The organism is Comamonas sp. E6, assembly GCF_001010305.1.
Lineage (GTDB): Bacteria > Pseudomonadota > Gammaproteobacteria > Burkholderiales > Burkholderiaceae_C > Comamonas > Comamonas thiooxydans.
This window is the reverse complement of sequence record NZ_BBXH01000009.1, coordinates 1-111023: the sequence shown is the minus strand read 5'-3', so window position 1 is coordinate 111023 and position 111023 is coordinate 1. Positions and strand designations below refer to the sequence as shown.

General features: G+C 60.3%; 113 protein-coding genes, 2 tRNA genes and 1 pseudogene (1 of these 116 running past the window's edge). 51 read left to right on the top strand and 65 right to left on the bottom strand.

Annotation, left to right across the window (positions count from 1 at the left end; translation table 11 throughout):
* Positions 1–191: the beginning of a DsrE family protein gene (locus tag CSE6_RS08760; RefSeq protein ID WP_003062800.1), read on the bottom strand. 223 nt of this gene lie to the left of the window's left edge; the window shows 191 of its 414 coding nt (coding positions 1–191); it begins with the start codon at positions 189–191; its stop codon lies beyond the left edge, outside the window.
* 159 nt (positions 192–350) lie between these two features.
* On the opposite strand from CSE6_RS08760, the gene CSE6_RS08755 reads away from it, so the two are divergent.
* From CSE6_RS08755 to CSE6_RS08705, 11 genes are all read left to right on the top strand, one after another.
* Positions 351–1343, top strand: coding sequence for an MBL fold metallo-hydrolase (locus CSE6_RS08755; protein ID WP_003062802.1), 993 nt, complete (start codon positions 351–353; stop codon positions 1341–1343).
* The gene (locus CSE6_RS08750; RefSeq protein WP_057092572.1) at positions 1343–1834 is read left to right on the top strand and encodes a hypothetical protein; all 492 of its coding nucleotides are present in this window, start codon (positions 1343–1345) and stop codon (positions 1832–1834) included. Before CSE6_RS08755 ends, CSE6_RS08750 begins: the two co-directional genes overlap by 1 nt.
* A 126-nt stretch (positions 1835–1960) precedes the next feature.
* Complete coding sequence (locus tag CSE6_RS08745; RefSeq protein ID WP_003062806.1) at positions 1961–2281, top strand: c-type cytochrome; 321 nt, start codon at positions 1961–1963, stop codon at positions 2279–2281.
* Between the two features lie 55 nt (positions 2282–2336).
* A complete protein-coding gene (soxC, locus tag CSE6_RS08740) occupies positions 2337–3689 on the top strand; it encodes a sulfite dehydrogenase (RefSeq protein ID WP_003062808.1) in 1353 nt (450 codons plus the stop codon).
* Complete coding sequence (locus CSE6_RS08735) at positions 3673–4743, top strand: c-type cytochrome (RefSeq protein WP_003062810.1); 1071 nt, start codon at positions 3673–3675, stop codon at positions 4741–4743. The genes soxC and CSE6_RS08735 overlap by 17 nt, the downstream gene beginning before the upstream one ends.
* A 47-nt stretch (positions 4744–4790) precedes the next feature.
* Positions 4791–5246 (top strand): thiosulfate oxidation carrier protein SoxY, encoded by a 456-nt coding sequence (soxY, locus tag CSE6_RS08730; protein WP_034361536.1) that lies wholly within the window; start codon positions 4791–4793, stop codon positions 5244–5246.
* 32 nt (positions 5247–5278) lie between these two features.
* A complete protein-coding gene (gene soxZ / locus CSE6_RS08725; RefSeq protein ID WP_003053938.1) occupies positions 5279–5590 on the top strand; it encodes a thiosulfate oxidation carrier complex protein SoxZ in 312 nt (103 codons plus the stop codon).
* Between the two features lie 79 nt (positions 5591–5669).
* Positions 5670–6479, top strand: a complete 810-nt coding sequence (gene soxA / locus CSE6_RS08720) for a sulfur oxidation c-type cytochrome SoxA (protein WP_003062814.1) — start codon at positions 5670–5672, stop codon at positions 6477–6479.
* Positions 6480–6488: 9 nt separating this feature from the next.
* Positions 6489–7142: a sulfur oxidation c-type cytochrome SoxX gene (gene soxX, locus CSE6_RS08715; RefSeq protein WP_034358338.1), complete on the top strand. Its 654-nt coding sequence runs from the start codon at positions 6489–6491 to the stop codon at positions 7140–7142.
* Between the two features lie 182 nt (positions 7143–7324).
* The gene (gene soxB / locus CSE6_RS08710; protein ID WP_034358335.1) at positions 7325–9058 is read left to right on the top strand and encodes a thiosulfohydrolase SoxB; all 1734 of its coding nucleotides are present in this window, start codon (positions 7325–7327) and stop codon (positions 9056–9058) included.
* Between the two features lie 96 nt (positions 9059–9154).
* Positions 9155–10264, top strand: a complete 1110-nt coding sequence (locus CSE6_RS08705) for a YeeE/YedE family protein (RefSeq protein ID WP_034358333.1) — start codon at positions 9155–9157, stop codon at positions 10262–10264.
* A 116-nt stretch (positions 10265–10380) separates the two neighbouring features.
* On the opposite strand, the gene CSE6_RS08700 is transcribed toward CSE6_RS08705, so the two are convergent.
* Genes CSE6_RS08700 through lptF form a run of 5 tightly spaced genes read right to left on the bottom strand, consistent with a single transcriptional unit; the run spans position 10381 to position 15229 of the window.
* Positions 10381–11532, bottom strand: coding sequence for a pyridoxal phosphate-dependent aminotransferase (locus tag CSE6_RS08700; protein ID WP_034358331.1), 1152 nt, complete (start codon positions 11530–11532; stop codon positions 10381–10383).
* Positions 11533–11587: 55 nt separating this feature from the next.
* Complete coding sequence (locus tag CSE6_RS08695) at positions 11588–12529, bottom strand: CysB family HTH-type transcriptional regulator (RefSeq protein WP_003062823.1); 942 nt, start codon at positions 12527–12529, stop codon at positions 11588–11590.
* Between the two features lie 58 nt (positions 12530–12587).
* A complete protein-coding gene (locus CSE6_RS08690; protein WP_034358329.1) occupies positions 12588–13016 on the bottom strand; it encodes a sirohydrochlorin chelatase in 429 nt (142 codons plus the stop codon).
* A gap of 3 nt (positions 13017–13019) precedes the next feature.
* Positions 13020–14123, bottom strand: coding sequence for an LPS export ABC transporter permease LptG (gene lptG, locus CSE6_RS08685; RefSeq protein ID WP_034377608.1), 1104 nt, complete (start codon positions 14121–14123; stop codon positions 13020–13022).
* Positions 14120–15229 (bottom strand): LPS export ABC transporter permease LptF, encoded by a 1110-nt coding sequence (gene lptF / locus CSE6_RS08680; RefSeq protein WP_003062830.1) that lies wholly within the window; start codon positions 15227–15229, stop codon positions 14120–14122. The genes lptG and lptF overlap by 4 nt, the downstream gene beginning before the upstream one ends.
* A gap of 23 nt (positions 15230–15252) precedes the next feature.
* Between lptF and CSE6_RS08675 the strand changes: the two genes are divergently transcribed.
* Genes CSE6_RS08675 through CSE6_RS08665 form a run of 3 tightly spaced genes read left to right on the top strand, consistent with a single transcriptional unit; the run spans position 15253 to position 18112 of the window.
* A complete protein-coding gene (locus CSE6_RS08675) occupies positions 15253–16812 on the top strand; it encodes a leucyl aminopeptidase (RefSeq protein WP_034358324.1) in 1560 nt (519 codons plus the stop codon).
* Positions 16813–16864: 52 nt separating this feature from the next.
* Complete coding sequence (locus CSE6_RS08670) at positions 16865–17296, top strand: DNA polymerase III subunit chi (protein ID WP_034358321.1); 432 nt, start codon at positions 16865–16867, stop codon at positions 17294–17296.
* 3 nt (positions 17297–17299) lie between these two features.
* The gene (locus CSE6_RS08665) at positions 17300–18112 is read left to right on the top strand and encodes a hypothetical protein (protein ID WP_034358319.1); all 813 of its coding nucleotides are present in this window, start codon (positions 17300–17302) and stop codon (positions 18110–18112) included.
* 31 nt (positions 18113–18143) lie between these two features.
* On the opposite strand, the gene CSE6_RS08660 is transcribed toward CSE6_RS08665, so the two are convergent.
* A complete protein-coding gene (locus CSE6_RS08660; protein ID WP_034358613.1) occupies positions 18144–19163 on the bottom strand; it encodes a D-2-hydroxyacid dehydrogenase family protein in 1020 nt (339 codons plus the stop codon).
* Positions 19164–20214: 1051 nt separating this feature from the next.
* Between CSE6_RS08660 and CSE6_RS08655 the strand changes: the two genes are divergently transcribed.
* Positions 20215–21381 carry a GGDEF domain-containing protein gene (locus CSE6_RS08655; protein ID WP_034358315.1) on the top strand — a complete coding sequence of 389 codons (1167 nt, stop codon included), beginning with the start codon at positions 20215–20217 and terminating at the stop codon, positions 21379–21381.
* Positions 21382–21395: 14 nt separating this feature from the next.
* On the opposite strand, the gene CSE6_RS08650 is transcribed toward CSE6_RS08655, so the two are convergent.
* Positions 21396–22175 carry a YoaK family protein gene (locus tag CSE6_RS08650; RefSeq protein WP_034358313.1) on the bottom strand — a complete coding sequence of 260 codons (780 nt, stop codon included), beginning with the start codon at positions 22173–22175 and terminating at the stop codon, positions 21396–21398.
* 149 nt (positions 22176–22324) lie between these two features.
* Entirely contained in the window at positions 22325–23542 is a 1218-nt protein-coding gene (locus CSE6_RS08645; protein WP_034358311.1) for a GGDEF domain-containing protein, read from the bottom strand.
* Positions 23543–23862: 320 nt separating this feature from the next.
* Between CSE6_RS08645 and CSE6_RS08640 the strand changes: the two genes are divergently transcribed.
* Entirely contained in the window at positions 23863–24108 is a 246-nt protein-coding gene (locus CSE6_RS08640) for a DUF333 domain-containing protein (RefSeq protein WP_034377602.1), read from the top strand.
* A gap of 176 nt (positions 24109–24284) precedes the next feature.
* On the opposite strand, the gene CSE6_RS08635 is transcribed toward CSE6_RS08640, so the two are convergent.
* The gene (locus tag CSE6_RS08635) at positions 24285–24620 is read right to left on the bottom strand and encodes a hypothetical protein (RefSeq protein WP_131421263.1); all 336 of its coding nucleotides are present in this window, start codon (positions 24618–24620) and stop codon (positions 24285–24287) included.
* A 60-nt stretch (positions 24621–24680) separates the two neighbouring features.
* Here CSE6_RS08635 and CSE6_RS08630 point away from each other — a divergent pair, with 60 nt between their 5' ends.
* Complete coding sequence (locus CSE6_RS08630; protein ID WP_059440393.1) at positions 24681–25061, top strand: cupin domain-containing protein; 381 nt, start codon at positions 24681–24683, stop codon at positions 25059–25061.
* Positions 25062–25394: 333 nt separating this feature from the next.
* Here CSE6_RS08630 and CSE6_RS08625 read toward each other — a convergent pair whose 3' ends face one another.
* The 12 genes from CSE6_RS08625 to CSE6_RS08570 form a co-directional block, all read right to left on the bottom strand.
* Positions 25395–25589, bottom strand: coding sequence for a hypothetical protein (locus tag CSE6_RS08625; protein WP_003053971.1), 195 nt, complete (start codon positions 25587–25589; stop codon positions 25395–25397).
* Positions 25590–25838: 249 nt separating this feature from the next.
* Positions 25839–26087, bottom strand: a complete 249-nt coding sequence (locus CSE6_RS26035) for a hypothetical protein (protein WP_165572358.1) — start codon at positions 26085–26087, stop codon at positions 25839–25841.
* 523 nt (positions 26088–26610) lie between these two features.
* Positions 26611–26958 carry a PRC-barrel domain-containing protein gene (locus tag CSE6_RS08615; RefSeq protein WP_012838823.1) on the bottom strand — a complete coding sequence of 116 codons (348 nt, stop codon included), beginning with the start codon at positions 26956–26958 and terminating at the stop codon, positions 26611–26613.
* 68 nt (positions 26959–27026) lie between these two features.
* Complete coding sequence (locus CSE6_RS08610; RefSeq protein ID WP_083994697.1) at positions 27027–27224, bottom strand: hypothetical protein; 198 nt, start codon at positions 27222–27224, stop codon at positions 27027–27029.
* A gap of 512 nt (positions 27225–27736) precedes the next feature.
* Complete coding sequence (locus tag CSE6_RS08605; RefSeq protein WP_034377599.1) at positions 27737–28597, bottom strand: hypothetical protein; 861 nt, start codon at positions 28595–28597, stop codon at positions 27737–27739.
* Positions 28598–28955: 358 nt separating this feature from the next.
* Positions 28956–29717 carry a YfaZ family outer membrane protein gene (locus CSE6_RS08600; RefSeq protein WP_045839524.1) on the bottom strand — a complete coding sequence of 254 codons (762 nt, stop codon included), beginning with the start codon at positions 29715–29717 and terminating at the stop codon, positions 28956–28958.
* A 9-nt stretch (positions 29718–29726) separates the two neighbouring features.
* On the bottom strand, positions 29727–31205 hold the full coding sequence (locus CSE6_RS08595; protein WP_034409797.1) for an amidohydrolase family protein: 1479 nt from the start codon (positions 31203–31205) through the stop codon (positions 29727–29729).
* Positions 31206–31401: 196 nt separating this feature from the next.
* On the bottom strand, positions 31402–31848 hold the full coding sequence (locus CSE6_RS08590) for a universal stress protein (RefSeq protein ID WP_003062865.1): 447 nt from the start codon (positions 31846–31848) through the stop codon (positions 31402–31404).
* 233 nt (positions 31849–32081) lie between these two features.
* Positions 32082–32414 carry a hypothetical protein gene (locus CSE6_RS08585; RefSeq protein ID WP_034358296.1) on the bottom strand — a complete coding sequence of 111 codons (333 nt, stop codon included), beginning with the start codon at positions 32412–32414 and terminating at the stop codon, positions 32082–32084.
* Positions 32415–32583: 169 nt separating this feature from the next.
* Positions 32584–33225 (bottom strand): FABP family protein, encoded by a 642-nt coding sequence (locus tag CSE6_RS08580; RefSeq protein ID WP_034409793.1) that lies wholly within the window; start codon positions 33223–33225, stop codon positions 32584–32586.
* A gap of 84 nt (positions 33226–33309) precedes the next feature.
* The gene (locus tag CSE6_RS08575; protein WP_003062872.1) at positions 33310–33714 is read right to left on the bottom strand and encodes a hypothetical protein; all 405 of its coding nucleotides are present in this window, start codon (positions 33712–33714) and stop codon (positions 33310–33312) included.
* 98 nt (positions 33715–33812) lie between these two features.
* Positions 33813–34121 carry a hypothetical protein gene (locus CSE6_RS08570; protein WP_003053988.1) on the bottom strand — a complete coding sequence of 103 codons (309 nt, stop codon included), beginning with the start codon at positions 34119–34121 and terminating at the stop codon, positions 33813–33815.
* A gap of 772 nt (positions 34122–34893) precedes the next feature.
* On the opposite strand from CSE6_RS08570, the gene CSE6_RS08565 reads away from it, so the two are divergent.
* The gene (locus tag CSE6_RS08565) at positions 34894–35220 is read left to right on the top strand and encodes a hypothetical protein (protein ID WP_238585665.1); all 327 of its coding nucleotides are present in this window, start codon (positions 34894–34896) and stop codon (positions 35218–35220) included.
* Positions 35221–35524: 304 nt separating this feature from the next.
* Here CSE6_RS08565 and CSE6_RS08560 read toward each other — a convergent pair whose 3' ends face one another.
* From CSE6_RS08560 to lexA, 4 genes are all read right to left on the bottom strand, one after another.
* Positions 35525–35986 carry a universal stress protein gene (locus CSE6_RS08560; RefSeq protein WP_045839521.1) on the bottom strand — a complete coding sequence of 154 codons (462 nt, stop codon included), beginning with the start codon at positions 35984–35986 and terminating at the stop codon, positions 35525–35527.
* A gap of 143 nt (positions 35987–36129) precedes the next feature.
* Positions 36130–36375: a hypothetical protein gene (locus tag CSE6_RS08555; RefSeq protein WP_034358289.1), complete on the bottom strand. Its 246-nt coding sequence runs from the start codon at positions 36373–36375 to the stop codon at positions 36130–36132.
* Between the two features lie 419 nt (positions 36376–36794).
* A complete protein-coding gene (locus CSE6_RS08550; RefSeq protein WP_238585664.1) occupies positions 36795–37154 on the bottom strand; it encodes a hypothetical protein in 360 nt (119 codons plus the stop codon).
* Between the two features lie 228 nt (positions 37155–37382).
* On the bottom strand, positions 37383–38054 hold the full coding sequence (gene lexA, locus CSE6_RS08545; protein ID WP_034358608.1) for a transcriptional repressor LexA: 672 nt from the start codon (positions 38052–38054) through the stop codon (positions 37383–37385).
* Between the two features lie 82 nt (positions 38055–38136).
* Between lexA and CSE6_RS08540 the strand changes: the two genes are divergently transcribed.
* Positions 38137–39120 (top strand): asparaginase, encoded by a 984-nt coding sequence (locus CSE6_RS08540; protein ID WP_059440343.1) that lies wholly within the window; start codon positions 38137–38139, stop codon positions 39118–39120.
* A 275-nt stretch (positions 39121–39395) separates the two neighbouring features.
* Here CSE6_RS08540 and adk read toward each other — a convergent pair whose 3' ends face one another.
* From adk to CSE6_RS08510, 6 genes are all read right to left on the bottom strand, one after another.
* Complete coding sequence (adk, locus tag CSE6_RS08535) at positions 39396–40052, bottom strand: adenylate kinase (protein WP_003062884.1); 657 nt, start codon at positions 40050–40052, stop codon at positions 39396–39398.
* Between the two features lie 389 nt (positions 40053–40441).
* The gene (kdsB, locus tag CSE6_RS08530) at positions 40442–41218 is read right to left on the bottom strand and encodes a 3-deoxy-manno-octulosonate cytidylyltransferase (RefSeq protein WP_034358284.1); all 777 of its coding nucleotides are present in this window, start codon (positions 41216–41218) and stop codon (positions 40442–40444) included.
* A 3-nt stretch (positions 41219–41221) separates the two neighbouring features.
* Positions 41222–41413 (bottom strand): Trm112 family protein, encoded by a 192-nt coding sequence (locus CSE6_RS08525; protein ID WP_003054006.1) that lies wholly within the window; start codon positions 41411–41413, stop codon positions 41222–41224.
* Between the two features lie 96 nt (positions 41414–41509).
* The gene (gene lpxK, locus CSE6_RS08520; protein WP_059440342.1) at positions 41510–42553 is read right to left on the bottom strand and encodes a tetraacyldisaccharide 4'-kinase; all 1044 of its coding nucleotides are present in this window, start codon (positions 42551–42553) and stop codon (positions 41510–41512) included.
* Positions 42554–42648: 95 nt separating this feature from the next.
* Complete coding sequence (locus CSE6_RS08515; RefSeq protein ID WP_034379530.1) at positions 42649–44058, bottom strand: GntP family permease; 1410 nt, start codon at positions 44056–44058, stop codon at positions 42649–42651.
* Between the two features lie 179 nt (positions 44059–44237).
* Complete coding sequence (locus tag CSE6_RS08510; protein ID WP_045839518.1) at positions 44238–45140, bottom strand: LysR family transcriptional regulator; 903 nt, start codon at positions 45138–45140, stop codon at positions 44238–44240.
* A gap of 144 nt (positions 45141–45284) precedes the next feature.
* Here CSE6_RS08510 and CSE6_RS26685 point away from each other — a divergent pair, with 144 nt between their 5' ends.
* Positions 45285–45419 carry a hypothetical protein gene (locus CSE6_RS26685; protein ID WP_274522619.1) on the top strand — a complete coding sequence of 45 codons (135 nt, stop codon included), beginning with the start codon at positions 45285–45287 and terminating at the stop codon, positions 45417–45419.
* Positions 45420–45566: 147 nt separating this feature from the next.
* On the top strand, positions 45567–46373 hold the full coding sequence (gene dkgB / locus CSE6_RS08505; RefSeq protein WP_059440341.1) for a 2,5-didehydrogluconate reductase DkgB: 807 nt from the start codon (positions 45567–45569) through the stop codon (positions 46371–46373).
* A gap of 21 nt (positions 46374–46394) precedes the next feature.
* Here the strand turns inward: dkgB and CSE6_RS08500 are convergent, their stop codons facing one another.
* Positions 46395–47237: a CHAD domain-containing protein gene (locus CSE6_RS08500; RefSeq protein WP_059440340.1), complete on the bottom strand. Its 843-nt coding sequence runs from the start codon at positions 47235–47237 to the stop codon at positions 46395–46397.
* A 206-nt stretch (positions 47238–47443) separates the two neighbouring features.
* The gene (locus CSE6_RS08495; protein WP_059440339.1) at positions 47444–47860 is read right to left on the bottom strand and encodes a hypothetical protein; all 417 of its coding nucleotides are present in this window, start codon (positions 47858–47860) and stop codon (positions 47444–47446) included.
* Between the two features lie 189 nt (positions 47861–48049).
* Between CSE6_RS08495 and CSE6_RS08490 the strand changes: the two genes are divergently transcribed.
* Positions 48050–48499, top strand: a complete 450-nt coding sequence (locus tag CSE6_RS08490; protein WP_059440338.1) for an SRPBCC family protein — start codon at positions 48050–48052, stop codon at positions 48497–48499.
* Positions 48500–48645: 146 nt separating this feature from the next.
* On the opposite strand, the gene CSE6_RS08485 is transcribed toward CSE6_RS08490, so the two are convergent.
* A tRNA-Val gene (locus CSE6_RS08485) sits at positions 48646–48722 on the bottom strand.
* A gap of 176 nt (positions 48723–48898) precedes the next feature.
* Between CSE6_RS08485 and CSE6_RS08480 the strand changes: the two genes are divergently transcribed.
* The gene (locus tag CSE6_RS08480) at positions 48899–49819 is read left to right on the top strand and encodes a Dyp-type peroxidase (RefSeq protein WP_034358269.1); all 921 of its coding nucleotides are present in this window, start codon (positions 48899–48901) and stop codon (positions 49817–49819) included.
* A gap of 75 nt (positions 49820–49894) precedes the next feature.
* On the opposite strand, the gene CSE6_RS08475 is transcribed toward CSE6_RS08480, so the two are convergent.
* Together CSE6_RS08475 and CSE6_RS08470 are read right to left on the bottom strand one after the other, a co-directional pair.
* Complete coding sequence (locus tag CSE6_RS08475) at positions 49895–50326, bottom strand: biopolymer transporter ExbD (RefSeq protein ID WP_003054027.1); 432 nt, start codon at positions 50324–50326, stop codon at positions 49895–49897.
* Between the two features lie 19 nt (positions 50327–50345).
* Positions 50346–50978 (bottom strand): MotA/TolQ/ExbB proton channel family protein, encoded by a 633-nt coding sequence (locus tag CSE6_RS08470; RefSeq protein ID WP_034358265.1) that lies wholly within the window; start codon positions 50976–50978, stop codon positions 50346–50348.
* A 450-nt stretch (positions 50979–51428) separates the two neighbouring features.
* On the opposite strand from CSE6_RS08470, the gene xseA reads away from it, so the two are divergent.
* The 3 genes from xseA to CSE6_RS08455 all read left to right on the top strand — a co-directional run bounded on the left by xseA (position 51429) and on the right by CSE6_RS08455 (position 54717).
* Entirely contained in the window at positions 51429–52766 is a 1338-nt protein-coding gene (gene xseA / locus CSE6_RS08465) for an exodeoxyribonuclease VII large subunit (protein WP_152668549.1), read from the top strand.
* 316 nt (positions 52767–53082) lie between these two features.
* The gene (locus tag CSE6_RS08460; protein WP_034358261.1) at positions 53083–53670 is read left to right on the top strand and encodes a superoxide dismutase; all 588 of its coding nucleotides are present in this window, start codon (positions 53083–53085) and stop codon (positions 53668–53670) included.
* A gap of 186 nt (positions 53671–53856) precedes the next feature.
* Positions 53857–54717, top strand: coding sequence for a class III extradiol ring-cleavage dioxygenase (locus CSE6_RS08455; RefSeq protein WP_083994696.1), 861 nt, complete (start codon positions 53857–53859; stop codon positions 54715–54717).
* A gap of 13 nt (positions 54718–54730) precedes the next feature.
* On the opposite strand, the gene CSE6_RS08450 is transcribed toward CSE6_RS08455, so the two are convergent.
* From CSE6_RS08450 to CSE6_RS08435, 4 genes are all read right to left on the bottom strand, one after another.
* Positions 54731–55300, bottom strand: coding sequence for an SMI1/KNR4 family protein (locus CSE6_RS08450; RefSeq protein WP_059440336.1), 570 nt, complete (start codon positions 55298–55300; stop codon positions 54731–54733).
* Positions 55297–55479 (bottom strand): hypothetical protein, encoded by a 183-nt coding sequence (locus CSE6_RS26790; protein ID WP_122974428.1) that lies wholly within the window; start codon positions 55477–55479, stop codon positions 55297–55299. The genes CSE6_RS08450 and CSE6_RS26790 overlap by 4 nt, the downstream gene beginning before the upstream one ends.
* Positions 55480–55903: 424 nt before the next feature.
* On the bottom strand, positions 55904–59281 hold the full coding sequence (locus CSE6_RS08440) for an EAL domain-containing protein (RefSeq protein ID WP_059440335.1): 3378 nt from the start codon (positions 59279–59281) through the stop codon (positions 55904–55906).
* Between the two features lie 1137 nt (positions 59282–60418).
* The gene (locus tag CSE6_RS08435) at positions 60419–60712 is read right to left on the bottom strand and encodes an H-NS histone family protein (RefSeq protein WP_059440334.1); all 294 of its coding nucleotides are present in this window, start codon (positions 60710–60712) and stop codon (positions 60419–60421) included.
* A gap of 906 nt (positions 60713–61618) precedes the next feature.
* Here CSE6_RS08435 and CSE6_RS08430 point away from each other — a divergent pair.
* Both CSE6_RS08430 and CSE6_RS08425 read left to right on the top strand, forming a co-directional pair.
* Positions 61619–63850, top strand: coding sequence for an NADP-dependent isocitrate dehydrogenase (locus tag CSE6_RS08430; RefSeq protein ID WP_003067431.1), 2232 nt, complete (start codon positions 61619–61621; stop codon positions 63848–63850).
* 190 nt (positions 63851–64040) lie between these two features.
* Positions 64041–64331 carry a CPCC family cysteine-rich protein gene (locus CSE6_RS08425; RefSeq protein ID WP_083994694.1) on the top strand — a complete coding sequence of 97 codons (291 nt, stop codon included), beginning with the start codon at positions 64041–64043 and terminating at the stop codon, positions 64329–64331.
* On the opposite strand, the gene CSE6_RS08420 is transcribed toward CSE6_RS08425, so the two are convergent.
* From CSE6_RS08420 to CSE6_RS08410, 3 genes are all read right to left on the bottom strand, one after another.
* Entirely contained in the window at positions 64311–64871 is a 561-nt protein-coding gene (locus CSE6_RS08420; protein ID WP_059440331.1) for a hypothetical protein, read from the bottom strand. The genes CSE6_RS08425 and CSE6_RS08420 overlap by 21 nt on opposite strands.
* 24 nt (positions 64872–64895) lie before the next feature.
* Complete coding sequence (locus CSE6_RS08415) at positions 64896–65396, bottom strand: DUF192 domain-containing protein (RefSeq protein ID WP_034358247.1); 501 nt, start codon at positions 65394–65396, stop codon at positions 64896–64898.
* 214 nt (positions 65397–65610) lie between these two features.
* Complete coding sequence (locus tag CSE6_RS08410) at positions 65611–65865, bottom strand: hypothetical protein (RefSeq protein WP_370545700.1); 255 nt, start codon at positions 65863–65865, stop codon at positions 65611–65613.
* Between the two features lie 165 nt (positions 65866–66030).
* On the opposite strand from CSE6_RS08410, the gene icd reads away from it, so the two are divergent.
* Together icd and CSE6_RS08400 are read left to right on the top strand one after the other, a co-directional pair.
* Positions 66031–67293, top strand: a complete 1263-nt coding sequence (icd, locus tag CSE6_RS08405) for an NADP-dependent isocitrate dehydrogenase (protein ID WP_059440329.1) — start codon at positions 66031–66033, stop codon at positions 67291–67293.
* A 204-nt stretch (positions 67294–67497) separates the two neighbouring features.
* Positions 67498–69885, top strand: coding sequence for a membrane-bound PQQ-dependent dehydrogenase, glucose/quinate/shikimate family (locus CSE6_RS08400; RefSeq protein ID WP_059440328.1), 2388 nt, complete (start codon positions 67498–67500; stop codon positions 69883–69885).
* Positions 69886–70051: 166 nt separating this feature from the next.
* Here CSE6_RS08400 and CSE6_RS08395 read toward each other — a convergent pair whose 3' ends face one another.
* Positions 70052–70822 carry a DsbA family protein gene (locus CSE6_RS08395; RefSeq protein WP_059440327.1) on the bottom strand — a complete coding sequence of 257 codons (771 nt, stop codon included), beginning with the start codon at positions 70820–70822 and terminating at the stop codon, positions 70052–70054.
* Between the two features lie 144 nt (positions 70823–70966).
* Here CSE6_RS08395 and CSE6_RS08390 point away from each other — a divergent pair, with 144 nt between their 5' ends.
* The 3 genes from CSE6_RS08390 to mnmH all read left to right on the top strand — a co-directional run bounded on the left by CSE6_RS08390 (position 70967) and on the right by mnmH (position 74557).
* Positions 70967–71509, top strand: coding sequence for a TIGR02281 family clan AA aspartic protease (locus CSE6_RS08390; RefSeq protein ID WP_012838794.1), 543 nt, complete (start codon positions 70967–70969; stop codon positions 71507–71509).
* Between the two features lie 253 nt (positions 71510–71762).
* Positions 71763–73118 (top strand): sodium:alanine symporter family protein, encoded by a 1356-nt coding sequence (locus tag CSE6_RS08385; RefSeq protein WP_059440326.1) that lies wholly within the window; start codon positions 71763–71765, stop codon positions 73116–73118.
* Positions 73119–73501: 383 nt separating this feature from the next.
* The gene (mnmH, locus tag CSE6_RS08380) at positions 73502–74557 is read left to right on the top strand and encodes a tRNA 2-selenouridine(34) synthase MnmH (RefSeq protein WP_003067451.1); all 1056 of its coding nucleotides are present in this window, start codon (positions 73502–73504) and stop codon (positions 74555–74557) included.
* A 52-nt stretch (positions 74558–74609) separates the two neighbouring features.
* Here the strand turns inward: mnmH and CSE6_RS08375 are convergent, their stop codons facing one another.
* On the bottom strand, positions 74610–75119 hold the full coding sequence (locus tag CSE6_RS08375; RefSeq protein ID WP_059440325.1) for a GNAT family N-acetyltransferase: 510 nt from the start codon (positions 75117–75119) through the stop codon (positions 74610–74612).
* 9 nt (positions 75120–75128) lie between these two features.
* Positions 75129–75746: a LysE family translocator gene (locus CSE6_RS08370; protein ID WP_012838790.1), complete on the bottom strand. Its 618-nt coding sequence runs from the start codon at positions 75744–75746 to the stop codon at positions 75129–75131.
* A 134-nt stretch (positions 75747–75880) separates the two neighbouring features.
* Here CSE6_RS08370 and CSE6_RS08365 point away from each other — a divergent pair, with 134 nt between their 5' ends.
* Both CSE6_RS08365 and CSE6_RS08360 read left to right on the top strand, forming a co-directional pair.
* Complete coding sequence (locus CSE6_RS08365; RefSeq protein WP_059440324.1) at positions 75881–77368, top strand: PLP-dependent aminotransferase family protein; 1488 nt, start codon at positions 75881–75883, stop codon at positions 77366–77368.
* A 100-nt stretch (positions 77369–77468) separates the two neighbouring features.
* Complete coding sequence (locus CSE6_RS08360) at positions 77469–78260, top strand: hypothetical protein (RefSeq protein WP_034409756.1); 792 nt, start codon at positions 77469–77471, stop codon at positions 78258–78260.
* A gap of 7 nt (positions 78261–78267) precedes the next feature.
* On the opposite strand, the gene CSE6_RS08355 is transcribed toward CSE6_RS08360, so the two are convergent.
* Positions 78268–78603 (bottom strand): cupin domain-containing protein, encoded by a 336-nt coding sequence (locus tag CSE6_RS08355; protein WP_238585663.1) that lies wholly within the window; start codon positions 78601–78603, stop codon positions 78268–78270.
* Between the two features lie 119 nt (positions 78604–78722).
* Positions 78723–78926, bottom strand: a pseudogene (locus CSE6_RS26440) (hypothetical protein); the annotation flags it as partial.
* Between the two features lie 255 nt (positions 78927–79181).
* Here CSE6_RS26440 and CSE6_RS08345 point away from each other — a divergent pair.
* The 5 genes from CSE6_RS08345 to CSE6_RS08325 all read left to right on the top strand — a co-directional run bounded on the left by CSE6_RS08345 (position 79182) and on the right by CSE6_RS08325 (position 84123).
* On the top strand, positions 79182–80168 hold the full coding sequence (locus tag CSE6_RS08345) for a tripartite tricarboxylate transporter substrate binding protein (protein WP_059440322.1): 987 nt from the start codon (positions 79182–79184) through the stop codon (positions 80166–80168).
* Between the two features lies 1 nt (position 80169).
* A complete protein-coding gene (locus tag CSE6_RS08340; protein WP_083994693.1) occupies positions 80170–81480 on the top strand; it encodes a CaiB/BaiF CoA-transferase family protein in 1311 nt (436 codons plus the stop codon).
* Positions 81465–81857: a cupin domain-containing protein gene (locus CSE6_RS08335; RefSeq protein WP_003075812.1), complete on the top strand. Its 393-nt coding sequence runs from the start codon at positions 81465–81467 to the stop codon at positions 81855–81857. Before CSE6_RS08340 ends, CSE6_RS08335 begins: the two co-directional genes overlap by 16 nt.
* 83 nt (positions 81858–81940) lie before the next feature.
* Positions 81941–83104: an acyl-CoA dehydrogenase family protein gene (locus CSE6_RS08330; protein ID WP_059440321.1), complete on the top strand. Its 1164-nt coding sequence runs from the start codon at positions 81941–81943 to the stop codon at positions 83102–83104.
* Positions 83105–83199: 95 nt separating this feature from the next.
* On the top strand, positions 83200–84123 hold the full coding sequence (locus tag CSE6_RS08325; RefSeq protein ID WP_059440320.1) for a LysR family transcriptional regulator: 924 nt from the start codon (positions 83200–83202) through the stop codon (positions 84121–84123).
* Between the two features lie 84 nt (positions 84124–84207).
* Here CSE6_RS08325 and CSE6_RS08320 read toward each other — a convergent pair whose 3' ends face one another.
* The 15 genes from CSE6_RS08320 to CSE6_RS08250 all read right to left on the bottom strand — a co-directional run bounded on the left by CSE6_RS08320 (position 84208) and on the right by CSE6_RS08250 (position 98202).
* On the bottom strand, positions 84208–85728 hold the full coding sequence (locus CSE6_RS08320) for an aldehyde dehydrogenase family protein (RefSeq protein ID WP_059440319.1): 1521 nt from the start codon (positions 85726–85728) through the stop codon (positions 84208–84210).
* A 34-nt stretch (positions 85729–85762) separates the two neighbouring features.
* On the bottom strand, positions 85763–86851 hold the full coding sequence (locus CSE6_RS08315) for a saccharopine dehydrogenase family protein (RefSeq protein WP_059440318.1): 1089 nt from the start codon (positions 86849–86851) through the stop codon (positions 85763–85765).
* 272 nt (positions 86852–87123) lie between these two features.
* Complete coding sequence (locus CSE6_RS08310; protein ID WP_059440317.1) at positions 87124–87456, bottom strand: cupin; 333 nt, start codon at positions 87454–87456, stop codon at positions 87124–87126.
* A 4-nt stretch (positions 87457–87460) separates the two neighbouring features.
* Complete coding sequence (gene mmsB, locus CSE6_RS08305) at positions 87461–88357, bottom strand: 3-hydroxyisobutyrate dehydrogenase (protein ID WP_003067480.1); 897 nt, start codon at positions 88355–88357, stop codon at positions 87461–87463.
* Positions 88358–88429: 72 nt separating this feature from the next.
* A complete protein-coding gene (locus tag CSE6_RS08300; protein ID WP_012838776.1) occupies positions 88430–88849 on the bottom strand; it encodes a DUF488 domain-containing protein in 420 nt (139 codons plus the stop codon).
* A gap of 18 nt (positions 88850–88867) precedes the next feature.
* Positions 88868–89383, bottom strand: a complete 516-nt coding sequence (locus CSE6_RS08295; protein WP_059440316.1) for a TfoX/Sxy family protein — start codon at positions 89381–89383, stop codon at positions 88868–88870.
* A 31-nt stretch (positions 89384–89414) separates the two neighbouring features.
* Positions 89415–90581, bottom strand: coding sequence for an acyl-CoA dehydrogenase family protein (locus tag CSE6_RS08290; RefSeq protein ID WP_012838774.1), 1167 nt, complete (start codon positions 90579–90581; stop codon positions 89415–89417).
* Positions 90582–90635: 54 nt separating this feature from the next.
* Positions 90636–91103, bottom strand: coding sequence for a lysozyme inhibitor LprI family protein (locus CSE6_RS08285; RefSeq protein WP_370545701.1), 468 nt, complete (start codon positions 91101–91103; stop codon positions 90636–90638).
* 20 nt (positions 91104–91123) lie between these two features.
* Positions 91124–91597, bottom strand: a complete 474-nt coding sequence (locus CSE6_RS08280) for a lysozyme inhibitor LprI family protein (RefSeq protein WP_238585662.1) — start codon at positions 91595–91597, stop codon at positions 91124–91126.
* Between the two features lie 82 nt (positions 91598–91679).
* The gene (locus tag CSE6_RS08275) at positions 91680–93203 is read right to left on the bottom strand and encodes a CoA-acylating methylmalonate-semialdehyde dehydrogenase (protein ID WP_059440313.1); all 1524 of its coding nucleotides are present in this window, start codon (positions 93201–93203) and stop codon (positions 91680–91682) included.
* A 212-nt stretch (positions 93204–93415) separates the two neighbouring features.
* Positions 93416–94084 carry a hypothetical protein gene (locus CSE6_RS08270; RefSeq protein WP_059440312.1) on the bottom strand — a complete coding sequence of 223 codons (669 nt, stop codon included), beginning with the start codon at positions 94082–94084 and terminating at the stop codon, positions 93416–93418.
* A 381-nt stretch (positions 94085–94465) separates the two neighbouring features.
* Positions 94466–95458: a tripartite tricarboxylate transporter substrate binding protein gene (locus tag CSE6_RS08265; protein ID WP_083994704.1), complete on the bottom strand. Its 993-nt coding sequence runs from the start codon at positions 95456–95458 to the stop codon at positions 94466–94468.
* Between the two features lie 118 nt (positions 95459–95576).
* Positions 95577–96221, bottom strand: a complete 645-nt coding sequence (gene maiA, locus CSE6_RS08260) for a maleylacetoacetate isomerase (protein WP_059440311.1) — start codon at positions 96219–96221, stop codon at positions 95577–95579.
* 12 nt (positions 96222–96233) lie between these two features.
* Positions 96234–96941 (bottom strand): fumarylacetoacetate hydrolase family protein, encoded by a 708-nt coding sequence (locus CSE6_RS08255; RefSeq protein ID WP_034358196.1) that lies wholly within the window; start codon positions 96939–96941, stop codon positions 96234–96236.
* A gap of 133 nt (positions 96942–97074) precedes the next feature.
* Positions 97075–98202 carry a cupin domain-containing protein gene (locus tag CSE6_RS08250; RefSeq protein ID WP_059440310.1) on the bottom strand — a complete coding sequence of 376 codons (1128 nt, stop codon included), beginning with the start codon at positions 98200–98202 and terminating at the stop codon, positions 97075–97077.
* Positions 98203–98475: 273 nt separating this feature from the next.
* Here CSE6_RS08250 and CSE6_RS08245 point away from each other — a divergent pair, with 273 nt between their 5' ends.
* From CSE6_RS08245 to CSE6_RS08225, 5 genes are all read left to right on the top strand, one after another.
* Positions 98476–99024 carry a MarR family winged helix-turn-helix transcriptional regulator gene (locus CSE6_RS08245; RefSeq protein ID WP_034358594.1) on the top strand — a complete coding sequence of 183 codons (549 nt, stop codon included), beginning with the start codon at positions 98476–98478 and terminating at the stop codon, positions 99022–99024.
* Between the two features lie 23 nt (positions 99025–99047).
* Positions 99048–99950, top strand: coding sequence for a LysR family transcriptional regulator (locus CSE6_RS08240; protein ID WP_059440309.1), 903 nt, complete (start codon positions 99048–99050; stop codon positions 99948–99950).
* 333 nt (positions 99951–100283) lie between these two features.
* Complete coding sequence (locus CSE6_RS08235; RefSeq protein WP_003067510.1) at positions 100284–100604, top strand: heavy metal-binding domain-containing protein; 321 nt, start codon at positions 100284–100286, stop codon at positions 100602–100604.
* 123 nt (positions 100605–100727) lie between these two features.
* Positions 100728–100804, top strand: a tRNA-Gln gene (locus CSE6_RS08230).
* A gap of 767 nt (positions 100805–101571) precedes the next feature.
* On the top strand, positions 101572–102039 hold the full coding sequence (locus tag CSE6_RS08225) for an Lrp/AsnC family transcriptional regulator (RefSeq protein ID WP_003067511.1): 468 nt from the start codon (positions 101572–101574) through the stop codon (positions 102037–102039).
* A 116-nt stretch (positions 102040–102155) separates the two neighbouring features.
* Here the strand turns inward: CSE6_RS08225 and selD are convergent, their stop codons facing one another.
* Positions 102156–103226 carry a selenide, water dikinase SelD gene (selD, locus tag CSE6_RS08220; RefSeq protein ID WP_059440391.1) on the bottom strand — a complete coding sequence of 357 codons (1071 nt, stop codon included), beginning with the start codon at positions 103224–103226 and terminating at the stop codon, positions 102156–102158.
* Positions 103227–103751: 525 nt separating this feature from the next.
* Between selD and CSE6_RS08215 the strand changes: the two genes are divergently transcribed.
* The 6 genes from CSE6_RS08215 to CSE6_RS08190 all read left to right on the top strand — a co-directional run.
* Positions 103752–104591, top strand: a complete 840-nt coding sequence (locus tag CSE6_RS08215) for an ABC transporter permease (protein ID WP_238585661.1) — start codon at positions 103752–103754, stop codon at positions 104589–104591.
* On the top strand, positions 104588–105259 hold the full coding sequence (locus tag CSE6_RS08210; protein ID WP_059440307.1) for an ABC transporter ATP-binding protein: 672 nt from the start codon (positions 104588–104590) through the stop codon (positions 105257–105259). The genes CSE6_RS08215 and CSE6_RS08210 overlap by 4 nt, the downstream gene beginning before the upstream one ends.
* Entirely contained in the window at positions 105256–106386 is a 1131-nt protein-coding gene (locus tag CSE6_RS08205; protein ID WP_059440306.1) for a chain-length determining protein, read from the top strand. The genes CSE6_RS08210 and CSE6_RS08205 overlap by 4 nt, the downstream gene beginning before the upstream one ends.
* A 26-nt stretch (positions 106387–106412) precedes the next feature.
* Complete coding sequence (locus CSE6_RS08200) at positions 106413–108188, top strand: polysaccharide biosynthesis/export family protein (RefSeq protein WP_059440305.1); 1776 nt, start codon at positions 106413–106415, stop codon at positions 108186–108188.
* Between the two features lie 23 nt (positions 108189–108211).
* Positions 108212–110128 (top strand): chromosome partitioning protein ParA, encoded by a 1917-nt coding sequence (locus CSE6_RS08195; RefSeq protein ID WP_059440304.1) that lies wholly within the window; start codon positions 108212–108214, stop codon positions 110126–110128.
* A 67-nt stretch (positions 110129–110195) separates the two neighbouring features.
* The coding region (locus tag CSE6_RS08190; RefSeq protein ID WP_152668548.1) for a hypothetical protein at positions 110196–111023 on the top strand (828 nt) is incomplete at its 3' end.

The following is a 111023-nucleotide window of genomic DNA, read 5'->3' as shown; positions in this document are numbered from 1 at the left end:
TCTATGCCTGGCCCATGGGTGACCACCACGATCTTGTCCGTGGGCGAGGCATTGAGTTCGTTATTGATATTGGCGAGTATGGCGGCCGCTGTTTCCACGCCGGTGTTGACGTGATAGACCACTTTCACATCCTGAGCGGCGGCAATCGCCGTACACAGGGCAAAGCTCAGGGCAAGGAACTGGCGCTTCATGGAATGTCTCCTGTGGTGTCTATGGGAATCAGGGAAGATGCCCTTGGTTAAATATTGCCACTTGCTTATATTAACGATGACGCAAACATTCAAAAATAGGGCAAGCGCTAGTGGCGACATGCAAGCATGACGCGCTGCCCATGCAAGGGAGACAAAGCCATGACAAGCTGGGCAGGAGCTGCGCTGAGGAGCTTTGTGTGGGCAACGATTGCAGCGACAGGTACAGCGGCCGCGCATGATGCAGCCCCCAGGTCGCTCATTCCGCAAGCGGTCAGCGCGCCCGTGATGGAGTTGCAACAGGTGGCTGCCAATGTATTTTTTGTGCAGGGCGTATCGGCGCTGGGCAGCCCGGCCAATCGTAACTTCATCTCCAATGCGGGCTTTGTCATCACCCATGACAGCGTGGTCGTGATCGATGCGCTGGGTTCGCCCGCACTGGCCGAGGAGCTGGTGCAGAAAATCCGTACGCTGACGCCCAAGCCCATCAGCCATGTGCTGCTGACCCACTATCACGCCGACCACATCTATGGCCTGCAGGTGTTCGAGGCCCTGGGCGCAAAAATCGTGGCCCATGCCCAGGCGCGTGAATACATCAACTCCGAGACCGCGCATCTGCGGCTCGAGGCTTCGCGCAAGGATCTGGCGCCCTGGGTCGACCAGGGCACGCGCCTGGTGCCGGCGAGTCAATGGGTGTCGGGCGACAGCTCCACGCTGAAGGTGGGGGGCGTGGACTTTGTGCTGCAGCACATGGGGCCCTCGCATACGCCGGAGGATACGGCGATCTTCCTGCCGCAAAGCGGTGTGCTGTTCATTGGCGATGTGGTGTTTCGCAACCGCATTCCCTATGTGGGCCAGGCCGACAGCCGCCACTGGATTGCGGCGCTGGACGAGTTGCTCAAGCTGCCTGTGAAGGTCATGGTGCCGGGCCACGGCCCGGCCTCCGAGCAGCCGCGCCAGGACATGCAGCTGACGCGAGACTATCTGCACTATCTGCGCGAGGCCATGGGCAAGGCCGCAGCCAATCTTGACCCGTTTGACGAGGCCTATCAGGCGACGGACTGGTCCAGGTTCTCGGCTTACCCGCTGTTCAAGGAAGCCAATCGCATGAATGCCTACAACACCTTTTTGCTGATGGAGCAGGAAAAGCCGTGATGGAAACAGCCAGCTCCTTTCGTGCCCGCAGAAGACTGTGCTTGCAGCTGCTGCTGGCGGGGGCGGCCCCGGCGTGGGCGGCGCTCGATGCCTCTGAGCGCCTGCTGCCCACCAGCCAGAGCCTGCAGCACGACCTGGCCTTGGCGCTGGCCCGCAAGCAGCCGTTGGTGGTGATGGCAAGCCTGCATGGCTGCCCGTTCTGCAAGATCGTGCGCGAACATTACTTGCTGCCGTTGCAACAGTCCGGGGCTTTGGTGACTCAGATTCATTTTCTGTCACGTGAGCCTTTGCAGAGCTGGGATGGCACGGCGACCACGCATGACGACATGGTCAGGCAACTGGAGATCGAGGTTGCTCCCACCGTGCTTTTTCATGGAGCAGGACGACGGGAAGTGGCTGATCGCCTGATTGGCAGCTCCATCCCCGATTTTTATGGCGCTTATCTGGATGAGCGTATGAAGACTGCCCGGGCAGCGGTGCAGGGGCGTTGAGCCGGGTATGGATATCGCTGTTCCTGTTCAGGAATAACGAGGGTTAGCGCGGGATCTCAAATCTGACGAGCTGTTGGATACTTTAAATAACAACATGCTTATATATAAATATAAGGAGACCAAGCGATGAAAACTGCATCCTGGCTGGGTGGCTTGACGGTGTTGCTGGGGCTGGCTGTTCCTGCACTGGCGCAGGCGGATCAGGCGCTGGCGCAGAAGAACGCCTGCATGGCCTGCCATGCGGCGGACAAGAAACTGGTAGGCCCGGCGTTCCAGGATGTGGCCAGGAAATATGCGGCCCAGGCCGATGCACAGGCCTATCTGGTCAAAAGCATCAAGGCCGGTGGCTCCGGCAAATGGGGGCCGGTGCCCATGCCCGCCCAGCCAGCACTCAGCGATGCGGACACCCAGACGCTGGCGGCCTGGATTCTCAAGGGTCCCAAATGAAACAGGCGTGTCGTGCTTTCCCGGTAAGCGCCACCAACGATCAAAGAGAGAGCTTATGCAAAGCCAGTTGATGGGCAAGGTGCGCAAGGCACCCGAAAACTTTGTGCGGGCGGACGATGTAGGTACGGTGTTTGCCGAAGCCAGGGCAGGTCGGCGTGACTTCATTCGCGGGGCTTTCGCGGCCGCGGCAGCCAGCGCTGCAGCTGTCCATGCGCAGGACCGGCAGGCCGTGAGCGGCGATGGGGACCCGAATATTCTGGAGCTGCCCGCACACAGCAAGGGCCTGGGCCAGCCGGTGGTCACCGACGGCTACGGCAAGCCTTCCAGGTACGAGGCCAATGTGCAGCGTCGCCAGAGCCCGGGTCTGACCCAGACCAAGCAGGCCTCGGTATCGTTTGCGCCGCTGCAGTCGCTGTTCGGCATCGTCACGCCCAGCGGTCTGCATTTCGAGCGCCACCACCAGGGCTGGTGGGACATCGACCCCTCCAAGCACAGGCTGATGATCAATGGTCTGGTGAAGAATCCCAAGGTCTTCACCATGGACGAGATCATGCGTCTGCCTTCGGTGTCGCGCTTTCATTTCATAGAATGCGGCGCCAACACCGGCATGGAGTGGGGCAATGTGGCCGTGCCCACGGTGCAGTACACACACGGCATGCTGTCGTGCAGCGAGTTCACGGGCGTGCCCCTGATTACGCTGCTGGAGATGGCCGGTGCCGATCTGAAGAAGGGCAAGTTCATTCTGGCCGAGGGGGCGGATGGCTCGTCGATGACGCGAACCATCCCCGTGGAGCTGATTACCTCGGGCGAGGTGCTGGTCGCCTACGGCCAGAACGGCGAGATGCTGCGGCCCGAGCAGGGCTATCCGCTGCGTCTGGTGGTGCCCGGCGTGCAGGGCGTGAGCTGGGTGAAATACCTGCGCCGCATCGAGGTGGGCGACATGCCTTATGCAGCCAAGGACGAGGCGATCCACTATGTGGACCTGATGCCCGATGGACAGCACCGTCAGTACTCGAGCATTCAGGAGTGCAAGAGTGTGGTCACCACGCCGTCCGGCGGCCAGATGCTGCTGGACAAGGGTTTCTACAACATCACGGGCCTGGCCTGGTCGGGGCGCGGCAAGGTCAAGCGCGTGGATGTGAGTGTGGATGGCGGTCGCAACTGGCGCACGGCCCGGCTCGAAGGGCCGGTGATGGGCAAATGCCTGACGCGCTTCAACCTGGACTGGGTCTGGAATGGTGAGGAATGCATCATCCAGAGCCGCGCCATGGATGAGACCGGCTATGTGCAGCCCAGCTACCAGCAACTGCGTGCCGCGCGCGGCACGCGCTCCATCTATCACAACAATTCCATCCAGTCCTGGGCGGTACGTGCCAACGGGGAGGTCGCGAATGTTCAGCTTGCATAAACCTCTGCTCCTGCTGACGCTGCTTGCCATGGGCGTGGCCGCCGGGCCCGCTGCAGCGCAGAGCAAGTCTGCCGAAGACCGCTATCCCGGCGTGGGCCGCAATGCCACGGGCAAGGAGGTTCTGGCCTGGGATATCGATGTGCGCCCTGACTTCAAGGGGCTGCCCGCAGGCTCGGGCTCGGTGCAAAAAGGCATGGATGTGTGGGAGGCCAAATGCGCGTCCTGCCATGGGGTGTTCGGCGAATCCAACGAGGTGTTCAGCCCGCTGGTCGGCGGCACCACGGCCGAGGACATCAAGACCGGGCATGTGGCGCGGCTCAAGGATCCGGCCTTTCCGGGCCGCACGACCCTGATGAAGGTGGCCACGGTGTCCACGCTGTGGGATTACATCAATCGTGCCATGCCCTGGAATGCGCCCAAGTCGCTGTCCACCGAAGAGGTGTATGCCGTCACGGCCTATCTGCTCAACCTCGGTGGCGTGGTGCCCGAGAGCTTCACGCTCAGCGATACGAACATTGCCGAGGTGCAGCGGAAGCTGCCCAACCGCAACGGCATGACGACCCGGCATGCTCTGTGGCCCGGCAATGAGTTCGGCAAGAGCGTCAGGCCCGATGTGCTGGCCACTGCCTGCATGAGCAACTGCGGCCCCGAGCCCAGGCTGCGCTCGGCCTTGCCCGAGCATGCCAGCAACAACCACGGCAATCTGGCCCAGCAGAACCGGCTGGTCGGTGCCCAGCGCGGCATCGAGACCGATGGCGGTGCAAGCAAGGCGGTCAAGCCTGCGGTTGACAGGAAATCGGGCAGTGCGGCACCGACGGCCTTGCTGGAGAAGAACGCCTGCATGGCTTGCCACGGCATGGCGCAGAAACTCGTCGGCCCGGCCTTCAGCGAAATTGCCAGCAAGCACGGTGGCCAGCTGGACTATCTGGCAAACAAGATCAGGGTCGGAGGCTCCGGCGTCTGGGGATCAACACCCATGCCACCCCAGCCCAATCTCAGCGATGCTGATGCCAAGGTGATTGCCCAGTGGCTGGCGGCGGGCGCCAAGCCCTGATGCAGCTTGTGTCGTGCGACTGTGAAATGAATGAAAAGGAGACAAAGATGAAACGTAGAGACGCCCTCAGGAACAGTGCGGCCGTGCTCGGCATGCTGGTGGCCGCCGGTCTGCTGCCGCAAGCAGCGCAGGCTGCCTATAACAAGACCGCTTTCGACGCCAAGACCGTGGCCGATGTGCTCAAGGCCATGGGAGCTGCTGCGCCTGCCGAGAGCAAGGACGTGACGCTGACGGCGCCCGACATCGCCGAAAACGGGGCCGTCGTGCCTCTGGGCGCAGCGACCAGCCTGCCCAATGTGAAGCAGATGCTGGTGCTGGTGGAAAAGAACCCCAACACGCTGGTTGCGGCCTTCACCGTCAACGAGGCGCTGGAAGCCAACTTCCTGACCCGCGCCAAGCTGGGGCAGTCCTCCGATGTGTATGCCGTGGCCATCACCAATGACGGCAAGGCTTTCTATGCCAAGAAGGAAGTCAAGGTCACCCTCGGTGGCTGCGGCGGTTGATTGCAAAAAGTCATCTGAAACAGGAGAAGAACATGGCTGATCCAATGCGTATTCGTGCCCAGGCTGCAGGTGACAAGACCACCGTGCGCGTGCTGATGTCCCATGAAATGGAGACCGGCCAGCGCAAGGATGCGGAAGGCAAGACCGTGCCCGCCTGGTTTATTCAGGAGGTGACGGCCGCGCACAACGGCAAGCAGGTGCTGCAGGCTGAGTGGGGGCCCGCGGTTTCCAAGAACCCGTTTCTGCAGTTCGTGGTCAAGGGTGCCAAGGCTGGCGACAAGATTTCGGTGAGCTGGAAGGACAACAAGGGCGAAACCCGCACCGATGAAGCGACCGTGAGCTGAGCACGGCAGAGACAGCGGCTGGCCGCCGGCCAGCCTTCACCCAAGTCCAGAATCAATCAAAAAAACAGAGAGGTGCCCCATGAGACATTCCTCCCCGGGCCAGGCGGCTGCCGCCGTGCTGGCCTTGTGCATGGCCGCGCCGGTGCTGGCGCAAAAGTCCACAGTCGACGGCATTGCCGAATACCGTGAGATGCTGCAGGACGGCAACCCTGCCGAGCTGTTCGAGATGAAGGGCGAGGGGCTGTGGAAGCAAAAGCGCGGCCCCCGCAAGGCGTCCATGGAGCAGTGCGATCTGGGCAAGGGGCCGGGCGTGGTCAGGGGTGCCTTTGTGGAGCTGCCGCGCTATTTTGCCGACACGGGCAGGGTGCAGGATCTGGAGTCGCGCCTGCTGACCTGCATGGAAAGGCTGCAGGGGCTGGACGCGCAAAAGATTGCGGCAACAGCGTTCGGCAAGGACGAGCAAAAGAACATGGAAGGGCTGGTGGCCTGGATTTCATCGCAGTCCAAAGGCATGAAGTTCAACCTGCCCCAAGGCCATGCGCAGGAAAGGCAGATGTACGAGGCGGGCAAGCGCATGTTCTATATGCGCGGCGGCCCGCATGACTTTGCCTGTGCCTCCTGCCATGGTGCGGATGGCAAGCGAATCCGCATGCAGGATCTGCCCAATCTGACCAGGAACCCCGGCGCTGCGGAAGGCTTTGGTGCCTGGCCCGCCTATCGGGTTTCATCAGGCGAGCTCTGGAGCATGCAGCGCCGCCTCAACGACTGCTTCCGTCAGCAGCGCTTTCCCTATCCCGGTTACGCTAGCGACGTGACGGTGGCGCTGGGGGTGTTCATGGGCGTCAACGGCAAGGGCGGGACGTCAACCGCACCGGCCATCAAGCGATAAGGAGGCCCTATGCGCAAGCAAAAACACATGTCGTACCTGGCCGTAGCCGCATCGTTGCTGGTGCTGGGCTGTGCCTCCGTCGACGGGGCTGCGGACATCGATGCCTTGACGGCCAAGATGGTGCAGACCTCTTTTCGCGATCAGGGCATCGCCAAGGTCGATCGCCTGCAGCAGGACGAATCGAATGCGGCCTGCAGTGCTGCCGATGCATCCGGCAAGCCGCTTGCGCCTGCGCGTGCGCAAGCCATCGAAGCTGCCAATCTCAAGACCGTCAAATGGCCTCAGGATGGCAAGCTGCTCGGCGACTGGAAGGAGGGCGAAAAAATCGCCCAGAACGGTCGTGGCATGACCTGGAGCGACAAGGCGGGCAGCGCCAATGGCGGCAATTGCTACAACTGCCATCAGATCAGCAAGGAAGAAATCTCCTTTGGCACGCTGGGCCCCAGTCTCTACAACTATGGAAAGATTCGCGGCATCAAGGATCCGGGTAGCCCCGAATCCAGAGCCATCGTCGAGTACACCTGGGGCAAGATCTGGAACGCCAAGGCCTACAACGCCTGCTCGGGCATGCCCCGCTTCGGTCACTCCGGCATCCTTACCGAAGCGCAGACAAGAGATCTTGTCGCCTTGCTTGTCGATCCTGCCTCTCCCGTCAACAAATAGCCTTCTTCAAGCGGCCTTGCTGCTTGCCCGTCTCGCAGTGCTGAGCCATCCGGCAGGGGGACGAGACCGGGCGGCGCAGCATTGCGGACATGGCTTGTGCCAGTTTGGATAGCGCGGAGCGTCCTGTCGACGGAAATGCCCGCGCTTGTCCCTGGTTGGCACAAGTACCAACGGATATCACCATGAGTCTTTCCAAACGCGAATTTCTGCAAGTGCTGGCGGCAGCCAGTGTCTCGGGCATGGGATTGCAGCGCTATGCCTACGCCGATCAGTCGCTGGCCGACAAGGCCTTGTATGAGGTGGCACCGTTCGGCAATGTGTCCCTGTTGCATATGACGGACTGCCATGCTCAGCTCAACCCGATTCACTTCCGCGAGCCCAGTGTCAATCTCGGTATCGCTGCGATGAAGAACCAGCGCCCGCATCTGGTGGGCGAGCATCTGCTGCGCTCCGTGGGCATCAAGCCAGGCTCGGCGTCGGCCCATGCCTTCAGCTATCTGGACTTTGAGGCGGCGGCCAGGCGCTACGGCAAGGTGGGCGGGTTTGCCCATCTGTCCACGCTGGTCAAGCGCATGCGCGCCTCGCGTCCTGGCGCACTGCTGCTGGACGGCGGCGATACCTGGCAGGGCTCTGCCACTTCGCTCTGGACCAATGCCCAGGACATGGTGGATGCCTGCAAGCTGCTGGGCGTGGACGTGATGACGGGCCATTGGGAATTCACCTACGGCATGCAGCGCGTGCAGGAGATCATCGACAAGGATTTCGGCACGCAGCTCGACTTTGTGGCACAAAACGTCAAGACCGCCGATTTCGGCGATCCGGTGTTCAAGCCCTATGTGATCCGTGAGATCAACGGCGTGCCCGTGGCCATCATCGGCCAGGCCTTTCCGTACACGCCGATCGCCAACCCGCGCTACATGGTGGCGGACTGGAGCTTCGGCATCCAGGACGACAATCTGCAGAAGATGGTGGACGAGGTTCGCACCAAGGGCGCCAAGGTGGTGGTCGTGCTCTCGCACAACGGCATGGACGTGGACCTCAAGATGGCCAGCCGCGTGCGCGGCATAGACGCCATCCTGGGCGGCCACACGCATGACGGCATGCCTGTGCCCACGCTGGTGCAGAACGCGGGCGGCAAGACCATAGTCACCAACGCGGGCTCGAACGGCAAGTTTCTCGGTGTGCTGGACTTTGATGTGAGGGACGGCAAGGTGCGCGGCTTCCAGTACCGACTGCTGCCGGTGTTCGCCAACATCCTGCCGGCCGATGCCCAGATGCAGGCGCTGATCACCCGAGTGCGTGCGCCCTATGAAAGCCGGCTGGGCGAAGTGCTGGCGCGCACCGACGGCACGCTGTACCGCCGTGGCAACTTCAACGGCACGGGCGACCAGTTGCTGCTGGACGCCATGATGGAGGTGCAGAATGCGCCGATTGCCTTCTCGCCGGGCTTTCGCTGGGGGACATCGTTGCTGGCCGGGCAGGACATCACGCGCGAATGGCTGATGGACATGACGGCCACCACTTATTCCTATGCCACGGTGACCGAGATGACAGGGGTCACGATCAAGACCGTGCTCGAAGACGTGGCCGACAATCTCTTCAATCCCGATCCTTATTACCAGCAGGGCGGCGACATGGTGCGCGTGGGCGGCCTGCATTATCAGTGCGACCCGGCGGCCGGCGCGGGCCAGCGCATCAGCGACATGCGCCTGAACGGTCAGCTGCTGGAGGCGGACAAGAAATACAAGGTGGCCGGCTGGGCGCCGGTGGCCGAGGAAGCTAGGACGGCCGGCAACAAGCCGATCTGGGAGCTGGTCGAGCCCTGGCTCAAGGACCGCAAGACGCTCGGGCCGCGCCGGCTTGACGAGCCAAGACTGATCAATGTCGGCGGCAATCAGGGGCTGGCCAAGGCCTGATGAAAGCTGATTGGAAAGCCGATTAAGACAGTGTTATCGCGCGGGCTGGGGTATATGCCATTGCCTTGACGCCGGGCCGCGCCGTCCAATGCCCGCATGAGTCCTGCCGAGTTTGATTCCCTGACGGCCACCGTTCTGGTGGCCATTTTGTTGCTGGCCGCTGTGCTGGGCTTTGTGATGCGCGAGACCCGCTTTTGCACCGTGGGCGCGATCAGCGATGTGGTGTATCTGCAGGACTGGGGACGGGCACGCCAGTGGTGCATGGCCATCGCCGTGAGCATGCTGGGCTTCACGGCGCTGGCGCTGTGGGGTCAGTTGCAGGTGGGTGATGCCCTTTATGCCAGCCGCCGCTTGCTGTGGCTTTCGGCCCTGGCGGGAGGGCTGTTGTTTGGCGGCGGCATGGTGCTGGCATCGGGTTGCGGGGCCAGGAATCTGACCCGGCTGGGCAGCGGCAGTCTCAAGGCGCTGGTGGTGCTGCTGGTCATGGGCGTGGCCGCCTTTGCCACGCTCAAAGGCATTACCGCCGTGGCGCGGGTGCGCTGGCTGGACAGCGTGCATCTTGAATTCCCGGCCCCGGCCCTGCTGCCCGAATGGCTGGCCGGCCATATGGCCTGGCCCTTGACGCCATTGCGCGGCGTGCTGGGCCTGGGCCTGGGGGGCTTGCTGCTGTTGCTGGCCTTCGATCCCCGGCCCGGCGCCGAGCGCAGCCGGATCGTGCTGCTGGGCGGGCTGTTGGTCGGCCTGTGCGTGACGGCGGCCTGGTGGCTAGGCGGCCATCTGGCGCTGGTGGCCGAACACCCCGAGACGCTGGAGCAGGTCTATGCCGCGACCTATAGCGGTCGCATCGAGGCCTTCAGCTTTGTCACACCGGTAGCGCACACGCTGGACTGGCTGATGTTCTTCAGCGACCGCAACAAGGTGCTGACCTGGGGCATTGCCTCGGTCGCGGGCGTGCTTCTGGGCAGCTTTGTCCATGCGCTGTGGCGCAGGGACTTTCAGTGGCAGGGCTTTGCCGACCGTGGCGATCTGGCCCGCCATCTTCTGGGAGGGCTGATGATGGGCGTGGGCGGCGTGACGGCCATGGGCTGCACCGTAGGCCAGGGCATCAGTGCGATTTCCATGCTCAGCCTGGGCAGCTTTGTGGCGCTGGCCGGCATTGTGCTCGGGGCGGTGCTGATGCTGCGCCATCTGGCAGAGACGGCATGAAGCAGAGTTAATTTGATAGCTGCTTGCGCTTGCTGATAAACAGATTCAGCATGAAAATATGCTGAAAATGAGAAAAGGAGCGCGGTAGGCGCTCCTTTTTTATGGGCCGCAGCGTTTCAGAGCTTGCGCAGGCGCGCGGCTGCCTCGATCAGGGTTTCGTCCTTTTTGGCAAAGCAAAAGCGCACCACGCGCTGGTCGAAACCGTCGCCGTAGAAGGCCGACAGCGGAATCGCTGCCACACCGATTTCCCGGACCAGCCACTGGCAGAACTCGGCCTCGTTGAGGTCCGAGACCGAGGAGATGTCGGCACAGAGGAAATACGTACCGGCCGTGGGCAGCAGCTTCAGGCGCGAGCCCCGCAGGCCGCCGAGGAACAGATCGCGCTTGGCCTGGTAGAAGGCCGAAAGCTCCATATAGGGCGCAGGGTCCTGCATGTACTGCGCGAGACCTGCCTGCATGGGCGTGTTCACGGTGAACACATTGAACTGGTGCACCTTGCGGAATTCGGCGGTGAGGGCGGCGGGCGCGGCCACGGTGCCGACCTTCCAGCCCGTGACATGGTAGGTCTTGCCAAAGCTGGAGACGATGAAGGCGCGCTCGGCCAGGCCCGGGTAGCGGGCGCTGCTCAGATGCTCGGCACCGTCGAAGACCATGTGCTCGTAGACCTCGTCGCTGATCAGCAGCACATTGGTGGGCGCCAGCAGGGCTTCGAGCTGGCGCATTTCCGCATCGGTCCAGATGGTGGCGCTGGGGTTGTGCGGGCTGTTGATGATCAGCAGGCGCGTGCGCGGCGTGATGGCGGCCGCGATCCTGGCAAAGTCGGGGCGGAAGCTGCCGGGAGTCAGCGGCACTCGCACGGCCACGCCGCCGGCCATCTCGATATTGGGCACATAGCTGTCGTAGCAGGGGTCGAGCACGATGACTTCGTCGCCTGCATGCACGGTGGCCAGAATGGCTGTGAGAATGGCCTGGGTGGCACCGGCGGTAATGGTGATTTCGCTGCCCGCGTCATAGCGGCGGCCGTGCAGTGTTTCGATCTTGGCAGCCACGGCCTCGCGCAGCGCGGGCCAGCCCGCCATGGGCGGGTACTGGTTGTGACCGGCGCGCATGGCATCGTTGACAGCGTCGAGCAGCCTGGGGTCGCAGCCGAAGTCAGGGAAGCCCTGGCCCAGATTGACGGCCTGGTGCTCGGCGGCCAGCGCCGACATGACGGTGAAGATGGTGGTGCCCACATTGGGCAGCTTGCTGGGGAAGTTGGGAGTCACGATAGTCTTGCAATGCGTGGGCCGGGCACGCAGGCACCAGCCCTTGAGGCGGGCCGGATCAGAGCCCGAAGTCGTCCACGCTGCCGTTCATGGCGCGCATGATGAGGTCTCGCGAGAGTCGGTCGCTGAGCAGCTCGGCAAACCTGTAGACGAAGTTGCGCAAGTATGCGCCGCGCTTGATGGCCACACGGGCCACGCTGGTGCCGAACAGATGGCCGACGGGGCGTACCACCAGGTCATTGACGGGGTCGTCGCGCATGGCCATCTCGGCCACGATGCCAATGCCCAGGCCCAGACGCACATAGGTCTTGATCACGTCGGCATCGATGGCTTCCAGCACGATATGCGGGTGCAGGCGGCGCATCTCGAAGGCCTGGTCGATCTTGCCGCGTCCGGTAAACGACGGGTGGTAGGTGATCAGGGCCTCCTGGGCGATGTCCTCCAGCGTGATGCGCTCTTTCTGCGCCAGCGGGTGGCCCGTGGGGATGACCAGCACGTGCTGCCATTCGTAGCAGGGCAGGGTCACCAGATCGGGATAGTCGGCCAGCGATTCGGTGGCCATGCCGATCTCGGCGACTTCGTCGATCACCATGCGTGCGACTTCGGCAGGAGTGGCCTGGTGCAGGCTGATGGTGACCTTGGGATAGAGCTCGCGCAGGCGTGCCACGGCGGGCGGCAGCACATAACGGGCCTGGGTGTGGGTGGTGGCGATGCTCAGCGTGCCGCTGTCCTGGGCGCTGTATTGCTCGCCGATGCGCTTGAGATTGCCCACCTCGCGCATGATCAGCTCTATGCTCTTGAGGACTTCCTGTCCCGGCTCGGTGATGCGCTTGAGACGCTTGCCGTGGCGCGCAAAGATATCGATGCCCAGCTCTTCCTCAAGCTCGATGATGGCTTTGGAGACTCCGGGCTGGGAGGTGTGCAGGGCCTTGGCCGCCTCGGTGAGGTTGAGATTGCGGCGGGCGGCTTCCTGAACGAAGCGGAATTGATGCAGGTTCATGACGGCATGGACTAAGAACTTGCATCATTATGCTTCAAATATCTAAAGAAGCTATTTTTTATTTGAAATCTGTATGTTTGAGTGCTTCGGTCTCGGCTGCCGCCTCTATCGCCAGCTGCGCCAGCAGGGACGTGACGCGAGGATTCTCACCCGCCGCGGTCTGCAGATCGAACCGACAGCCGGGATGCTGTCGGCGCAATTCGTCCAGCAGGCGCGGAATGTCTTCTCGTGCATGTTTGCCGGTACCGAGAAACAGCGGCAGCACGATCAGATGTTTGACACCTTGCGCAATCAGGGTCTGCGTGGCTGCAGGCAGATCCGGTGCGCAGGCATCCAGATAGGCGCAGATGCAGGGCAGGTCGGGGCGCATTGCCTGTACAAGCTGATGCACTGCCTCTATGGGCTGGCGCCAGAGAGCGTCTCTGGAGCCATGGGCCAGCAGGATCAGACCGGTTTGATCTGGAGAAGGGCGTTGCTCGTCGTTCATGGCCTAGCGCCTCAGTACCAGCCAGCCAAAGGCCGAGAGCGATAGCGCGGTGTAGAGCAGGCCCGGCGCCGCGGCGGCCAGCCAGGGCCACCAGGACTGCAGGGTGCCGATATAGCCGAACACGTTGTTGAGCAGGAAGAAGCTGATGCCGGCCATCACCCCGCCAAACACATAGGCCGTGATACCGCCCGAGCGGAAATGCAGATAGGCAAAAGGCAGGGCTAGAACCACCATCACCAGGCAGCTCAGCGGGTAGAAGACCTTGCGCCAGAACTCGATTTCGTACTTCTGCGCCGCCTGGCCGTTGTCCTGCAGGTGGCGTACGAACTGGAACAGTGCAATCGTGGTCATGCGATCGGGCTTGAGCAGCGCGCCCGAGACCATGGCCGCAGTGACCTTGGTTGGCCAGTTCATGCTGGCTTCGCTGATTCGGCTGAGCTTGGTGACATCGCCCTCTTGAGCGACCTTGCTGCCCTGCACACCATTCAAGGTCCACAGCTCCTTGTCTTCATCGACCTGGGCGGATTGAGCGTTGATCTGCGCAGCGATGCGGCCCTTGCTGTCGAATTCAAAAATGCGCACATTGACGAAATCTCCAGGGGCCTTGACGGCACCGACGTTGATAGCGACGGAGTGATCGCCTTGCTTTTCCTTGAGCCAGGCGCCTGTCGCGCCCCGGGAGATCTGCCCCTTGGCGACCACGCGCAATTTCTGGCTGAAGTTGTCGGCAGCGGGCGCAATATAGTCACCGACCAGCACGGTGAGAACTACAAAGCTCATACCCAGTACCAGCAGCGTGCGCAGCGCCAGCCAGGGCCCCATGCCGCTGGTGCGCATGATGGTGAATTCCGAGCTCTGGGCGAACTTTGCCATCACGAAGATGGCGCCGATCAGCACGGCAATCGGCATCAGCTCGTAGAGGTGGCCCGGAATGGACAGAGTCACGAACAGCAGCGCGCGCGTGGCGGTGTAGCCTGCATTGCCGCTACCCACCCAGCGCATCTCATCGACCAGATCAAAAAAGAAGAACAGCGCCAGAAAGGCCAGCGAGACGTACAGAACGGCCTGTATGACTTCGCGATAGATCAAGTTGCGCAGAACTTTCATCGTGCGCTCTCCTGACGCTTGCCCGAGCGCCGCAGCAGGTCACGCGGTGACCAGCGGAAGTGGCGCGCCAGCAGTACCAGCACGCTGACGATCAGGATGCTTCCATGCAGCAGGCCCAGAATGCCCCACATGCCTATCTTGTTGGCGCTGACCCAGCTCTCGCCAAGGGTCATGAGGTTGTAGTAAACGATAAATGCGAAGAGGGCGATCATCAGGCTGCTGCTATTGCCCGCACGCGGGTTCACGCTGGAGATGGCCAGGCCCAGAATGACAAAATTCAGCGCGGCAAAGGGCAGGCCCAGGCGCCATGCCAGCACGGAGCGGGCGATCGGCTCGTCCTTGCCGATCAAGTCCTTGGTGGGCATGCTGCGCGCCGCCATCTCCTCGATGGTGACGGGGTTGTCGTTGTCGACCTGCACGCCGTATTCCTTGAATTCGGTGATGCGCACCGAGCCGTCGTCGCTGCGCGTCTCCATGCGCTGGCCGTCCTCCAGAATCACCATGCGCTGGCCCTTGATGACGGCCAGATGCGCGCCCTTGGCGGAGGTCACGGACTCCTTGCCGGGGTCGCGCGAGACCACGAAGACATTGCTGGCCGCCATGTCAGAAGGGGAATCCTTGTCGACGAAGAACACGCGTGTGCCGCCCGCCGATTCCTGGAACTCGCCGGGTGCGATGCGATCCAAGTCGCTGCGCTGCTGGAACTGGGTCTTGATCTGCTCGATTTGCTGATAGGACCAGGGCAGCACGCCGAGGGCCAGCACGGCGGTGATGAGAATCACCGGCCAGGCAAAGCGCAGCAAGGGCTTGAGCAGACTGGCCAGGCCCTGGCCGGCGGCAAACCAGATGACCATCTCGCTGTCGCGGTACATGCGGGAAAGAGATCCCACAATGGCGACAAACAGGCTCAGGCCCAGAATGGTCGGGAGTTGCCCGAGCACGGTGAAACCCATGACCAGCATCACGTCGGAAGGGCTGACACTGCCCTTGTAAGCCTGACCCAGGGTGCGGATCAGCATCATGGTCATCACCACAGTGATCAGAACCACGGCCGTCGCACCAAAGCTGCGGGCCAGCTCTTTGCGTATGGATGAATCGAATAACATTGGCTAAAAGGAAAACACCGATTATGAACTTTGAACTGAAGGCTCTGACCGCTGCCGCCGCAGCGCGTGAAAAATGTGATCTGCTGTTGGTGCTGGTTTCTGAACAGGCAGCATCGGGCACATTCGGCAGCGACGCCATCGGAGCCATGGTGGCTCATGCGGTGAAGCAGGGTGATTTTGCCCTGTCTTGCGGCAAGCAATTGCCTTTGTACCAAGTGCCCGCCATTGCCGCACGCCGTGTGGTGCTGCTGGGCGCGGGAGCTGGTACTCCCAAGGACGTGCGCAATGCCTTGGCCGGCTGCGGCGCGGTGCTCAAGACCGAAGGCATTGCCAAGGCCGTTGTGAGCTTTGCCTTTGATGCCGATGCCCAGGCTGTAGCGGCTGCCGTACAGGCGGTTGCCGATGCGACCTACCTCTATACCCACACCAAATCCCAGGCCAAGCCCATTGCGCTGACCAAGCTCGTGCTGGGCGTATCGTCCAAGACGGCTGCTGTTACCGCTGCTTTCAATACCGCAGTGGCGCAGCAGGAGGGCGTGGCCATGGCCCGCGAATGGGCCAACCGCCCGGCCAACCATGCAACGCCCACCTTGCTGGCCAACGCTGCCAAGAGCATTGCCAAGGCAGCACGCATGAGCTGCAAGATTCACGGCCCTGCCGATGTGGCCAAGCTGGGCATGGGCGCTTTCATGGCGGTGGCCCAGGGCTCGCGCGAACCCCTGCGCTTCATCGAATTGCACTACAACGGTGCGGCCAAGAGCGTGGCTCCCATCGTGCTGGTGGGCAAGGGCATCACTTTTGACACCGGCGGCATATCGCTCAAGCCTGCAGCCGAGATGGACGAGATGAAGTTCGACATGGGCGGTGCTGCCAGCGTGCTGGGCGTGTTCCAGGCGCTGGCCAGGCTGCAGCCGGCTATCAATGTCGTGGGCCTGATCCCTGCATGCGAGAACATGCCCGACGGTGCAGCCGTCAAGCCCGGCGATGTGGTGACCAGCATGAGCGGCCAGACCATCGAAATCCTCAACACGGACGCAGAAGGCCGCCTGGTGCTGTGCGATGTGCTGCATTACGCAGCGCGCTTCAAGCCTTCTGCGCTGGTCGATATGGCCACGCTGACTGGCGCTTGCGTGATCGCTCTGGGCGGTTTGCGCAGCGGCCTGTTTTCGACCAGCGACGAGCTGGCATCGGCCTTGCAGACCGCTGGCGATATGGCACTCGATCCTTGCTGGCGCATGCCTCTGGACGAGGAGTATGCCGATGGCCTCAAGAGCAATTTTGCGGACATGGGCAACGTGGCAGGGCGCGCCGCAGGTGCGGTGACGGCCGCCAAGTTCCTGCAGAAATTTGTGGGCGATATTCCCTGGGCACATCTGGATATCGCCGGGACTGCCTGGAAGAGCGGTGCTGCCAAGGGAGCTACGGGTCGCCCCGTAGGCCTGCTGGTGCAATATCTGCTGGGTCAGGAAGGCCGGGTTGCCGCTGCAGCAGCGACTGCTGCCAGGACCCCGGCGGCTCGCAAGAGTGCTACCAAACCTGCGGCTTCGCGCCGCGCGCGTGTGACTGCCAAGGCTTCGGCTTAAGAAAAGTCGGCAGATGCGGCCTGGTTTCAGGCCGCATCTGCCGCCAAGAGTTGTGACAGAAATTGCCTTTCATTTCAATGCACCAGACAAGCTGGGCTATGTGTGCCGATTCGCACGCAAGGCTCTGCGTCATGGTGCGCGCATCGTGGTTCTGGGGGATGGAGCTGCGCTGAGCCGGCTTTCGCCCCGTTTGTGGAGCGTGTCGGCCACGGATTTTCTCGCGCATGCTTGTGAGTCGGATGGAGCGCAGATGCTTGCTGCTTCTCCCGTCATCCTGGCCGAACACCTGCAAGACTTGCCTCATTACGATGTGCTGGTCAATCTTATGCCGCAGGTGCCGTCGGGGTTTGAGCGCTTCGCGCGCGTGGTGGAAATCGTTTCTTCCGGCGATGAGATGGATCGCCAGGATGCGCGTGCCCGCTGGCGCGACTATGCAGCGCGTGGTTTTTCCATTGTCCGGCACGATCTGAATCTCAAGGGCTAGGTCATGAACTCCTCATCCAAAGTTCCGCCACGCTTCGTCCCCACCCTGACCGAGGTGGTTCAGCCCGAAGCTGCCGCGCTCGAAGACGCTGCGGACAGCGCTCAGTCTGCGTCGCCGGAGCAGTCTCACGGAGCTGTGCAGCAGGTGCTAGGCCCGCGGACGCTGGGAGACAGCGTTGTCCCTCTGGCGAGGCCGTCGTTTCACACCTCATGGCTGGCGGATGGTCTCTACGGCCGTGGCCGGCCTGCAGGTATTCCGCATCAGTTGCCCCCTTTGCCGGAATCCTTGCCGCCGCAGCAGTCATTTGCGCAGAGCATGGCAGGGGAGGTGGTGGAGGCAATATCGGCCGGGCAGGTGGAGCCTGAGACTGAGTTGGGAACTGCCGAACTCGTGGAGGCATTTCCGCTTGCAGACCAGGCGGAGCAGCCATCCGTTACGGACGCTGGCCAGCCCCAGGATGAAGAACTTCAACCCGGGCCTGAGGTACTCGATGAGGAAGCCGCCGAGCCACTCGTCCAAGCACAAGATGTGGAGCAGGCTGTTGAACCCGCCCCGGTCTTTGGGGCAGTCGGCCTGCAGCAGGCACTGGATGAGCACGGTGCCGTGGTGGCCGAAGAATATCTGGTCCACCGGCTGATGCAACGGGTGGACATTGTGCTGGAGCACAAGCTCAAGGAAGCAATAGCTCAGGTTGTGGAAGCACAGACCCGATCCATGGTGCTTCGTCTTCGTGAAGAAGTGGAGACCGTGGTGCGTCAATCGGTCTACGAAGCCGTGGAGGCCGAGCTGGCACAGCAAGCCCAAGCCCGGCAGTAGTCGCCGAGCTCTCGCGGTTAGCGGTTAGCGGTTAGCGGTTCAAACGCAGTGGGCCGCTGAAAACTTCAGGATTCAGAATGTTGCTGGGCTGGCCGTCGGCAAAGTTCACAACGTTCTCAAACGCAGCACGGAAATACAGCTCATAGCTGTCCTGCTCCACGTAGCCGATATGGGGCGTGCAGATGCAGTTCTCCAGTCTGAGCAGGGCATGGCCTTGCAAGATTGGCTCGCTCTCGAATACATCGATCGCGGCCAGGCCCGGGCGGCCACGGTTCAAGGCACAGAGCAATGCTTCGGGCTCCACCAGTTCGGCGCGCGAGGTATTGACGAACAAGGCTGTCGGTTTCATCCGTGCCAGGTCCTGTGCAGTCACAATGCCGCGCGTCGCATCGTGCAGGCGCAGATGCAGCGACAGAACATCGCATTGCTCGAAAAAGACTTCCTTGGACGGGGCGCTCAGATAACCATCGGCCTCGGCCTTGCGGCGCGAGGTTTCGCTGCCCCAGACACAGACCTGCATGCCAAAGGCCTTGCCATAGCCCGCCACCAGTTGCCCGATGCGGCCGTAGCCCCAGATACCCAGCATGCGCCCGCGCAGCACGCTGCCCAGTCCGAAGTTGGGCGGCATGGAGGCCGCCTTGAGACCGGACTGCTGCCATGCACCATGTTTGAGATTGGAGATGTACTGCGGCAGACGGCGCATGGCCGACATGATCAGAGACCAGGTCAGCTCTGCCGGCGCAATGGGAGAGCCCACGCCCTCTGCAATCGCCACGCCACGTTCGGTGCAAGCCTGCACATCGATATGGGCGCCAGCCTTGCCCGTCTGGGCAATCAGCTTGAGCCGGGGCAGCTTATCGAGCAACTGGCGCGAGATTTGGGTGCGTTCGCGAATCAGGACGATGACATCCGCGTCGCGCAGTCGAACCGAGAGCTGACCCACGCCCTTGATGGTGTTGGTATAGACCTTTGCGTTGAAGGCATCAAGCAGCTTGGCGCAATCGAGCTTGCGAACCGCGTCTTGGTAATCGTCCAGGATAACGATGTTCACCACTGGAATCCTTAAATAAGTGGCTGAGTTTATTGAATGAAATTCAATGCGATCAAAGGCTTAGGATTGCTTCTGTGAAAACTTACGCCAAATCGACGCCACCAGATTCCCTACGCGCACCCTACACACTCCAGAGCTTAGCGTAGGTTTGGCGCAGGTTTTGAAAGCTACGCTGGCCCAAGGAGGTTGCATCTATCTTGATGCCCATGCCGCAAAAGCTCTGTCCGCTGGGAATGCTATTGTGATCCAAGGTTGTCCAGGGTTGCGACTGGAGGCTGTTGCGTCAGCTAAAAGTTGGGTTTATAGGTATAAGTCCCTGGTAGACGGGCGTATGAGACAGGTCAGGTTCGGGACTTGGCCGAGTACCTGTTTCACCGATGCATCCAGGCCCCTCCAGAGGATGTGAGGGGCGCTATTTCGGGTCATGTGATTCCCGGTGCGGCTGGCATCTATAACTGCCACAAATACGACGCCGAGAAGCAGCAATGGTTGTAGCCGTCTGGCACTGGGGCTCGAGGCCGTTGTTCAAGCAGATGCTGTGTGACTGCGGAGAGGCTTTTTGGGCGCCGGTGTGCTCCGGCGACTGCAATTGGGACAAAGAGTGCTTGTTCGCCCAGTCGTCAAGATCGCTAACCAGCCAGCGTCCCGCGCTGATTTGCCGAGGCTGAGGCAGGTCGTCTTGCCGTACAAGGCGCTCAAAGGTCTTCCCGGACAGGCCCGGCAGTTGGGCAGCGACTTCTTTGGCGATGATTTGGGGGAGCGAATGCCTCGGAGGTACATCCTTGATTTAGTCATGAAAAGCCCGCTCAAAGGTGGGGCCGAGGCGAGTGCTGCGGGTGGGGTGATCGCGAGTTGCTGCTTCTTGACGGACTCGTGACGAACCAGGGAAACCGATGTGTTTTGGAGGAGATTTGCAGGGTTCTCGGCACAATTGTTAACATTCGGGCGTTTATCAGTCCACTTATCAAATGGACTCCACCTTCTGAGTCTCAGAGCATGGGTCACCACAATTGCGTTGCCGCGTGAATGAGCTTTTCTGATCCGCCAATTCATGCCTAGCAATTTGCAGCTCTACTTGTTGGTCGCGCCGGTATGCATAACGGCACTGGGCGCACTCATGGCTTTTTGCTGGCTTGCACAGCGCCGCTCCGTGTTTCTGCTCTCGACGGCTTGTGGGTTGACACTTACGGGGCTTGCCTTGGGTTGGCAATGCTTGACACCTCACGGACAACTGGTTCGGTGGGCTGTTTACACCGGGCCCATTTATCTGCTTGGTGCCTGGCTCTGTACCTGGGGCGTTGCTCAAAAGTTTTCCGTCTCCTCATATCCCAAGATCTCGGCCCTGGTATCGATCATCGTGGTTGCTGCTCTTTACGAGTACAGCATCGTGCAGGACAACATTGCTGCACGTGTGCTCTGGCTGAACACAGGGCTTGGCGTCATTCACTTCATACCGTTTCCAGCCATCGCGCTAAAAAAAGTCAGACGTGACGGGCTGGAGAAGCTGCTTTACCGGTCCTACGGGGCCTTTGCGATCTATACAGTGCTCAGGCCCATCATGGTGCTGTTTCTTGGATTCACTGAGCTCCAGGACATGCTCAGCTCCATTTACTGGTTGGTCACCATGCTGGGCTCGCTATTGTTCAGCCTGGTGTTCTCGGGCCTCATGCTCATCGTTTCGATGAGGGATGCAATGGCCACACTCAGAGACGAACGCAATCACGACATGCTGACTGGCGTGTTGAATCGTCGCGGCTTCTGGGAGTTCGCAGACCCGCTGGCCCGGGATCGAAAAGCGCAGCCGCTTTCCATCGTGGTGGCGGATCTGGATCACTTCAAGCGGGTCAACGACAACTGGGGGCACGAGTATGGCGACGGAGTACTCAAGGCCGTCGCGGAAGTCATACAGGCAAGTGTCCGTGGTACCGACCTGGTGGCTCGCTTTGGAGGCGAAGAATTTGTGCTGTTGTTGACCCATGCCGACATTGAGACTGCACAACGTGTGGCGCAGCGTATTCGTGCCGGAGCGGTCGAGATCATTGCGCCATTGCCCGATGGTCAGCGCGTGACCTTGAGCATGGGTATCGTTGTCAGCCCATTCGGCAGCGATCTGCGCGAAGCCGTAATGAGGGCTGACCAGCAACTCTACAAGGCCAAGGAGCTTGGGCGCGATCAGGTCGTCGTGCATGGACCCGGGGACGTCGCGGCAGCGGCGTGAGATACAGGATGCACTCAGCTCTTCTTGCTGAAGAGTGACGGCCGCTCGGCGGACTGCGCTGCGTCACGCATAAATGGTGGCACGGACAGTACAAGCAAAAGAGCGGCCAGCGGAACCACGCAGATGAAGCCGATATGCTTGAAGCCCAGCGCACCGGTAATGCCGCCCAGCACAAACATCAAGATCAGCCCTGCGGACACCTTCATACGGCGCCAGTCATGCCTAACCAGGGGTGATAGTTGCAGGTCGGCGTTGGCGTGGCGCTTCCAGAAGAACATCTTGCCCAGTTCCATGCCCAGATCCGTGAAATTGCCGGTCATGTGCGTGGTGCGAGTGCTGCCGCCGGATGTCTTGGAACCCACGGCATTCTGCAGACCCATCATGAAGGACAGCAGCAGCACGGTCAGCGGCACTGCGAAGGGCGTATTCCATGTCAAGGTGACTGTGCCCATCAGGCCGAAGGCAATCAGCATGACGGCCTCCAGCATCAGCGGCAGGGCATAGACGCTGTACAGATGGCGTTTGCGCCCCCAGTTCACCAGCAACGCGCAGACGGCCGCGCCCGTTGTAAAGGCGATGATGGCACCAAGCGCATTCAGCAGCAGCTTGGCGTTCTCAAGCACCAGGCCGTCAGCCAGTTGAGAGGCAAAGCCCGTCATGTGCGAGGTATACATCCGCAGCACAAGAAAGCCGCCAGCGTTGACCGCGCCCGCGTTAAAGGCCAGCAGCAGACCCAGGGCGATATTGGTGGACGGTGTGCGATGCCGGTTGGTGAGATGGCGAAGTCTGCGCATCAAGGATTCCACTGACAAAAGTGCACCCATGACGGGGTGCATCAATGCTGACAAATTGGTTTGTCAGCGACCATGCAGGAGTCATTGTGGGCCAACTTGGATACGTGAGCTGCCTGGTGCGGATGGCATTGGCCAGCGAATTCACCGGCTTACGTCAGCAATGCCATGGGGTGGTCTGCCGGGATGGTGTGTTCAAAGCTGATGTCTGGGTAGCTGCGGCCTTCCACATGAACGCGGTCTCGGCCAGCATTTTTGGCGCTATACAGCAACTGGTCGGCTTGCCTCAGTGCACCTTCAAGCTGGTCGGCATTGCTGATTGAAGTGATGCCAAAGCTCAGCGTCAGGGCTGGCCCTTTCGGTAATAGCTCCTGGTCATTTCTCAACTCCAGGCCAATGCGCTTGGCGACTTGCTCGGCACCTAGCAAATCGATCTTTGTCAGCAGAACCATAAACTCTTCACCGCCGAAGCGTGCAACCAGATCGTTGCTGCGCACATTGTGCTGCATCGCTTTGGCGACAAGCTGCAAGACCGCGTCACCTTTGTCGTGCCCCCAGTTGTCGTTGATGCGTTTGAAATGATCAATATCGCTGGCCAGAAGCGCCATGGGATACAGGCGCTGGTCGGCCAGGCGATGTTGTGCGGCTTCACTGAATGCGCGGCGATTCAGTATCTGGGTCAAAGCATCCAGGTCGCGTTCAGTGCGCAGTTGACGGACTGTGTCCCTGATGGTGACTGCACAGACTAAAACCGTGAAGAGCAATGCAAAAAGCAAAATACTCATCAGCGTTGTCAGCCAATAGGTTGAGTTGGCATCCATGGCATCGCCGAGACCGTTATGCGCGAAAGTTGCGACCAGCGTCGGGCGCAGCATGGTAAAGACGGCATAAGACAGATAGGACCACAGCAAAATCCTATCCAGCCAGTCGTTGGTGAGGCCTCGTTTGAGAACTGCCGGCACTGGCAGCAAGAGCATCAGAGCTACGCCTATACCGAATGTGTGCAGCCGACCCACCTGGTTCTGTGCCACATTGGCAAAATAGTAGAGCGAGGCCAGCGTCGCGGCACACAAGACAAATGCTGCAAGCGGATATGTGGGTACGCACCGACGCTCTGAAAAGCTCTTGGTAAAACACCAAGCTCCCGCCAGAAACAGTGCGTTGACGAGAACCACATAATGATTGAGGACTTCAAACTTCAGCACGCTGCGAATGCTGATAGACATTGCGGTTAGCAGGAAAGAGGCGCACAGCCAGAGTAGAAAGCGTTGCTTGGGCTGGGTCGCCCAGCACACTCCCAGCAGACCGGCCAGAAAGAGCAGGGACAGAGATGGCATCAACACAAAGATGTGGTCGTTGCTCGTATGCATACACACAGCCCTTCTGCTAGTGATCACCAACAGACAGGCCAGACTGGCCATATCTCTAGTCAAATCTAAATGCCAAGGCGGCCATTAATGTGTCAGCCGCTCATCTTCCGGATCAGAAATTAACAACTTCTTGCGATTTCTGACAGTTCACTTTTCCTCTTTTGGAGGTGAAATAATTAAAAGTGACATTGGCTGACAGAGTGTCGCCAGCATCGTCGGTGCCAACCCTTAGCCCATATGTATGAAGGAAACGAGAAATTGATGTGAGTCAGGATTTTTTGCGGCTCCATGAAAAAGGCGGCATTTGCTACATTGAGTCCATGAAAAAAGCACTTGGAACCACCAGCGCAGTACTTTCTGCACTGGCCATCAGCGGTTGCGCCCAGCCTCAGTCCGCTGCGCCTGTGATCGGCATGGCCAACCCCGCATCGGTGTACTGTGCCAAGCTGGGCGGCAAGACCCGCATCGAGAAGACCACTGCCGGAGAGCGCGGCATCTGCGTGCTGCCCAACGGCACGGAAATCGACGAGTGGGAGTTGTTCCGCCGCGACCACCCTGCAAAGTAACCGAGCCGTAGTCCTAACATCAGCGGGCTCAAGTGCTAGTAGGTTCTTGGTGCGCGGTGGGTGGCTCGGGCATGTACCTCGCTGAGGCCAAGGGGTCGGCGCGACCCATCGCGCCTCCGTGAATGGCAGACAAAAAAACCATACGGCGCAGGCAGGGTGGGCAGGGGCTGGACAGTTCAGCCAGCTTTACCAATGGGTAAGGCATTGGCTGTGCCCAAAACAGTCAGCATCGCGCCGTCTTGGGTCTGCGCAAAGAAGTCATGCCGCTCTTGCTGCAGCTGCATTCGATCTGCTTGCTGTATGCAAATCTGAAAAATCTGTGCGAACTTGTGGCGCTTTAGATGGGCCGCGTAGGCACCCTGTATGTCAACGCATACTTTTTGCTGCCAACCGTGGATTGGACGGCGCAGACGGTGCTGTGCCGCATGCAGCAATTGGTAACTGATAAGTGCTCCTGGCAATGCCATGCGAATGACGTAGTGATAAGTTTTTTCAGCTGTCCTTCGGCTCACCAGCCATACCTGAAGAATTCCTTGGGGGCTCGAGGTGCAGCTCTTATGAAGGAGAAAATCATGGCCACTCCCGTCAGCGTTGAGAAGCTAGAAGTCAGGTCACACAGCGAGCCCGATGAACTTCGCACACCTAGCAAAACTCGCGTGGAGCTCGTAAAGCTTCAGGGCTACACGATTGGACGGTTCAACTTTGAGCCCGGATGGCGCTGGTCCGAATGCATCAAGCCCGTGGTGAAGACCGAATACTGCCAACTCTCGCATGTGGGGCACGTCGTTTCGGGAAAGCTCACCGTTCAAATGCAGGACGGCTCTCAGAAAATGCTCAGCGCAGGGGAGTCCTACGCCATCCCACCTGGCCACGATGCCTGGGTCGAAGGGAGTGAACCCTTTGTCGGCCTTGAGGTGCTGAGTGCAGAGGTCTACGCAAAACCTGCCGAGTAACGCTCGCGCAAGTGCTTGCGGGCTTGCCATAGCAGATTGAGGTAGCGGTATTACATGCCAACCACTTGGCAAAAATGCCTGCTAGGTCTGGAACCTTGCGGGCTTTTGTCTGCTTGGCGGGCGCTTCCGAGCTTCTGAATTGGCGATTGCGTTGCGCCTGCCCTATCTGCATTTGAAAGTGTGCTGCTACTGATGGCATCGTCTGGATTGAACTAGCAGCCTTGCTTTCCATAGCAGGCAGCAGCCGGCTGTGTTGGCTGTCGCGGTGCTGTAGTTGTTGCCGTACGGTGTCGATGGGGCATGGGCTGTTCGCGGGGGCAACGGGGCGGTAGATCAGGGCTTTTCGCGCAGGCACTGGACGGTGTGGGCGTCCAGCCATTCGGCGTGCATGCCTGGGCAGGCGAACTCGTCGCGCACGGATTTGGTGAGGGTGGTGGGTTCGTCTGCCTGGGCGTTGGGGGTGGCAAGCCACAGTACGCCCATGAAGATGGCGGCGACGAGGATCAGGGACTCGATGATCTTTTCCATGATATTTCTCCGGTCTGGCGCTTGTCAGGAAAACGCCTGTGGCTATCAAAAGCGATGAGGTTGACCGTTTACAGCGGCCAGGCTTGCGGGGTGGTGGCAATGACGATGGCCACGCCGATGAGGCAAAAGATCCCCAGGAGGCAGAGGCCCCATTGCGCGGCGGTCAGTAGCTTTGTTCCAAGGCCGGGGCGATCAAGAGCAGGACTGTCAGGAGCAGCGCGAGCAGGGCGGTGGGGATGTGTGGCCATTTCACAGGCCTCCCTTCTCGCGCAGGCGCTGCACGAGGTCTTCATCAACGGGTTGAGGAACGGTGCTGTACAGCATGGAGTCTCCTTTTGGCGAGAAGCAGGCCCGCTGGATGGGCGGGGGCGGATAAAAAAGACCAGCGCTCTTGAGAGCAGGTGAAACCAACAAAGGTATGGAGTGAATGCGCTTCGCGCTCTGGCGCAGCAAGCTGTTGCCTTGAATTTTACTGTTATTTTTATCAGTGCTGTTCATTTGTACAGTAGTTTAAATTTTCCCTGTACAGCGCGTCAACAGACATCGACCTCATGTGTTGCGTGGCCGCACTGAGCGTCTACCGGCAAAGAAAAAGCCCACCAGCGTTGGCTGGTGGGCTTGCGGGTAAAGGCCGATGCCTTGCGGCGTGCCTGGGGAAGCAGAGGGAGGGTAGAGAACCTCAGGCTCGGCAGAAAGCAATGGATATCATCACCATCTGGTGTGACTGCTCAGACCGCAGCTCACGGCTTGTGCACTACGGTATTGGAAAAGCGTATTTCAGGCCTCGATTTTGAGCAATACCTTGTACCAGGAACCATCACACCAGATGGCCCCGCTTGACCCTGCGGGGAGAGGTCGCGCTTAAGGCCCGCGGGGCCAGGAGGCTACATTTGAAAATCTCCGCGCAAAAAAAAGCCGACCGCGAGGTGGGCTGAACTCCAACTGGTTGGCGGCCGGCGCCGACCGGCCTGCGGTTCTTCTTGAGTTTGGGCACTAGCGCATGTGTGGTTGCGTGCCGGGGTTAGACAAAGGGCACACCGTAGTGGTCATAAACACGGCGGCCGTAGTCGTCGGTGTATTCGGGCAATGTGCCTCCCTCGTAGCGAGGGGCGTTTTCAAGCCGTTCCTTGGTGACGGAAACCACGTACCCGCCTTGGCTGGGTTCGTATTTGAGGCTATCCCACGGCAGTGGGTAGAGATCTGAGCCGATGCCCAGGAAACCGCCAAACTGCATCACTGCATATCGAATCTTGCCGGTGAGCTTGTCGATCATCAGTGAGTCGATAGCTCCCAGTTTGTCGCCGTTGGGGTTGTAGACGTTGGTGCCGTTGACACGATCGGATGAGATGACAGGTGAGGCTGGTTGCATTCCTGCTCCTTTCTTTGCGTGGTACAGAACAACGCTGGCAAGGTGGGCCAGCGCTGAGGCGCTCACTTTCACTGCTGGGGCGTTTTGTGCTGCTGCCCAGGCTGCTGTTGCTGAGCAGGGGTCTTCTGCTGTCCTGGGGTTTGCTGTTGCTGCTGGCCGGGTTGGCTGGTGCTCTGGCCTGGTTGGCGTTGCCCAGGGTTTTGCTGCTGCTGTTGCTGCTTGTCCTGTTGGCTGGGGCTGTGCTGCTGGTTCGCCTGTTGCGTCATGTCCTTCACTCCTTCAGGTAGGTGACCAGCAAACCGGGTTGGCTTGCTGTGGATGCATGGTCGCCGAGTCATGGAAAACCCTTTTGTAGGAGAACGTGGCGCAACGCTGAATTTTGTGAATTCACGGCCATTACGTAGCATTTGGTTTACGTTTGAGGCGGAACTCTCGATATTCCTCACAGTATTCATCCGGACGCGCAGCAGGATGTGGTGGGTTCCGGGCTCATTCAGGATTGTGGTCGCTGCCTCCCCGATGCAAGTCGCTCCAACCGCAGTACCCTGAACCGGGTCCACCGGCCGGCCTTATGCCTTGGTGAAGGGCGTTGCCGTGATTCCGCCAGTCTTGCCGTTTTGCCCTTGTCCGCATTCGACAGGCCCATTGGCTTTTTCCAGAACTAGCCGTGTTGATAGCTTCCGGCGTTTGACGGATAAGCGCTGGAGGCCTATCTGACCTAAATGCCTGGATGCGGAGAAAAGCCCCTGCAACCACTGGTTGGCAGGGGCTGTTTTGTTCAGGCCAGGCAGTTCAGGTCGTAGCCCACCATGAAGAGTGAAGCTTCCATGGCGCGCATGCGATCGGGCTGGCCTGAAAACAGGCTGGGGGTCTTGCGCAGGGTCTCGGCCATTACCCAGGCCAGCCGCACCTTGGCGCCAGCCCAGCGCTGGGGCGTGCTTTGGCTGGTGTAGAGCAGGGTGCCCGGCGAGGGTGGCTGGTCAAACAGGCAAGCCAGTTTGTGCTGGGGCTTCTGGCTGCCGCCGGCCAGCGGGAAACTCAGCGTATCGGGCAGGTGGGGCCTGCCGCTGCTGCGGCGCCAGAACTCCACCAGTGCAGCAGCTGCGGCGCTGACCCGTGAGTCATAGATGGGCAAGCCTTCGGCCGAATAAAAGGCGTGTACCTTGGTGAGCATGGAGTTCATGAGCCGCACTGTCGGAAAGCCGGTGCGCAGGCTGGCCGAGCCAAGCGCCATTTCCTGGTGGGTCTGGGCGATGTAGTGGCTGATGTTAGTGCCAAGGCCCACAAGAAAGGGCCGCGCGCCTTCTTTGGGGTTGCGCTCGCCGCCCCAGTCCAGCACATCGCTACAGGCGGCCAGGGTGGCTGTCGCATCGTTGGCCTGCACGGCAGCGCGCAGCTTGGCAGAAAGAGCGCTTGTCTTGATGCACGACTCGGCCCAGTCGCCCGTTGCCAGGCCAGTCGCCCGCCAGCGGTAGTGGCGAGGTACCAAGTCGGCAAAACGGGCGGTGGCCATCAAGCCCTTGGGGACGTAGCTGGAAGAGCGAATGTTCAACTGAATCCGTCGCTGGGGGAGTGTGGCTGCAAGCCAGTCGGTAAAGCCAATGACTTCGGGCTGTTGCAGAAATTCGGTGCGGTTCATTGATGCCTTGTGGCCTGTCGGATTTCTTGTTTTGGTCAGTTGGTGCTGCTTTGACATTGTCGCCCGGCGTGGGCGGCTGACGGAGCAAGGAAAGGCAGGCTGCAGCAATGAGTGCGCACGCCCCTGGTTTGTCCTGTGGTGGTGTTTCGAGCGCGATTTCAGGCTCTGACTCTCCGGTGGTCGAGGTGACTCCATGCGCTGAAACCGAGAGAGATCGCGCACCAGGTAATCCAGTGCTATAGAGGGCCTGGCTCAGCCTGGTTCGCCCGCAGCGATTGCCATCGCCTATGCCATTGCTGCATGCGGCGTTGCAGCCGCAGGTCTGACGGGCTGGGTGTTGGCTATCCGCTGGTGGTTATCAGAACCTGAACGTCGCACCGACGATCGGGCCGCTCTGGCTGAAGTCCAGTCGCTTGCCGTCGTCACGGTAGTCCACGCTCAGGTGGCGGTAGCCCACGGACACAAAGATGTTTTCCTTGACTTGGTAGTTCACCGAGCCGTGCACCTGCCAGGTGAACTTCGAGCCCACATCCAGCCCACCCATATCGGCATACACCAAGGTGGACCAGCGCGGCGCAATATCGTAGCGCCAGCGTGCGGCGACCACTGGGTCAACGAACGAGGTGTTGGACTGCGCCGAACCTACCCCTGGCACACTCACTTTGGCCTTGATCTGCCATAGGCGCAGGCCCGCCATCAGGTCAACGCTCGACTGCGGACTCAGCATCCAGTTGTGCCCGCCGGTCATCGTCAGCGAGGTCTGGCGAATCTTGGCATTTGCGCTCAGGCCTAAGGGTAGGGCAGCCTTGTCCGATGTAGCGGCGTAGCTGAAGTCGCCCTGCAGCACATATTGCCCCTTGCGTGCCGTGCCGTTCACAAAGGCTGCAGCGTCCAGGTCCTCCAGAATGTCCGAGAACGATTTGTTCACGCTCACCGTTGGCGCTCCTCTGAACGGGCGGACGCTGCCGTCCAGCCCCGTCATCCATGCATAGGGCGTGAGCTGAAAGCGCCATGCATCGGCTGCTGTCTTGTCCTGTGCCCAGGCCGGCGTGCCTGCCAGCAGGCTCGCGGCCAGCGCCGCCGTTGCCATGCCTGGAGTGGTGTTGATGTACTGGGTCATTTGTCTCCCTTACAGCGTGTTTTTGTACACCTTGCCGTCCTTCATGATCAGGCGCAGGTTCTGTTCCGGGCTGCTCAGGAAGTCCAGATTCACCGTCGGGTCGCCATCGGCCACTAGAAGATCGGCAAATGCGCCAGGGGCGATGCGGCCCAGCGGCTGGGGATAGGGGTTGCGCTCGCCCGACAGGGCCAGCAGTTCGCCGTTGGTGCCCGTGGCCTGCTTCAGCAGCGTCATGGGGTCGTAAAAGCGCGTCAGCTTGGCCAGTTGCTTGCCCTGTGTGACAGTGCCCTTGGGGCTGAACAGAATGTCCGTGCCCCAGCCCGTCTTGATGCCGTACTTCTGCGCCATCTCATAGGCGCGCACCGTGCCCTGGGCCACGCGCGACTGGCTCTCGCGGCGCACTGCATCGGTATAGGGGTTGGCGTCCTCGTCCTGCAGAAATGGCTGCAGGCTCCACCACACGCCCTCGTCGCGCATCATGCGCACGCTTTCCTCGTCGGCCAACTGGCCGTGTTCGATGCTCTTCACGCCCGCCTTGATGGCCCGCTTGATGCCTTTGGGCGTGTAAACATGCGACATCACATAGGTGTTCCAGTCTGCGGCGGCTTCCACGCCGGCGCGCAGCTCCTTCTCGGTGAACTGGGTGCTGTCCAGCGGGTCATACAGCGATGCCACGCCGCCGCCTGCCAGCATCTTGATTTGCGATGCCCCCAGCATCAACTGCTCGCGCACGCGGCGCAGAACCTCGGCCTCGCCGTCCGCAATCATGGCCACGCCGGTTTGCTCCACCATGCTCAGCGGCTCGTTCGCCGCACGCGGAATATCGCTGCGAAGGCGGAAATCGCCATGACCCGAGGTCTGAGAAATCATTGCCCCGCTGGGATAGATGCGCGGGCCCGGGACCATGCCCTCGTCGATCGCGCGCTTGAGCGCAAAGGCGGGGCCGCCCGCGTCGCGCACCGAGGTAAAGCCGCGCATCAGCGTGCGCTGCGCCTCCTGCGCGGCGGAGATGTACAGATAGCCCAGATCTGCCGTCATGGCCGTCATCTGCGGAATGGCTGCCAGCATGGTGTGCCAGTGCGTATCGATCATGCCCGGCATCACCAGCTTGCCCTGGCAGTCGATCACCTGGGCACCTTCCACCTTCTCGCCGGCGGAGGGCAGGGCGGCAATCAGCTTGCCCTGGATCAACACCTGCACGCCTTGACGCACCGACTTGCCCGTACCGTCAAACAGGCGCAGATTGGTCAGCAACACGGGGCGGTCGGCCGGCCTGGCCGCCCCGCCCACGCCTGTCTCGGCAGCATGCAGGGCCACAAATGGCGCCATCATGGCCGCCACCCCGCCCACAAACATGCGGCGCGACATATCGCTCATTACCCGCTCATGCAGCAACTGGCACACCACGCTGCCGCAGGTGCAGGCTCTCGGGCGAATCGGGCCGGTCCGCCACGCCAGGCCGGCATCGGTTGCGATTGCGTGACTCATCTGCGTTTTCCCTTTTTCAAAATGAACCAGAGACGCCGCTGCCGGCGTGACAAATGGAACCAAAGGTTCACAATTTGATGCACCGATGCTACACGACGATCGGCCCATGAAAAAGCGCCCCACCGCACGAGGGCGATGGGGCGTTGCTTGCATTGTGAGAGCGGCCGGGAAGTGGCTGCGCTGCAGTCGATCAGGCCTAAACCGGGCGGTGCACCAGAACTGGAATGCTGCTGTTGACCAGTACGCGCTGGGTCTCACTGCCCAGCAAAATGCCGGCAATGCCCTTGCGGCCGTGTGATGCCATGCAGATCAGATCGCAGTTACCCTCCTGCGCCTGCTTGATGATGGCCTGATTGATGGAGATATTCGTGACCCGCACCGTCTGGCAGGCCACGCCCTCGGTCTTGGCAATGTCCAGGGCAGCTTGCAACACCTGATCTGCTTCCTTCTGGGCGCTCTTGTCGAACTCCGCAGAGTTGTAGGCGATCAGCGCCTCCGCTCCGTAAATCATGGCTGCGTAATCCGGCATCACATACAGCGCCGTCACCTGTGCGCCTTGTTCCTTGGCCAGTTGTATGCCCGCGCGCAGCGCGGCCTCAGAGAGCTTAGAGCCGTCCGTAGGAATCAAAATGTGCTTGAACATATCCAGCCTCCTTGCGCATAGGTGCGCGTCTTGTTGCCAAATCAATTCGATCGATCACTGAGCTCATACTCACACTCCAGGGCTGCTAATGCAACACCTTGAAATGAGTATTCAGACGGTTTCTTGATGGAAATCAAATTCATGAAGGCGCAGGTAGAAGCCGCCTCAAGCCCTTATCCATAAAGCGTTAGAAGCTATCAAAAGCAGACTATCCGAACGTCATGCAGAAGCTATCAAAAGCAGACTATCCGAACGTCATGCGCAGCATGCCCTGCGGCTGTTGCCAGCCTGGCCAGTTGGGCATCGGTCGAACCGATGATCTCGCCGTCGGCAATGCGCCATGGCAGGCTGTCGAAGGAGGCCGGCCTCAGCTCGGTCACAACCGGCGGTACATGGCGCAGGGTGGGGCGGCCGTAATTCAGGTTGGGCAGGTGGCTGCTGTGCTGCCATTTGTCGGCATCGCCCTGTATAGAGGTCTTGAACGCAGCGCGGTGCAGCCTTCGCGACCAGATTGAAGGCCAGCTCCAAGCGCCGAATGCCGGCAGCCTGCGGCGAATGGCCTCCATGCGTTGAAAGGCACATGCATATAAGCCAGTTTGAAGGCAAGCGCCTTCTTGCCCGTAAGGACCATGGTCAGCTGCGTAAGGCCATCGCGGGCGATGCGGTAATCGGGGAGTGTGCGCCCTGCGGATCCAGTGAATTCGGCCAGGGCGTGGAGTCCTTTGAGAGCGCTAATCAGATTTCAACTGCGGCCCTTGCCGTTGGGTTGGGCGTGGGCTCGCCAATCTTGTGCAAGGTGTTGCGGTCGGTATGGGAAAAAGGCTTGCTCTGGCCGGGGATGGTCAACGTGGTTTCCTGCTCGTACGACCAGGTGCCGTCCGAGTGCTTGGTGACGGTGATGGTATAGGCGTCGGTTCTGAAGGCATGCTCCAGAAACGGGTTGCTGGAGATACCGTTGACGGTGGAGCCGCGCTCGGCCCTGAGAGTGAAGCTGGTGGCGTCGGCCGTGGTCTTGCCCGTGGCCATGGCGGTCTGACCGCGCGGGATGGTCAGGGTCTGGATGATGTTGCCGGTGGCAGGCTCCCACAGCCAGTAACCGACCTGGTCGTGAAAGGTTTCCACGTCATCGGGCTTGACGATGCGTGTGTGGTAGCGCAGGCCATAGAAGAGCTGTGGGCCGTTGGTTTGCGCATCGATAGGCTGGCACTCCATGTGCTCGATAAAGGCCTGCTTTTCGGGGCCGTCAGCCTTGGGGTTGATATCCAGGCCGCGCTTGCCGGTCCAGATGCCGGCCATGCCGGTGAGGGGGCCGAGGTTGGCCAGGGTATTCACATCGGGCGTGGGCTCGGTGTAGATGTCCTTGGGAAAGTTTTCCATATCGTGTAACGGGCTTTCACTTTGAATCTGTTGAAGCCAGTTTACAAGCCATGGACTGAGGGGTTCTTGACGGCAGTCAAGCTGTCAGGTGCTTTCTTCGGTGGTGAGCGTAAAGCGTGCGCTTTCGCCACGCTGGGCGGCTTCACGTGTGAGGAAGATCAGCACGCGATAGCTGGCACCACGCTCGATGCGGAAGGTGCAGATGTTGTTGTTGGCCGAGCCTTGGCATAGAGGCTGGGCAGAGCCGTCCTTGAAGACGTTCATCTGGCTGGACGGGTTGTTGGTGTTGAGCGTGACGGTCATGCGCTGGAAGGGCCGTGTTTCGAGCCCGTATTGCACGATACCGTTGCCCGTGATCTGGCCGCTGTAGGAGTTGGTGTAGCCGCCCGGGGTTGTAAAGGCGGCCTGTGCCATGGAGCTGCTGCTGAGATGTAGCGTCATGAGACTGAGCAGGGCAGCAGTTGCAAGCATCGGTTGGAAGCGGGTCATGCAACTCTCCTGAATGTGTTGGACAGGATGGCGCTCCTGGCGCTGCGGCGGGTGTCTATGCCGACAGCCAAGCCACCATCCTCCACCGCCGCCGCGCCCTAGCGGCAGGAGACATTGCGCCAACTGAATTTGCCGTCGTTAAAGAACTCTGTCCATACCGACATGATGGGAGCTTGACGGTAAGAGAACGTAATCTGGTTAGGGATCTTTGGGCCTAGTGCGGCAGGCTGTCCATCCTTGTCGAAGACCTTGACGATATAGAGGGTGACGCCTCCGTCCTCGTCTGTGTGCAGGACTACCCGGTAGTCCTTGGTGAAGAGATCCCAGTCGAATTGCTTGGTCACATACGTGTGCAGACGGACAAAAGCGCGGTTCGCGTTCTTGGCGGCAGGATTAACTTTTCTCATGACGACACTCCCTGTTGCTCAACGACTTGCCGCAGGACCTGCGAGCTGACATTTCATTGCATTTGACTGATGTTGTATCAAGCGGATGTAAGGAAGTATGTAGGCACTTACAGATCGCGCTAATGGACAGAGCAGATCTGCTGTGTGAGCTTCTCTGAAGCGCTGGGGAGGTGCTTTGCCGGTGCCGCTGTCATCTTTTTTTGATGAAGTGGCCGTGCTAAGTAACTGAGTGAAAAGATAGATTTTTTTAATGAAATCTATTCTGAGCCGGCATGGGTTTGAGCGTAGAAGTCGCCTGATGATGACAATTTTTAGAGGGGCGCATTGAATTTTAGGAAGACGATGCTCTAGGCCTGAATCATCGAAAGCAGGGCTGAATCGCCTTGCCTGAATACCAACAAGCAAGTCATCGGTAGGTACTCCCGAAATACTTGGCAATGCGGTGGCTGAGCAACTGACAAGCATCCAAAAGCCAGCTTATCCAATCCTTGAGATATGTCGCCGTGCAGGCTCAGGGTTCACCGTGGCTCTGGCCAGTCGCGCTTTGCCAGTTGTCTCTCAGGCCAGTCATCAAGCAGTGTTAAACCCTGAACCTATTGGTGATGTAGATTTTGTTTCTGCTGCACTTTTCGGTAAATTGGGCGTAGGAAAATTCTGATTTTTGATGCGCAAGTGGCGATCTAGCCCTGTGCCCTACTGAATTCAAAAAAAGCCCATGTCCCACCACCTGCAATACACTTTTGCCTCCCGTCTAGATGCCTGGATCAGGCACATGAAGCTGGCCAAGCCTTGCCATACGCAGCAGATGGCTTATGAGTTGGTGATCGACAGCTGGGTGCAAACCAATGCAGAGCTTGGTGCTTCGCAGGAATTTTTGAAGGCCTTGCGCCGGCGTCGGCTGTGCGAGGAGCATGGCTGGCGGGGGGTGAATACGAGCGTTGCGCACTGGGATCTGGATGATGCACGCTCTGTGCGGATCTATCTGCACGAAGACGGCTCCATCGTGGTGCAGCAAATGGACTCGCAGAATCTCCAGATTCTGTTCACCTTGCCTGGGCATCGTGAGCGATTGGGAGAAGTATCGGAGCGATGTGCCTAGCAGCCAAAAAAATGCCCGCGCAAGGCGGGCAAGTTTCGGGGTCCTCTCGATCCGGTTCTGCAGCTCACACAGTCAATGCATTTGAATATTTGGCAGAGGCGTTACTTTGGCCTCAATCGCCGTTTATCGCTCTTGCACTGTTGCTGACGCGTTTGAACGGTTGACAGGTTGCCCCATCGGGAGCGGCCAGCAACTCCTGACTGGCTGGCCTGCATTTTGCAGCCATGACTTGCAAGTCGCTTGCTCATCTTGTATCGAGGCAAGCGTGCGACATGCAGGACTGCTATTCGATATTTCTGGCTCCTTAATGTTTGCCGGTGGAGGCGGGCCGGTGTACAAGCACCGGGACATGGCTGTGCGTCAGAACGCGCTGGGTTTCGCTGCCCAGCAAAATTCCGCCGATACCTTTGCGACCGTGTGAGGCCATGCAAATCAGGTCGCACTGCAATTCCTGCGCCTGCTGAACAATGGCTTGGTAAACAGAGGCGTGGGTGACTCGCACAAAGTTGCAGGGTACGCCTTCAGGTCTGGCAATCTGGTCAACGAACTGCAAAGCCGCATCTGCATCGCTGTTGGCACTTCGCTCGAACTCTGCGCTGTTGTAAGTCAGCAGTGCGTCCGCGCCGTAGATGATGGCGCGGTAATCGGGCATGACATAAAGGCCGGTCACCTTGGCGCCTTGTTCACGCGCAAGCAGAACGCCAGCACGCACGGCAGCCTCTGACAGTTTGGTGCCATCGGTGGGAATGAGCAGGTGCTTGAACATGTTCAGCCTCCTGATGCCGGAAGATGTGCCTGAGAATCAATTTATTCCAATATTTCGAGCCGCGCAATGCCTAGTTCTTGAATGCAGCAGAGTTGTAGACAGGAGGTAAGACTCTGTAACGGGGTCGATCGCGTCGAGTTGTTTCATTCCTCGGGCGAAGGGGGAACGCGATTGAGGATTTCGCCAGTGGCCTCTATCTCGAACTGCTGTGGATTGAGCCAGTTGACCTCCTGGTGATCGGCAGTTTCAAAGTAAATGGCAGACGGGCGTATGGAGACGCCATGCGGCATGTCGACCTCATCAAAGCTCTGATAGACCAGAATCAGGCGCAGGTTCCCATTGGCGTCTTTGGCCTGTATGTGCTGCAAGAGCTTGCGGTAGGCACTCATAAGACGCCCTCGTTGACATGTGTATATGAATGTTTCCACTGTCGAAGAGGTGCCGCAATACCCTGATCCGGGTATCCGCTCTGACGCATATTCGCGCCTGACAAGGAGTTTAGAAGGCTGCGAGGCTTGTGCGAAATGCGTTTCGGCGGACAGGCTCCTGCAGAGCATCAGTAAAAAATTTACATGGCGATCCAGATCGTTCGGCGCCAAGGCAGAGGGTCTGCTTTGGCGATATCGAGTTTTTCGCCTATGCACTGCTGGCAGAGTCGTCTGGCGTCATATCTGCCAGCCAATGGGCCAAGAGCGCTGAAATGGCTTCCTGTTGGATGCATATGGAAGCTTTGTTGCTCCGCCTGCAGGCCTATTGCGGGTCGGGCTCGGGGCCGCATAAGTGCAGGCCGTCAAACCTCACTGTGCTTTCAGACTTGCGGGGCTGTTTGCTCATGAAGTGCCATACGCTCCAGCGCTGCGCAGACATCGGCCATGCGGCCCGAGATCAGCAGGCATTCGGGCTGACTGTGCGGCTCACGCTGCACGATCTTGAGCAGTCGCGGAGCGCCGACCTGCGCAGGTTCGGCGGTCATCGGCACATGTAGCTGGGCGGCTGCAACGGACTGAATGCGAAGCGCATGGCCGGCGAGACGGCCGCAGCTGCGGTTGGCGCGCATGAAAGGAATGCCGATCCGCGTTGCCTTCGGCCCACGGGCATTGAGGGAAGCAGGCTGCGTGGCGGCTGCGCCGTCCTCGCCGCACCGCAAGTCCGGGGGGAAAGATTGCATGGACGACAGGCTTTTCAGGGTCCGGCGTGTCAAAGACTGCAGTGATGTGGCGAATCCCATTTGGCAACTCCTTTGATGACCTTGCGGCATGGATAAAGGCAGGATTGCGTTCTTCAGGCAAAGCTCCGCCCAGGGAGAAGCTCAACGGCTTCGCGCCTACCACCTGGGCTTGAGAGGGAAAGAGGCTCGGTGCCTCCGCTGCATGGACGGAGGGACGCCGTCTGCCCGTTACATGAACATGCTGTTGCGGATAAGGCCTACGGCCAGGCCTTCGATGGCGAATGGCTCTTCAGGATCGACGTGAATGATCTTGTAGTCGGGGTTCTCGGGTAGCAGCTCGATGCCTTGAGGCGTGCGCTTGAAGCGCTTGACGGTCACGTCGTCACCGAGGCGGGCCACCACAATCTGGCCGTTGCGCGCTTCATGCGTAGCCTGTACCGCCAGCAGGTCGCCGTCCATGATGCCCGCGTCACGCATGGACATGCCGCGGACCTTGAGCAGGTAGTCGGGCTTGGCGGCAAACAGGCTGGGCTCGACCGAATAGCTCTGATCGATATGTTCCTGGGCCAGAATAGGCGAGCCGGCAGCGACGCGGCCGACCAGAGGAAGCACTAGCGGGGCCAGGGCCGTGAGCGGCAGCGCAAAGCTGGTGCCGCGTGCCGCATTGATGGTGCGCACGGTATCGGCGCGCAGGCGAATGCCGCGCGATGTGCCGCTGACCAGATCTATGACGCCCTTGCGGGCCAGTGCCTGCAAATGCTCTTCTGCAGCATTGGCCGACTTGAAGCCGAAGGTGCTGGCAATCTCGGCCCGGGTAGGGGGCGCACCCGTGCGAGCGATGCTGGACTGGATGAGGTCCAGAATCTGCTGCTGGCGGGGAGTGAGCTTGGGGTGGTCCATGGGCATTCCTTGATCGATCGATGATGAATACTGTGTGTTCATCCAGTACCTGTATTTTTAATCAGTTTGAAGAGGACTGCAAGTGGAACGTGACAAAAATATCGTCATCCTGGGCACCGGTGGCACGATTGCCGGTGTCGCCGAGCAGGCTGGCACCAGTGTGGGCTACCGTGCGGCCCAGTTGGGCGTGGCCCAGCTGCTGCAGGCCGTGCCGGACCTGGAACGCGTTGCTGCTGCGTCGCTGCAGACGGAGCAGCTGGCGCAGCTGGACAGCAAGGATATGGATCACGCGACCTGGCATGCACTCGCACTGCGATGTGCCGAGTTGCTCGCGCGTGATGATGTGAGCGGCATCGTCATTACCCACGGCACGGACACGCTGGAGGAAACCGCCTGGTTTCTGCAATGCGTTCTGCACCCGGCAAAGCCCGTGGTGTTGACCTGTGCCATGCGCCCGGCCACAGCCATCTCGGCCGATGGCCCCGGCAATCTGCGCGATGCCGTGGCCTGTGCGGCCGACATGCAGGCTGCGGGCCGCGGTGTGCTTGCCGTGGTGGCGGGCCGGGTGTTCAGTGCGCGCCAGGTGCGCAAGGTGCATCCCTACCGTGTGGATGCCTTTGATGGCAGTGGCACCGGCCCGCAGGGCTGGGTGGAAGAGGGACGGGTGCGCTGGGCAACGGGCGGGCTGCCTAGGGCTGCTGCGGCTGGCTTGCCTGCAATCGCTTTACCGCCCGCAGGTCAATGGCCCCAGGTGGAGTTGCTGCACAGCCATGCGGGCTGCAACAGTGCCGTAGCGCTGGCGGTGATGCAGGCCTGGTATGCGGCAGGCGTGCGTGCCGTGGTGGTGGTCGGCACGGGAAATGGCACGGTCCATCAGGCATTGGGGGCAGCCCTGGACTGGGCGCAGGCGCAAGGCATGGCTTTGCGCATCACGACCCGGTGCGAGGAGGGGCAGGTGGTGCAGGCCGAGAGAGCGGGGGATGGCCGTGTGAGCAGCCTGCCGGCGGCCAAGGCCAGAATCAGCCTGATGCTGGAGCTGATGGGCTGGCCTCGCGAATTGGGTTGATGCTCTTATTATGAGAGCTGCTGGTCTGTGTTAATAAAGAGTATTTATGGTGTTTTGGTTTGAAATCTAATGAATTTAGGCGTAGGCAGCTATGAATATTGATGGCTGCAACGCCATCCTTGGTGGAGCTTTCCTGCACCGGGCTGATGCCAGCCTGAAGGCCGGGAGCGCGAGCTTCAAAAACAAAAAAGGCCGGTGAAGACACCAGCCTTTTTTTCCCAGAGATGCCTGGCCGCGAAAGTCGGCAAGGCTCCATGAGCGAGTGATCAGGGCGATCAGGAAGCCAGAGCGGCCAGAGCGCGTTCGGTGATTTCTTCCACGCTGCCTGTGCCGCTGATGGCGCGGTACTTGGGGGCCGCTGCTGCATCGGCCTTGGCCCAGTTGCTGTAGTAGTCCACCAGAGGACGTGTCTGGCTGCTGTAGACGTCCAGGCGCTTCTTGACGGTTTCTTCCTTGTCGTCTTCGCGCTGAACCAGGTCTTCACCGGTCACGTCGTCCTTGCCTTCCACCTTGGGAGGGTTGAACTTGACGTGGTAGGTGCGGCCCGAGGCGGGGTGGCTGCGGCGGCCGCTCATGCGTTCGATGATGGCGTCGAAGGGCACATCGATTTCCAGCACATAGTCCAGCTTCACGCCGGCGGCCTTCATGGCATCGGCCTGGGGAATGGTGCGGGGGAAGCCGTCAAACAGGAAGCCCTTGGCGCAGTCGGGCTGAGCAATGCGTTCCTTGACCAGGTTGATGATCAGATCGTCGCTGACCAGCTGGCCGGCGTCCATCACGGCCTTGGCTTGCAGACCCAGAGGGGTGCCAGCCTTGACGGCGGCGCGCAGCATGTCGCCCGTGGAGATTTGAGGGATACCGTACTTTTGGCAAATAAAGGCCGCCTGAGTGCCTTTGCCGGCGCCGGGTGCACCCAACAAAATCAGTTTCATGGAAATCCTTGAGGAGAGTAGAAATTCTTGCTGGCCCAGGCAGACGGGTGGTCGTCCGTAGTCCCCGGGCCGTATTTTTTCGCGGGCAAGGATAGCACGCACAAGACCAACACAGGCTTACACAATTCAGTCAAGGCTGTCACAAGTGCGGCCAATTGAAGGCATGTATCCGCTGCAAACGCGATTGCTGTAGTTGTAATCCAGGTGCCGAAGCCGTTACATATGCTATTCGGACTATGCGGAAAGTATAGCGATCAGTGCTTTCCTGGACTGGCCCAGGGCCCTTTGGGACTGCGTGCGCGGACTGGGCAGCTGCCGGCTTGATGCGTGAGCGGCCCCAGATGAAGACAGCCTGCGGACCGGTGTCGCCAAAGTGCGCAGGTCTTTTTTCAACCAGCAAAAACAGCGCGCACACGCTCCAGGTCTTCGGGCGTGTCGACGCCGGCACCCGGTGCATCGGGCGTGATATGCACGGCAATGCGGTGGCCGTGCCAGAGGGCGCGCAGCTGCTCCAGCTGCTCCATGGCTTCGGTGGGGGCGGGTGCCAGTTGTGGGAACTCGCGCAGAAAACCGGCCTTGTAGCTGTAGATGCCAATATGGCGCAGCGGTGTGAAACCTGTGTGACCGGTCCTGGGGGCCGCCGTCTGCCACCAGGCTTCATCGCCGTGGTCGCGTGAGCAGGGGATGGGGGCGCGGCTGAAATAGCTGGCCAGACCCTTGGCGTCACAGACAACCTTCACCACATTCGGGTTGCGGTAATCCGTCAGGCTATCAATAGGATGAGCTGCCGTGCCCATGCTGGCTTCAGGACGTGCCAGCAGCAGTTGCGCCACAGCCTCGATCAGCTTGGGGTCGATCAGCGGCTCGTCGCCCTGCACATTGACGACCACATCGTCACCGGACAGGCCCAGTTGCGCACAGGCTTCGGCCAGACGGTCGCTGCCGCTTGGATGATCCTTGCGGGTCAGGATGGCCTGGACGCCATGCTGGGCGCAGGCCGCCACAATGCTCTCGTCGTCGGCCGCCACCACGCAGCGGGCTGCGCCGGCGAGAGCCGCGCGCTGGGCCACGCGCACCACCATGGGCAGGCCGGCAATATCAGCCAGGGGCTTGCCGGGCAGACGGGTCGAGGACAGGCGGGCCGGGATCAGTACCGTATAGCTCATGGCTTATTGCTTTTCTTCTTCCAGCTCGTCGTCGGACAGGGTGCGGGCTTCGTTTTCCAGCAGCACCGGGATGCCGTCGCGCACGGGATAGGCCAGACGCGCGCTGTGGCTGATCAGCTCCTGATGCTCGCGGTCAAAGCGCAGCGGGCCCTTGGTGACGGGGCAGACCAGCAGTTCGAGAAGTTTGGCGTCCATGGAGTATTCCTGCAAAACGGGATGAGGGCGCCAGCAGTGAACTGGCGCTGCAAAAAGAGGTGATCAAACGTCGTTGATCCATAGGCTCAATGATAGTCAGGCTGGCTTGCCATCGCGGCGAATATTGGCGTTGGCCTTGGCCAGCTGCGCATCCAGCAGCTCCCAGAAGGCCTGCGGCAGCTGCAGCCTAAGGGGCACGGCCCAGGCTTCAGGATGGGTGCGCCAGAGCTTGACGGCATCTTTTTCGGTGCAAATCAAGGGTTTGTCATTTTCCAGCGTGCGAGAGAAGCTCTCGAAATCATAGTGATCGGGCAGGGCCTGGGTTGCCGCCGGAGTGATGCCCTGGGCAGCCAGCATGGCAAAAAAGGACTCGGGGCGTGCCACGGCGGCCACGGCCTCCGGGCTCTGAGCGGCCAGACTGCGCAGCGGGATGCTCTGGCCATGGCCGTTGTGGGCGGTGTCGGCCAGGCTGCGCTGCAGTGCGAACGCCGGTGAAGAGCCCGGTGGCCGGGGCGGCTGGCCGGCATGTAGTGTGGCCGTCACCGGGCGAGGCCAGGGCTCGCGCAACGGGCCTGCGGGCAGCAGAAAGCCGTTTCCGACTCCTTCATCATTGAAGACGCACAGCTCCACATCGCGTGCCAGAGCCAGATGTTGCAGGCCGTCGTCGCTCACGATCACGTCGACCTGCGGGTAGCGCTGGCGCAGCGCTTGCGCCGCCTCCAGGCGCCTGGAGGCGACAAAGACCGGCACGCCGGTGCTGCGCGCCAGCAGGGCGGGCTCGTCGCCGACCTCGCTGGCGGGGCTGTCCGGCAGAGCCTCACGGCAATCCTGCCCGCTCTCTATGCTGCGGCCATAGCCGCGCGAGATGATGGCCGGCTGCCAGCCCCTGGCCTTGAGGTGGGCCACCACGGCCTGAGTCACGGGGGTCTTGCCCGCGCCGCCCGCAATCACATTGCCGACGACGATGACTGGCAGACCCGTGCTTTGCTGGCGGCCGAGCATGCGCCTGGCGTTCCAGGCCTGCAGCACTCCATAGAGCAGCGATAGCGGCCACAGCAGCCAGGCACCCGCTCCACGCTGGCGCCAGAGGGCGCGCAAGCCATGTTGCGAGGAGGATGCTTGGACGGTGTTTTGAGGCATAGGGGTTGGGATCATACGGGCGCGGCCGGAGTTCCCGCCGCCAGCGGGCCTGCGTGATGCGCAAATACCTGGGTCCTTATCCCGGGAGCCTGAGGTCAGAAGCTGCCAAACAGGCTGCCCAGCGCCACGATGACGGCAAGGGCAGCGACGGCCGGGACGATGGCCACCATGGCAATGTCCAGATAGGACTGGCGATGTGTGAGCCGGCAGATGCCCAGCAGGGTGATGACGGCGCCGTTGTGCGGCAAGGTGTCCAGCCCGCCCGTGGCGACGGCCGTGACGCGGTGCAGCAACTGGGGTGACAGGCCTGCAGCCTCGCCCATCTGCAGCCAGGTGCTGCCCAGGGTCTGCAGGGCAATGCTCATGCCGCCCGAGGCCGAGCCGGTGATGCCGGCCAGAACATTGATGGCGATCGACATCGAGATCAGCGGGTTGTCCGGGTAGATATTCAGCACCGCATCGCGTATCAGCGTGAAGCCTGCCAGCGAGGCTATGACCGCTCCATAACCGACCTGGGAGGCTGTGTTCAGCAGCGGCAGGGCCGAGGCGCTGGCTCCTTCGTCGAGCAGTTGCTTGAGCTGTGGCAGGCGGCCCCACCACAGGGCAACCAGCAGGCAGATTGCCGCGGTCAGGGCCGCAATCACGGCCCAGATGCCGCGCAGCGCCTCGATGCTGGTGGCGCCGAAACGGGCTTCGGCCAGATAGCGCGTGTCCAGACCTGCAAGCACATGCACCGATAAAAGATAGTTCAGAGCGATCACCACGGCAACAGGCAGCAAGGCCTTGCCCAGCTCCAGATGGCTGGGGGCGGCCTCTGCTTCTGGAGCAGGTTCGTCCGCCGGCTGCTGGGCTTCATCCTCGGCGGTAAAGCCTTCGCCTCTGGCGCGCGCCTGCGCGCTGCGCCAGTGCAGCCACCACAGGCCGAGCATCAGCATCACGGCTGCTGCGATCAGGCCCAGTCCCGGCGCGGCAAACGGTGTGGTGCCGAAATAGGGCATGGGAATCGCGTTCTGGATGGCCGGCGTGCCGGGCAGCGCCGTCATGGTGAAGGTAAAGGCTCCCAGCGCAATCGTGGCCGGCATGAGGCGGCGCGGGATGTCGGCACGCCGGAAAAGCGCCTGGGCGATGGGGTACACCGCAAAGGCCACGACAAACAGGGAAACACCGCCGTAGGTGAGAACGGCGCAGGCCAGCACCACGGCGAGTATGGCGCGCCGCTCGCCCAGTGCTGCCGCAATGCCCTGGGCAATGATGTGAGCTGCCCCCGAGGCTTCCATCAGCTTGCCGAAGACTGCGCCCAGCAAGAACAGCGGAAAGTAGGCGATGACAAAGCCGCCAAGGCTGAGCATGAAGATCTGGGTGTAGCTGGCCAGCATCAGCTCCGGTGCACCGAAGGCCACGGCCAGCAGGGCTGTCAGTGGTGCCAGCAGCAGCACGCTGACGCCGCGATAGGCCAAAGTGATGAGCAGACCGAGTGAAAGAACGATGCCCAAAATGCTGATCACATGCACCTCCCTAAGCAAACCGTTCAGTCACGGCGTTCAAGTCAAAAGCAGCGCAGCCCGTGCCGGGGCTGCGGCGGTACAGTCTCGCTGCAAGTGCTGCGCTGCAGGCCCATTGCGCAGCGTCATCGCGACACAGGTATGACAGCCGCCATCGTCTTTGATTCGCCGGCTTGCGCCGCTCAGGTTCCGAAGGGACGGCTGCCCAGCGTTTCCACCACATGGTCCACAAAGCAGGTGATGCGCGCCGCCAGTGCGGTGTTTCGATAGTAGACCGCATTGACGGGCTGGCAGATGTCCAGTGTCTGCTTGCCGAACAGCTGCACCAGATTTCCTTGCTCGCGGTCTGCGCGGGTCATGAAGTCCGACAGGCAGACTATGCCCAGGCCGGCCAGCGCCATTTGCCGGAGTGTCTCGCCACTGGAGGAGGCAATGTCCGGGCGAATGCGCACGGCGTTGCCGTCGGCGTCGCGCAGCGGCCAGTCGTTGAGCGACTCGGGCTGGGTAAAGCCCAGCAGGCTGTGCTGGGCGAGCTGTGTCGGACTGGCCGGCATGCCGTGGCGCTTGAGATAGGCCGGGCTGGCCAGCACGCGAATGCGACTGATGCCCACAGGGCGGGCGTGCAGCGTGGAGTCCTTGAGCACGCCGATGCGAAATGCCACGTCGGTACGCCTTTCGAGCAGGTCGATGATGCCTTCGTTGGAGTTCAGCTCCAGCTCCACCTCGGGGTAGCGCGTACGAAATCCTTCAATCAGCGGCACCAGCACATGCAGCATGAAAGGGGTGGCTGCATCGACACGCAATCTTCCCGCCGGCCGCATGCGCCGCGCCGCCATCAGCTCCTCCGCTTCGTCCACCGATGCAAGAATGGCACGGGCATGCTGCAAGAAGGTGGCGCCTTCCTCGGTGAGTTCCAGACGTCTGGTGGTGCGGCGCAGCAGCGTGGTCTGCAGCTTTTCTTCCAGACGCCCCAGCGTGCGGCTGGTAGCCGAAATTGTCAGGCCCAGCAGCTCCGAAGCTGCGGTGATGGACCCCGTGTCCACGACGGCCACAAAGGCCTGCAATTCATCGAGCGTGGTCTTCATTGTTGAATTCAGTTCAAGAAAATTGAGGAGATGCCAGGCTTGATTTGCAAATATCAACCGAGTGCACCGCCCTGGGAGCTCGTCTGTGGCTCTGTTTGCCCCGGTCACCGGCGCATTGCCGAATTCACTTCGGTGGAACGACTGTTGGTGATTGCCGATGGCACCCAAGCCAGCATTCCCGCGGCGGGCATGGCAGCCATGTCTGGTGGGGCACGTGTTGCTATCAAAGATGATGAAGACTGGTCACTGCTGGCGCAAGATTCGAGTTTTTATATTTGATTTTATTTCAAAAGAATTTGTGAAATACAGGGCTTAATCTACAAATATGGGTTGGGCAAACTTCAGGCATCGGAAAAGCCTGGCCTGATAGCAGACATGCAAGCTCAGGACTGGCTGCCGTCTTCAATCTCATTCAGGAGTTATTTCATGAGCCATATTCCTTCCTTCGGCGTCGGTACCTTCCGCCTCTCCGGTCAGACCGTGATCGATTCCGTGCGCAATGCACTCGATGTGGGTTACCGCGCTGTCGACACGGCTCAGATCTATGGCAACGAAGCCGAAGTCGGTCAGGCGATTGCCGAGAGCGGCGTGGCACGTGGCGATCTGTTCGTCACGACCAAGATCTGGACCGATAACTACAGCCGCGCCAAGCTGATCCCCAGCCTGCAAGACAGCCTGAAGAAGCTGCGTACCGACTATGTGGACCTGACCCTGATCCACTGGCCCGCACCCGGCAACGGCGTGGAGCTGTCCGAGTACATGGAGGCGCTGGCCGAGGCCAAGGCCAAGGGCCTGACCCGCCAGATCGGTATCTCCAACTTCAACATCGAACTGACCAAGCAGGCCATCGCCGCTGTGGGTAGGGGCCAGATCGCCACCAACCAGATCGAGCTGAGCCCCTATCTGCAAGGCTGGAAGTTGACGAGCTTCCTCAAGGAGCAGGGCATTCAGGTCACTTCGTACATGACGCTGGCCTACGGCAAGGAGCTCAGGGACCCGGTGCTGGCGCAGATCGCGGCCAAGCACAGCGCCACGGTGGCGCAGGTGGCCCTGGCCTGGGCGCTGCAGCTGGGCTATGCGGTGATTCCGTCGTCCACCAAGCGCGAGAACCTGGCCAGCAACCTGCTGGCGCGCGACCTCAAGCTGGATGCCGAAGACATGGCGCTGATCGCTGCGCTGGAGCGAAATGGGCGAGAAGTCAGCCCCGATGGCCTGGCTCCTGTGTGGGACTGATACTGGTGCCGTATTAGGCCCTTAACCGGGCCGCTTGGGCTGCCAATCCTGCCGGAGCGAGCAGGCCAGAGTACTCTGGCGACGTTTGCGTTTTCTCTTGAGCCAGCGTTCTAGCTTTTTCGCTTGATCCGGTGTGGAGATCAGGCGCAGGTTCTGGCGTAGCAGGCTTTCGCTGGCGGCAAGATCATTCAGCTCTCCGAGAGGTTGCTGGATTTTCTTGAGGCGTTTGAGCAGACGGTGATGATCTTTGGGCAGCAGAGGTCCGAACAGCTCCAGCAGATAACGAGTTTTCTTGCCAGCTTTTCTGACATCGTGAAATGCTTCGATATCTGGCTTGTTCGCTGTTATCGCCCGCTTGATGCGTTGGTGCAACTGCCGTCTGGACTTTGCGATCCGTGCTTCGGCAAGTGCTCCCAATCGCAGCTGGCGAGGCTTGGCGCGCAAGCTTGCCTCTGTTTGTGTCAGCGTTTTCAGCAGGCATGTCTGTATATGCGGAGGTGACAGGATTTCTCTGCCAGCCTGCAAGGCTGCCTCGCGAGCGACGTATATTGCGGCAATGCCGGCTGCACTGCATTTGTCATGACGGCTTAGTAGCTCGATCAGAATGTCGTAATCGCGGGCCTTGCCTGCTGCGCCGGCAATCGATTTCAGGCAGCCGCGCTGCCGTGCATATTCCTCGGCGCCCATCAGGGGGCGGTAGAGCCACCATAGTGTCAGCAGGTTGCGCAGCGCAACGCGCAATTGATGAATCCCCTCGGCGGCTGGCTCTCGGGCTATGTGCCGGGCCTGTTCGACTGCCGAGTCGACAAGCGGGGATGCGATAGCAGAAAACGCCACTGCGGCGTCTGGTTTGCCTTTGCCCATACGAACTCCCGGGGCAGTTTTCATGAGGCTGAGACAAGCTTGCGACTAGCAAAGCGATGCTTCGGTCCGCATTGCTCTCGCTGCTGTTTGTCACAGTGTGCCATGTTCCGTGCCCTATGTCCGTGGGCAGCTTCTGAATCGCGGCGGGAGCGTTCAGGCCGGTGACTGGCTTGGGCAGTGATGAGTCTGAAGGCCGGGTTTGGCTGCTACAGGTTGGCAACGAACACGGGCAGGCTCAAGGCTGCTTCTGGACCAGGGCCGTTCGGCCCAGTCTTGCCCCAGTCTGCATTGAGCCAGTCTTTCTTGACGATATGTTCTGCGATGGCGGCGAGCTCTGCAGAGGGGTCAATGGCGCAGCCGAAAGGCAGCCGGCCATGTGTGCTGGAGACAAGACTGAAGCGTAGGTTCCTCGTCTGTGCGTCATGCCAGCAATAGAAAAGCATGGATGAATTTCCGCTCAATTTCTCTCGCCTGGCTGTCATGACCTGGTTGATGAAATCGACAAGAGCTGCAGCGCTGAGGCCCAGGGACTCGTCATCGAACAGAGAAAAGCACCACAGATTGGACGATGCCTCGTGGTTGATGTCGGCGGCATCGATGACGACCTCGTCATCGCGCGCCATGGACAGCCATCTGCCTAAAGCCGGCGAATCCTTCACCGGGTTCTGTGAATGTCGAGCCGGACCGGTCAATGGAGCTTTCTGTAGTGGCGCTTGTTTCGACGCAGCGGTTGATGAGCGCATCCTCGAGAAGCTGGTAGCCAGTCATTGTGATGAGAGCTAAGCTTGCGGCCTCTACCTCAGGAGTCTCGCATGCCACAGACCATTCGACTGCACCGTGTGATCAAAGCTCCGCCCGAACGCGTCTATCGGGCCTTCACGACCCCAGAAGCCATGGTCAAGTGGCTGCCGCCCCATGGTTTCGCGGCGCAGGTGCATGAACTTGACGCCCGTGTGGGCGGCCGCTATCGCATGAGCTTCATCAATTTTTCCGCCAACAGTCAAAACAGCTTTGGCGGCGAGTTTCTGGAGCTGGTGCCGGGCCAGCGCATACGCCATACCGACCGCTTCGAGGACCCGAATCTGCCGGGTGAAATGATCACCACCGTGAACTTGAAAGCCGTGTTTTGCGGCACCGAGCTGCATGTGGTGCAGGAGGGCGTTCCCGACGTGATTCCCGAGCAGGCCTGCTATCTGGGCTGGCAGGAGTCGCTGCAGCTGCTTGCCCTCCTGGTGGAGCCGAGCATCCCTGACGGAGCGTGAAAACGACGCAGAGAGCGACATTGACGGCCGGAGGTCAATGCATGGCGTGATCCATGCGTCGGCGTTCCAAGAGATGAGTAGAAACAAAAAAGCCCGCTTTGCAGCGGGCTGTCTTGCTTGCAAGCTCTGGTTTTGCTTGCGATGTTTGGTAGGCGCGATTGGACTCGAACCAACGACCCCCACCATGTCAAGGTGGTGCTCTAACCAGCTGAGCTACGCGCCTGTCGTCGATGGGATGAATTCTAGCAGCGGAAAAATGGTGGTTTGGGCAAAGTCGCGACTTTTTTGCGCCTGAGGCTGAATTTTTTCAAATCTGGCAAGCGGCTCAAGGCTTGGCGGGGCGCTGCTGATTCGCTACTAAACTTTGATGTGTTTTCCAACCATTGAATCGGCAACCCCATGACAAAAGCACAAGCAGGCATTCTGGCGTCTCTTCCTGAACAGGGGCGCTATGTTTTCTTCACCCTGGCCGGTGCAGGTGCAGATTTGCAGAACAGTCTGAAGAAATTGCAGACCAGTGTTGACGGTCAGCAGGTAGTGGCGGGTCTGGGCCTGCAGGTGCTGCAGCAGCTGGACAAGAAACTGCCGCTGATGCGCGAGTTCCCGCACCTCAAGGGCCCGCAGTTCGAAGCACCCAGCACACCTTATGCGCTGTGCCTGTGGCTGCGCGGCGATCAACGCGGTGAGCTGATCGCTCTGACGGCCAAGCTGACCAACTTGCTGGCGCCGGTCTTCAAGCGTGATCACATCGTGGATGCCTTTGTGCACCAGCGTTCGGACAACGGTCACGGCCGTGATCTGACCGGTTATGAAGACGGCACCGAGAACCCCGAAGACGATGAGGCCGTGGCAGCCGGCATTGCGGCAGAGCAGGGGCCAGGAATGGACGGCTGCAGCTACTGGGCCTTGCAGCAGTGGGAACATGACTACTCGGCCTTTGGCGGCATGAGCACCACGGAGCAGGACCATGCCGTGGGTCGTCGCCGCAGCGACAACGAGGAGCTGGACGATGCCCCTGAATCGGCCCATGTCAAGCGCACGGCGCAGGAGAGCTTTGAGCCGGAAGCCTTTGTGGTGCGACGCTCAATGCCCTGGTGGAGCGTCAGCCCGCAGGGCAGTGATCGCAGCGGCTTGATGTTCTCCGCCTTTGGCTGCAGCTTTGACGCTTTCGAGGCTCAGATGCGCCGCATGCTGGGCATGGATGACGGCATCAGCGATGGACTGTTCCGCTTTTCCAGGCCGCTGACGGGCTGCTATTTCTGGTGTCCGCCGGTTTCTGGCGGCAAGCTGGATCTGACGGTGCTGGGACTCCAGGCCTGAGAAATGGCATGGGTGCAAAGAAAAACGGGCCATCTGGCCCGTTTTTTCATGTGCTGCCCATTTCCCGAGGGGCTCCTAGTTGGCCTTGCCTGCGCTGGCCGAGGTCTGGGTGGCAAACGTGATCTGCGACAGTCCCGCGTGGCGGGCCGCTTCCATGACGGTCACCACCGACTGGTGCGGGGAGTTTGCATCGGCACTGATGATGACCACGCTGTCATTGCCCGCAGTTGCCGCACCGGACAGGGCGGCGGCAACAGAGGAGACGCTGCGGTCATCCACGCCTTGCTTGTTGACGGAGTAGCGGCCATCAGCGGAGACGCCGACGATGATTTCCTTGGGGCGATCGCGTTGCTGCTCGGTGTCGGCCACCGGCAAGGTCAGCTGCAGCTCGGTGAACTTGCTGTAAGTGGTGGAGAGCATCAAAAAGATCAGCACCACCAGCAGCACGTCGATGAAGGCGATCAGATTGATCTCGGGCTCATCGCGGTGACGAGGACGGAAGTTCATGATGGATGCGTTCCGCTTCTTACTTGGCAGGCTTGAGGCGACCCAGATGGCGCACGAACTGCTCGGACGCCAGTTCCATGCCCAGCAGATAGCCGTCCACACGGCCGCGGAAATAGCGCCAGAAGATCAGCGACGGAATGGCCACCATCAGGCCGAATGCCGTGTTGTAGAGCGCAATCGAGATGCCATGGGCGAGCTGGGCGGGGTTGCCGGCGCCGGAGCTGGCTCCGGGCTGGGAGCCGAAAATCTCGATCATGCCGATCACCGTGCCCAACAGGCCTAGCAGCGGCGCGGCCGAGGCAATGGTGGCCAGGGCGCTCAAATACTTTTCCAGCTTGTGAGCGGCGGCGCGGCCCGCGCCCTCCATGGCCGAGCGCAGCTCTTCCTCGCTGCTTTCGGGATGTGCCTGGCGGGTACGCAGACCAGTTGCCAGAACCTCACCCAATACCGAGCTTTGGGCCAGTTGCTGGGTGGTTTCAGCGCTGGGCAGGTGCTTGGTGGAGACCGAAATCGCTTCATTGAGCAGATTGGTCGGCGCGACCTTGCTGGCTTTCAGCGAGGCAAAGCGCTCAAAAATCAGGGCCAGGGCCAAAATCGAGCAGGCAATCAAAGGCCAGATAGGCCATCCTGCGGCTTGTATGATCGACAGCAACGTTGCTCTCCCTCGTCGTTCAGAAATTGCAGCCGACGATTATGACCCACTGCCGTGCCGCTGCGACCCGTTTTTACAGGCCTCGTACGGCAGGCTTGAGCCAGCGCAGCAAGATCGTGCGGCAGCGCTTGAAGCGCACGGAGCTTGGAGCGGTAGAGCAGGCACAAAGTGCTTGCGATTCTTTGCGAATGCTTTCGCGTATATCACAGAAATCTGTGGATAACTTTGTGATCTAGTTGCTATGCCGGTCGGTTATCTGCTTCGCTTTAAAGGCTTGTTACGAGTTTGACACCTGTGTGAAGCCTTATAAGTTGTTTTAAATCAATAAGATGGATGATTTTCCTCATGTGTTGTTTAGGATTTTTCTGGCTTTGTCGCCGACAGGGCTGGACGCCGACATCTGTGGAGAATCCGGCCCGCGTAAGACCTCGCTGACACCGCATGAATTCAATGTTTGAACGTCCAAACTCAGCAGCCACGCCGCATGTGTGGGAAGTTGGCGCGCTATGCCACGCCATTGGCGATGCCTTGCAGGCGCGCTTTAATCCGGTGGCCGTGCGCGGCGAGCTCAGTGGCTTTTCGCGCGCTGCCAGCGGGCATTGCTATTTCAACCTCAAGGACGCGAGCGGGCAGATTCGCTGTGCCATGTTCCGTCGTGCGGCCGAGCAGGTCGGTTTCTCGCCACGTGATGGCGAGCTGGTCGAAGTCAGAGGGCGTCTAGGCGTCTACGAGCAGCGTGGCGATCTGCAACTGGTGGTGGAGAGCATGCAGCGAGCCGGACAGGGGGCCTTGTTCGAGCAGTTTCTGCGCCTCAAGGCCCGGCTGGAGTCCGAGGGACTGTTCGACCCTGCGCGCAAGAGGCCGCTGCCGCCTTTGCCGCGCGGTATTGGCCTGGTCACTTCCCTGGGGGCGGCAGCCTTGCACGATGTGGTGACGGCGTTGCGCCGCCGCGTGCCGCATATCCCGGTGGTAATTGTTCCTGCCCTGGTACAGGGGCCCCAGGCGCCGCAGTCGCTTGTGCAGGCGCTATCAAAACTGTATCGCCTGGCGCAAGAGGGAAATGAGGCAAGCGGCGATTTTCGTGTTGAATCTGCACGGCAGCCGGTGATAGACACCATCTTGCTGGTGCGCGGTGGCGGCTCGCTGGAAGACCTGTGGGCCTTTAACGACGAACAACTGGCGCGCACCATTGTGCAAAGCCCGGTGCCGCTGATCAGCGGCGTGGGTCACGAAACCGACTTCACCATTGCCGACTTTTGCGCCGACCTGCGCGCGCCCACGCCCACGGCTGCGGCCGAGTTGGCAGCTCAGCCGCGCGAGGTCTGGCTGGGTGCGCTGGCTCTGGCCCAGGACCGCATGGACAACGCGGTGCAGCGTGTGCTGGACCGCCAGGCCCAGCGCCTGGATATCGCTGCACAGCGTTTGGGGCGGCCCAGCGAGCAGTTGGCGCGCAACCAGCTGCAGCTCAGCCGTCAGGCCCAGCGCCTGCGCCACTCCATGCTATTGAAGTTGCAGCGGCTTGCGCAGAACCAGCAAGCGCTACAGGTCAATTTCCCCAATATCTTCCAGCGCAATCTGGAGCAGCAAAAGCAAGCGCTTGATCGTATCGACCTGCGCTTGCAACTGCTGGATCCGCGCCTGGTGCTGCAGCGCGGCTATGCCTTGCTGACGGATGAGCAGGGAAGGGCTGTGACCCAGGTCAGGCAGGCCGTTCCGGGAGCGGCGTTGAAGGCTCAGTTGTCGGACGGGGCGGTGGATGTGGTGGTCACTCAGCCGCGCCTGCTTTGATGCTCGCCAGCCACAAGCTGGCCGCAAAACACCTGCCCGCTAACCGGGTTCTTCATCAGAACTCTTTTGCAATCGGCGCAGGCAATGCAACAGGGGCCAGTGTTCATGCGCTGTAAGCCGTGAGCGCATGCTTTTGGCTCCGTGCGCAATAGTCCTGATGAGTGGCGCGCAGCCACTCAGTTCTTTCTACAATGGTTCGGTTAGTGCAATACTTGACGTCTGTAGTACAGCAATGTGCCGGCCGGCACAGCGGTCACCGCTCAGGCGCCTTGGCACTGGACGGCCCCCAAAAATTTCAACCACGAGGAAAACCATCATGGAACGCACTCTGCCCCCCCTGCCATACGCTATCGATGCACTGGCTCCGTTCGGTTACAGCCAGGAAACTCTGGAATTCCACCATGGCAAGCACCATAACGCCTATGTGGTGAACCTGAACAACCTGCAAAAGGGCACTGAATTCGAAAACATGGATCTGGAAGAAGTCGTCAAGAAGTCTTCCGGCGGTATCTACAACAACGCTGCCCAGATCTGGAACCACACTTTCTTCTGGAACTGCATGACCCCCAACGGCGGAGCAGAGCCTACAGGCGCTTTGGCTGATGCCATCAACAAGAAGTGGGGCTCCTACGCCGAGTTCAAGAAGGCTTTCGTGGCTTCCGCTGTCGGCAACTTCGGTTCCGGCTGGACCTGGCTGGTGAAGAAGGCCGACGGTTCCGTGGACATCGTCAACATGGGCGCTGCCGGTACCCCCCTGACCACCGCCGACAAGGCGCTGCTGACCGTGGACGTGTGGGAACACGCTTACTACATCGACTACCGCAACCTGCGTCCCAAGTTTGTCGAAACCTTCCTGGAAAAGCTGGTGAACTGGAAGTTCGCCGAAGCCAACTTCGCTGCCTGATCACGGCAATGCGGCATCAGGTCTGCGGCTGCACGGTTCGGACCTGATCGTTGGCAAAAAACCTCCGCAAGGAGGTTTTTTTATGCCTGTCTGCTAAGAATGAGGAGCTTTAGGTCTCCAGTTTTGATGGGAAAAGCGCAGGCAGCCATGTTTTTGATGACCTATTGATGCATGGGAGAGACTGGCATGGAGGAGCGTGAAGGTCTGGACGGTCAGGCGGTTTCCGGGTTGATGGAGGCAGGCGCTCGCATGCCCGTGTACTTTCTCTGCCATGGCGCCGGCCCCTGGCCCTGGGTGCCCGAGATGCACGACTGGCATTCGCAGATGGCAGAGGGCTTGCGCAATATTCCGCGCCAACTGGCGCGCAGGCCCAGGGCCGTGTTGCTGATCTCCGCCCATTGGGAGGAGCCGGTTTTCACCGTGCAGAGTGCCGCCCATCCTGGCATGCTGTATGACTATGGCGGCTTTCCGCCGCAAACCTATAACCTGCATTACCGTGCGCCCGGCTCGTCTGAGCTGGCAGGCAGGGTGCAGCAGTTGCTGGCGCAGGCTGGAGAGGACGTGCGGGCTGACGACCAGCGCGGCTACGACCATGGCATGTTTGTGCCCATGGCTGTGATCTATCCGCAGGCCGATGTGCCCGTGCTTCAGCTCAGCCTGCGCAGCAATCTGAATGCTGCAGAACACCTGGCCGTGGGCCGTGCGCTGGCCCCGTTACGTGACGAGGGCGTTCTCATCATTGGCAGCGGCTCCAGCTATCACAATATGCGTAGCTTCGGCCCCGTGGGGCGGGCGCCTTCCAAGCTGTTTGACGATTGGTTGGCCGAGACGCTGATGCAGATGGCACCTGCCGCGCGCAGCCGACGGCTGGCCGATTGGGATCGGGCCCCCGGCGCGCGTATGGCCCATCCGCGGGAGGAGCATCTGCTGCCGCTGATGGTGGTGGTGGGGGCGGCCGAGCAGGACCTGGCTCGCCGCGTTTACTTTGAAGAGGCCTTCATGGACTCGGCCACGCTGTCCAGTTACTGCTTTCAGGCCGGGGCGTAGCTCAGAGCTCCGCTTATTCCTGCTCGTCCAGTGGACCATTCAAAAATTCTTCTCTGTCATCGTCAATCGAGTCGGCGGACGCTTGAAGATAGGCTGAGAAGCTGGGGGCAATCCAGCAGACCTGGTCGGGGTCGTGCACATAGGCAATGATCTGGCCGCGCTGTCCTTCAGGACCGGGATGATGATCGGCCATTAGCACGATGTCGCCATAGAAGCTGGCAAACGGCTGCCAGCCGGCGTGCCACCAGCGCCCGCTCAGGCGAGGGTCCTGGGACGCGGGGCCGGCCAGATCCCACATGCGCTGGGCCCGCTTTTCCATGCGGAGTGCCTGGGCCATGGCCTGCGGCGGCGTGAGAAGGTCCAGTGCATCCACAAAGCCTGGCCGCTGAAACAGGGGCTGGGTGCTGTCGGTGCTGCTGCCCGCAGTCAGGTGCCAGAATGCGGCAAGATCGGTATCCAGAGGCCCCAGCACGGCGGCCAAAGCGGCCAGATCCTGTTCGCTGGCCGGCGGCAAGGGGTGAAAGCGCAGCTGGAATGCAGCATACAGAGCCTGCAAATGCGCAAGATATTGGTCAGGTGTCATGGTGGCAGGCGTAGTAGTCCGAGGTAAGTGAATTGGACAGCGAGGTCGGACTGACAGCGGTTGTTGGGGAATGACTGCTTGGGTACAAAGTGCGGCTCTTTGGATTTCCAGTGTAGTAAATCCGCGGTCTTTGCTTCATGCCAGCACTCCTTGCGCCAGAGGCAGTCATTGTGTTGCATTGTCCAGTTGAATCCACAGACGATAGTGATCAGCATAGCGCCACTGGCGTACTTACTTTTTTGCGTGGTGCGCATTTGAAGCGCTTCTTGTGTGCTTGGAATTCAGTCTGAGGCCGGAAGCAATAAGGTCGGCAGTTGCTTTTGGTTTCGACCTTTGAATATCATTTAAAGCAAATAGATGCCTGACGATTATAAGTTTGAAAAAATGCAAGCTCGTATGAAGTTGGCAGTGAGAATGTATTGAGCTATGAATGTGCGAAGCTCGGGGAAAAGGAGCGAGCCTTGCAACCGTGGGATTATTTCTCGCTATAGGTTAATTGGTTGTCGGCTGAATTTATTGAATTTATTGGCATGAAATTTCAGGCCTATCTATGAGATTTATGAGTATTTTTTTGTTGGTAGGTGCGTGATTTTATGTAATTGGCTATCCCGAGAAAGATGATTTATCCCGTAATTGGCATTTTGTGAAATCTTCGGCCCATTGCTGGAAATCGCTGGAAGGCATAGGTTTGGCGATGTAGTAGCCTTGTGCGATATCACAGCCAAGATCCTTGAGCAGATCCCAGTGCTCTTTGGTCTCCACACCTTCGGCAACTGTCTTCCGTCCAAGATCATGTATGAGATCAATGGTGGAGCGCACAATCGTGGCAGAATCCCGATCGCGATGCATTGCAGAAACGAATGATTGGTCGATCTTGATGTAGTCTACTGGTAGTTTTTGTAGATAGCTCAATGAGGAGTACCCTGTTCCAAAATCATCCACATAAAGAGGAATCCCAGCATCGCTCATCTCACTCAGTGCTCGTAGAGCATATTCAGCATGCTCCATTACGGTGCTTTCCGTAATCTCGATTTCCAATAGTCCGGTTGACACAGAGCGCTCTGAATGCCATTGGCGATATTTGGCGAAAAGCTGCTCATCTCTGAAGTTTCGCGCGGAGAGATTGATTGCTATAGGAACAGCACAACCTTTTGCCTGCCAGCTCTGCAGCAGATCAAGGGCTGCGACAATGACCCATTCTGTCAAAGGCTTGATCAGGCCTGTTTGCTCAGCCAGGTCGATAAACAATCCGGGAGGAATTAGGCCTTTAAGCGGATGCATCCAGCGTACCAAGGCCTCTGCTCCACAGATTTGCCCGGAGGAAAAATCAACTTTTGGCTGTAAAAATAGTCGCAGCTGGTTGCCTGCAATGGCTCGCCGAAGTTCCCCTGCCATGGTCAAGCGTCCCGCTTGATTTTTCTGATGCGACGGGTCGAATACGCACTGGCTCAATCCGCGGGCCTTGGCTTGATGGGTGGCCTTTCCCATTTGACGCAATAGTTCATCGGCAGTTGTGCCGTGTTCGGGAAACAAAGCTATGCCAGCTCTTGCGCTGACATCCAATTCAATATCTGCGATCGGGAAAGGGCGGGAGATGTTTTTTTCCAATTCTTCGGCCAAGGCTACGGCGGAACCTCTATCCAGAGTGGGTGCTAATACTGCGAATTCGTCTCCGCGTAAACGCGCAATATGTGCAGAATCAGGAATGCTTTGCCTTAGGCGCTCTCCGAAGTCTCTAAGAATCTGGTCCCCATTAGAGAAACCTAGCACCTCGTTGATTTCTCGAAGGCGTTCAATATTGAATTGCAAAGCCGCGATTGGTTCTGGATGTGAAGAGCTTTCTTCAATTTTCGCAGTCAGAACTTCCCTGAATTCAATCGAATTGGGTAGTCCAGTCAAGGGATCATGGCGCAGCATATGATTCATCTCTGCTTGTACACGTAGTTGCTCTGAGCGTGTACGCAGAATGGAAATGCCAAAGGCTAGATCGTCCGCTGACTCGGTCAGCAATGCGATTTCATCTTCGCCGAACGCGTCTGGTTCGGTGTCATAAATGGATAGTGCACCAATGACTTCGCCCTCAACCAATAAAGGGCAAGATACACCTGATTTAAGTTCACCAAGCTTGTCGCTCCATCGAACATGGTTGGAATCTACGCGCATGTCTCGGACAAATTGAACCTTGCCGCTGCGAATTGCGCTAGATGTCAGGCTTTGGCCTAGCTCCGTATCGGCTGCTATGAGTCCTAGGCTGCGAAGTGCTTCTATACCGCCCGGATAATTGCACTCGGCCATCGGACGTAGTTGTTGATTTGGCTCGTCACCCGAATACCAGACGGCAGCCATGCCATAGCCTCCTGCAGCCACGATGGCTCGGCACATGTTTTCAAGCAGACTCTGTTCTTCGCTGGCACGTAGCATGGTGCGATTACCGGCGCTCAAGGTTCGCAGTCCGCGGCCAATATGCTCTAACTCATGCACTCGTTGTTCAAGTTCCCCATTGAGCGTCTGGATACGTTCTTCATAGTGCTTGCGCTCAGTAATATCTGTGCCCAATACGTAATAGCCAGCAACCGTTCCATCGGCTTGGTGTTTGGGAACATACTGAATAGTCTGCCAAACTCCTGGAAAGGGCTGCCAATCATATGTTTGCGGCTCTCCTGCGAGGACCTTGCCGATCAAGTCATTGGCAACAACATAGCGTTCCTCTCCGAGGATTTTTCTTACCGACTCACCCGTGATGTCTTCGCGGTCAGGTGCAAAGCACTCCCGGTACTGAGTGTTGACGTACTCGTAGTGCTGTTGTGCATTAACGTAGGCAATCAGCGCCGGAACGGCGCTGATGACGTTGTGCAAATGGCTTTGAATCTCATGCCATTGCAAAGTGCGTTGGTGCACGTCAGCTTCAAGTGACGCGTTTTGCTCGCGGATGATCCGTTGTGCCTTTCGCTCCAAAGTAACGTCCCGAAAGACTAGTACAGCACCTCGCAGTTGGCCTTTGGAATCGCGGATGGGGGCGGCGCTATCAGAGATTGGAAGTTCGGTGCCATCTCTGGCAATGATTGAGGTGTAGTCTGCAAGTACCTGCACTTCCCCGGTGGCTAACACCGTTGCTACAGGAATATGAGCAGGCTCGCGGGTCTGCTCATGAATGATATTGAATACTTCCCCGATAGAACGGCCTTGAGCCTCATTAATACTCCAGCCTGTGAGCTGTTCGGCCACTGAATTCATGCGAGTGATTCGCCCTTCAGTGTCTGTTGCGAGTACTGCATCGCCGATCGAGTGCAAGGTAGTCACAAGGCTTTCTTCATTGTCAGCCAGAGCACGCTGACTCGCTTCTGTTTCGCGCAATTGACGTCTTATCAGAAGATAGGAGGAACCCAATAGCAAGATAAGTGCCACAGCGACCAATGCTCCAGCCATCACCAGCTTATGACGCGCTTGCTTGTGCTCGGCCTCTTCCAGAGCGAGTCGCAGGCGCGCCTCGGTATCCATCTCGCTCAGCAATTCATAGGTGCGCAAACGCGTGGATGCAAGCGTAGTTGCGGCAGCAAATGCATTTGCTGCCTTCTGACCCTGGGTATTGCGCAATTTTTCAATTTGGCGTGCAGCTGCCATGCGCTGGTCAATGACTTTACGCAGCTCTGTCCAGCGACGTTGTTGATCTGGATTATCGATCGTTAGTTGCCGTATTTTTTCCAGCGAAAGCTCTCGCTCAGCCATCGCTGCATTTCGCTCGGCAATATGCTCGGCATTACCTGTCAGACGGAAATTTTGAGTGGTTAGTTCAGATTGGAGAGAATAGCCTCTGACGCGATCTATATTGTTGAGCAACTGGTGTGCATGTGTCACCATTTGGGCGGCTTTGGCTGCATCATTTGCAACTTCCCACGTCGATAGTGCCATCGCGATCACTACCAGCGCGGCTGTTCCAAATGCTGTGACAACCTTAGACTCGAAACTAGACCTCCGCACCATAGAACGCGCTCCTACGCTAGATGCAGGCCGCTACAAGCCATTTTCACTTGCCACGGGCCTAGGCTGACATCACCATCCATGCAAGGGATCCAGACACTCCGGATAGGAGGAGTGTGCAGGGTCCCATCAACATGCAAACTGAGGGATACAAGCTCAAATATACAAACAATATGCGATTTGTTTCATTTGTTGTCATTGGTTCACATTGCAGGGGAGTTGAAATTTGCGAAATTCTGTGTGTCGGTTGCTCTTGAAGCGTCTCTTTGCTAGTTCGGCAGAGCAATGTGATATTCAGCAGCCAGCAGATAAATAGCGTTCTTTTTCAGCATTGTTGATACGATCAAGACGCATTACACAAATGCTGAATTCAATTTGCCGCGCATTTTTACGGTGGAGCCTCTAGAAGAGCTCGCTTTTTTCTTTTGAATTCTTGAGCCATATCAATTTGGAGAACGTTATAAAAACGCCCAGCTTTGAATGAAGACTGAGCAGTTTTCAGGAGTGGTGTTCGACGAGGGTTCGGCACACGAAAGCGAGCGAGGTGGCGAGGCTATCGCCGCATCCGGCTTCCTCCTGAGCGACTTGATCTTCTCGGGCTGGCCAAATGACTTGAAGTTTCTGGACTTGGGCCGAAAGTCCTGCTTGGACAGGTGAGCAAGTCCCTTGTCGCAGCCCGCTGAATGTGGCTTCGCTCACGGCGTGGCTGTGAACCTATCAGTGGTATATCTGTGAATGACAGGCGACGCTTACATTGAGCAGCTTGCTTGGGCACAGATGGATCGATACGGTAGGGCACATCCGCAGGGAGACTGAAGACACATGGTGTGTCGTTCGAGTAGGGGCAGTACGAGCTGAGGGCTGAAAAGCCCAAGAAAATCAAAGGCAAGGCCGCCATCAACATCAACGACCGGATTCTGCAATCCGGGCATGCTTCAAGGACTTTGAGATGGAAGCCCGGCGGCAGGAGTGCGCGGTTGGCGGCGATGCGAATCAGCGCGAATGTGGCGAATTGGCGATTTAAAACTGGGCCAAGAGCGAGGAGCCTGCCGAGGCAGTGTTGAAAGAATCGCCAGTGGGCGAGCAAGACCGGTCGCTGCGGCAGTCGGGAGAAATAAAAAGTGGCCGCTAGGGCCACTTTCAAATCTCAAACTGAGAACGATCTTGATCTTTGATCCAGTTCGGAGGCTTTCCTCGACCGGACCAAGTCTGGCCTGTGGTTGGGTCACGATATTTTGGAGCCACAGAGCCAACCTCGCGTTTTTGTTTTTGCTTGGCGGTAGGGAAGACATCATCCTGTGTCAGTCCGAAAGCCTCGATCAAGCCTTTGATTTTTTGCACCGCGTCTGCGACTTCGGTCTTGCGGGCGGCAGCAATCTGCTGCTCAAGAGCCTCGCGTTGCGCCAACAAATCCTTATAAGAATGTGTACTCATCTAAAAGAGGTCCTATGTAAAGTTATGAACCAGCACTAAAGGGATGCACCCATACATGAGATACGTCGTTTATGCAGTTGGTTCACTTTCAATCGAAAGTGACCGCGTACATTGTGTCTTGGTTTGAGGTACGTCAACTCCAAAAGCTCAGGCGCACACAAAAAAATAAGATGAGCTTTAGAGACAAGCAGGTACTGAAGCGTCTCGTACTGCACGACGTCTTGTTCAAAGGTATGGAGCAATTGGCTAGGTGTGACCAGAAGTCATACTATTGAGTGCCCACAAAGCATTCATTCGGCGCTCGCGGTAAGCCGACTTGAGCCGCTCAGTCAGAAGTGATCCATATGGTTTTGCAGGACTCCTGTTTAGCAGAAACCTACAGGGCAGCTAAAGGCCTGTTCTTGCCAGTGCTCCCGGTTGGAGGTCAACTGGTCAACGCATCCATCCAACGCACCCATCGTCAACTGAGACTGGTCGATGGGCGATAAAACAACACATTCGAGTACGTGATCGCTTGCCAATTTGTCAGCCTTGGTACCAAAGCCTGTGCTACTTTGTGCCAAAGATGGCGCAAATTTGTGCCAAAGGCCGCGCAACGCAACTCTTCAACGCAACTTGCACGGCTGTGATGGCCGCTAAATGAATGCGGCAGTGCGACTTTTTTACATGGCAGAAAACCGGGAAAAAAAGCCTGTTTCCCAATGAAAACGCCTTTTGAAAGTTGAGCTAAATCCTTGAGTCTTGTACAAGACTTAAAAAAATCGGCCCGGTTGCGCGTAGAATTTTGTATTGTGGGAACGCATTGCATCAAGAAAGTGTCGTCCCGCTGTGTCAGGCCCCATTGCGCAAGCCCGGGATGCAGGCCCAAGGCACCTTTCCCCCTTTTTTCACAACCTGAGACAAGAGATGAGTACGCAGCAACCCACCATCATCTACACCTTGACTGACGAGGCTCCCCGCCTGGCTACCAGCGCATTCCTGCCCGTGATCCGTGCTTTCGCAGCACCGGCCGGCATCAATGTGGAGACCAGCGATATCTCGCTGGCAGGCCGCATCTTGGGCGAGTTCCCCGACTTTTTGACCGAAGCCCAACGCGCTCCGAACAACCTGGCTGAACTGGGCAAGCTGACGCTGACGCCTGAAGCCAACATCATCAAGCTGCCCAATATCTCCGCATCCGTGGGCCAGCTGCAAGAAGCGATCAAGGAATTGCAGGGCAAGGGCTACGCCATCCCCGACTATCCTGAAACCGCCACGACCGATGCCGAAAAGGACATCAAGGCACGCTACAACAAGTGCATCGGCTCTGCCGTGAACCCCGTGCTGCGCGAAGGCAACTCGGATCGCCGCGCGCCTGCAGCGGTCAAGAACTACGCCAAGAAGCACCCCCATTCCATGGGTGAGTGGAAGCAGTGGTCGCAAACCCATGTGTCGCACATGGAAGAGGGCGACTTCTACCACGGCGAAAAGTCCATGACGCTGGACAAGGCCCGCGAAGTGAAGATGGTGCTGGAGACCAAGTCCGGCAACAGCATCGTTCTCAAGGACAAGGTCAAGCTGCAGGCGGCAGAAGTGATCGATTCCATGTTCATGAGCAAGAAGGCCTTGTGCGCCTTCTATGAAAAGGAAATTGAAGACTGCCGCGAGTCGGGCATCCTGTTCTCGCTGCACGTGAAGGCCACCATGATGAAGGTATCCCACCCCATCGTGTTCGGTCACTGCGTGAAGATTTTCTACAAGGAAGCCTTCGAAAAGCACGGCAAGCTGTTTGATCAACTGGGCGTGAACGTGAACAACGGCATGGCCAATCTGTACGAGAAGATCGAGACCCTGCCTGCTTCGCAGCGCGAAGAAATCATCCGTGACCTGCATAAGTGCCAGGAGCACCGTCCACGTCTGGCCATGGTCGACTCCGCCAAGGGCATCACCAACTTCCATTCGCCCAACGACGTGATCGTGGATGCTTCCATGCCCGCCATGATCCGCGTGGGCGGCAAGATGTGGGCCGCTGACGGCAAGCCTTACGACTGCAAGGCCGTGATGCCTGAGTCCACCTTTGCCCGTATCTACCAGGAAGTGATCAACTTCTGCAAGTGGCACGGCAACTTCGACCCCAAGACCATGGGCACCGTGCCCAACGTGGGTCTGATGGCGCAAAAGGCCGAAGAGTACGGCTCGCACGACAAGACGTTTGAGATCGCCGAAGACGGCGTGGCCAACATCGTGGACATCGCCACCGGCGAAGTGCTGCTGAGCCAAAACGTGGAAGCTGGCGACATCTGGCGCATGTGCCAGGTCAAGGATGCTCCTATCCGTGACTGGGTGAAGCTGGCTGTGACCCGTGCCCGCAACTCCGGCATGCCTGCCGTGTTCTGGCTGGACCCCTATCGTCCCCACGAAGCCGAGCTGATCAAGAAGGTGCAGACCTACTTGAAGGAATACGACACCAACGGCCTGGAAATCCACATCCTCTCGCAAGTGCGCGCCATGCGCTACACGCTGGAGCGCGTGGCCCGAGGTCTGGACACCATCTCGGTGACCGGCAACATTTTGCGTGACTATCTGACCGACCTGTTCCCGATTCTGGAACTGGGCACCTCGGCCAAGATGCTGTCCATCGTGCCTCTGATGGCCGGTGGCGGCATGTACGAAACCGGTGCTGGCGGCTCCGCTCCCAAGCATGTGCAGCAACTGGTGGAAGAAAACCACCTGCGCTGGGACTCGCTGGGTGAATTCCTGGCTCTGGCCGTCTCGTTTGAAGACCTGGGCATCAAGGAAAACAATGCCCGCGCCAAGCTGTTGGCCAAGACTCTGGACGAAGCCACCGGCAAGCTGCTGGACGAAGACAAGTCGCCTTCGCGCCGCACCGGCGAGCTGGACAACCGTGGTTCGCAGTTCTACATCGCTCTGTACTGGGCCCAGGCTCTGGCTGCTCAGACCGAAGATGCAGCACTGGCGGCCAAGTTCGCACCTCTGGCCAAGAGCCTGACCGAGAACGAAGCCAAGATCGTGGCCGAGATGAAGGAAGTGCAAGGCAAGGCTGCCGATATCGGCGGCTACTACATGCCCGACGTGGCCAAGCTGGACGCCGTGATGCGCCCCAGCGCCACCTTCAACGCCGCCATCGCGTCGGTGTAAGCCAGCTTGCCTCGCAGCGCGGGTTGCCCCGCCTGCGTGCAGGCAGTGCTCCATAGAAAGCCGGTGGACCTGAAAAGGTCACCGGCTTTTTTGTGTCCGGTCTCAGTAGTTGCTATATAAATAGAAGCTTCCTGTGCCTGATATATAAGCGCTGTAGCTTGATTTGATCCGAATTTATGAAAGGCTTTCCATGCCGCTGTATCAGTGTCCTTGCTGCGACTATTTCTCGCTGGATGAGCGTGGCGAGTACAGCATCTGCAGCGTCTGCTTCTGGGAAGACAGTGGCCGGGATGTGGACTGCCCGGATGAATACTCCGGCCCCAACCATATGACGCTGCGCGAAGGTCGGCGCAACTTTCAGTACTTTGGGGCCTGCGATTTCCGAATGCTCAAGAGCGTGCTCCCATCGGCAGCGCGCAACCGCTATCGGCATGAACCGCGCGCTCTGAGTAAAGTGGCATCAATCCGAGTGGGGCAGTGATTGCCGTGCCTCGTCAACCCAGCGCAGAAATCGTATGCCGGGATGCTGGTGCAGCAGCGGATAGCGTTGGCGGTGATAGCAGTCCCAGTAACTGGCGGCCTGCTGCTTGCAGGTAGTCACAAAATCGGGGTTTTCGGCAGCAAAACGCCCGTAGCTGTGTGGCGATAGCCTATGGGTCTGGGCTGTCAGATGCTCGGCAATTTCCAGTACATACTCGCCAGCCGCGCGGACCACAAACGGCCGCACCCAGTCGCAGTCATGCGCCAGCAACTGGCGCAGACAGATTTCGCGCACATGCCCGTTGGCGTGGCGGCTGCCCAGGCACAGGGCCAGTTGATGTGTGGGGCCGCTGCTTTTTTGAATGCATTGCTGCAGCTCACGTTCGTCATAGTAGACGCGGTAGGGTGCATGCAGCAATTCGCCATTGATCCTTACCGTGAAGCCGGGGTAGGACTCAAGCGCTTGCGATTTTTCCAATCTCCGCAGCAATGCAACGGCGATATCGCTCAGTGCCTGTGGAAACCGCGGCTGGTAGAGCATGAAGGATGCTGATTCTGGCGGTGTTTAGCGATTGAAGGGCGCGCCACCCAGTTTGGTGCCGGCCTTGATGCCGCGCTTGGCAAACCAGCCCTGGTTCATCTCCAGCACATAGCGCACGGGCTTGGCCGAACAGTGGGAGTCCTCGCTCATGGGTTTCATGTCGGCCAGATTGACGATGGTGCCGTCATCGGCCACAAAGGCCGCCGTCAGCGGCAGGATGGTGTTGCGCATCCAGAAGCACTGCACGCCGGGTACTTCGAAGACAAAGAGCATGCCTTCCTGCTGCGGCATCTCCTTGCGGAACATGAGACCGATCTCGCGCTGCTGCGGCGTGATGGCCAGTTGGGTGTCGATGCGGTACATGCCGGCCGTCAGATCGATGCGGCGCAGATTCGTCTGCGGCTGACCTTCTTCGCGGGCCATGGCCGGGTTGCCGAACAGGCCCAGCAGGGCGGTGCAGGCCAGGGCCAGCAGCGGGGCGCGCCAGCCGGATTTGGGGATTGTCTTGGTGGGGAGGTTCTTCATGAGCCTTGCATGCCAAACAGGAAGTCGGAAGTCACAAGCCTATAGCAATCCGCGTGGGTTGCGGTGCAAATCGCTGTCGCAAATAGGCGGCCGGAGCCGGTCTGCAAAATGCAAAGCCTGCAGAACTTTCCGTCCGGCAGGCTTGGGTGTGAGTCAGATCCGGTGTGCAGAGGCTTGGAGTGCCGGTATCGCCAGACCGGTTTTCAGCGCGCGATCAGGCTGGCTTTTGCATCTTTTTGCTGCTGTGCTGCATATGATGCTTTTTGGCAGGTTTTGCCTTCATATGCTTGACGGTGGGCGCCGCTGCTGCTGCGGCAGGTGTGGCAGGCTGCGCCGGCGCGGCGGCTTGAGCAAAAGCGCCAGCAGCGAACGAACCAGCAATCAGGACAGCGAGTAGTTTTTTCATAGTTGCCAATTTCCTAAAGATGCGGCAATGCCAGGTTTCAGATTGAAGTGAGGAGCAGCCCATCTGTCCCTCACACCCTCTCAACAGCAGCTCTGTGCCGCCGTTGACAGGTTTTTATGCTGTATTTCTTAAAATTTGCTTAGAGCAAGGTGCCAAAATCGGGGGCAACAAAATAGCACCAAAAAGGTGCGCCGCCGCGCAATATTCAAGACTAGGAGATTCCACAACATGAGCACGTCCCAGCACATCCAGGTTCCGCCGCAGGGGGAGAAGATCAGCGTCAACGCGGACAAGACACTGAATGTTCCGAGCCAACCCATCATTCCCTTCATCGAGGGCGATGGTGTCGGTGTTGATGTGACGCCGGTGATGCGCAAGGTGGCTGACGCTGCCGTTGCCAAGGTCTATGGCGGGCAGCGCAAGATTGCCTGGATGGAGGTGTATGCGGGCGAGAAGGCCACGCGCGTCTACGGCCCCGATGTCTGGCTGCCCGAGGAAACCGTGGCCGCCGTGCGCGACTATGCCGTGTCCATCAAGGGCCCGCTGACCACGCCCGTGGGCGGCGGTATCCGCTCGCTGAACGTGGCGTTGCGCCAGGAACTGGATCTGTATGTCTGCCTGCGCCCCGTGCAGTACTTCAAGGGCGTGCCTTCGCCGCTCAAGGAGCCCGAGAAGACGAATATGGTGATCTTCCGCGAGAACTCGGAGGACATCTACGCGGGCATCGAATACGCGGCCGGCAGCGAGAAGGCGAAAAAGCTCATCGACTTCCTGGCCAAGGAAATGGGCGCCAACAAGATCCGCTTTCCCGAAACCTCGGGCATCGGCATCAAGCCCGTCTCGCGCGAGGGCACGGAGCGCCTGGTGCGCAAGGCCATCCAGTACGCCATCGACAACAACAAGCCCAGCGTGACCCTGGTTCACAAGGGCAACATCATGAAGTACACGGAAGGCGCTTTCCGTGACTGGGGCTATGCGCTGGCGCAGCGCGAGTTCGGTGCCGAGCTGATCGACGGCGGCCCCTGGTGCCGCATCAAGCACCCGAAGACGGGCAAGGACATCATCATCAAGGACTCGATCACCGACGCCTTTTTGCAGCAGATTCTGATGCGTCCGGCCGAATATTCGGTGGTGGCCACGCTCAACCTCAACGGCGACTACATCTCGGATGCGCTGGCCGCGCAGGTGGGCGGCATCGGCATTGCGCCCGGTGCCAATCTGTCGGAGAGCATTGCCTGCTTCGAAGCCACCCACGGCACGGCGCCGCGCTATGCGGGCAAGGATTATGTGAACCCCGGCTCCATGATTCTGTGCGCCGAGATGATGCTGCGCCACATGGGCTGGCGCGAGGCTGCGGATCTGATCGTCGAGTCGCTGGAAAAAGCCATCCAGAGCAAGCATGTGACCTATGACTTCGCCCGCCTGATGGACGGAGCGACCCAGGTGTCCTGCTCGGGCTTCGGGGATGTGGTGATCTCGATGATGGACTGAGCTGCGCCGCCTGCCTGGCAGCTTTGAAGATCTGCCGGCACTGCCATCTCAGCGGCCGCACCGTCTCGACGGTGCGGTTTTTTTATGCCTTCTTACCTGGGGCTTGTAGTCCTGAGGCTGGCGTGCAAAGCCTCGAAAGTATGTCGATGTGTATCGGCGTTAAGGCGTGCAATACACAAATGGCAATTAATTTCAGGTGAGGCTATGGCTCCTTCATCCAATGACGGGCGCTGGTACTGGCTTGCAGTGGCGTTGCTGATGCTGCTCATGGGTCTGTACCTGACCATAGGCGGCGGCATTCTGCTCGGCAAGGGAGGCAGCTGGTACTTTGTGCTGATGGGGTTGGCGATGCTGGCGTCGGCCACACTGCTGCTGGCGCGGCGCAGGGCTGGCGCCCATCTCTATGCGCTGGCCTTTGTGCTGAGCATGGTCTGGGCCTGGTGGGATGCGGGCTGGGAGTTCTGGCCGCTGGTGTCGCGCCTGATGGTGTTTGCCGTGCTGGGCCTGCTGGTGGCCCTGGGCTATGCACAGCTTGAGGCGGGCAAGCTGGTCATGAACGACTACGGACGCCTGGGAGCCGCAGTGTCGGTGGTGGTGCTGGGCCTGGGCATAGTCGCGACGGCCGTCAGTGCCTTCTCGCCCAAGGGCGTGATTGCCCCCGAGGTCACCGAAGTGCCTTCGGTAGGCTCCATGGAGATCAAGGCCTCGGACTGGACGGATTGGGGGCAAGGTCCCGCAGGCCAGCGGTTTGCGGCCCTTGAGCAGATCAGCCGGAACAATGTCGACAAGCTGACCGTGGCCTGGACGGCGCGCACCGGCGATGTACCGCAAAGCACGGGCTCGGGTGCCGAAGACCAGAACACGCCGCAGCAGATCGGTGACCGCCTGTATGTCTGCACGGCCTACGGCAAGGTGCTGGCGCTGGATGTGGACACGGGCGAGGAGAAGTGGAAATTCGACCCCGAAGCCAGGTCGCCCAACTGGCAGCGCTGCCGAGGCCTGGGTTACTTCGATGGCAATGAGGCCGCAATCAAAGCCTCGGGCGCATTCGGCAAGCCCGGAGATGTTGCGCCAGGCTGCAGGCGTCGTCTGTTTCTGCCCACCATCGATGCGCGCCTGATCGCGCTGGACCCCGACTCCGGCAAGCCATGCACCGACTTCGGCAAGGACGGTGTGGTGGATCTGACCGAAGGCATGGGCGAGGTCAAGCAGGGCTGGTATCAGCAGACCTCGGCGCCGCTGGTGGCCGAGAACCTGGTGATCGTGGGCGGCCGCGTGGCCGACAATTTCTCGACCGACGAGCCATCGGGCGTGGTGCGCGCCTTTGATGTGCACAGCGGCAGGCTGGTCTGGGCCTGGGACCCGGGCAATGCCGACATCACCGGACAGCCGCCCCAGGGGCAGACCTATACGCGCAACTCGCCCAATGTCTGGGGCGGCATGTCCTATGACGCCAGACTGGGGCTGGCCTATCTGGGCACGGGCAATGCGACGCCGGACTTCTATGCGGCCCAGCGCACGCCGGAGATGGAGAAGAACAGCTCCGCCATCGTGGCCATGGATATCAGGACCGGCAAGCCGCGCTGGCTCTACCAGACTGTGCACCACGATCTGTGGGACTTCGACATTCCGTCCCAGCCCGCTCTGGTCGATGTGAGCAATGCCCAGGGCGGGGTGGACCCTGCGCTGCTGCAGGTGACCAAGCAGGGCATGATCTTCATGCTCAACCGCGAGACCGGCGAGCCTCTGGCAGAGGTGCAGGAGCTGCCCGTGCCGCAAGGCCATGTGCCCGGTGAGCGCTATGCGCCGACCCAGCCGCATTCCACGGGCATGCCCAATATCGGCAACCAGACCCTCAAGGAGTCCGATATGTGGGGGGCCACGCCCTTCGATCAGCTGCTGTGCCGCATTGCCTTCAAGGACATGGATCATCAGGGCGTGTTCACGCCGCCGGGCATGGGGCCGACGCTGCAGTTTCCGGGCTCGCTGGGCGGCATGAACTGGGGCAGTATCTCCATAGACCCGATCAGCCAGACCATGTTCGTCAACGATATGCGCCTGGGTCTGGCGAACTACATGATTGCGCGCGCTGATATGAAGCCGGGCGCCAGCGGCATCGAGATGGGGGCCGTGCCCCAGGAGGGCACGCCGTTCGGCGCCATGCGCCAGCGCTTTCTGTCGCCGCTGGGCATTCCCTGCCAGAAGCCGCCCTTTGGCACCATGACGGCCGTGGATCTGAAATCGCGGCAGATCAAGTGGCAGGTACCCGTGGGCACAGTGCGTGACACCGGTCCTCTGGGCATTCCCATGTGGCTGACCATTCCCATCGGCATGCCCACGCTGGGGCCGTCCATGGTCACCAAGTCGGGGCTGGTGTTCTTCGCGGGCACGCAGGACTTCTATCTGCGCGCCTTCGACAGTGCCAACGGCAAGGAGATCTGGCGCTCGCGCCTGCCCGTGGGCAGCCAGGGCGGGCCCATGAGCTATGTCTCGTCCAGAACCGGCAGGCAGTATGTGGTGATCACCGCCGGTGGCGCACGCCAGTCGCCCAAGCGCGGTGACTATGTGATCGCCTATGCCCTGCCGCAGTAGCGAAGGCAATAGCGACAGGGTGTGGAGCCGTCGGCAGATGGATTAAAAAAGATAGCTTCTTGCGCTTGATGAATAAGGAATTCAGATTGAATAATGCCTGAACTCTTTAAATACAAAGCGCTGTGAGCTATGAATAAAAGAGTATCTGCCGCGCAGGTTGTACCACTCAGCGCGCTGGCAGCTCGCAGCCGTCGGGGCCGCAACTGGGGTCGCCACTGGTGTCGGTGTTGCCGGCCTGCTGCTGGTTGAGCTCGGCAATCTGCTCGGCCCAGGCGGCCAGTTGCTGCTTCCAGCCGTCGACATCGCCCAGCCATTCACCGATCTCGATGCGCTGCACGGCGCGCTGGCCAGCCTGCTCGGGGTGGTCGAACTCCAGCGCCAGGGTGGGGAAGCCCTGGCCCTGCACCATGCCCAGCCATTCGCGGCTTTCGGCAATATGCTTTTGCGTGGCCGCGCCGCTTTGCTCGGCGTAGGCCGCGTCATAGGCCGCGCTGTCCAGACCGATGCCGGCTGCCAGTTCGCGCAGCACGGCGGGCTCGCTGATGCGGCGGCCCTCCACATAATGGGCTTTTTGCTCGGCAGCCAGCATCTCCAGGCCCTTGCCGGCCAGCGCTTCGGCGGCCAGCAGGGCCGTGGTCGGGGGCTCGGAGTCCAGCGGCGCGCCAATGTCATTGAGCAGGCCGTTGAGATAGGCATCGCCAAAAGGCTGGCCCGTCATCTCGGCAATGCGCTGGTCGCTGGGCATGACTTTGTCACGCCAGTCCGCGGTGATGGTGCGCGTGTGGGCGCCAGTCAGCATGCCGCCGGCATGCCATTGAACCTCGATGCCGGGCACCTCGCGCGCGGCCTTGACCAGCGGGGCAGCGGCATAGCACCAGCCGCACAGAGGATCGAAAATATAGTGCAGCACCAGGGCGGGCAGCTTGGATGTGTTCATATTGGGCGACCTTGCAGGCCGGTAGATTTGCAAACAAGCTTCAATGTAAGCGCGGTAGCGGCGCTGGCGCCGTAATGGCCGGGTATGACCTTGGCGCCGGTCTTGGCAAAATGGCTGCATTGTCCTCAGCTTGTTTGCCTGCCCATGCGCCTGAATGTCACGCCGCCGCCCCAGTCCTCGCCAGAGTCCGAGCCTTCCCCGCAATCCGTGGCACGGCGCAGCACCATGCTGTTTCTGCTGTTCTGGCTGGTGGTCATGGCTGCGATGTATCTGGCCATGCAGCATTTCCTCAAGCCGGCCCAGGCCAAGGTCATGGCCGACGGCACGGTGCGCATAGAGCGCGGCATGGACGGGCATTTCCGTGTCAAGGGCTATGTCAACGATCAGCCCGTCACCTTTATGGTCGATACCGGTGCCACCTCGGTCAGCGTGACCGATGCGCTGGCCGAGCGTGCCGGCCTGGAGGGGGGCGAGAAAGTGCGTTTTCGCACGGCCAACGGCGAACGTGACGGCCGCATCGTCACCGCCGACGAGGTCCGTATCGCCAGCCTGCGTGTGCGCGACGTGCGCGTGGGCACGGGCTATACGGGCGACGATAGCGACGACGCCTTGCTGGGCCAGAACTTTCTGCGCTTCTTCGATGTGCAGATGAGCGGCGATGAAATGCTGCTGCGCCCGCGCAAGTGAGTGCCGTGAAGACACTGGCCGTGATTTTTCGCACTTGTGCGAGTCATAGGTCGCGGCAGCCCAAAAGCGATCGCAGACTGGATTAAAGTAGGGCGCTTTGCCAACCGGCAAACAGGAATAGTGCGCTGTGCGTGGGCCTCACACGGGCCTCTTGCGGTTGCCGCACTCGCCGCTCATGGGTGAAAGACATGTTCCGGGACTGTTGCCATTCAATGGACCGCAGGCGAAAGCTGGCTGCGGCAGACGACACTCAATGGACTGGTTAACCCAACTCTTCAAAGCCCTCAACGATATTGTCTGGGGCGTTCCCATGATCGTGCTGATTCTCGGCACGGGTTTTTATCTGCAGGTCCGCCTGGGCTTCATGCCGCTGCGCAACATCGTGCGCGGCTTCCGCATGATCTGGCGCAGCCGCCGTCCCGGCGACAAGGCCGATGGCGACATCACTCCCTATGCAGCGCTGATGACGGCACTGTCCGCCACCGTGGGCACGGGCAATATTGCCGGCGTGGCCACGGCCATTGCCGTGGGCGGCCCGGGCGCACTGTTCTGGATGTGGATGACGGCGCTGCTGGGCATGGCTACCAAGTATGGCGAGGTGGTGCTGGCGGTGAAGTACCGTGAGAAAAACGACCACGGCCAGTGGGTGGGCGGCCCGATGTACGCCATCAAAAACGGTCTGGGCAGCAAATGGAAATGGCTGGGTACGCTGTTTGCCATCTTTGGCGGTCTGGCCGGTTTCGGCATTGGCTCCATGGTGCAGTCCAACGGTATTGCATCGGCCATGCACACGGCTTTCGGTCTGGAGAGCTGGATCACAGGCCTGGGCCTGGCCGTGCTTACCGGTGCCGTGGTGCTGGGAGGCATCACCCGCATCGGCGCGGTGGCCGAAAAGCTGGTGCCTGCCATGTGCGTGGCCTATGTGATCTGCGTGCTCTATGTGCTGGGCGTGTACTTCGACCGCATTCCGGCTGCGTTTGCACTGATCTTCGAGCAGGCCTTCAGCCCCACGGCGGCCACGGGCGGCTTTCTGGGCTCGACGGTGCTGATGGCCATCCGCATGGGCGTGGCGCGCGGCATTTTTTCCAACGAAGCGGGCCTGGGCACGGCCGGCATCGCCCAGGCTGCTGGTGCCACGCGTGACCCCGTTTTCTCGGGGCTGGTAGGCATGATGGGTACCTTCATCGACACCATCATCGTCTGCACCATGACCGGGCTGGCCATCGTGGTCAGCGGCGTCTGGAATTCCGGCGCTACCGGGGCCGTGCTGTCCACCCAGAGCTTCGAGGCCGCCATCCCCGGTGTGGGCAAATATGTGCTGGCCGTTTCGCTGTCGGTATTTGCCTTCACCACGATTCTGGGCTGGGCCTATTACGGTGAAAAATGCTGGACCTATCTGGTCGGCACCATCTGTGAAAAGCCCTTCCGCATCCTCTGGACCATCAGCGCCTTTGTGGGTGCCGTGGCCACGCTGGACTTTGCCTGGCTGGTCGCCGATACGCTGAACGCGCTGATGGCGATTCCCAATCTGATCTCGCTGCTGCTGCTCTCACCCGTGATCGTGCAGCTCACGCGCGAATACTTTGCGCGCCAGGATAACCAAGCCTGATCATTTTGATAGCTCTAGGCACTTGACGCACAAGTGCTGGAGCTTGACTTGACCTCACACAGGGCGCAGTTGTGCAAGCAGCTGCGCCCTGTGCAGTTTTGGGGCCGTGGCTGAAGCAGCCCCGCATATCTGCGAAAATACCCCCTATACAGGGAATGACTGTTGCGGAAAATCTTGCCGCAGCCGTTGTGCGTATCGAGGCTCGATCCACGCCCTTGCTTCGTGGCCTGCCGGTCTTCATCTTGAGATGAGACTGCAGGTTTTTCATGTTGCCGAGCCTCAGGTCGAATCGCTGCATTGTCGCGATTCCCGCTTTGCGCCCGACCACACGCCATTGCCCGGCAGCCATGCAGGCCGTCAGGCGCAGCCATGGATAGTCCGCCGTGTCCCACCGCCAGCCCGTTCGCGTTCCCGAACGTCACCAGTTTGATGCCCTGATCGATGCCCGCTCGCCCGCCGAGTTTGAGCAGGACCATATCCCCGGCTCCATCAACTGTCCGGTACTGAGCAATGCCGAGCGTGCCGAGATCGGCACCATCTACAAGCAGGTCAGCCCTTTTGAGGCCAAGCGTCTGGGGGCGGCCTATGTGTCGGCGAATCTGGCACGCCATCTGCGCGAAACCTTTGCCGACAAGCCTGCCAACTGGAAGCCCCTGGTCTATTGCTGGCGCGGTGGCCTGCGCAGCGGCTCCATGGTGACCTGGCTGCGTCTGGTCGGCTGGGATGCCCAGCAGCTGGCCGGCGGCTACAAGGCGTTTCGCGGCCATGTGATTGCGCAGCTTGAAAGCCTGGTGCCTAAGCTGCAGATGCGCGTGCTCTGCGGCGCCACCGGCTCGGCCAAGACCCGTGTGCTGCATGCGCTGGCCCAAAGCGGCGAGCAGGTGCTGGACCTGGAGGGCTATGCCAGCCACAAGGGCTCCTTGCTGGGCGGTCTGCCCGGCATCGAGCAGCCCAGCCAGAAGCGTTTCGAGACCCTGATTGCCGAGCAGCTTGAGACCTTCGATCTCTCGCGTCCCGTCTATCTGGAGGGTGAGAGCGCAAAGATCGGCCGCGTCGGCCTGCCGCTGGTGCTGGTGCAGCATCTGCACAAGGCTCCGGTCATCGAGGTGCGTGCGACGACCGCCGCACGTCTTTCCTATCTGCTGCGCGACTATGCCTACCTGGGGGACGATCCCGAAGTGCTGGCCACCAAGCTGGGCTGGCTCAAGGAGCTGCAGGGCAAGGAGACCGTGGGCCGCTGGCAGCAATGGGCGCGGGCCGGGGAGCTGCCTTCGCTGTTCGAAGAGCTGATGCTGAGGCACTATGACCCGCACTACGAGCGCTCCCAGTCGAATCACTTCGAGCAATGGCCTCGGCGCCAGGTTCTGGAGACAGACCAGCTTTCGGACGAGGCCATCGCCGGTCTGGCGCAGCAGATCATTGCGATGCAGGCGCGCTGAGCCAAGCCGCTTGTTCAAGCCTGCCAGCTGAAATGGGCCGGTGCGGTGCGGACTAGTCCAGCTTCATCACCATCAGCACCTCGTCGAAATACTCGCCGTCCACATACAGGGCCGCAGGCTCCAGCCCATATTCGCTAAAACCTGCCTGCTCATACAAGCGTAGTGCGTTGCCGTTGCCGGCATTGCAGCCCAGCATCAGCTGTCGCAAGTTCAGCGCTCTGCCGTGCTCAACAGCCGTCTCCAGCAGGCGGCGGGCCAGGCCTTGGCCTCGGGCTGGCGCAGCCACGTACATGGCAAAGAGATTGCCCTTGTGCGCAGTCTTTTCTCCCTGCTCGCGATACATGCCCAGGGTGGCGCAGAGTCTGCCGTCGGCGTCAAAGCCTCCCCACATGGCTTGACCTGGCGTGCTGCCGAAACGACTCAGTATCTGCGCATCGCCGAGTGCCCGTTCGCTGGCAGGTGTGGCACCGAAGGCGGTGGGGCATTCTGTCAGGGCCTGCAGGCGCAGGGCGCGATAACTGCAAAGGTCGGACTCGGTCAGTTGGCGTATGTCATATTGCATGGACCGAGTTTAGACATGCTCGGCAAAAATGGGCACCAGCGACAGCAACAGCAGACCGGCCATCACGCCGTTGAACATGCGCAGGGCCTGTGGAGTGCGCAGTGCGCGCCCCACGGTGCTGCCGAACAGGGTCCAGACGCTGATGCTGGGATAGTTGACCAGGCCCAGAACAAGGGCCGACAACATCAGATTGACGAAAAAGCCTTCGCGCGGTGTGTAAGTCGCGACCACGCCCACGGCCATGATCCAGGCCTTGGGATTGACCCACTGGAAGGCAGCGGCCTGCCAGAAGCTGAACGGGCGGCTGCCCGACTGACCCTGGTCCACGCCGCCGGCACGGGCGATTTTCCATGCCAGCCAGATCAGATAGGCCGCGCCCACATATTTGAGCAGGGTGTAGATGCGTGGCTCGGCCTCGAACAGCTTGCCCAGGCCCGCGCCGATCAGCAGCACCATGATGACCACGCCCAGACAGATGCCCAGCATATGCGGCACGCTGCGGCGGTAGCCGAATGTGGCCCCCGAGGCCGTCAGCATCACATTGTTGGGGCCGGGCGTCACGGAGCTGACAAAGGCAAACATGGCCAGTGGCAGGATGAAGGCAGAGGATTCAGGCAAAAATGGCATGGTGAACCTTGGGGCTGCATAAGCGTTGTGCCTCTATACTAAGATCTGTAGTCAGTACACTATCAGTACACTTGTGCAGGCCAGTTGATGAGCTGGCCTGCTCTAATTGACCTGACACTTTGAGGAAGCACTTCATGCTGGATGCTCATATCGACGGCAGGGCAGCGACCCCGGCAGCCTTGCCTGTGGCCGCTACGGCATCCCTGGGCTGGCAGCCCATGCGCTCCAGTGCAGCAGGCCTGGTGGAGCAGTTGGTCGAGCATTTCGGCGGGCTGATCCGCAACCACGGCCTGCGTGTGGGCGTGCGCCTGCCTTCGGTGCGGGCGTTGGCGGAAAGCGCAGGTGTCAGCCGAGACACCGTGGTCCAGGCCTACGACAAGCTGGCTGCCCAGGGCCTGGTGCAATCGCGGCGCGGCAGCGGTTTTTATGTGGCTGCCCAGCGCCGCGTGATGGAGCCTGCCGCCGTGGCTGCCGCCTCGGCGCAGCCGGCAGACTTCGACACCGCCTATCTGCTGCGCGGCATTTTTCGCGACGATAGCGCGGGCACCGGGGGCGCAGGCTGCCTGCCTTCGAGCTGGATGGACCAGGGCCTGATCACGGGCGCCATGCGCGCCATCACCCGTAACAATGCGCGGGCCGAGCAGAGCTTTCTCAGCTATGGCCATCCACAGGGCTTTCTGCCATTGCGCCAGCAGATCGCCTCGAATCTGCAGGCCCAGGAGGTGCCGGCTCATCCCGAGGCCAACCTCATGACGGTGGGCGGCGTGACCCATGGTCTGGACCTGGTGGTGCGCTGTTTTCTCAAGCCCGGCGATACCGTGCTGGTCGAAGACCCGGCCTGGTTCCTGATCTTCGGGCGGCTCAAATACATGGGCGTGAATGTCGTCGGCGTGCCGCGCCTGCCCGGCGGGCCCGATGTGGCGGCCCTGGCATCGCTGGCCCAGAGCCACAAGCCCAAGCTCTTCATCCTCAACACGGCGGTACACAACCCCACGGGGCTGAGCCTGTCTGCCGGTGTCGCCCACGAGGTGCTGCGCATTGCCGAGCGCCATGATTTCCTGCTCGTCGAGGACGATACCTATGCCGAGTTTCTGGGCGCCATGCCGCTGCGGCTGGCGGCCATGGACAGATTGCAGCGCGTGATTCTGGTGGGCGGCTATTCCAAGACCTTGTCGGGCGGCCTGCGCGTGGGCTATATCGCGGCCAAACCCGAGTATGTGCACCGGCTCACCGACATGAAGCTCCTGGCGGGGCTGACCTCTTCGCTGCCGGCGGAGCAGATCGTGCACCATATTCTGGCCGACGGTTCCTTTCGCAAGCATGTGGACCGGCTGCGCGAGCGCGTGGACCGCGCGCGCGGGCGCTGCCTGCGCAAGCTCGAAGCGCTGGGCTGCCATGCGGAGTACGAACCCGTGGCCGGCACTTTTGCCTGGGTCGATTGCGGCGTGGACACCGAGGTTCTGGCGCGTCAGGCGGCGCTGAGCAATCTGCTGCTGGCTCCGGGCCTGCTGTTTTCGCCGCAGCAGGCAACCAGCAGCAAGCTGCGCGTGCCCGTGGCGATGGCTGACCAGGCCGAGCCATGGAAGGTGCTGGAGCAGATCCTCAGGCAGCTGCGCACATAGCGCCGAAACCGGTGCTTGGGCGAGGCGTCGTTCACGATTGATAACAATCGCGCGCCTCCGGCGTGATTGCGCGCATCGCATCTGCTGTTATGTTTGTAGCATGACAGCAGCACGAGCTTTGCCCCATGCCGCCGCAGGCCACTGCAGGCGCGATTTCCTGCGTGCTCGCCCGCGCATGGGGCGGTGGCTGCTGTCAGGGCTTGTGCTTTGCGGTCTGGCCGCTTGTTCCAGCGCCCCCACGAATCACGGCGAAGTGAAGGGCGAGAACTTTCACTCGCTCGAGCTGCTGCAGTCCGACAGCAACCGCATGGCAACGCTGGCCATGAAGGAGAATCTGGAGAGCCTGTTTCTCATCATGGACAAGCTCTATCGCCGCAACCCCGCCGAATGGAAAAAGACGGCTTCCAGCCGTGAAGCGGCCATGACCTATGTGCGTATTGCCGTCATGGAGCGCCAGCCCTGGCATGAGCTGCAGGACAAGCGTGACGTGGCGGCGCTGTCCCTGGCCTTGCAGCCCGATTTCGCCGGAGACCGGGTCGCAGCCTTCGTCCATGCTGCAGCCGATATGTTGATCACCGCGCATGGCGGGCGAACCAGCTTTACGCTGATCGACGGGCTGGACCCGCAGCATGTCTTCAATGCGGCGCGCAATCTGGAAATTGCCAACTGGATTCTCAACTCGCGCAAAGCACCCGGAGGAAAGCCCTTGCTGCTATCGAATCAGATAGCAGAAGAGGGGCGGAATCTGAGCTTCGAGCGCGAGATGGGAAAGATCATCGGCCGGCTGGATCTGGTTGCGGATTACACCACCGAGCGCTACCGGCGCTCCGTCATCGGCTATGCGCAGGGATTGCTTGCCGGCCCGTTCATGCAGTTTTTGCCCGTTCGATAGAAGTTCTTCAGGCCTCACAGAGCACGATGGTGGCAATCGCGGACGAGTCTTCCATGGCACGCACGGCGTGGGGCATATTGGCTGGCAGATGCATGAGTTGCTTGGGGCCCAGTTCATGCACGGACTGGCCGATGAGAACCTCGAGCCGACCTTCCAGGCATTGCAGGCTGACGCTGCCAGGTACGCGATGCGGCGGCAGCGACTGGCCCGAGCGCAGCACGACGCGAATGACTTCCAGATCTTCCGCCTTGAAGAGCACGCTCGAGTGAGCGGCAGGAAGCCTGGCTCCGTAAGGAGCGACATCCAGAGCTTGGTGGGTGGGCGTGGAGTGGATATGGTCCATGACAGCACCTGAGCGAAAGCGGTAATAAGGCATTCTCCCCCGAGTGGGGCCCAAGTTCAATCACCGTTTTGTGACAGCGCTGTAGGGCATCAGGCCTTATCGCCTCGTTTCGTTGCTCATCAGCGCTGTTTGGTGCGCATCACTGAGGCTTGGGCGCGACTGGCAGCTGTCATGCCAGGTGCCACAGATTCTCGGCAGGCATGGGGCTGAAGCCTGTTGCGGCGCATGTATTGCCGCCAGGCGTCGGAGCCGCTCTTGCTCTCGCTGTCGCCGCCGGTGTCCTTTTCACCGCCAAAAGCTCTGCCGACCTCGACGCCTCGGGGCCTGGCCAGAACGGGCTGCTGCCGCCACCTCAAGGGCATATGGGCTGGGGACGCAGGTACAAATCCGGCTCATTTCTCCGTGCAGAGGGGAAGGCGAGGCGTCGTGCGCAGCGGCTGGGAATGTCTAGCTGGATTTAATGATTCGCAAATCGAATCATTCATGCGGTTTAAACAATTGGACTTGAATGATTGAACGCTTCAGCATGCAGTGCAGGCACCGGATACAGGTGCCGCAGCCTGAACAAGGAGACAAGCATGAACAAGCGATTCTTACTGCGCGCCTGTGCGAGCGCAGGCCTGGCAGCCACCATGAGCATGGGCTTTGGCGGGACGGTGCTGGCTCAGGAGAGCTATCCCGCAGCCCCCATCACGCTGGTGGTGCCGTTTGCCGCGGGCAGCGGCACCGACGCGGTGGCGCGCGTGGTGGCCAACAAGCTGGGCGAGCGACTCAAGCAGCCCGTGGTGGTGGACAACCGGGCCGGGGCCAATGCCCAGATTGCAGCCGCGCATGTGGTCAAGGCCAAGCCGGACGGCTATACGCTGTTCATGACCACCAATACCTCGCATTCGGCCAATCCCTGGCTGGTCAAGGGGCTCAAGTACGACCCAGTCAAGGACTTCACGCCCGTGGCTCGCGTGGGCGAGTTGCCGTTCGCGCTGGTGGTCCATCCCTCGGTGCCGGCCAAGACTGTGGCCGAGCTGATTGCCTATGCCGGGTCGCATCCGGACAAGCTCTCCTACGGCACGCCCAACAGCACCTCGCTGGTGGCTTCGGAAACCTTCAAATACATCACGGGTACGCAGATCACCGGCGTGCCCTACAAGTCCAGCCCGCAGGCATTGACCGATGTGATGGGCAACCAGATCCAGATGTATGTGGCCGACCTGGGTTCGGCCTGGGGCACGCTCAAGACCGAGCGCGTGCGCACGCTGGGTGTGACGGCGGCCAAGGGGTCGCAGCTGCTGCCCAATGTGCCCGCCATCGGCAAGACGCTGCCGGGCTTCGACATCACCTCGTGGAACGGCATCTTCGGCCCGGCCGGCATGCCCAAGGCCATTGCCGAGCGCATCAACAGCGAGCTGCAGCTCATTCTCAAGGACAAGGCCGTGCAGGAGCAACTGGCCCAGGTCGGCTTCGAAGTCTGGCCCACGGCCACGCCCGACGAGTTCGCGCTCTATGTGAAGGAGCAGCTCGCCAAATGGGGGCAGCTGGTCAAGCAGGCCGGCATCGAGGCGCAGTGATATGACGAGCATGCATAGCGATAGCCGTCAGGTTGCGGGCCACACAGTGAGCCCATCAGCGGGTACTTCGGCCGGTCCATTGGCCGGTGTCAGGATAGTGGACATGACCTCGGTGATCATGGGGCCGTTTGCCACGCAGATTCTGGCCGCCCTGGGCGCCGATGTGATCAAGGTGGAGTCACCCGAGGGTGACAACATGCGCCATGTAGGCCCCATGCGAAACCCCGGCATGGGCCCCATTTTTCTGCAGGCCAACCAGGGCAAGCGCTCGGTGGTGCTGGATCTCAAGCAGGCCGCAGCGCGCCAGGCGCTGCTGCAGTTGCTGGCCGATGCCGATGTCTTCATCAGCAATGTGCGGCCCCAGGCCATGGCCAGACTCGGCCTGGACTGGCAGATGCTGGAGCAGAGCCATCCGCGCCTGATCCATGTGAGTTGCTGCGGCTTCGATCAGGCCGGCCCCTATGCGGCCAAGCCGGCCTACGACGACCTGATCCAGGGCGCGACCGGCGTGCCCTGGCTGGCCCAGCAGTACGGTGGCGGAGAGCCGTCCTATGCGCCCATGACGCTGGGCGACCGGGTCACAGGCCTGCATGCGGTCTATGCGGTCACGGCTGCGCTGTATGCGCGCGATAAGAGCGGCCGGGGCCAGGCGGTGGTCGTGCCCATGTTCGAGGCCATGACGCAGTTCATCCTCGGCGATCACATGGCCGGGCTGAGCTTCGAGCCGCCGCTGGGCGATGCCGGTTATGCGCGGCTGCTGACGCGCCATCGCAAGCCTTACCGTACCAGCGACGGCCATCTCTGCGTGCTGATCTACAACAACAAGCACTGGCACAGCTTCTTCAACGCCATTGGGCAGGGCGAGCGCATGCGTGAGCCCATGTTTGCCACCCACGGCCAGCGTGCAGCGAATATCGATGCCGTCTATGCCGAGGTGGCAAGCCTGATGCGCGAGCGCAGCACGGCCGAGTGGCGTGCACTGCTCGATGCGGCCGACGTGCCGAATATGCCCATGGCCTCACCCGAGGACTTGCTGGCCGACCCCCACCATGCGGCCACGGGTTTTGTGCGCGAGATCGAGCATCCCAGCGAGGGGCGGCTGCGCACCACGGCCAATCCAACACAGTGGAGCGCAACGCCCCCGGGCCGCGAGGCCAGCGCTGCGCCGCAGCTGGGCCAGCACACGCTGCAGGTGCTGCGCGAGGCGGGTCTTGGCGAGGCGCAGATTGCCGCGCTGCAGGCCAGCGGTGGCTGCATGCAGGCTTCATCATCCAACGATAAAAGAGAGACAGACATATGCCCCGCTATCTGATTCGCGAGCAGGACGTACAGGGATACAGCCCCGCCAACCACCACGGCACGGTGAACCGGCGCCTCGTCAGCCAGGCCAATGTCGGCGCGCAGCACATGGAAGTGGTGCTCGGAACGCTGGAAAAAGGCGGCGGTGCGCTGCCGCATGCCCACCCGGGCATGGAGCAGGCCTGCTATCTGCTGGACGGCACGGCCGAGGTGGAGGTGCAAAGCCAGGGTCAGACCGAGCGCTTTGCCATGCAGGCGGGCGATACCTGCTTCTTCCCTGAGGACTGCATGCATGTGTTTCGCGTCACCAGCGACACGCCCGTGCGTCTGCTGGTCATCTACAGCCCGCCCTATGGCGAGAACCCGGCGCGCGTGCGCCGGCCTGATTGATAAAAAACAATAGCTGATAGCGCTTGTGAGACAGGCGTTTGAGGCGGATTTCATTGAGATTTAACCGATAGAGAGAAGCCGCCATGGATTTTTTATGGAGCGCCGAGCAGGAACAGATCCGGGAAGCCGTGCAGCGGGCCTGCGCGCCTTTCGACGACGACTACTGGCTGAAGAAGGACAGGGACGGCGGCTTTCCGCACGACTTCCACCAGGCCCTGGCCGAAGCCGGCTGGCTGGGCATCGCCATGCCCGAGGAGTTCGGTGGCGCGGGTCTTGGCATCACCGAGGCCGCGCTGATGATGCACACCATCTCGGCCACGGGTGCGGGCCTGTCGGGAGCCTCGGCCGTGCACATGAATATCTTCGGCTTGCACCCGGCCGTGGTCTTCGGCACGGACGAGCAAAGACAGCGCTGGCTGCCGCCGCTGATCGCTGGCCGGGACAAGGCCTGCTTCGGCGTGACCGAACCCAATGCCGGGCTCAACACCCTCAAGCTGCAGACCCGTGCCGTGCGCGAAGGCGATGTCTATGTGGTGCATGGGCAGAAGGTCTTCATCTCCACGGCCCAGGTGGCCAACAAGATATTGCTGCTGGCTCGCACCAGGCCTGTGGAGGAGTGCAAGGGCACCGAGGGCCTGTCGCTGTTCTACACCGACCTGGACCGCAGCCGCATCGCCGTGAGCGAGATCGAGAAGATGGGCCGCAAATGCGTGGACACCAACCAGCTCTTCATCGACGGCCTGCGCATCCCGGTGCAGGACCGCATCGGCGAGGAGGGCAAGGGCTTTTCGTACATCTTGCACGGCCTCAACCCCGAGCGCATCCTGATAGCTGCCGAAGCCGTGGGTCTGGGCCGTGCGGCTCTCGCGCGCGCCACCCAGTATGCGAACGAACGCGTGGTCTTCGACCGGCCCATAGGCCAGAATCAGGGCGTGCAGCACCCGCTGGCCCAGGCCTGGATGGGGCTGGAGGCCGCACACCTGATGGTGCAGAAGGCCGCCTTCCTCTATGACAAGGGCCTGCCCTGCGGCGCCGAGGCCAATGCCGCCAAGTACCTGGCCGCCGAAGCCTGCGCCAAGGCCTGCGAGACCGCCATCTTCACGCATGGCGGCATGGGCTATGCCAAGGAGTTCCATGTGGAGCGCTATATGCGCGAGTCCTGGATTCCGCGCCTGGCGCCCGTAAGCCCGCAGCTCATCATGTGCTTTATCGCCGAGAAGGTGCTGGGCTTGCCCAAGTCGTATTGATGACCCCCTGAGCCGCTGCGCGGCTTCCCCCTGGAAGGGGGACGACGCCCTCGCCGCGAGGCGGCTCTTGCTCGGCGTCCCTGGCGAAAGGAACGATGCCTGCCGCCGTGCCTGCATGGCAAGATCAGGTTATGAAGACTCATCTGTTGCGCTATTTTGTGGTTCTGGCCGAGGAGCTGCACTTCAGCCGGGCCGCCCAGCGCCTGTGCATCACCCAGCCGCCGCTGAGCATGGCGCTCAAGGCGCTGGAGCAGGATCTGGGCACGGTACTCATGGAGCGCGACGCCAAGAACGTGAAGCTCACGCCGGCAGGCGAGGCCTTTTTGCATGAGGCGCGCAAGGTGCTGGCTCAGCTCCAGCATGCGGCCGAGGTGGTGCGTGGCGTGGCCCAGGGGCTGCAGGGGCGGCTGGACATAGGCATCACGGGGTCCATGGTCTACCGCCAGGTGCCGGGGTTCTGCCGGGCCTTTCGCGCCGAGCGCCCGCTGGTCGAGCTATGCCTGCACGAGATGTCCACGCGCGATCAGCTGCAGGCCATTGCCAGGGGGCAGATCGACTGCGGCTTTCTCAACATCGGCACGCCCCAGGACGATATACGCACGCTGTCCATAGGCGAGGAGGCTTTTGTCTGCTGCTTGCCCAGCGACCATGCGCTGGCCCAGCGCGGCGAAATCGACCTGCGCGAACTGGCCCAGGATACCTTTGTCATGTTTGCGCGCGAGGTGGCCCCGGCCAATTACGACAATGTCATCGCCTGTCTGCAGCAGGCCGGCATCCATCCCCATACACGGCATGCCGCGCGCCAGTGGCTGACCGTCATGGCACTGGTCTCTGCCGGTCAGGGCGTGGCCCTGGTGCCGGCCTGCATGCAGACCGTGGGCATGAACGGCGTGTGCTTTGCGGCGCTGCGCGGCAGCCGGGTGACCACTCCGGCCGTGCTGGCCTGGAGGCCAAGGGGCATGCCGGCCGTACTCGAAGCCTTTGTAGCCAGCGTGCAGAACCTGGTGGAAGCCGGGTAGCCAGGACTCTTGAATGGAGTCCGTTAACCCCGGAATCCGCGTTGCATGGCCTCCCTGGCAGTCAAGGGCTGCGGTACCTGTGGCTCACCCGAATTGAATGCCTTGCGCCAGCGGCAGCTCGCGCGAGTAGTTGATGGTGTTGGTCGTGCGGCGCATGTATTGCTTCCAGGCGTCCGAGCCGCTCTCGCGGTCGCCGCCAGTCTCTTTTTCGCCGCCAAAGGCGCCGCCGATCTCGGCACCGCTGGGCCCGATGTTGACATTGGCCATGCCGCAGTCCGAACCGGCCGCGCTCAGAAAGACTTCCACCTCGCGCAAATCGTTGGAGAAGATGCAGGATGACAGGCCCTGAGGCACATCGTTGTTGAGCGCAATGGCCTGCTCCAGATCCTCATAGCTGAGCACATAGAGCAGCGGGGCAAAGGTCTCGTGCCGAACGATGCTGGTCTGAGCCGGCATGTCCACGATCGCCGGTGCCACATAAAAGCCCTGCGGAAACTGATGCTCCAGCTGGCGCTGGCCGCCCGTCAGCAAATGACCTCCGTCTTTCAGTGCCTGACTCAGCGAGTGCTGCAGCGCCTCGAACGATGCCTCGTTGATCAGCGGGCCGACCAGGGTATCCGGCTGCAGCGGGTTGCCGATGCGCAGGCTGCGATAGGCCGGCAGCAGCCTGTCCAGCAGCGGCTGTTTGACATCGCGGTGCACGATCAGGCGGCGCAGCGAGGTGCAGCGCTGGCCGGCCGTGCCCACGGCGCTGAAGACGATGGCGCGCACGGCCAGATCCAGATCGGCTGCTGGCGTGACCACCATGGCATTGTTGCCGCCCAGCTCCAGAATGCGCTTGCCAAAGCGCGCCGCCACCTTGGGACCCACGGCGCGGCCCATGCGGCTCGATCCCGTGGCCGATACCAGCGCAATCCGGGGGCTGTCCACCAGGGCTTCGGCGACAGCCGCGCCGCCCAGCACGATCTGCGCCAGACCTGCCGGAGCTCGGTCGCCAAACCGGGCAATGGCGCGCTCCAGCGCCTTGAAGGTGGCGAGGCCCGATAGCGGTGCCTTGTCGGAGGGCTTGAAGATCACCGGGTTGCCGCAGACCAGGGCAATCGCCGCGTTCCAGGCAAACACGGCACTCGGAAAGTTGAAGGCCGTAATGACGGCCACCGGCCCCAGCGGGTGGTATTGCTCCATGATGCGGTGGCCGGGACGCTCGGAAACAATGGTCTTGCCATGCAGCTGACGCGACAGGCCCAGCGCGAATTCGCAGATGTCCACGCCTTCCTGCACCTCGCCCAGGCCTTCCTGAGCTATCTTGCCGACCTCGCAGCAAATCACATGGCCTATATCGGCCTTGGCGCGGCGCAGCTCCTCGCCCCAGAGCCGGACCAGCTCGCCACGCACCGGGGCGGGCACCAGGCGCCACTGCTTGAAAGCCTGCACCGCATGGTCTATGACCTGAGGCACCTGGGCACCGGGCAGGGCGGCCAGACTGGCCAGTTCCGTGCCGTCAATGGGCGAGTGCACGCTGATGTCCTTGCCCTCAAGGGCCTGCAGCTCTATGCCGCAGCGGCTCAGCACGGTCTGGAAGTCGGTTGCGGAGATGGCGGTCATGGCAGTCCCTCTTGATGGGTGTGAGATACAGGCTTCAGCCGAGCAGGCCTTCAAAGTAGGGGGCCACGCGGGTGTTCGAGAGTGCGGCCAGCGTGCATTGCTCCTGGCGCACAAAGCCCTGCTGCGGCAGCTGGCCCGTGGCGAACAGCTCCACGGCGGCCAGCATGCCGGCCGAGGTCGTCAGCTCTATGGCCGTTCGCTGTCTGCCGCGCAGCGCCGCACCGAAGATGCGGGCACCGCGCGTCAGCTGCTCGAGCCGGCCCGCGCGCTTGCCGCTGGCCATGGCGGCAACCACCACCATGTCTTCGCGGCTGTGAGGCACCGCGCCTTCGAGCACCTGGCGCAGCAGATCGCGTCGCTCGATCAGGCGCAGGCCGTGCAGCAGCAAATGCATGGCATCGCGGTGGCCGGGGTGGCGTATGGTCTTGTAGTTGAGGTTGCGCACCCGGCCCTGTAGCGTCTCGCACAGCGTGCCCAGACCGCCCGAGGTGTTGAAGGCCTCGAAATTCTCGCCGTCCAGGATCAGCGGCTCGACCCCCTCCAGCGGCGGCACCAGCATGGGCTGTCCATTGACGATGGTGTTGCAGGGCTTGCAGTACTCGTTGATGACGCCGTCCACGCTCCAGGTGAAGTGGTAGCGCAGCGCATTCGTCGCATGGCGCGTGAGCGCGCCCACGCGCAGCTGCAGATCGAACAGCTCATCGAACTGCTGGGCCAGATGGCCGCCCAGCATGCCGATCAGGCCCGGTGCCAGTCCGCACTGCGGCATCAGCACCGAGCGTGCCTGCGCCGCCATGTCCTGTATGGCGCGCATGGCCGCAACATCCTCGGTCAGATCGAAGTAATGCACGCCCTGCCGCGCCGCAGCCCGGGCCACGCGCTCGGCACAGAAGAAGGGCAGGGCATTGATGACCAGCGAGTGCTGCTGCAGCGCATGGGTCAGCGCAGCATCTTCGTAGATGTCCAGCTGCAGCGGGCGGATCTGCGGGTCGTTGCCGGGCGGGGACTGCATATCGGCCAGCGTGACGGTGGCTTCATGCAGCTCGGCAGCCATGTCGGCGATCGTTGAGCCGATCTTGCCGGCGCCGAGGATGAGAATGTTCTGTCCAGTCAGCTTCATCATGGAGAACTCCTTGAGAGCAACGCAGCGATCACTTCCTCTGGGGCCATCTTAAACACAGGGCAGCGATTTGCACCACTGAGAAAAGCGTCAGCAGGAGTCGATTTGCGTGGGCAGACAAGGAGTCTTCTGCAGGAGCAGTCCGCTTCGGAAAGAATAGCTGTCAGCGCTTGTGGAGTCAGAGCTGACAGCTTGACAGGCTTCAAGCCCGGAGGCCTGCCGTGATACCCGCTGCAGCAGAGCGGGGTCAGCTGGCCGGTGACCGGGTCTGGTGGTTAGTGCTTGTGCAGCACGATGGTGATCAGGGCCGAGGAGTCGAGCTCGGCCTCGATCTCATGCATGGTTTGGGCGGGCAGAAACAGCAACTGCCCCGCGCTCAATGTCTGGCGGCTTGCGCCCTGGATGACGGCGAGCTGCCCCTCCAGACATTGAATCGTCAGTTCGCCCGGCACCTGATGCGCAGGCAGGCGCTTGCCTGCCATCAACACCAGACGGATCACTTCCAGGGTGTCGGACTTGAAGAGTGCAGCGGTCTTCTGGTTTCCCAGCGAAGTGCCGTAGGGCTGCACTTCGACGGGAACCCCGGGTTGGGCGTGGGGCAGGGCCATGATCTCAGGCCTTTTTCTGCAGCATCTTGATGATGCTGGAAAAGTCTTCGCCGCCATGGCCGGACAGGCTGTGCGCCGCATAGATGGAACGCGCCATGCCGCCCAGCGGCGTGCTGGCGCGGTTGGCCGTGGCGTTGTCCTGCGCCAGGCCCAGATCCTTGAGCATCAGGTCCGTGCCGAAGCCGCCTGCATAGCCCTTGCTGGCCGGCGCGTTCTCATGCACGCCGGGGAAGGGGTTGTATTTTTCAAGGGCCCAGTTGCCGCCCGAGCTGCGACGCATGATTTCGGACAGCACCTTGGGGTCCAGACCGTTGGCCACGCCCAGAGCGATTGCTTCGCTGGTGCCCACCATCAGAATGCCCAGCAGCATGTTGTTGCAGATCTTGGCCGTCTGGCCCGCGCCGACACCGCCCGCGTGGAAGATATTGGCGCCCATTTTTTCGAGCAATGGCTGGGCGCGTGCCAGCTGTGCGTCGCTGCCGCCCACCATGAAGGTCAGCGTGCCGGCAATGGCACCGCCGGTGCCACCCGAGACCGGGGCGTCGATGAAGTCTATGCCCGCTGCCTGGGCCGCCTTGGCCACCTTCTGGCTGGTGGCCGCGGCGATGGTGGAGCTGTCGATGACCAGCGTGCCCTTGGCGATGTGCGCGAGCAGACCGGCCGCGCCGTCGCGGCCCAGGAACAGGCTCTCTACATGCTGGCTGGCGGGCAGCATGGTGATGACGGCTTCGGCGCCTTGCACGGCTTCCTGGGCACTGGAGGCCGCCTGTGCCCCGGCGGCCACGACCTTGGCGATGGCCTCCTGGCTCAGGTCGAAGGCTTTGACACTGTGGCCGGCTTTGGCCAGATTGACGGCCATGGGCGCACCCATATTGCCCAGACCGATAAAAGCGATTTGCATGTCTGTCTCCTTGCTGTTATTGAATTGATAGCGTCTAGCGCTTTATCCATAAGCGATTGATTGGCTTTTCGCTTAATTCTTGAGAATGGCACCCTTGTCAGCGAGCAGGCTGCGCAAGATGCTGCGGTGGCAATGCGCCTCGTCGTCGCAGTAGCAGCCCAGAGAAAAGGCGGAGCTGTGCGACAAGGCTGCGAGCAGGCCCAGGGTGCGATCGGCTGCGGGCTCGGCCAGTTGCTTGCGGAACTGCTTTTCAAACTGCTTCCACAGCTTGTCGGCCTGTGCCTCCTGGCCGGCCGTGCGCAGCTTGATGGCCTCCAGGGCCTGCTGCATCAGCTCCACCTCGGGCGAGAGCTCGGGATACCAGCAGTCGTAGTAGTTGCGGCTTGCGAACTCGGCCTTGGGCACGCCGCGCGGCGGTCTGCGCACCGTACCTATGCGCAGGCCCTCGTCGGGGGCGCGTTCGCTGCCTAGCTGGACTATGCGTATGGCCATGAGGTCAGTCCTTTGTGCTTATTCGCTGTCGAAAATAGGATGTTTTCTGGGGGCGTCGGCATCAGCAGGTTTCGGGGCTGCCCTGGTGCGCTTGCGCCCGCTGCTGGTGCCCTGACCGGCAGGACTTTCTCCACCGCCCGGCTTCTTGTTATCGGTCTCGCTGCTGGCCTTGCTGCCGGTCTTGCGTTTTGGCGTGGCCTTTGCCAGCGGGTTGAAAGCCAGGGCTTCGCTGATCCAGTGCTGCCACTGTTCACGCCTGGCGTAGGCTGTGGGGCCGACGAGAAAGTAGCCGTCCATCAGTCCGCGCGAGGACAGCGGACGCACGCCCGGCATCTCTGCAATCTGCGCATGACTGGCGGGGGGCAGGCGCACCAGCAACTCGTCGTTTTCCACGCCCAGGCACATCTTGCCGTCGACCATGAACACATGGCAGCCGAACATGGTCTTCTCCTCCACGGCTGTGCAATCGAGCAGCGCATCGCGCACGGCATCTATGAGCTGCAGGGTTTCAGGGGCGATGGGCTTGGCGGGCATGACGATCCTTGCGTTGCGTGATGGCAGCAGCTTAGCGAATGACCTCCGGAGCATCGCCCTCCAGCATGCGCCTGGCAATGATGACGCGCATGATTTCGTTCGTGCCTTCCAGAATCTGGTGCACGCGGGCATCGCGCATCAGGCGCTCCAGCGGGTACTCGCGGATATAGCCATAACCGCCATGCAGCTGCAGAGCCTCGTTGCAGACCATGAAGCCGGCATCGGTGGCAAAGCGCTTGGCCATGGCGCAGTAGGTCGATGCATCACGCGCGCCGGCATCCAGCTTGGATGCTGCCAGGCGCACCATCTGCCGCGCTGCGACCAGCTCGGTCGCCATATCGGCCAGCTTGAACTGCAGGGCCTGAAAGCTCGCAATGGCCTTGCCGAACTGCTTGCGCTCCTGCATATAGCTTTGTGCCTGGGTCAGTGCCCCCTGGGCTGCGCCCACCGAGCAGGTGGCGATATTGATGCGGCCGCCGTCCAGGCCCTTCATGGCGATCTTGAAGCCTTCGCCCTCGCGGCCCAGCAGGTTGTGCGCGGGAATGCGCACATTGTCGAAGCTGATGACGCGCGTGGGCTGGCTGTTCCAGCCCATCTTCTCTTCCTTTTTGCCATAGCTCACGCCGGCCGCATCGGCTGGCACGGCAAAGGCCGAGATGCCCGAAGCCCCGGAGCCGGCATCGCCGGTTCTTGCCATCAGCACCAGCACATCGGTGCTGCCCGCGCCGCTGATGAAGGCTTTGCTGCCGTTGACGATGTACTCGTTGCCGACCAGCTCGGCCCGGGTCTTGAGCGAGGCCGCATCCGAGCCTGCGCCGGGCTCGGTCAGGCAGTAGCTGGCCAGCTTGCTGCCGCTGGTCAAGGCTTCGCCCCACTGGGCGCGCACGGCATCGGTGGCCCAGGTGCCCAGCATCCAGGTCGCCATGTTGTGGATGGTGATGAAGGCCGTGGTCGATGGATCGACGGCCGCCATTTCTTCGAATACCAGCGTTGCATCAAGTCGTGGCAGGGCCAGACCGCCAATGCTTTCCGGAGCATAGAGGCCGCAGAAGCCCAGCTCGCCGGCCTTGGCAATCGCCTCGCGCGGGAAGATGTGCTCGCGGTCCCACTCGGCTGCATGCGGCGCCAGCTCGGCCTGCGCAAAAGCACGGGCAGTATCGGCAAAAGCGCGTTGATCTTCGCTGAGTTCAAAGTCCATTTCATGTCTCCTTTTTTGTTCTACTCGTCTTCTGGCCCCTGACGGCTTTGCAGCTTAGTCCGGCGGCCCCTGGTGCAGCCAGCGTTTGAGCACCGCATCGCGGGCCGTGATCTGCTGCACCAGACAGCCGTGGTAGCGGCTGGGCCAGTCGGGCTGCGCTTCAAAGGCCTTTGTGGCCTGCTTGCAATGGGTGATGCGATGGCGGCTCCATTCGCCTTGCTCCTTGCGCAGGGCGGGGCGCTCATGGGCCGATAGCGCGCGCATCACATCGCCATAGAGAATCTGGTGGTCGGTGTCGGCTTGCTGGAAGTCCTTGATGGCACAGGCATTGATCTGGGCCTTGGTGCCGCCGGGCACGCAGTCGGCTCCGGCCTGGGCCAGGGCGTGCTGGCTCAAGCTTGCTGCAATAAGAAGAGCAGCAAGCGATTTGGTGTCAATGGTTGCAGGCCGCGGTTGCCTGAATTTCTGAATGCGGATCGTCATGCCCGCATCATCGCAGCCCGGGCTGGCCTGCTGGCGCAAGTGATATGGGTTTGCCCGGTTCATGGCTGCTTTTCACCCTGTGCGTTCTTTGCCAGCGGATGCCACTGGTTCTTGAAGGCCTTGACCCGGCTCAGGGCCATGCCGATGCGGCAAGCAGCCATATCTTCAGCCTCATGGACATAGCCATTGGGCTGGCAGCGCCGGTCGCGCTCCTGCGTCCAGTCGTCCTGTTCGGTTTGCAGGGCCTGGGCGTTGGCCTGCGGCAGCTGGCGCTGCAGGTACAGGTAGAGCACCTGCATGCTCCGTTCCAGAATCTGGGCCTGTTGCTCAAGGCAGGCAAGAGACAGTGGCTGATCTGAGGGGCAGTGCAGCGGGGCCGGCTCGCTGTCCTGGGCCGATGCCACAGGCAGATGGGCAATCAGCAGGCTGCCGGCTGCCAGGGCGCACAGACGGGCCAGCCGCCGTGCGGGGCTGTGAGATGTGTTTGCGGCTGGGCGCAGTGGTGAGGAGCGTGACAATTCTTGAGCGTACATGCCTGCCATCATCGGCAAAGCCGCACAGCGCAGCCCGGGCCTGGCAAGAGGCAGGGCTGCACTGTCGGGTTTCATGGCCGGCTTACTTCAGGCTGATGGTGGTGTTCACGCCGTGGCTGGTCGTGCTGTCGTCGAACCAGCGCGCCGTGATGGTCTTGGTCTGGGTGTAGAACATGACCACCTGCTTGCCGTAGGGGCCCAGGTCGCCCAGCTTGGAGGCACGGCTGCCCGTGAACGAGAACAGCGGCACGGGCACGGGGATGGGCACATTGATGCCGACCTGGCCCACATCGATCTCTTCCTGGAACTTGCGCGCGGCCGCACCCGATTGGGTGAAGATGGCCGTGCCGTTGCCATTGGGGTTGGCGTTGATGAACTCGATGGCCTGATCGATGTCCTCGGTAGCGACCAGACACAGCACGGGGCCGAAGATTTCCTGCTCGTAGATGCTCATGCCGGGCTTGACGCCGCTGAAGATGGTGGGGCCGACAAAATTGCCCTTGGCATAGGCTGCCACCTCGGGTTTGCGACCGTCCAGCTCCAGCGTGGCGCCGTCGGCCAGACCGCGTTCGATCAGGCCTTCGACACGCGACAGGGCCGCGCAGCTCACCAGAGGGCCGACATCGGTGCCGGGCTCGGTACCGCCATTGACCTTGAGGGTCTTGGACTTGGCCACCAGATCGGGAATCCAGTTGCGGGCCTCTCCCACCAGAACGGCCACGGAGACCGCCATGCAACGCTGGCCGGCCGCACCGAAGGCAGCGCCCAGCAGGGCATTGAGCGACTGCTCCTTGTTGGCGTCGGGCATGACGATGGCGTGATTCTTGGCGCCCATCATGCATTGCACGCGCTTGCCGTTGAGGCTGGCGCGGTTGTAGACATGGGTGCCGACCTTGGTCGAGCCCACAAAGCTGATGGCCTTGATATCGGGGTGGTCGCAGATGGCGTTGACCACGTCCTCGCCGCCGTGGATGACGTTGAGCACGCCAGGAGGCACGCCGGCTTCCAGTGCCAGCTCGGCCAGACGCATGGTGACGATGGGGTCCTGCTCGGAAGGCTTGAGGATGAAGGTATTGCCCGTAGCGATCGCCATGGGGAACATCCATAGCGGAATCATGGCTGGGAAGTTGAAGGGCGTGATGCCTGCACACACGCCCAGCGGCTGGTTCAGCGTATAGGTATCGACACCGTTGGCCACATTGTTGGCCAGCTCGCCCAGCTGCAGATTGCCGATGCTGGCCGCGTGCTCCACGACTTCCAGGCCGCGGAAGACATCGCCTTCGGCGTCGGGCAGGGTCTTGCCCTGTTCGGCCGTCAGCAGGGCGGCCAGCTCCTTCATGTTTTCGCGGATCAGCTGCTGCAGCTTCAGAAAGATGCGGGCGCGTGCGCCGATGGGCGTCTTTTTCCAGGTCTTGAACGCTTGCTTGGCATTGGCCACGGCGGCGTTGACCTCGTCGGGCGTGGCGAACGGTACGCGCGCCAGCACTTCCTGGGTCGCGGGGTTGACCACATCGCGCCACTGGGTGGTTTTGGATTCGACCATCTGCCCGTTGATGAGCAGCTTGACCGTGGGCGCCAGAACCTTGGCGGAAGTCGGTGCGTTCATGAGGTGTCTCCGTTGGTGAATTCGTTCCTCATGGTATGTGTGCGGATTTGCTGTAGCAATAGCAAACACTGCACATAGGGTGTGCAAATGTGCACAAGTGGATGCTATGTCTGCCAGCGCTTTGGAGCTTGTCGTGCAGGCATGGCTGCAGTACCTGCGGCGGCAAAATGCAAAAGGGCCCACCCGGGCCCTTTTGCCGTTCTCAGGTGCTCTTAGAGCTCGCTGAACATCTCGTCGAAGGCTTCGCTAGCGAAGTCGTTGCGCCAGGCCTTGTCCTTGTCCTTGGGCACCATGCCCAGGGAAAGTACGCCCTCGTAGGTGTAGCTGGCGGGGGCTGAGTATGCAGCTTGCAGCTTCTTGAGTTCGCCTTGCACCTGATCCAGGCTGAGCTTGTTGCGCACCATGCGTTGAATGCCCTCGGCCCAGGTCTCGGGGGTCTTGACCAGCTGGCAGCTGAACTTCACATCGGTATTGAGCACGCCATGCTTGTCGAGCTTGGGCTTGGTGGCCGAGACGGTCTTCCACTGCGATTGCTGGCGCGCCTTTTGCACCGTGCTCATCAGGCTTTCCACGGGCGCACGCAGGGCGTTGCGCTGCGCCTCGGGGAACAGGGGCAGGGCCATGTCGGTGACTTCGCGCGGGAAGTCCTTGTCGGCTTGCTTGAGTTCGGCGGCGTTGGCGTAGTCCGCGCTGCGGCCCGAGCGCAGGCGGTCCGGACGCAGATAGTCATTGAGCTGGCTGATGGCCTGCTCGTCGTGATTGACCAGAGTGCTGATATACAGCTCGGCCGCAGCAATGGGCGAGGGCGGCTCGGCCGCCTGCGAAGCTGCGGCCAGGGGCAGCAGCAAAAAAGCGATGGCTGTCTTGATGGAATTGTTCATTTTTTTATAACGATTTAAAGGGGCTGAATCACGTGGAGTCACGTGAAAACAGCATGGGGCCCTGGCAGACAGGCGGCGCTGCGGCTTGGGCGGGAAGCTGCCGAACAGCCCTGATGCTTATCAGCAGGGGCTCATGGCATACGGGCGCTCTAGAGGTGGGATGGAAGTCCGGAGAAACGCCTCGCAACAAGTGTAACCCCGGGTCGAGGTCGTTTTCTGCACGCCTTTGGAGCTCTGCTGTCTATGTGCGGCCTTCTTGATCCGGAACGAGGCGGGTCGTCGCGCCAATGAAAAAAGCCCCGTGCAGCCTGTGCTGACGGGGCTTTGCCGGCTGCAGGCGTATGCCTGTGCCGTGATCTATTTGATGGCCGCAGGCGGCTCTCAATCCAGGCTGATCTGGGCTTTTTCAATCAGCAGCTTGTATTGCTCGGACTTCTTCTTGGCAAATTGCTGCATCTCGGGCACGGTGAAGCTCATGGGCTGGAAGGCGAAGGTGGAGAACTTCTCCTTGACCTGCGGGTCCTGCAGCACGGCCACCACATCGCTGCGGATCTTGTCGCGCACGGCGGTGTCCACGCCCTTGGGGCTGAGCAGGGAGACAAAGGAGTTCACATCCAGCTCGGCTGGGCCGCCGGCTTCGGCGACCGTCGGCACGTCGGGCATTTGCGCGATGCGCTTGGGCGCGGCCACGGCCAGATAGCGGATCTTGCCGCTTTTGTAGATGCCCTGGCTGGAGGGCAGGCTGGCAAAGCTCCAGCTTGGGTCGCCGTTGGCAACCGAGGTGAACAACTGGCTGACCTCGCGGTAAGGCACATGGGTCATCTTGCTGCCGGTCAGATAGTCCAGCCATTCGCCGCCCAGATGGCCGGGGCTGCCCACGCCCCAGGAGCCGTAGCTGATCTTGCCGGGCTCGGCCTTGGCGGACTTGATCAGGTCGCCCATGTTCTTCCACGGCGAATTCGTGGGTACGGCCACAAAGAAAGGAGTTAGGAACAGTGGGGCCACGGGGTCGAAGTGGCTCAGCGTGTTGAAGTTCTTGTTCTTGTAGAGATAGGGCAGGGCCGAGATATGTTCGCTGTCCAGTTGCAGCAGGGTATAGCCGTCGGGCTTGGCGCGGCGCGCGTACTCGATGGCGACAAAGCCGCCGCCACCGGGGCGGTTGTCCACGGTCACGCCTTGCTTCCAGCGCTGGGCCAGCTTTTCGCCCACGATGCGCAGCACGGCATCGGGGCCGCTGCCCACGGCAAAGGCCGTGACCACGGTTACCGGGCGGTTGGGATAGCTGGAGGCATCACCTTGGGCCAGAGCCTGGCCGGCTGCGACCAGCAGGGCCGCAGCGGAAACTATTGTTTTGATAGCCGTTTGCGTAGTTATGGATTGGCTTTGGTGCTGATTTTGCTCGTATTTCACAGTTTGTCTCCGGTGGGTGTTTTTTAGGGACTGCAAAGCGTTACTGGGCAGCCGCGTCCGGGCGCGGCCGCAGGGGACGGGTCTATTGCGGAGCGTCGGGCTGGGCCAGAGGCGCTGCCTGGGCAAAGGCGGGCAGGGCGCTGCAAGCCGCATCGACAGCGCTGATCAGCGGCCAGCGGGCCAGATCCACGCCAAAGCGGCGTGCGCTCTCGACCTGCGGAATCAGGTAGACATCGGCCAGACTGGGGGCCTTGCCGAAGCAGAAGCTGCCGCGTGTGTCGTCCTGTGCCAGCAAGGCTTCGATGGCGTCAAAGCCGGCCGTGATCCAGGTGGCGCACCAGGCGTTGATGGCGGCCTCGTCGGCGCCGAACTGCTGGCGCAGGGTCTGCAGGATGCGGCGGTTGTTGATGGGGTGCACATCACAGCCCACGATGGCCGCCAGGGCGCGCACATGGGCGCGGGCCTCGGGGTCGGCAGGCAGCAGCGCTGGCGTGGGGTAGCGTTCTTCCAGCCATTCGATGATGGCGGGCGACTGGATCAGCGTCTCGCCGTTGTCCAGCGTCAGCGCGGGCACCAGGCCTTGAGGGTTGATGCGCTTGAACGGCGCTTCGGCCTGCTCGTCCACACGCAGATCGACAGGGAGGTAGTCGGGCGTGAGGCCCTTGAGATTGAGGGCGATGCGCAGGCGGTGCGAGGTGCCGCTGCGAAAAAAGCTGTAGAGCTTCATGGTCTGCGCGCCTTACTCGGGCTGGCCCACGTTCAGGGCAATCTCGCCCACGCCTTCCACACGACCTGTGATCCGGTCGCCGGGCAGCACGGCGCCCACGCCTTCGGGAGTGCCCGTGTAGATCAGATCACCGGCTTGCAGGTGATAGAACAGCGACAGATCGGCAATGATTTCGCGGATATTCCAGATCAGCTTGTTCACATCGGACTGCTGCTTGACCTGACCGTTGACGCTCAGCTCGATGAGGCCGGACTCGATCACCTTGCCGGCCATGGGCACGACTTCACTGGCGACGGAGGACTGCTCCACATCCTTGCCCAGATCCCAGGGGCGACCCTTGTCGCGTGCCACCAGTTGCAGGTCGCGGCGCGTCATATCAAGGCCGCAGGCATAGCCATAGATGTACTCATGGGCTTGGTCGGCAGGAATGCGAAAGCCAGGTTTGCCGATGGCCACGACCAACTCCATCTCGAAGTGGTAGTTGCTGGTCTCGGGCGGATAGGCCACGGTGGCGCCCGATTCGGTCAGCGTCTGCGGGGCCTTGGTGAAGTAGAAGGGGCGCTCTGTGCTTTTGTCCACGGGGCGGCCCATCTCCAGCGCATGGGCGTGGTAGTTGCGGCCCACAAAGAACAGGCGGTTGACGGGCAGGCGCTGCTCGCTGCCGCGCACGGGCAGGGATTGCACGGGGGATGGTGCCCAGAGATAGTTGGCTTGGGTCATGTGTGATTCCTGATGGGTATCGGTGACTAGGTACTTGAAAAAGACGCGTTCTATGTGTGAGACAGCCGGCAAGGGCCTGGGCGGCCCCGCAGCAAAGGCTGTCTCCCCCTTGAGGGGGAAGACACGAAGCGGCTCAGGGGGTATCCACCCTGTACGCGTGGACAGCCTCGAAAATCGGCGTATCGGCGAAACGGAACAGATCCAGCTGCGCCTGGTCGGCATCGCATTGCGCGCTGAACAACTGCCAGGAGGGCACGACAAACATGTCGCCGCGCCGCACCTGCCATTGGCGCTCGCCAACGGTCACCGTGCCCTGGCCGTCAAAGACCTGGAAGACGGCAGAGCCCACTTCGCGCTTTGGCCGGGTGCTGGCGCTGCAAGCCACGCGGTGCATTTCGCAGCGAATGGTGGGCAGCACGTCGCGGCCATTGCATGGATTGGTGTAGCGCACGGCGGCATGGCCTGGGCTGACCGTCGCGTCATGGCCTTCGGCTTCGAGTGCCAGTTGCTCGGTCAGCGCGCGGTCGGTATCCACCCAGCGGTAGGCCAGCAAAGGCGTGCTCGGGCTGTTCTGCAGATGCGCCACAGGGCTCAGTCCGGGATGGCCCCAGAGGCGCTCGGAGCGCGAGAACTCTGGCGTGGCACGCTCCTGCGGGTCCAGATGCAGGCGGCCATGCTCGAAGAACTGGGACTCGGTGTAATAGGCAAACGGAATATCCAGCCCGTCTATCCAGGCCATGGGCTGGCTGGCCGCATTGTGGTGGGCGTGCCAGTTCCAGCCGCCCTGGGGTAGAAAGTCGCCGCGCGACATGCGGATCGAGTCGCCGTTGACCACGGTCCATACGCCTTCGCCTTCGACCACAAAGCGGAAGGCATGCTGAGTGTGGCGGTGCTCGGGCGCATCTTCGCCGGGCATCAGGTACTGGATGGCAGCCCACAGCGTGGGCGTGGCAAACGGGCGGCCGCCCAGCGCCGGATTGGCCAGGGCAATCGCGCGGCGCTCGCCGCCCCGGCCCACGGGGACGATGCGACCGGCTTCATCTGCGAGTTTGAGCAGATTTTCCCAGCGCCACAGATGCGCGGCGGCCTGGCTTTTGGGGTGAGCAGGCATCAGTCCGCCGATTTCCGTCCACAGCGGCACCAGCATTTCCTGCTCGAAACCTCGGTACAGCTGCGCAAGCGCAGCTGTGGGCTCGGGTTGGCCGGGGGCGTCGCGGGCCGTGAGCTTGACCGGTGAGGGCTGGGCTTGCGCAAGGCTCATGGTTTGTCTCTTTCTTTGGTATCTGCTTGGCAGTGCGTTGCTGCCGGGTCTGGCGGCTTGCGGCCTGGAATGGGGTCAAAGAGAGGCTGTGAATCAAATAAACAGCACACTGATGATTAGCATAATGTTGATCTGCATCAGCGATGATTGGGTTAAACCCGGTAGCAGGCCTGGCTCGAATCGGGGCGGCAGTCGTGCGAATATCGGGGTCTTTCAGTCATGGCCCTTCAACTGCCGCAAGGCAGGGCGGGCTCGGCTTCGGCCACCCAAGACATGCAATACCAACCCGCAGAACTAGAAAACTATCCCGGCTATCACATCCGCAGGCTGCAGCAGATCGCCGTGGCCGTGTTCATGGAAGAAACCGAGGAATTCGGCGTGACGCCCGTGCAATACGCGGCCCTGTCGGCCGTGCTGCGTCAGCCGGGCATCGACCAGCGCACGCTGGCACGCAATATCGGCTTCGACACCTCCACCATAGGCAGCGTAATCGACCGCCTGGAAGCACGCGGCCTGATGGCGCGCAACGCCAGCCCTGCAGATCGGCGTGTGCGTTTGCTGAGCCTGACCGAAGAGGGGCGCGGCCTGCTGGTGGCCGCCGAGCCTTCGGTGCTGCGCGCTCAGCGCCGCATGCTGGAGCCTCTTCCTGACGACAAACGGGCGCAGTTCATGGAAATGCTGTCGCTGCTGATTCACGAGAACGACGAGTTCGCGCGCGCCCCGAGCGCGGTGGCCCAGCGCAGTGCCGAGCGCAAGCGCAGTGCTGCCGTCAAGGCGGTCAAGGGCCTTACGGGCAAGATGCAGGGCAGCGTGAACGACTGAACCACGGATCGCAAGGAAAGACATTGGACTGGGACCATCTGCGTTTTTTTGGCGAACTGGCGCGCAGTGGCAGCATGGCGGCGGCTGCGCGGCGCATGGGAGTCGAGCACACCACGGTGTCGCGGCGCATTCAAGCGCTGGAAAAGCAGCTCGGTGCCGTACTGTTCGCGCGCGAAGGCGGGCAGTGGCGGCTGACCGAGGCCGGACGGCAGTTGCAGGAAGTGACCAACACCATGCAAAGCGCGGTGGACGGGCTGGAGCGAGGCCCCCTGGCGCATGCAGCGACCGCCGAGGGGCTGGCGGGGCTGGTGCGAGTGGGGGCCACCGAAGGCTTTGGCACGCAGATGCTGGCCTCCGAGCTCGCCAGGCTCACGATGCGCTATCCGCTGCTCAGCGTGGATCTGCTGGCGCTGCCGCGCATGCTGCATCTGTCCAGCCGCGAGGCCGATATCGTCATTTCGCTGGAGCGGCCCAAGCGCGGCTCGGTCGTGGTCACCAAGCTGACCGATTACCGGCTCTATCTTTACGGCCAGCGTGAATATCTGGCGCGCAAGCCATTGGTGGCCAGAACCGAGGATCTGCGCCATCACAGCTTTGTGCACTATGTGGACGATCTGCTGTTCACGCGCGAGCTGCAATTGCTGGATACCTTGCACCGGCCCGAGCGTTTTGCGCTGCGCAGCACCAGCATCACCGCTCAATACGAGGCCGTGCGTGCCGGTGCCGGTCTGGCCGTGCTGCCGGCATTTGTGGCCGACAAGGACCCGATACTGAGCCGCGTGCTACCCGAGCAGGCTTGTTTCACACGCACCTTCTGGATGAGCATGCCCGTGGAGTCGCGCCAGATTCCGCGCATAGCCACGACCTGGAGCTTTCTGCGCGATGCCGTGCAAGGCATGCAGAAGCTGCTATTGCCGGATGCATGATTTTTGATGGCGTCTTGCGCTTCATGGGGGGCGGTCTGACTTCTGATTTGACCCTGCATCCTGCGCTGCATGGAGGCTGGTCTGCGCTGCCAGAGCAGTTGGGAGTAAGTCGTTGGGAGTTAGTCATGAGAAGCCCTGAGCGCCGATGGATGCCGCCGCCATCGCCTTGATAACAGCGCAGATTGCACGCATATACTGATCCGACCGGATGACTCGGAGCCTGCGGCGAGGCCAGGCCCGGCCTGTATCGGCCTTTGCCTCTGCCACGCGCAGCCCTATGACCAGAGCGTATGGCTGCCAGTCTCCTTGCGCTGATTTTTAAGAAAGCAAAGCATGATCGTCACAACCACTCCCTCCATCGAAGGCAAGCGCATCACCCGTTATTGCGGCGTGGTGGCGGGCGAGGCCATTCTGGGCGCCAATGTGTTCAAGGACTTCTTTGCCGGAATTCGCGACATCGTGGGCGGGCGTTCTGGAACCTACGAACGCGAGCTGCAAAAAGCGCGTGAAATTGCCCTCAAGGAACTGGAGCAGCGCGCTGCCGAAGCGGGAGCCAATGCGGTGGTTGGCGTGGACCTTGATTTCGAGGTGTTGGGTCAGGGCAATGGCATGCTCATGGTCTCGGCCAGCGGCACGGCTGTCGTCGTGGAATAGGCAGCCAGCGACTGAGCTGGCTTGACGCAAGGAAGGCTGCAAACCTATTCCATGTGCAATTGCACATTTTTGGACTACTTCGAAATTTATAGCGAAAAGTCGTTGTAGAATTCGTTCCATCGTAGGGGAGTCGCCAAGCTGGTTAAGGCACTGGATTTTGATTCCAGCATGCGAAGGTTCGAATCCTTCCTCCCCTGCCAAAATCCAAAACCCTGCTCATTGCAATGAGCAGGGTTTTTTGTTTGTGAGCTTGGAAAGCATGCAAGCGAGCCCAAAGCTTTCAGTCATGCGCGGTTGGGGCACTCAGGTTGCACTGTCGCGCATTCAGTCTTGCTGGGCAGCACAAGGCGCAGCTGTCGGTGATTGGAGGCTGTTTGCAGTCTGGTGGGCTCAGGCATTGCTGAAATCGACGCACCATGCCAAGGAATGGCCTAGGGTAAGCACTTACCTTTTGCAGATATTTACGGCAAACCAGCCAAACTTACCGAGTGTTTTCGCCGTATCGTCAGTGGCATCGATGAGTGCGGGAAAACAACCATTAGACTCTTCGCTCTTTTGTGTCGCTGTTACTCGGTGAGCGCACTTGGTTCCTTGTGAGCGAGCTTGACCGCTCGCCCACGACAGAGGCCTGGTTTCGGTCGGAGTCACTCTGATGTACCGCAGTGCGCCCTTGCCATGGTCACAAGCGCAGGCAAGTGCAAATATGTTGATATATCTTGCCTGATTGAAACAAATGTATACATATTTGCCATCTGAAAAGACAAGCTCACTACCAGGCTGGGTTAGCTGACACAATGATTGGCTGTTAGGTGTCGCTGAGGTTCGCTCCACGCGTTTGACTGAGGACGAACAGCAACAGAAGTAGCTCGGCGCAATGCATGGCTGCAGGTGGTGGCAGAGAGTTCTTGGGGTTTGTGTTTAACGCAGCGTTTGCGTAAGTGCACGGCAAGATTTGGATAGACAAGGTATGGAATATCGACTGGATGAAACGGACCGCCAGCTGCTGCGCCTGCTGCAGACCAACGCGCGTGCCTCGACCGCGCATTTGGCTCGGCAGATGAATCTGGCTCGGACCACGGTGGTCGCTCGCATCGCCAAGCTGGAGCAGGAGGGCGTGATTGCCGGCTATGGCGTTCGCCTTGGCTCGCGCATGGAGCAGTCTGCCGTGCGCGCCTATTGCGGTATCCGTGTTCAGCCCAAGACAGCAACTTCGGTGATGCAGGCGCTCAACCGCTTCACCGAGGTGGAAGAGGTGTCGGCCGTCAGCGGACAGTACGACTACATGGTGTTTGTGCGCTGCGAGAGCAATGAGAAACTGGATGCGCTGCTCGACCGTATCGGCCTGATCGACGGCATCCAGCAGACCTATACCTCGGTGGTACTGAGCCGCAAGATCGACCGTCGCACCACGGCAGAGGTCGTGGGAGAGGCTTAGAAGCCCAGAGTCATAATCTGACGCTCATATGCAAAACGCCCGGCTCAAACCGGGCGTTTTGCATTCTATGGTGGAAGGAGAGCAGGGCTGCGCCCCTTCTCGACTGCCCGACGCGCTCAGTCCACAAAGACCTTGGGCGCGCCTGCCTCCATGCGGCCAATCACTGCAGCATCGCCAAAGCCGCTGTCGGCAAAGACCTTGAGCACCTGCTGGACAGCATCTGCCGCACAGGAAACAAGCAGGCCGCCAGAGGTCTGAGGGTCGGTCAGCAGCGCTTTCTGGGCGTCTGTCACGGTCGATGCCAACTGCATGTGCTCACCATAGGATGCCCAGTTGCGCCCCGATGCGCCCGTGAAAATGCCTTGCTCTGCAAGCGCCTGGACACCGGGCAGCACGGGCAGCTTGGCGCTTTCAATGCGTGCGCTGAGCTGGGCGCCACGGGCCAGTTCCAGGCCGTGGCCCAGCAGGCCAAAACCGGTCACGTCGGTCAGCGCGTGCACGCCTTCGAGCTTGGCAAGCTCGGCGCCGGGGCGGTTGAGCTTGGTGGTTGCATCCACCATGGCGCGGTAGCCTGCATCGTCCAGCAGATTTTTCTTGAGCGCCGCCGAGAGAATGCCCACGCCCAGGGGCTTGCCCAGAATCAGCACATCGCCGTCCTTGGCATCGGCATTGCGCTTCATCTGCTTGGGGTTGACGATACCGATGCCGACCAGGCCGTAGATGGGCTCCACCGAATCAATCGAGTGGCCGCCTGCCAGAGGAATACCGGCATCGCGGCAGACCGATTCGCCGCCTTCCAGAATCTTGGCAATCACATCGTGCGGCAGCACATTGATGGGCATGCCCACAATGGCCAGCGCCATCAGCGGCGTGCCGCCCATGGCATAGATATCGGACAGCGCATTGGTGGCGGCAATGCGGCCAAAGTCATAGGGGTCGTCGACGATGGGCATGAAAAAGTCCGTCGTCGCCACGATGGCCTGCTCGTCATTGATCTTGTAAACGGCCGCGTCGTCTGCGGTCTCTGTGCCTACCAGCAGGTCGGGGAAAAACTGCTTGGGCAGATTGCTTTTGGCCAGCAACTCCGACAGCACGCCGGGCGCAATCTTGCAGCCGCAGCCGCCACCGTGGGAGAGAGAAGTCAGGCGCGGGGTCGCGGGGGAGGCGGTTTCTTGAGTGGTGTTCATGTCAATCCAGACGGCAAGCAGCACTTATGTTGCTGCGGTAGTGAGAGAGATGCTTGTGCTCTGCCGGAAGTTCATCCCGAATGCACAGTAGGCTCTCATTATTGACTGTCTGGGGTCTTGGTCTGCAGTCTATTGTCGATTCTCTGGGAGATGTGCTTGGAGAGGCATCAAGATGGCTCCGCGGTGTACCTGGCGCTGTGGAATATTACTTTTGAATACTTAATAACTAAAGTTTTTAATGGTTGGATGTCAATGATCTAGGCTTTATTATTTTGACTGATATTTTTCGGAAATCGGTGCGAGAGATGAATAGCATATTCATGCGTTAACGTACTACGCAGATTGAAAAAATTTCAGTTAACCACCTTTAACATTGAAATAATAAAATAGTTAAAATATATTGACTCTATCTAATCGATAGATTATTTGCAATGTAATTGAATGTGAAACAGGTGTGATGGCTGGTTGTAATAAGGTTTTGCTTATGTTTTCATTTACAATTGGCCGATTGGATTTCAGTGCGTCTTGAGTCCAAAAGAACGAGGATTTATTTTGGACTCAGCCCCGTCTTCTGGTGAGATCACCGCACCACGTAGTTCACTTTCCGTTACTTTTGCGGTATGGAATGCACTTTTCCTGCGCGAAGCCGTTGCTCGCCTGAGCGCCACGCGCGGAGCCTGGGTGCTCATTGTGCTGGAGCCGGTGTTGCACGTTTGCCTCATGCTACTTCTGTATACGGTTTTGCGTGCGAGCTCTGTGGCTGGCGCGGATGTGGCCGTCTGGCTGGTCTTGGGCTTGACTGGCTACCTCACAGTGCAGAACGTACTCCAGCGTGCAATGGGGGCGATCGATGCCAACAAGGCTTTGTTTGCTTACCGCCAGGTTCGGCCTATTGATACAGTGGTTGTTCGAGTGGGCCTTGAAGCTCTTTTGGGTCTTCTGATACTGACGGTGCTCCTTGGTATTTTGGCTCTTTTAGGGCACTCTGTTATTCCGGATTCAGCTATGGAGGCCATGCTTGCCTTTATTGGCTTGATGTCGTGTGCGCTCGGAGTGGGTCTTATTTTGTCCGTTCTCAGTGATCTGGTTCCAGAGGCTGGAAATTTGGTGATGTTTTTGTTACGTCCTTTGTATTTCGTATCAGGCGCAATATTCCCATTATCAGCAATACCGATTAAGTATAGGGAATGGGCTTTTTTAAATCCTTTTGCACATGGCCTTGAATTATTGAGGGCGAGTTTTTTTCCTGTCTATCATGCGGCTCCGGAAGCAAATTTTAAATACCTCTTTTGGTTCTCGGTGGTTTCTATTTTCTTTGGACTGGCTTTGCAGGTCCGGTTTGCCCGGAGTTTGAGAGCGCAATGATTATTGTCGATAATGTGCATAAACGCTACCAGACCCCTCATGGGGCAGGGCGCTGGATTCTCAAAGGGGTCAATATTTGCATACCCTCCAAAGTCAGTGTCGGGTTAGTTGGTCGTAATGGTGCAGGTAAATCTACCTTGCTCAACCTAATTGGTGGGGTAGATACACCAACACGTGGAACGGTAGAGAGACGTAGCCGAGTATCCTGGCCCATGGGCTATGGCGGTGGATTGCAGGGCTCTTTGACTGGGCGTCAGAATGCCAAGTTTGTTTGCCGTTTGCATGGGTTTGGTGAGTCGCGGGCCATGGCAGAGAAGGTCACCTACATCGAAGAGTTTGCAGAGCTGGGTTCATCCTTTGATGAGCCCGTCCGCACTTATTCCTCGGGGATGAAATCGCGCTTGCAGTTTGGGCTTTCCTTGGCATTTGATTTTGATGTGTATATATCGGATGAGGCAACTTCTGCCGGTGATGCCTCTTTCAAGAAAAAGGCATCCGATGCATTTAAGCGTATTGCGGATCGCTCTGGGCTAATTATGGTGTCACACAGCGATGATACTTTGCGCCAGTTTTGCCAAGCGGGAATCTGGCTGAATGAAGGCCAGGCCCATTGGTTCGATAGCATCGAAGATGCCTTGAAAAATTACAAAGACAGCATTTCCACATGACCGATTTTTCAAAGAAAGAACGCCTTAAAGGCTATTGCAAAGCTATTTGGCGCATGAAGGCCCTTGCGATTGCATTGTGTGCTTCTATATTCGCAAGTATCTACTGGGGATTCATAGCTTCTGATCGTTATGTTTCTGAATCCCATGTGTTGATTCAACGCACCGACATGGCGGCTTCGCAGGCTTTGGATTTTGGATCGCTGTTGGCTGGCGGTGATGGAATCTCGCGTGCGGATCAGATGTTGCTGCGCGACCGATTGCTATCGGTCGATATGCTGCTGCAGTTGGACAAGGATCTGAACTTGCGTGAACACTACAGCAGCCATGATCATGACGTGCTTTCACGCATGTTCTTCCATGATGCGTCTCTGGAGTTTTTCCATCGGCATTTTCTCTCGCGTATCAGCGTGGAATATGACGAGTATGCCGGTGTGCTGGTCATTCAGGCTCAGGCCTATGACGCTGAAATGGCCCGGAAGATCACCAGCGCACTGGTACATGAGGGCGAGCGTTATATGAATTCGCTGGGCCACCAGCTAGCGCAGGAGCAGGTGAATTTTCTCGAAAAGCAGGTCAAGGAGCGTGGCGAGCATGCGCTGAACGCGCGCCAGCGTGTGCTGTCCTTCCAGAATGCCAAGGGTCTGATCTCGCCTCAGTCCGCTGCCGAAAATCTGGCCGGCGTGGTCAACAAGCTTGAAGAGCAGTTGACCGAACTCAGTGCCCGCAAGACGGCGCTGCTGGGCTATCTCGCGCCTACAGCGCCCGCGGTTGTGGAAGTTGATCTTCAGATCCAGGCCGTGGAAAAGCAGATCAAAACGGAAAAAGCCCGTTTGACCAGTGCCAAGGGGCAATCGCTGAACAAGACGGTAGAAGAGTACCAGCGCCTGGAACTGGAGGCCCAGTTCCAACAGGACGCTTACAAGAGCGCTTTGGTTGCACTGGAAAAGGGTCGAGTAGAAGCAACGCGTACTTTGAAAAAAGTGTTGGTGCTGCAAAGCCCGTCGATGCCTGAATATCCTCTGCGCCCCAGCCGTCTCTATAACATCGCCACCTTTATTCTGGGGGCCTTGCTGCTGGCCGGGTTGATGCAATTGCTGGCATCCATCGTGCGCGACCACCGCGACTGATTGTTTTGAATTTTTCGAGTTTCATCATGCAACGTTTTATCGCGCATACTTGTATCAGTTCGGCAGTCGCGGTGCTGCTGACTGGTTTGGTACCTGCTCAGGCACAGGTCTCTCAAGCTGGTTCACGTCAGGACACATCGGCGTCCAGTGTTGATCCTTTTCAGATCAATCAGGCGCTGGGCTTGTTGCCTTCTGGCGGGGCTTCCAGCGATGCTTCGGCAAGCCGTTCTGGCGCTGCTGTCCCAATGCAAGCACCAGTGTTGCCGCAAGCACCTCAGACGGCAGATTACACGGCCAATCTCAACAGCGATGTATTTGGCGCCAACCTGTTTACTGGCAACTTTGCGCGTGCAGGGGCAACGCAGTTCAACCCCGATTATCTGGTGACGGTAGGCGACCGTATTCATTTGCGGTTGTGGGGTGGCTTTACCTTTGACAGCGTGGCTGCTGTTGACCCGCAGGGCAATATATTCTTGCCCCAGGTCGGGCCGATCAAGGTGCTGGGCATTGCCAACAAGAATCTTCAGCAGCAGGTAGAGACCGCGGTACGCCGAGTGTTCCGTGCCAATGTTTACAGCTACGCTAGCCTGGCAGCTGCGCAGCCGGTGCGCATTTTTGTGGGCGGTAATGTCATGCGTCCGGGCCTCTACAACGGCACCAGCATGGACAGCTTGCTTAATTACCTGGACCAAGCGGGTGGCATTGACCCCGAGCGCGGAAGCTTTCTGACCGTTCAGGTCAAGCGCGGCAGCTCCGTGCGTGCAACTTTCAATCTCTATGACTTTCTGCTCAAAGGCCAGTTGCCGCTGCTGCAGCTTAATGATGGAGATGTGATTTTTGTCCCCCCCATTGCCAACCGGGTGCGCGTATCCGGTCTTGTGAATAGCGCCAAGCGCTTTGAGTTTGCCCAGGGTTCTGAAACTGTGGCTCAGTTGATGCAACTGGCCAAGCCGCAGGCCCAGGCAACTCATGTGCGCATTGCTCGCAATACCGGAACCGTGAAGAACACGGAGTACTACCCACTGCAGGAAGCCAATGCTTTGGTGCTCCAAAACGGTGATGAACTCGAATTCACGGCGGACAAGAAGCCCGGCACCATTAGCGTGCGCGTCGAAGGCGAGCACATGAACTCCCAGGAATATGTGTTGCCTTATGGCACCCGTCTGGGCGCGCTGATGCAGAACATTCAGACCTCGACAGACGCCGAGCCTGAAAGCATTCAACTCTTCCGCCAGAGTGTGAAGCAGCGCCAGAAAGAGATGCTGGCTACCAGCTTGCGAAGCCTGGAAACGGCATTGCTCACGGCCCGCAGCGGTAGTAGCGAAGAGGCTCGACTGCGCAAGGAAGAAGCAGATCTGACATTGCAGTGGGTGGAGCGCGCTAAAAAGGTGGAGCCAACAGGGCAGGTGCAGATAGCCCAGGCCACCCAGCGCGACAACATGCTGCTGGAAAACGGTGATGTCATTCGCATACCTCGCAAGGATGGCTTGGTGCTGGTCAGCGGGGAGGTGTTATTTCCCAATGCCGTTGCATTCGACGGCTCTCTGAGCCTCAAGGACTATATCGATCGCGCTGGCGGCTTTACTCAGACAGCGGACGCTGCCCGTGTGGTTGTCGCGCACAGAGATGGCGCGTTCGAGCAGGTAGATACTGGCAAGCTTTTTGAAAACACCCGACTCAAGGCCGGCGATCAGGTGCTGGTGTTGCCCAAGGTAGACGAGAAAAAACGCCAGTTCTGGAAGGACATCACCCAGATCATGTACCAGATCGCCATTGGCGCGAAGGTCGTGTTCGGTCTTTGATTTTTCTGATTTGTTGAATAGCTATGAACAAAATTATTGTGGTGGGGCATCCTCAATCGAGCTTTGAGGATGTGGAGGAATTGCTGCTGGACTGTGGCATGGCCGAGGCCAAGCCATCCAGGCGTGAAGGATTCATGGCGGCACAGATCAGCGAAACCCTGGTCAAGGTGCATGGCGCGATACCGGTGCAGCATGTGTGCATTGCCGATCAGCTTGCGCAAATCGAGGTGGCACCGGTCTGGCAGGGTCTGGCACTGGACTTGATGCTGGCCAATATGGAACAGCCTTTGTGGGGCTGGGCTGATGCACAGGCGGTCTATCTGCTGGATTACTGGAAGTCACAAGATCCCCAGACTGTGTTCGTACTGGTGTTTGATGAGCCGCAAAGCGTATTCACGCGTCAGGCCCTGGAGCACGCCGACGCGAGCCCGCAAGAGCAGGAGGCCAGAATCAACGGCTGGGTTGCCTATAACTCGGCTCTGCTGAATTTCCATTTGCGACACCCTGAGCGCAGTTTGCTTGTTCATGCCGCGCAGGTGCAGACATCGGCGCATAGCTATCTGCAGCAGGTCAGCTTGCATGTCAATGCCCAGCTTCGCTTGCCCAGCGAAGAACTGCAGTCAGAGGTCAAGTGCCATGACCAGGACTTGAGCCATGGCGAAATACTGCTCGGTACCGACACGGGAGGCGAGCAAAAGCAAGCCATGGACGGCAATGCACTGGCGCAATGGCTGGCGCAGCAACTGCTGGAAGAATATCCGCAAGCGACTGAGCTTTATGAGCAATTGCAGGCTGCGGCGTCGCTGCCGCAGCGCAGCCAGACGCAGACAGGGAGACAGTTGGTCGCATCAAGTGTGCAGGCCAATCGTAGATATCAGGCCTGGTCGAGCTTTGTTGCGCAACAGGCTGCCATGCAGGCGCATGCCCAGCGCCTGCTGCAATTGGGTAAAGAGCTGGACGAACAAGCTCAGCAATTGCAGCAGCGTGAGTGGCAGATTGAGCAGTTGAATCAGACAGGTGCTAAAGCGCTGCAGCGCGCTCAGGAGCAAGAGCGTCTGCTGGCCGCCAAGGCCACTGAACTGCAGTCCACTGGACAGGAGAATCAACTGCTGCTCAAGCAATTGCACAAAGTGCAGGAAGAGCTGGAAAGCCGTTATCTGCAGGCTAGGCAGCAAGAAAAGGCCTTGGCAGAACTGCACAAAGTCAAGAACGATCTGAAAGCTGCGCAGGAAAAAGCCACCGCTTTGCAAGCCATTGGGCAAGAAAAACAGACGCTGGAGCAACAACTGCTGAAAGTGCAGCAGCAATTGGCAGATAGCAAGGCCCAGGCTCAGCAGGCAGAAAAGACCCAAGCCGAAATGCCCAGGGTCAGGGCCGAGCTGAAGGCCGTGCAAGACAAGGCCTTGCAGCTCCAGCGAAGCGAAGAACAGCTGAAAAAGCAGCTGCAGACCCAGGGCGCGATGGCTTCTAATGCCGACTTGGAAAAAGAGAACGAGCTGCTGCTGACCCAATTGCACAAAGTGCAGAGAGAGCTGGAGCATCACTACCTGGAAAACAGCAAGCTCAAAGCAACGCAGCCACCGAAGCCCCAGGCCTACTATGGCGCTGCGGACCGTGTGAAAAAGCAGCTCTCTTATCGCCTGGGATCCACCATGATCAGGCAATCGCGCAGCATCAGCGGTTGGTTGAACATGCCTTTTGCATTGAGTGCCGAGGCCAAGCGCTTCAAGCAGGATCAAGCCGCAGGCAAAGATCAGCAATTACCACCCATTGCCCAGTACCGGGATGCGCATGAGGCCGAGTTGATCAAGCAGCATCTTTCTTACAGATTGGGGTCACGCCTGTTGACCAACACCAGAACACTGGGCGGTCGGATTTCGCTGCCTTGGAGCCTGTACGCGGAAGTGAAGGCATTCAGAAAAGAGCGCCGGTCGCTCTGACGCATTGAACGCACTAATTGCTGCCGCTGAGCGTGGCTGAAATAGCAGAATTTTTATGAGTAGCCCAATGAATACCATCATCCCCTGGCTGGAGCATTTGAACGTACTAATGCGCCCCAGGAATATTGCCCTGGTGGGGGCAGGCAACGGCAAAGGCATCTGGGCGCAGTGGCTCGCACACCAAGCCAGCGAATCCAGAGTGACGTTGATCGAGGCGGAGCCTTTGCAATATTCGACATTGCAGCGCACATTGGACTTGTTGGGCGAGCGTGCTCAACACTGCGAAATACGCAATACCCTAGTTGGAACTCAGCAAGGCACGGCTTCCTTTTTCGTGGCCAACAGTCAGCAGGAAAGTGGCCTTCTGGAGCCTCGATCGCTTTTGAGTCTTTGGCCCAATCTGCAAACGGAAGAGGTCAAAGAGCTGAGTGCCATTACCTTGGACGCCTTGTTTAGCGACCTGAGCGAAGACGCCGAGCAGCCAATGGGTGAAGGACATTGGCTGGTCATTGACTGCTTGCCTGCAGGGGCTCTGTTGCGAGCCTCCAGCAAGCTGGATCTGGTGGACGTAGTCATTGCAAGAGTCTTGCTGGGCGAAATGCACGCAATGCCAGACGGCACGAGTCTTGAAGAGGTGGCAGAGTTTCTTCAACAACAAGGCATGCTGCAGATTGCCGTCGAAGGCACTCGCCATCCGGGCATTGGGTATGCCTTGTTTGTGCGAGATGCTAGGGCGGCCTTGCATGTACATCACAGCGAGTGCCAAAAGCTGCGTCTCAATGGCGAAGAGCAGTCGAGGTTGTTGCAGGAGTTCCAGGCGCAGATTGAGCACCTGACCCAGGCCAAACTGATTGTGGAGACGCAATCGCAAGAGCGAGTTCTGCAGCTGGAGCAG

Excerpts from the sequence above, each read along its gene's own strand:
- CSE6_RS08600 (WP_045839524.1), bottom strand. The coding sequence starts at position 29,717 with ATGACCCAGTACATCAACACCACTCCAGGCATGGCAACGGCGGCGCTG.
- CSE6_RS08495 (WP_059440339.1), bottom strand. The coding sequence starts at position 47,860 with ATGGCGCGCGATGACGAGGTCGTCATCGATGCCGCCGACATCAACCAC.
- CSE6_RS08460 (WP_034358261.1), top strand. The coding sequence starts at position 53,083 with ATGGAACGCACTCTGCCCCCCCTGCCATACGCTATCGATGCACTGGCT.
- CSE6_RS08440 (WP_059440335.1), bottom strand. The coding sequence starts at position 59,281 with ATGGTGCGGAGGTCTAGTTTCGAGTCTAAGGTTGTCACAGCATTTGGA.
- CSE6_RS08605 (WP_034377599.1), bottom strand. The coding sequence starts at position 28,597 with ATGAACCGCACCGAATTTCTGCAACAGCCCGAAGTCATTGGCTTTACC.
- CSE6_RS08375 (WP_059440325.1), bottom strand. The coding sequence starts at position 75,119 with ATGCAATATGACATACGCCAACTGACCGAGTCCGACCTTTGCAGTTAT.
- CSE6_RS08750 (WP_057092572.1), top strand. The coding sequence starts at position 1,343 with ATGGAAACAGCCAGCTCCTTTCGTGCCCGCAGAAGACTGTGCTTGCAG.
- CSE6_RS26790 (WP_122974428.1), bottom strand. The coding sequence starts at position 55,479 with ATGCAACACAATGACTGCCTCTGGCGCAAGGAGTGCTGGCATGAAGCA.
- CSE6_RS08355 (WP_238585663.1), bottom strand. The coding sequence starts at position 78,603 with ATGGACCATATCCACTCCACGCCCACCCACCAAGCTCTGGATGTCGCT.
- CSE6_RS08565 (WP_238585665.1), top strand. The coding sequence starts at position 34,894 with ATGAAGCTGGCCAAGCCTTGCCATACGCAGCAGATGGCTTATGAGTTG.
- CSE6_RS08755 (WP_003062802.1), top strand. The coding sequence starts at position 351 with ATGACAAGCTGGGCAGGAGCTGCGCTGAGGAGCTTTGTGTGGGCAACG.
- xseA (WP_152668549.1), top strand. The coding sequence starts at position 51,429 with ATGTTTGAACGTCCAAACTCAGCAGCCACGCCGCATGTGTGGGAAGTT.
- CSE6_RS08665 (WP_034358319.1), top strand. The coding sequence starts at position 17,300 with ATGAACTCCTCATCCAAAGTTCCGCCACGCTTCGTCCCCACCCTGACC.
- CSE6_RS08295 (WP_059440316.1), bottom strand. The coding sequence starts at position 89,383 with ATGCCCGCCAAGCCCATCGCCCCTGAAACCCTGCAGCTCATAGATGCC.
- CSE6_RS08745 (WP_003062806.1), top strand. The coding sequence starts at position 1,961 with ATGAAAACTGCATCCTGGCTGGGTGGCTTGACGGTGTTGCTGGGGCTG.
- CSE6_RS08425 (WP_083994694.1), top strand. The coding sequence starts at position 64,041 with ATGCCGCTGTATCAGTGTCCTTGCTGCGACTATTTCTCGCTGGATGAG.
- CSE6_RS08595 (WP_034409797.1), bottom strand. The coding sequence starts at position 31,205 with ATGAGTCACGCAATCGCAACCGATGCCGGCCTGGCGTGGCGGACCGGC.
- dkgB (WP_059440341.1), top strand. The coding sequence starts at position 45,567 with ATGAGCCATATTCCTTCCTTCGGCGTCGGTACCTTCCGCCTCTCCGGT.
- soxX (WP_034358338.1), top strand. The coding sequence starts at position 6,489 with ATGCGCAAGCAAAAACACATGTCGTACCTGGCCGTAGCCGCATCGTTG.
- CSE6_RS08500 (WP_059440340.1), bottom strand. The coding sequence starts at position 47,237 with ATGGGCAAAGGCAAACCAGACGCCGCAGTGGCGTTTTCTGCTATCGCA.
- CSE6_RS08560 (WP_045839521.1), bottom strand. The coding sequence starts at position 35,986 with ATGTTCAAGCACCTGCTCATTCCCACCGATGGCACCAAACTGTCAGAG.
- icd (WP_059440329.1), top strand. The coding sequence starts at position 66,031 with ATGAGCACGTCCCAGCACATCCAGGTTCCGCCGCAGGGGGAGAAGATC.
- CSE6_RS08645 (WP_034358311.1), bottom strand. The coding sequence starts at position 23,542 with ATGCATACGAGCAACGACCACATCTTTGTGTTGATGCCATCTCTGTCC.
- CSE6_RS08455 (WP_083994696.1), top strand. The coding sequence starts at position 53,857 with ATGGAGGAGCGTGAAGGTCTGGACGGTCAGGCGGTTTCCGGGTTGATG.
- CSE6_RS08290 (WP_012838774.1), bottom strand. The coding sequence starts at position 90,581 with ATGGACTTTGAACTCAGCGAAGATCAACGCGCTTTTGCCGATACTGCC.
- CSE6_RS08275 (WP_059440313.1), bottom strand. The coding sequence starts at position 93,203 with ATGAACGCACCGACTTCCGCCAAGGTTCTGGCGCCCACGGTCAAGCTG.
- CSE6_RS08655 (WP_034358315.1), top strand. The coding sequence starts at position 20,215 with ATGCCTAGCAATTTGCAGCTCTACTTGTTGGTCGCGCCGGTATGCATA.
- CSE6_RS08625 (WP_003053971.1), bottom strand. The coding sequence starts at position 25,589 with ATGGAAAAGATCATCGAGTCCCTGATCCTCGTCGCCGCCATCTTCATG.
- CSE6_RS08345 (WP_059440322.1), top strand. The coding sequence starts at position 79,182 with ATGAACAAGCGATTCTTACTGCGCGCCTGTGCGAGCGCAGGCCTGGCA.
- CSE6_RS08300 (WP_012838776.1), bottom strand. The coding sequence starts at position 88,849 with ATGGCCATACGCATAGTCCAGCTAGGCAGCGAACGCGCCCCCGACGAG.
- CSE6_RS08365 (WP_059440324.1), top strand. The coding sequence starts at position 75,881 with ATGCTGGATGCTCATATCGACGGCAGGGCAGCGACCCCGGCAGCCTTG.
- mmsB (WP_003067480.1), bottom strand. The coding sequence starts at position 88,357 with ATGCAAATCGCTTTTATCGGTCTGGGCAATATGGGTGCGCCCATGGCC.
- kdsB (WP_034358284.1), bottom strand. The coding sequence starts at position 41,218 with ATGAGCTATACGGTACTGATCCCGGCCCGCCTGTCCTCGACCCGTCTG.
- CSE6_RS08615 (WP_012838823.1), bottom strand. The coding sequence starts at position 26,958 with ATGCAACCAGCCTCACCTGTCATCTCATCCGATCGTGTCAACGGCACC.
- CSE6_RS08205 (WP_059440306.1), top strand. The coding sequence starts at position 105,256 with ATGACCGATTTTTCAAAGAAAGAACGCCTTAAAGGCTATTGCAAAGCT.
- CSE6_RS08310 (WP_059440317.1), bottom strand. The coding sequence starts at position 87,456 with ATGGCCCTGCCCCACGCCCAACCCGGGGTTCCCGTCGAAGTGCAGCCC.
- CSE6_RS08550 (WP_238585664.1), bottom strand. The coding sequence starts at position 37,154 with ATGCAATCTTTCCCCCCGGACTTGCGGTGCGGCGAGGACGGCGCAGCC.
- CSE6_RS08690 (WP_034358329.1), bottom strand. The coding sequence starts at position 13,016 with ATGAACGACGAGCAACGCCCTTCTCCAGATCAAACCGGTCTGATCCTG.
- CSE6_RS08580 (WP_034409793.1), bottom strand. The coding sequence starts at position 33,225 with ATGGAAAACTTTCCCAAGGACATCTACACCGAGCCCACGCCCGATGTG.
- CSE6_RS08430 (WP_003067431.1), top strand. The coding sequence starts at position 61,619 with ATGAGTACGCAGCAACCCACCATCATCTACACCTTGACTGACGAGGCT.
- lptG (WP_034377608.1), bottom strand. The coding sequence starts at position 14,123 with ATGAAAGTTCTGCGCAACTTGATCTATCGCGAAGTCATACAGGCCGTT.
- CSE6_RS08675 (WP_034358324.1), top strand. The coding sequence starts at position 15,253 with ATGAACTTTGAACTGAAGGCTCTGACCGCTGCCGCCGCAGCGCGTGAA.
- adk (WP_003062884.1), bottom strand. The coding sequence starts at position 40,052 with ATGAAACTGATTTTGTTGGGTGCACCCGGCGCCGGCAAAGGCACTCAG.
- CSE6_RS08385 (WP_059440326.1), top strand. The coding sequence starts at position 71,763 with ATGGACTGGTTAACCCAACTCTTCAAAGCCCTCAACGATATTGTCTGG.
- CSE6_RS08195 (WP_059440304.1), top strand. The coding sequence starts at position 108,212 with ATGAACAAAATTATTGTGGTGGGGCATCCTCAATCGAGCTTTGAGGAT.
- selD (WP_059440391.1), bottom strand. The coding sequence starts at position 103,226 with ATGAACACCACTCAAGAAACCGCCTCCCCCGCGACCCCGCGCCTGACT.
- lexA (WP_034358608.1), bottom strand. The coding sequence starts at position 38,054 with ATGGACCACCCCAAGCTCACTCCCCGCCAGCAGCAGATTCTGGACCTC.
- CSE6_RS08335 (WP_003075812.1), top strand. The coding sequence starts at position 81,465 with ATGCCCCGCTATCTGATTCGCGAGCAGGACGTACAGGGATACAGCCCC.
- CSE6_RS08575 (WP_003062872.1), bottom strand. The coding sequence starts at position 33,714 with ATGACCCGCTTCCAACCGATGCTTGCAACTGCTGCCCTGCTCAGTCTC.
- CSE6_RS08450 (WP_059440336.1), bottom strand. The coding sequence starts at position 55,300 with ATGACACCTGACCAATATCTTGCGCATTTGCAGGCTCTGTATGCTGCA.
- CSE6_RS08415 (WP_034358247.1), bottom strand. The coding sequence starts at position 65,396 with ATGAAGAACCTCCCCACCAAGACAATCCCCAAATCCGGCTGGCGCGCC.
- CSE6_RS08400 (WP_059440328.1), top strand. The coding sequence starts at position 67,498 with ATGGCTCCTTCATCCAATGACGGGCGCTGGTACTGGCTTGCAGTGGCG.
- CSE6_RS08200 (WP_059440305.1), top strand. The coding sequence starts at position 106,413 with ATGCAACGTTTTATCGCGCATACTTGTATCAGTTCGGCAGTCGCGGTG.
- CSE6_RS08555 (WP_034358289.1), bottom strand. The coding sequence starts at position 36,375 with ATGAGTGCCTACCGCAAGCTCTTGCAGCACATACAGGCCAAAGACGCC.
- CSE6_RS08610 (WP_083994697.1), bottom strand. The coding sequence starts at position 27,224 with ATGACGCAACAGGCGAACCAGCAGCACAGCCCCAGCCAACAGGACAAG.
- CSE6_RS08525 (WP_003054006.1), bottom strand. The coding sequence starts at position 41,413 with ATGGACGCCAAACTTCTCGAACTGCTGGTCTGCCCCGTCACCAAGGGC.
- CSE6_RS08585 (WP_034358296.1), bottom strand. The coding sequence starts at position 32,414 with ATGGAGGCCATTCGCCGCAGGCTGCCGGCATTCGGCGCTTGGAGCTGG.
- maiA (WP_059440311.1), bottom strand. The coding sequence starts at position 96,221 with ATGAAGCTCTACAGCTTTTTTCGCAGCGGCACCTCGCACCGCCTGCGC.
- soxZ (WP_003053938.1), top strand. The coding sequence starts at position 5,279 with ATGGCTGATCCAATGCGTATTCGTGCCCAGGCTGCAGGTGACAAGACC.
- CSE6_RS08280 (WP_238585662.1), bottom strand. The coding sequence starts at position 91,597 with ATGTACGCTCAAGAATTGTCACGCTCCTCACCACTGCGCCCAGCCGCA.
- CSE6_RS08480 (WP_034358269.1), top strand. The coding sequence starts at position 48,899 with ATGACAAAAGCACAAGCAGGCATTCTGGCGTCTCTTCCTGAACAGGGG.
- CSE6_RS08330 (WP_059440321.1), top strand. The coding sequence starts at position 81,941 with ATGGATTTTTTATGGAGCGCCGAGCAGGAACAGATCCGGGAAGCCGTG.
- CSE6_RS08270 (WP_059440312.1), bottom strand. The coding sequence starts at position 94,084 with ATGAACAATTCCATCAAGACAGCCATCGCTTTTTTGCTGCTGCCCCTG.
- soxC (WP_003062808.1), top strand. The coding sequence starts at position 2,337 with ATGCAAAGCCAGTTGATGGGCAAGGTGCGCAAGGCACCCGAAAACTTT.
- CSE6_RS08420 (WP_059440331.1), bottom strand. The coding sequence starts at position 64,871 with ATGCTCTACCAGCCGCGGTTTCCACAGGCACTGAGCGATATCGCCGTT.
- CSE6_RS08650 (WP_034358313.1), bottom strand. The coding sequence starts at position 22,175 with ATGCGCAGACTTCGCCATCTCACCAACCGGCATCGCACACCGTCCACC.
- CSE6_RS26035 (WP_165572358.1), bottom strand. The coding sequence starts at position 26,087 with ATGAACAGCACTGATAAAAATAACAGTAAAATTCAAGGCAACAGCTTG.
- CSE6_RS08695 (WP_003062823.1), bottom strand. The coding sequence starts at position 12,529 with ATGAACCTGCATCAATTCCGCTTCGTTCAGGAAGCCGCCCGCCGCAAT.
- CSE6_RS08250 (WP_059440310.1), bottom strand. The coding sequence starts at position 98,202 with ATGAGCCTTGCGCAAGCCCAGCCCTCACCGGTCAAGCTCACGGCCCGC.
- soxB (WP_034358335.1), top strand. The coding sequence starts at position 7,325 with ATGAGTCTTTCCAAACGCGAATTTCTGCAAGTGCTGGCGGCAGCCAGT.
- CSE6_RS08705 (WP_034358333.1), top strand. The coding sequence starts at position 9,155 with ATGAGTCCTGCCGAGTTTGATTCCCTGACGGCCACCGTTCTGGTGGCC.
- CSE6_RS08340 (WP_083994693.1), top strand. The coding sequence starts at position 80,170 with ATGACGAGCATGCATAGCGATAGCCGTCAGGTTGCGGGCCACACAGTG.
- CSE6_RS08435 (WP_059440334.1), bottom strand. The coding sequence starts at position 60,712 with ATGAGTACACATTCTTATAAGGATTTGTTGGCGCAACGCGAGGCTCTT.
- CSE6_RS08245 (WP_034358594.1), top strand. The coding sequence starts at position 98,476 with ATGCAATACCAACCCGCAGAACTAGAAAACTATCCCGGCTATCACATC.
- CSE6_RS08370 (WP_012838790.1), bottom strand. The coding sequence starts at position 75,746 with ATGCCATTTTTGCCTGAATCCTCTGCCTTCATCCTGCCACTGGCCATG.
- CSE6_RS08255 (WP_034358196.1), bottom strand. The coding sequence starts at position 96,941 with ATGACCCAAGCCAACTATCTCTGGGCACCATCCCCCGTGCAATCCCTG.
- CSE6_RS08410 (WP_370545700.1), bottom strand. The coding sequence starts at position 65,865 with ATGGGCTGCTCCTCACTTCAATCTGAAACCTGGCATTGCCGCATCTTT.
- CSE6_RS08325 (WP_059440320.1), top strand. The coding sequence starts at position 83,200 with ATGCCTGCCGCCGTGCCTGCATGGCAAGATCAGGTTATGAAGACTCAT.
- CSE6_RS08395 (WP_059440327.1), bottom strand. The coding sequence starts at position 70,822 with ATGAACACATCCAAGCTGCCCGCCCTGGTGCTGCACTATATTTTCGAT.
- soxY (WP_034361536.1), top strand. The coding sequence starts at position 4,791 with ATGAAACGTAGAGACGCCCTCAGGAACAGTGCGGCCGTGCTCGGCATG.
- CSE6_RS08360 (WP_034409756.1), top strand. The coding sequence starts at position 77,469 with ATGACAGCAGCACGAGCTTTGCCCCATGCCGCCGCAGGCCACTGCAGG.
- CSE6_RS08320 (WP_059440319.1), bottom strand. The coding sequence starts at position 85,728 with ATGACCGCCATCTCCGCAACCGACTTCCAGACCGTGCTGAGCCGCTGC.
- CSE6_RS08735 (WP_003062810.1), top strand. The coding sequence starts at position 3,673 with ATGTTCAGCTTGCATAAACCTCTGCTCCTGCTGACGCTGCTTGCCATG.
- lpxK (WP_059440342.1), bottom strand. The coding sequence starts at position 42,553 with ATGCCTCAAAACACCGTCCAAGCATCCTCCTCGCAACATGGCTTGCGC.
- CSE6_RS08315 (WP_059440318.1), bottom strand. The coding sequence starts at position 86,851 with ATGATGAAGCTGACTGGACAGAACATTCTCATCCTCGGCGCCGGCAAG.
- CSE6_RS08225 (WP_003067511.1), top strand. The coding sequence starts at position 101,572 with ATGGAATATCGACTGGATGAAACGGACCGCCAGCTGCTGCGCCTGCTG.
- CSE6_RS08390 (WP_012838794.1), top strand. The coding sequence starts at position 70,967 with ATGCGCCTGAATGTCACGCCGCCGCCCCAGTCCTCGCCAGAGTCCGAG.
- CSE6_RS08475 (WP_003054027.1), bottom strand. The coding sequence starts at position 50,326 with ATGAACTTCCGTCCTCGTCACCGCGATGAGCCCGAGATCAATCTGATC.
- soxA (WP_003062814.1), top strand. The coding sequence starts at position 5,670 with ATGAGACATTCCTCCCCGGGCCAGGCGGCTGCCGCCGTGCTGGCCTTG.
- CSE6_RS08490 (WP_059440338.1), top strand. The coding sequence starts at position 48,050 with ATGCCACAGACCATTCGACTGCACCGTGTGATCAAAGCTCCGCCCGAA.
- CSE6_RS08510 (WP_045839518.1), bottom strand. The coding sequence starts at position 45,140 with ATGAAGACCACGCTCGATGAATTGCAGGCCTTTGTGGCCGTCGTGGAC.
- CSE6_RS08570 (WP_003053988.1), bottom strand. The coding sequence starts at position 34,121 with ATGAGAAAAGTTAATCCTGCCGCCAAGAACGCGAACCGCGCTTTTGTC.
- CSE6_RS08630 (WP_059440393.1), top strand. The coding sequence starts at position 24,681 with ATGGCCACTCCCGTCAGCGTTGAGAAGCTAGAAGTCAGGTCACACAGC.
- CSE6_RS08210 (WP_059440307.1), top strand. The coding sequence starts at position 104,588 with ATGATTATTGTCGATAATGTGCATAAACGCTACCAGACCCCTCATGGG.
- CSE6_RS08640 (WP_034377602.1), top strand. The coding sequence starts at position 23,863 with ATGAAAAAAGCACTTGGAACCACCAGCGCAGTACTTTCTGCACTGGCC.
- CSE6_RS08235 (WP_003067510.1), top strand. The coding sequence starts at position 100,284 with ATGATCGTCACAACCACTCCCTCCATCGAAGGCAAGCGCATCACCCGT.
- lptF (WP_003062830.1), bottom strand. The coding sequence starts at position 15,229 with ATGTTATTCGATTCATCCATACGCAAAGAGCTGGCCCGCAGCTTTGGT.
- CSE6_RS08590 (WP_003062865.1), bottom strand. The coding sequence starts at position 31,848 with ATGTTCAAGCACATTTTGATTCCTACGGACGGCTCTAAGCTCTCTGAG.